The 115,343-nt window shown below is 68.6% G+C and carries 89 protein-coding genes, 1 tRNA gene, 1 pseudogene and 1 riboswitch (2 of these 92 only partly in view); of the genes and pseudogenes, 54 read left to right on the forward strand and 37 right to left on the reverse strand.

The features are described from left to right. The 3 genes in view from VGU65_RS10100 to VGU65_RS10110 are tightly spaced (at most 3 nt apart) and all read left to right on the forward strand, a layout consistent with a single transcriptional unit that may run on beyond the window. A protein-coding gene (locus tag VGU65_RS10100; protein WP_327475313.1) for a DUF2249 domain-containing protein crosses the window boundary here: on the forward strand, window positions 1-215 show its 3' portion. The gene continues 52 nt to the left of window position 1, outside the view; only the last 215 of its 267 coding nucleotides appear in the window; its start codon lies beyond the left edge, outside the window; the stop codon is at window positions 213-215. A 3-nt stretch (window positions 216-218) separates the two neighbouring features. Beyond that, window positions 219-380 (forward strand): hypothetical protein, encoded by a 162-nt coding sequence (locus VGU65_RS10105; protein WP_327475315.1) that lies wholly within the window; start codon window positions 219-221, stop codon window positions 378-380. Continuing rightward, the gene (locus tag VGU65_RS10110) at window positions 359-826 is read left to right on the forward strand and encodes a hypothetical protein (RefSeq protein WP_327475317.1); all 468 of its coding nucleotides are present in this window, start codon (window positions 359-361) and stop codon (window positions 824-826) included. The genes VGU65_RS10105 and VGU65_RS10110 overlap by 22 nt, the downstream gene beginning before the upstream one ends. 3 nt (window positions 827-829) lie before the next feature. On the opposite strand, the gene VGU65_RS10115 is transcribed toward VGU65_RS10110, so the two are convergent. From VGU65_RS10115 to VGU65_RS10125, 3 genes are read right to left on the reverse strand one after another with little or no spacing between them, the layout of a single operon-like run. Beyond that, window positions 830-1,516 carry a glutathione S-transferase family protein gene (locus VGU65_RS10115; protein ID WP_327475319.1) on the reverse strand — a complete coding sequence of 229 codons (687 nt, stop codon included), beginning with the start codon at window positions 1,514-1,516 and terminating at the stop codon, window positions 830-832. Window positions 1,517-1,529: 13 nt separating this feature from the next. Continuing rightward, on the reverse strand, window positions 1,530-1,838 hold the full coding sequence (locus VGU65_RS10120) for a cupin domain-containing protein (RefSeq protein ID WP_327475321.1): 309 nt from the start codon (window positions 1,836-1,838) through the stop codon (window positions 1,530-1,532). Then, window positions 1,825-2,751 carry a DMT family transporter gene (locus VGU65_RS10125; protein ID WP_327475323.1) on the reverse strand — a complete coding sequence of 309 codons (927 nt, stop codon included), beginning with the start codon at window positions 2,749-2,751 and terminating at the stop codon, window positions 1,825-1,827. Before VGU65_RS10125 ends, VGU65_RS10120 begins: the two co-directional genes overlap by 14 nt. Window positions 2,752-2,866: 115 nt before the next feature. Here VGU65_RS10125 and VGU65_RS10130 point away from each other — a divergent pair, with 115 nt between their 5' ends. Further along, entirely contained in the window at window positions 2,867-3,364 is a 498-nt protein-coding gene (locus VGU65_RS10130) for an Lrp/AsnC family transcriptional regulator (RefSeq protein ID WP_327475325.1), read from the forward strand. Between the two features lie 64 nt (window positions 3,365-3,428). Beyond that, window positions 3,429-5,111, forward strand: a complete 1,683-nt coding sequence (acpA, locus tag VGU65_RS10135; RefSeq protein WP_327475326.1) for an acid phosphatase — start codon at window positions 3,429-3,431, stop codon at window positions 5,109-5,111. A gap of 317 nt (window positions 5,112-5,428) precedes the next feature. Here acpA and VGU65_RS10140 read toward each other — a convergent pair whose 3' ends face one another. The 3 genes from VGU65_RS10140 to VGU65_RS10150 all read right to left on the reverse strand — a co-directional run bounded on the left by VGU65_RS10140 (window position 5,429) and on the right by VGU65_RS10150 (window position 13,734). Next, window positions 5,429-8,542, reverse strand: a complete 3,114-nt coding sequence (locus tag VGU65_RS10140) for an efflux RND transporter permease subunit (RefSeq protein WP_327475328.1) — start codon at window positions 8,540-8,542, stop codon at window positions 5,429-5,431. Window positions 8,543-9,034: 492 nt separating this feature from the next. Further along, complete coding sequence (locus VGU65_RS10145; RefSeq protein WP_327475330.1) at window positions 9,035-12,277, reverse strand: efflux RND transporter permease subunit; 3,243 nt, start codon at window positions 12,275-12,277, stop codon at window positions 9,035-9,037. Window positions 12,278-12,507: 230 nt separating this feature from the next. Next, window positions 12,508-13,734, reverse strand: a complete 1,227-nt coding sequence (locus tag VGU65_RS10150; RefSeq protein ID WP_327475332.1) for an efflux RND transporter periplasmic adaptor subunit — start codon at window positions 13,732-13,734, stop codon at window positions 12,508-12,510. A 331-nt stretch (window positions 13,735-14,065) separates the two neighbouring features. Between VGU65_RS10150 and VGU65_RS10155 the strand changes: the two genes are divergently transcribed. Further along, window positions 14,066-14,587 carry a c-type cytochrome gene (locus VGU65_RS10155; protein WP_327475490.1) on the forward strand — a complete coding sequence of 174 codons (522 nt, stop codon included), beginning with the start codon at window positions 14,066-14,068 and terminating at the stop codon, window positions 14,585-14,587. 326 nt (window positions 14,588-14,913) lie between these two features. On the opposite strand, the gene VGU65_RS10160 is transcribed toward VGU65_RS10155, so the two are convergent. After that, on the reverse strand, window positions 14,914-15,501 hold the full coding sequence (locus VGU65_RS10160; protein ID WP_327475334.1) for an acyl carrier protein phosphodiesterase: 588 nt from the start codon (window positions 15,499-15,501) through the stop codon (window positions 14,914-14,916). 57 nt (window positions 15,502-15,558) lie between these two features. Between VGU65_RS10160 and VGU65_RS10165 the strand changes: the two genes are divergently transcribed. From VGU65_RS10165 to VGU65_RS10180, 4 genes are all read left to right on the forward strand, one after another. Beyond that, complete coding sequence (locus VGU65_RS10165; protein ID WP_327475336.1) at window positions 15,559-16,248, forward strand: alpha/beta hydrolase; 690 nt, start codon at window positions 15,559-15,561, stop codon at window positions 16,246-16,248. A gap of 64 nt (window positions 16,249-16,312) precedes the next feature. Next, window positions 16,313-17,422, forward strand: coding sequence for a cell division protein ZapE (gene zapE / locus VGU65_RS10170; RefSeq protein WP_327475338.1), 1,110 nt, complete (start codon window positions 16,313-16,315; stop codon window positions 17,420-17,422). A gap of 110 nt (window positions 17,423-17,532) precedes the next feature. Next, window positions 17,533-19,347 (forward strand): putative bifunctional diguanylate cyclase/phosphodiesterase, encoded by a 1,815-nt coding sequence (locus tag VGU65_RS10175; RefSeq protein WP_327475340.1) that lies wholly within the window; start codon window positions 17,533-17,535, stop codon window positions 19,345-19,347. Further along, window positions 19,344-19,742 carry a hemerythrin domain-containing protein gene (locus VGU65_RS10180; RefSeq protein ID WP_327475342.1) on the forward strand — a complete coding sequence of 133 codons (399 nt, stop codon included), beginning with the start codon at window positions 19,344-19,346 and terminating at the stop codon, window positions 19,740-19,742. The genes VGU65_RS10175 and VGU65_RS10180 overlap by 4 nt, the downstream gene beginning before the upstream one ends. 7 nt (window positions 19,743-19,749) lie before the next feature. On the opposite strand, the gene VGU65_RS10185 is transcribed toward VGU65_RS10180, so the two are convergent. After that, window positions 19,750-20,223 carry a DUF421 domain-containing protein gene (locus VGU65_RS10185; protein ID WP_327475344.1) on the reverse strand — a complete coding sequence of 158 codons (474 nt, stop codon included), beginning with the start codon at window positions 20,221-20,223 and terminating at the stop codon, window positions 19,750-19,752. A gap of 4 nt (window positions 20,224-20,227) precedes the next feature. Beyond that, window positions 20,228-21,340, reverse strand: a complete 1,113-nt coding sequence (locus VGU65_RS10190) for an SDR family oxidoreductase (protein WP_414655808.1) — start codon at window positions 21,338-21,340, stop codon at window positions 20,228-20,230. A gap of 208 nt (window positions 21,341-21,548) precedes the next feature. Beyond that, window positions 21,549-21,767: riboswitch (cobalamin riboswitch) on the forward strand. Window positions 21,768-22,010: 243 nt separating this feature from the next. Between VGU65_RS10190 and VGU65_RS10195 the strand changes: the two genes are divergently transcribed. The 9 genes from VGU65_RS10195 to VGU65_RS10235 all read left to right on the forward strand — a co-directional run bounded on the left by VGU65_RS10195 (window position 22,011) and on the right by VGU65_RS10235 (window position 33,825). Continuing rightward, complete coding sequence (locus VGU65_RS10195) at window positions 22,011-24,425, forward strand: ribonucleoside-diphosphate reductase subunit alpha (RefSeq protein WP_327475348.1); 2,415 nt, start codon at window positions 22,011-22,013, stop codon at window positions 24,423-24,425. Between the two features lie 13 nt (window positions 24,426-24,438). Then, window positions 24,439-24,663, forward strand: coding sequence for a hypothetical protein (locus VGU65_RS10200; protein ID WP_327475350.1), 225 nt, complete (start codon window positions 24,439-24,441; stop codon window positions 24,661-24,663). A 189-nt stretch (window positions 24,664-24,852) separates the two neighbouring features. After that, window positions 24,853-25,860: a ribonucleotide-diphosphate reductase subunit beta gene (locus tag VGU65_RS10205; protein ID WP_327475352.1), complete on the forward strand. Its 1,008-nt coding sequence runs from the start codon at window positions 24,853-24,855 to the stop codon at window positions 25,858-25,860. Window positions 25,861-25,893: 33 nt separating this feature from the next. After that, window positions 25,894-26,748: a helix-turn-helix domain-containing protein gene (locus VGU65_RS10210; protein ID WP_327475354.1), complete on the forward strand. Its 855-nt coding sequence runs from the start codon at window positions 25,894-25,896 to the stop codon at window positions 26,746-26,748. A gap of 91 nt (window positions 26,749-26,839) precedes the next feature. Further along, on the forward strand, window positions 26,840-27,289 hold the full coding sequence (locus VGU65_RS10215; RefSeq protein ID WP_327475356.1) for a nuclear transport factor 2 family protein: 450 nt from the start codon (window positions 26,840-26,842) through the stop codon (window positions 27,287-27,289). A 202-nt stretch (window positions 27,290-27,491) separates the two neighbouring features. Further along, window positions 27,492-30,737 (forward strand): TonB-dependent receptor, encoded by a 3,246-nt coding sequence (locus tag VGU65_RS10220; RefSeq protein WP_327475358.1) that lies wholly within the window; start codon window positions 27,492-27,494, stop codon window positions 30,735-30,737. 131 nt (window positions 30,738-30,868) lie between these two features. Continuing rightward, on the forward strand, window positions 30,869-31,255 hold the full coding sequence (locus tag VGU65_RS10225; RefSeq protein ID WP_327475360.1) for a BlaI/MecI/CopY family transcriptional regulator: 387 nt from the start codon (window positions 30,869-30,871) through the stop codon (window positions 31,253-31,255). Between the two features lies 1 nt (window position 31,256). Then, window positions 31,257-33,209: a M56 family metallopeptidase gene (locus VGU65_RS10230; protein WP_327475362.1), complete on the forward strand. Its 1,953-nt coding sequence runs from the start codon at window positions 31,257-31,259 to the stop codon at window positions 33,207-33,209. Window positions 33,210-33,351: 142 nt separating this feature from the next. Continuing rightward, entirely contained in the window at window positions 33,352-33,825 is a 474-nt protein-coding gene (locus VGU65_RS10235) for a nuclear transport factor 2 family protein (RefSeq protein ID WP_327475364.1), read from the forward strand. Between the two features lie 57 nt (window positions 33,826-33,882). Here VGU65_RS10235 and VGU65_RS10240 read toward each other — a convergent pair whose 3' ends face one another. Further along, complete coding sequence (locus VGU65_RS10240) at window positions 33,883-35,709, reverse strand: filamentous hemagglutinin N-terminal domain-containing protein (RefSeq protein WP_327475366.1); 1,827 nt, start codon at window positions 35,707-35,709, stop codon at window positions 33,883-33,885. A 264-nt stretch (window positions 35,710-35,973) separates the two neighbouring features. Then, window positions 35,974-38,298: a S9 family peptidase gene (locus VGU65_RS10245; RefSeq protein ID WP_327475368.1), complete on the reverse strand. Its 2,325-nt coding sequence runs from the start codon at window positions 38,296-38,298 to the stop codon at window positions 35,974-35,976. A gap of 142 nt (window positions 38,299-38,440) precedes the next feature. Here VGU65_RS10245 and VGU65_RS15655 point away from each other — a divergent pair, with 142 nt between their 5' ends. Together VGU65_RS15655 and VGU65_RS15660 are read left to right on the forward strand one after the other, a co-directional pair. Beyond that, a complete protein-coding gene (locus VGU65_RS15655; protein WP_414655809.1) occupies window positions 38,441-38,578 on the forward strand; it encodes a glutathione S-transferase N-terminal domain-containing protein in 138 nt (45 codons plus the stop codon). Next, window positions 38,551-38,619, forward strand: a pseudogene (locus VGU65_RS15660) (hypothetical protein); the annotation flags it as partial. The gene VGU65_RS15655 and the pseudogene VGU65_RS15660, both read left to right, overlap by 28 nt. 194 nt (window positions 38,620-38,813) lie before the next feature. On the opposite strand, the gene VGU65_RS10255 reads toward VGU65_RS15660, so the two are convergent. After that, window positions 38,814-39,725: a LysR family transcriptional regulator gene (locus tag VGU65_RS10255; protein WP_327475370.1), complete on the reverse strand. Its 912-nt coding sequence runs from the start codon at window positions 39,723-39,725 to the stop codon at window positions 38,814-38,816. Between the two features lie 118 nt (window positions 39,726-39,843). Between VGU65_RS10255 and VGU65_RS10260 the strand changes: the two genes are divergently transcribed. The 3 genes from VGU65_RS10260 (at window position 39,844) to VGU65_RS10270 (ending at window position 42,413) form a co-directional block, all read left to right on the forward strand. After that, window positions 39,844-40,836 (forward strand): aldo/keto reductase, encoded by a 993-nt coding sequence (locus VGU65_RS10260; RefSeq protein WP_327475372.1) that lies wholly within the window; start codon window positions 39,844-39,846, stop codon window positions 40,834-40,836. Window positions 40,837-40,919: 83 nt separating this feature from the next. Next, entirely contained in the window at window positions 40,920-41,744 is an 825-nt protein-coding gene (gene queF, locus VGU65_RS10265; protein WP_327475374.1) for an NADPH-dependent 7-cyano-7-deazaguanine reductase QueF, read from the forward strand. Between the two features lie 72 nt (window positions 41,745-41,816). Beyond that, complete coding sequence (locus tag VGU65_RS10270) at window positions 41,817-42,413, forward strand: hypothetical protein (RefSeq protein WP_327475376.1); 597 nt, start codon at window positions 41,817-41,819, stop codon at window positions 42,411-42,413. Between the two features lie 136 nt (window positions 42,414-42,549). Here the strand turns inward: VGU65_RS10270 and VGU65_RS10275 are convergent, their stop codons facing one another. Next, window positions 42,550-42,996, reverse strand: a complete 447-nt coding sequence (locus VGU65_RS10275) for a PA2169 family four-helix-bundle protein (protein ID WP_327475378.1) — start codon at window positions 42,994-42,996, stop codon at window positions 42,550-42,552. 137 nt (window positions 42,997-43,133) lie between these two features. Here VGU65_RS10275 and VGU65_RS10280 point away from each other — a divergent pair, with 137 nt between their 5' ends. The 4 genes from VGU65_RS10280 to VGU65_RS10295 all read left to right on the forward strand — a co-directional run bounded on the left by VGU65_RS10280 (window position 43,134) and on the right by VGU65_RS10295 (window position 48,313). Next, the gene (locus tag VGU65_RS10280) at window positions 43,134-43,682 is read left to right on the forward strand and encodes a DUF488 domain-containing protein (protein WP_327475380.1); all 549 of its coding nucleotides are present in this window, start codon (window positions 43,134-43,136) and stop codon (window positions 43,680-43,682) included. A 347-nt stretch (window positions 43,683-44,029) separates the two neighbouring features. Beyond that, window positions 44,030-46,237, forward strand: a complete 2,208-nt coding sequence (locus VGU65_RS10285; RefSeq protein WP_327475382.1) for an ATP-binding protein — start codon at window positions 44,030-44,032, stop codon at window positions 46,235-46,237. Between the two features lie 98 nt (window positions 46,238-46,335). Then, window positions 46,336-47,604, forward strand: a complete 1,269-nt coding sequence (locus VGU65_RS10290) for a M20 family metallopeptidase (protein WP_327475384.1) — start codon at window positions 46,336-46,338, stop codon at window positions 47,602-47,604. Window positions 47,605-47,656: 52 nt separating this feature from the next. Next, entirely contained in the window at window positions 47,657-48,313 is a 657-nt protein-coding gene (locus VGU65_RS10295) for a trimeric intracellular cation channel family protein (RefSeq protein ID WP_414655812.1), read from the forward strand. Between the two features lie 256 nt (window positions 48,314-48,569). Here VGU65_RS10295 and VGU65_RS10300 read toward each other — a convergent pair whose 3' ends face one another. After that, the gene (locus VGU65_RS10300; protein WP_327475388.1) at window positions 48,570-49,040 is read right to left on the reverse strand and encodes an SRPBCC domain-containing protein; all 471 of its coding nucleotides are present in this window, start codon (window positions 49,038-49,040) and stop codon (window positions 48,570-48,572) included. 361 nt (window positions 49,041-49,401) lie between these two features. Next, the gene (locus VGU65_RS10305) at window positions 49,402-51,666 is read right to left on the reverse strand and encodes a sensor domain-containing diguanylate cyclase (protein WP_327475390.1); all 2,265 of its coding nucleotides are present in this window, start codon (window positions 51,664-51,666) and stop codon (window positions 49,402-49,404) included. Window positions 51,667-52,098: 432 nt separating this feature from the next. Here VGU65_RS10305 and VGU65_RS10310 point away from each other — a divergent pair, with 432 nt between their 5' ends. Further along, a complete protein-coding gene (locus tag VGU65_RS10310; RefSeq protein WP_327475392.1) occupies window positions 52,099-54,276 on the forward strand; it encodes a sensor domain-containing protein in 2,178 nt (725 codons plus the stop codon). A gap of 610 nt (window positions 54,277-54,886) precedes the next feature. On the opposite strand, the gene VGU65_RS10315 is transcribed toward VGU65_RS10310, so the two are convergent. The 11 genes from VGU65_RS10315 to glk all read right to left on the reverse strand — a co-directional run bounded on the left by VGU65_RS10315 (window position 54,887) and on the right by glk (window position 74,200). Further along, window positions 54,887-54,963, reverse strand: a tRNA-Arg gene (locus VGU65_RS10315). A 291-nt stretch (window positions 54,964-55,254) separates the two neighbouring features. Beyond that, window positions 55,255-57,153, reverse strand: a complete 1,899-nt coding sequence (locus VGU65_RS10320) for a M61 family metallopeptidase (RefSeq protein ID WP_327475394.1) — start codon at window positions 57,151-57,153, stop codon at window positions 55,255-55,257. A 120-nt stretch (window positions 57,154-57,273) separates the two neighbouring features. Beyond that, window positions 57,274-59,178: a M61 family metallopeptidase gene (locus VGU65_RS10325; protein ID WP_414655810.1), complete on the reverse strand. Its 1,905-nt coding sequence runs from the start codon at window positions 59,176-59,178 to the stop codon at window positions 57,274-57,276. A 167-nt stretch (window positions 59,179-59,345) separates the two neighbouring features. After that, window positions 59,346-60,836 carry an amino acid permease gene (locus tag VGU65_RS10330; protein WP_327475398.1) on the reverse strand — a complete coding sequence of 497 codons (1,491 nt, stop codon included), beginning with the start codon at window positions 60,834-60,836 and terminating at the stop codon, window positions 59,346-59,348. A gap of 137 nt (window positions 60,837-60,973) precedes the next feature. Continuing rightward, on the reverse strand, window positions 60,974-62,248 hold the full coding sequence (locus VGU65_RS10335) for a sterol desaturase family protein (RefSeq protein WP_327475492.1): 1,275 nt from the start codon (window positions 62,246-62,248) through the stop codon (window positions 60,974-60,976). 149 nt (window positions 62,249-62,397) lie between these two features. Next, window positions 62,398-65,454, reverse strand: coding sequence for a TonB-dependent receptor (locus VGU65_RS10340; protein ID WP_327475400.1), 3,057 nt, complete (start codon window positions 65,452-65,454; stop codon window positions 62,398-62,400). Window positions 65,455-65,686: 232 nt separating this feature from the next. Further along, entirely contained in the window at window positions 65,687-66,721 is a 1,035-nt protein-coding gene (locus tag VGU65_RS10345; protein ID WP_327475402.1) for a glycerophosphodiester phosphodiesterase, read from the reverse strand. Window positions 66,722-66,767: 46 nt separating this feature from the next. Next, window positions 66,768-67,868: an acyltransferase family protein gene (locus tag VGU65_RS10350; protein ID WP_327475403.1), complete on the reverse strand. Its 1,101-nt coding sequence runs from the start codon at window positions 67,866-67,868 to the stop codon at window positions 66,768-66,770. A 54-nt stretch (window positions 67,869-67,922) separates the two neighbouring features. Continuing rightward, window positions 67,923-70,241 (reverse strand): beta-N-acetylhexosaminidase, encoded by a 2,319-nt coding sequence (locus VGU65_RS10355; RefSeq protein WP_327475404.1) that lies wholly within the window; start codon window positions 70,239-70,241, stop codon window positions 67,923-67,925. A gap of 128 nt (window positions 70,242-70,369) precedes the next feature. Then, a complete protein-coding gene (locus VGU65_RS10360) occupies window positions 70,370-73,069 on the reverse strand; it encodes a TonB-dependent receptor (protein WP_327475405.1) in 2,700 nt (899 codons plus the stop codon). A 96-nt stretch (window positions 73,070-73,165) separates the two neighbouring features. After that, window positions 73,166-74,200, reverse strand: coding sequence for a glucokinase (glk, locus tag VGU65_RS10365; RefSeq protein ID WP_327475406.1), 1,035 nt, complete (start codon window positions 74,198-74,200; stop codon window positions 73,166-73,168). Window positions 74,201-74,609: 409 nt separating this feature from the next. On the opposite strand from glk, the gene VGU65_RS10370 reads away from it, so the two are divergent. The 9 genes from VGU65_RS10370 to VGU65_RS10410 all read left to right on the forward strand — a co-directional run bounded on the left by VGU65_RS10370 (window position 74,610) and on the right by VGU65_RS10410 (window position 85,580). Beyond that, a complete protein-coding gene (locus VGU65_RS10370) occupies window positions 74,610-75,914 on the forward strand; it encodes a sugar MFS transporter (RefSeq protein WP_327475407.1) in 1,305 nt (434 codons plus the stop codon). Window positions 75,915-75,979: 65 nt separating this feature from the next. Beyond that, window positions 75,980-77,011 carry a LacI family DNA-binding transcriptional regulator gene (locus tag VGU65_RS10375; RefSeq protein WP_327475409.1) on the forward strand — a complete coding sequence of 344 codons (1,032 nt, stop codon included), beginning with the start codon at window positions 75,980-75,982 and terminating at the stop codon, window positions 77,009-77,011. 254 nt (window positions 77,012-77,265) lie between these two features. Next, complete coding sequence (locus VGU65_RS10380) at window positions 77,266-78,300, forward strand: SIS domain-containing protein (RefSeq protein ID WP_327475411.1); 1,035 nt, start codon at window positions 77,266-77,268, stop codon at window positions 78,298-78,300. After that, window positions 78,297-79,454, forward strand: a complete 1,158-nt coding sequence (gene nagA, locus VGU65_RS10385) for an N-acetylglucosamine-6-phosphate deacetylase (protein ID WP_327475413.1) — start codon at window positions 78,297-78,299, stop codon at window positions 79,452-79,454. Before VGU65_RS10380 ends, nagA begins: the two co-directional genes overlap by 4 nt. 81 nt (window positions 79,455-79,535) lie before the next feature. After that, window positions 79,536-81,518, forward strand: a complete 1,983-nt coding sequence (locus VGU65_RS10390; protein WP_327475415.1) for a bifunctional 2',3'-cyclic-nucleotide 2'-phosphodiesterase/3'-nucleotidase — start codon at window positions 79,536-79,538, stop codon at window positions 81,516-81,518. 405 nt (window positions 81,519-81,923) lie between these two features. After that, entirely contained in the window at window positions 81,924-83,075 is a 1,152-nt protein-coding gene (locus tag VGU65_RS10395) for a homoserine dehydrogenase family protein (RefSeq protein ID WP_327475417.1), read from the forward strand. Next, window positions 83,072-84,025, forward strand: coding sequence for a homoserine kinase (locus VGU65_RS10400; RefSeq protein ID WP_327475419.1), 954 nt, complete (start codon window positions 83,072-83,074; stop codon window positions 84,023-84,025). The genes VGU65_RS10395 and VGU65_RS10400 overlap by 4 nt, the downstream gene beginning before the upstream one ends. Beyond that, window positions 84,022-85,368 carry a threonine synthase gene (thrC, locus tag VGU65_RS10405; protein WP_327475421.1) on the forward strand — a complete coding sequence of 449 codons (1,347 nt, stop codon included), beginning with the start codon at window positions 84,022-84,024 and terminating at the stop codon, window positions 85,366-85,368. Before VGU65_RS10400 ends, thrC begins: the two co-directional genes overlap by 4 nt. Before the next feature lie 32 nt (window positions 85,369-85,400). Next, entirely contained in the window at window positions 85,401-85,580 is a 180-nt protein-coding gene (locus tag VGU65_RS10410; protein WP_327475423.1) for an acetolactate synthase small subunit, read from the forward strand. A gap of 212 nt (window positions 85,581-85,792) precedes the next feature. Here the strand turns inward: VGU65_RS10410 and VGU65_RS10415 are convergent, their stop codons facing one another. Next, on the reverse strand, window positions 85,793-86,884 hold the full coding sequence (locus VGU65_RS10415; RefSeq protein WP_327475425.1) for a GGDEF domain-containing protein: 1,092 nt from the start codon (window positions 86,882-86,884) through the stop codon (window positions 85,793-85,795). A 188-nt stretch (window positions 86,885-87,072) separates the two neighbouring features. Here VGU65_RS10415 and VGU65_RS10420 point away from each other — a divergent pair, with 188 nt between their 5' ends. Both VGU65_RS10420 and ubiA read left to right on the forward strand, forming a co-directional pair. Continuing rightward, entirely contained in the window at window positions 87,073-87,243 is a 171-nt protein-coding gene (locus VGU65_RS10420; RefSeq protein ID WP_327475427.1) for a hypothetical protein, read from the forward strand. A gap of 217 nt (window positions 87,244-87,460) precedes the next feature. Continuing rightward, complete coding sequence (ubiA, locus tag VGU65_RS10425) at window positions 87,461-88,354, forward strand: 4-hydroxybenzoate octaprenyltransferase (protein ID WP_327475494.1); 894 nt, start codon at window positions 87,461-87,463, stop codon at window positions 88,352-88,354. Between the two features lie 218 nt (window positions 88,355-88,572). On the opposite strand, the gene VGU65_RS10430 is transcribed toward ubiA, so the two are convergent. After that, window positions 88,573-89,292: a ComF family protein gene (locus tag VGU65_RS10430; protein ID WP_327475429.1), complete on the reverse strand. Its 720-nt coding sequence runs from the start codon at window positions 89,290-89,292 to the stop codon at window positions 88,573-88,575. A gap of 12 nt (window positions 89,293-89,304) precedes the next feature. Beyond that, complete coding sequence (locus VGU65_RS10435) at window positions 89,305-89,511, reverse strand: hypothetical protein (RefSeq protein ID WP_327475431.1); 207 nt, start codon at window positions 89,509-89,511, stop codon at window positions 89,305-89,307. A 139-nt stretch (window positions 89,512-89,650) separates the two neighbouring features. On the opposite strand from VGU65_RS10435, the gene bioB reads away from it, so the two are divergent. From bioB to treF, 7 genes are all read left to right on the forward strand, one after another. After that, complete coding sequence (gene bioB / locus VGU65_RS10440) at window positions 89,651-90,652, forward strand: biotin synthase BioB (RefSeq protein ID WP_327475433.1); 1,002 nt, start codon at window positions 89,651-89,653, stop codon at window positions 90,650-90,652. A gap of 127 nt (window positions 90,653-90,779) precedes the next feature. Continuing rightward, window positions 90,780-91,982 carry an 8-amino-7-oxononanoate synthase gene (gene bioF, locus VGU65_RS10445; RefSeq protein ID WP_327475435.1) on the forward strand — a complete coding sequence of 401 codons (1,203 nt, stop codon included), beginning with the start codon at window positions 90,780-90,782 and terminating at the stop codon, window positions 91,980-91,982. 26 nt (window positions 91,983-92,008) lie between these two features. Further along, the gene (locus tag VGU65_RS10450) at window positions 92,009-92,764 is read left to right on the forward strand and encodes a sulfurtransferase (RefSeq protein ID WP_327475437.1); all 756 of its coding nucleotides are present in this window, start codon (window positions 92,009-92,011) and stop codon (window positions 92,762-92,764) included. Then, on the forward strand, window positions 92,761-93,534 hold the full coding sequence (gene bioH / locus VGU65_RS10455) for a pimeloyl-ACP methyl ester esterase BioH (RefSeq protein ID WP_327475439.1): 774 nt from the start codon (window positions 92,761-92,763) through the stop codon (window positions 93,532-93,534). The genes VGU65_RS10450 and bioH overlap by 4 nt, the downstream gene beginning before the upstream one ends. Then, window positions 93,531-94,409 carry a malonyl-ACP O-methyltransferase BioC gene (gene bioC / locus VGU65_RS10460; RefSeq protein WP_327475440.1) on the forward strand — a complete coding sequence of 293 codons (879 nt, stop codon included), beginning with the start codon at window positions 93,531-93,533 and terminating at the stop codon, window positions 94,407-94,409. The genes bioH and bioC overlap by 4 nt, the downstream gene beginning before the upstream one ends. A gap of 80 nt (window positions 94,410-94,489) precedes the next feature. Beyond that, entirely contained in the window at window positions 94,490-95,332 is an 843-nt protein-coding gene (locus VGU65_RS10465; protein WP_327475441.1) for an SDR family NAD(P)-dependent oxidoreductase, read from the forward strand. Beyond that, window positions 95,329-96,921, forward strand: a complete 1,593-nt coding sequence (gene treF, locus VGU65_RS10470; protein WP_327475443.1) for an alpha,alpha-trehalase TreF — start codon at window positions 95,329-95,331, stop codon at window positions 96,919-96,921. Before VGU65_RS10465 ends, treF begins: the two co-directional genes overlap by 4 nt. 17 nt (window positions 96,922-96,938) lie before the next feature. Here the strand turns inward: treF and VGU65_RS10475 are convergent, their stop codons facing one another. From VGU65_RS10475 to VGU65_RS10490, 4 genes are all read right to left on the reverse strand, one after another. Further along, window positions 96,939-97,808 carry a DUF72 domain-containing protein gene (locus tag VGU65_RS10475; RefSeq protein ID WP_327475444.1) on the reverse strand — a complete coding sequence of 290 codons (870 nt, stop codon included), beginning with the start codon at window positions 97,806-97,808 and terminating at the stop codon, window positions 96,939-96,941. A gap of 175 nt (window positions 97,809-97,983) precedes the next feature. Further along, entirely contained in the window at window positions 97,984-98,805 is an 822-nt protein-coding gene (locus VGU65_RS10480; RefSeq protein WP_327475446.1) for a transporter, read from the reverse strand. Window positions 98,806-98,870: 65 nt separating this feature from the next. Next, a complete protein-coding gene (locus VGU65_RS10485; RefSeq protein ID WP_327475447.1) occupies window positions 98,871-99,578 on the reverse strand; it encodes a hypothetical protein in 708 nt (235 codons plus the stop codon). A gap of 224 nt (window positions 99,579-99,802) precedes the next feature. Next, the gene (locus tag VGU65_RS10490; RefSeq protein ID WP_327475448.1) at window positions 99,803-100,372 is read right to left on the reverse strand and encodes a DNA-3-methyladenine glycosylase I; all 570 of its coding nucleotides are present in this window, start codon (window positions 100,370-100,372) and stop codon (window positions 99,803-99,805) included. 78 nt (window positions 100,373-100,450) lie between these two features. On the opposite strand from VGU65_RS10490, the gene VGU65_RS10495 reads away from it, so the two are divergent. Together VGU65_RS10495 and VGU65_RS10500 are read left to right on the forward strand one after the other, a co-directional pair. After that, window positions 100,451-101,350, forward strand: coding sequence for a DMT family transporter (locus VGU65_RS10495; protein ID WP_327475450.1), 900 nt, complete (start codon window positions 100,451-100,453; stop codon window positions 101,348-101,350). 30 nt (window positions 101,351-101,380) lie between these two features. Then, window positions 101,381-102,442 carry a sterol desaturase family protein gene (locus VGU65_RS10500; RefSeq protein ID WP_327475452.1) on the forward strand — a complete coding sequence of 354 codons (1,062 nt, stop codon included), beginning with the start codon at window positions 101,381-101,383 and terminating at the stop codon, window positions 102,440-102,442. Between the two features lie 4 nt (window positions 102,443-102,446). Here VGU65_RS10500 and VGU65_RS10505 read toward each other — a convergent pair whose 3' ends face one another. Next, complete coding sequence (locus VGU65_RS10505; protein WP_327475454.1) at window positions 102,447-103,400, reverse strand: pyridoxal-phosphate dependent enzyme; 954 nt, start codon at window positions 103,398-103,400, stop codon at window positions 102,447-102,449. Then, window positions 103,397-104,392 (reverse strand): aldose 1-epimerase, encoded by a 996-nt coding sequence (locus VGU65_RS10510; RefSeq protein WP_327475456.1) that lies wholly within the window; start codon window positions 104,390-104,392, stop codon window positions 103,397-103,399. The genes VGU65_RS10505 and VGU65_RS10510 overlap by 4 nt, the downstream gene beginning before the upstream one ends. Before the next feature lie 63 nt (window positions 104,393-104,455). On the opposite strand from VGU65_RS10510, the gene pepN reads away from it, so the two are divergent. Beyond that, window positions 104,456-107,086 (forward strand): aminopeptidase N, encoded by a 2,631-nt coding sequence (pepN, locus tag VGU65_RS10515; RefSeq protein ID WP_327475458.1) that lies wholly within the window; start codon window positions 104,456-104,458, stop codon window positions 107,084-107,086. 13 nt (window positions 107,087-107,099) lie between these two features. Here the strand turns inward: pepN and VGU65_RS10520 are convergent, their stop codons facing one another. Beyond that, window positions 107,100-107,285, reverse strand: a complete 186-nt coding sequence (locus VGU65_RS10520; RefSeq protein WP_291190104.1) for a hypothetical protein — start codon at window positions 107,283-107,285, stop codon at window positions 107,100-107,102. A 568-nt stretch (window positions 107,286-107,853) separates the two neighbouring features. Here VGU65_RS10520 and mnmG point away from each other — a divergent pair. From mnmG to VGU65_RS10540, 4 genes are all read left to right on the forward strand, one after another. Beyond that, a complete protein-coding gene (gene mnmG, locus VGU65_RS10525) occupies window positions 107,854-109,728 on the forward strand; it encodes a tRNA uridine-5-carboxymethylaminomethyl(34) synthesis enzyme MnmG (protein ID WP_327475464.1) in 1,875 nt (624 codons plus the stop codon). A 93-nt stretch (window positions 109,729-109,821) separates the two neighbouring features. Then, entirely contained in the window at window positions 109,822-110,577 is a 756-nt protein-coding gene (locus VGU65_RS10530) for an RDD family protein (RefSeq protein ID WP_327475466.1), read from the forward strand. A 133-nt stretch (window positions 110,578-110,710) separates the two neighbouring features. Further along, a complete protein-coding gene (locus VGU65_RS10535) occupies window positions 110,711-113,044 on the forward strand; it encodes a Tex family protein (RefSeq protein WP_327475468.1) in 2,334 nt (777 codons plus the stop codon). Window positions 113,045-113,147: 103 nt separating this feature from the next. Beyond that, a complete protein-coding gene (locus VGU65_RS10540) occupies window positions 113,148-114,983 on the forward strand; it encodes an autotransporter domain-containing protein (protein ID WP_327475470.1) in 1,836 nt (611 codons plus the stop codon). A 95-nt stretch (window positions 114,984-115,078) separates the two neighbouring features. On the opposite strand, the gene VGU65_RS10545 is transcribed toward VGU65_RS10540, so the two are convergent. Further along, on the reverse strand, window positions 115,079-115,343 hold the final stretch of the coding sequence (locus tag VGU65_RS10545; RefSeq protein ID WP_327475472.1) for a DUF1481 domain-containing protein. Its footprint extends 587 nt past the window's final position; the window shows 265 of its 852 coding nt (coding positions 588-852); its start codon lies off the right edge, out of view; the stop codon is at window positions 115,079-115,081.

Genomic DNA, 115,343 nt, shown 5'->3' on the forward strand with positions numbered 1-115,343 from the left:
GCATCGCCCGCCGCTTCCGCCACTCCGCCATCTTCGGTGCGCTCGGCGCGCTGCGCTCGGGCGAGACCATGCGCTTCATCAACGACCACGATCCGCTGCCGCTGCTGGCGCAGCTGCGCGAGCGCTTCGGCGAGCACCTGACGATCGGCTACCGCGAGCGCGGCCCCGGCGCGGTGGTGGTGGACTTCGGCATCATCGGCATGCCCAACGAGTAGGCCATGACCTTCCCCGCGTTCTTCGACCAGGCGCCGTGCATCGGCGTGCGTGACCCACTGGCCGCCCTGCTGGGCGCGGCCGAGGATGGCCTGCTGGTCTACCGCTACGCCGACGCGGTGCGGCTGGCGGGGCATTCCTGCCCATGGTCGCCGGCGCCTGGCTGATGGCGCGCGCGGCGCTGCGCGCGCTCTATCCGGACGAACCGGCCGAACGCGGCGGCGTATCGGTGCGAATGGGCGCGCCGGAACACGAAGGCACCACCGGCGTGATCGCACAGGTGCTCACGCTGATCACCGGTGCGGCCGCCGGCAACGGCTTCCACGGCATCGGCGGTCGCTTCGTGCGCCAGGGCCTGTTGCGCTATGCGGCGGGCGGCGCGGGCGTGCGCTTCGCCCGGCGCGACATCGGCACGGCGGTGCAGATCGAACTGGACCTTGCCCGGGTGCCCCCCGCGCAGGACTTGCGCGAATGCATGGCCGAGGCGCTCGCACCCGGCGCCTCGGCGAAGCTGCGGGAGGCTTTCGGGCGGCTTTGGCAGGACCGTGTACGTCGGTTGCTGCTGGAACACGCGGACGATTCGAAGGTCGTCCGCATCCAACGGCTGGCCTGAGCCTCAGGCCGTAGTACGCAGGTCCGCCTGCACCGTGCCCACGCGGCGCGCGGTGTGCTCGGTATCGCTCAGGCGCGCGCTCTCGGCCAGCGCGGCGGCGTACCAGCGCTGCATGCCGGGCAGCTCGCGCAGGCGCTGCGCGTAGGCAAGCGAGACATCGTCCAGCGGCAGGCCGTAGCTCAGGATGCGCCAGGCGACCGGCGCGAAGAAGGCGTCCACCGCGCTGAAGGCGGCGCCGGCCAGGAACGGTCCGCCGAACCGCGCGAGGCCTTCGTTCCACAATTCGGCCAGGCGGGACAGATCGCGCTGCAGTGGCGCGTCGATGCCGTGCAGCTGCACGCGGATGGCGCAATCCATCGGGCAGGTGCCGCGCAGCGCGGCAAAGCCCGAGTGCATTTCCGCCGCGGCGCAGCGCGCCCAGGCGCGTGCCGCCGCATCGACCGGCCACACGCCGGGATGGCGTTCAGCCAGGTACTCCACGATCGCCAGCGAATCCCACACCACCGTGCCGCCATCGTTGAGGCACGGCACCTTGCCATTGGGCGAAAAGCTGCGGAACGCGTCCCAGCTCGAACCCTCCTGCAACGCGACCAGGCGCTCGTCGAAGGGAATCCCGCGCTCGACCATCAACAGCCACGGCCGCAGCGACCACGATGAATAATTCTTGTTGCCGATGTAGAGCTGGTACACGACGGATCTCCTTTCAGGTATCCAGGATCAGCAAGGCGCCGGCGCTGCCTTCGTCGACCGCATGGGGGACGCCGGCGGGCACCAGGCACAGCTGGCCGGCACCCAGCACCCGCGGCACGCCATCGATGTGCAGCCGCAGGACGTCGTCCAGCACGAGCAGCGCCTCGGTGAAATCGTGCACTTCCTCGACGTAAGATGCCTCGTCCATGCGCAGCAGCTTGAGCCTGGCCGAGCCGATCCGGCCGAGCTGCCGCGAGCGCCACGCGGGCAGTGCCCGCGCCAGCGCCTGCAAGTCGACGATGTCCGCCTCAGCCGTGCTCATAGCCTTTGGTCCCACGTGCCGCTTCCGGCCGCGCAGGCGCCCTGCGCCCGCTTGTATTGGACAGTATGACGCCGCCGACCGTCACCGTGCCGCCGACCAGGGTCAGAAGCCCCGGCCGCTCGCCCAGCCAGACCCAGCCGATCAACACCGCGATCGGCGGCGAGAAGTAGATGAAGCTGGACACCTGCGAAGCCGAGCTGCGGTGGATGGCGACGTTCCAGGCGATGTAGCCGACGAAGGTCGGCGCCAATCCCAGCCACAGCAGCGCGCCGATGCGCGGCCAAGCCGCCGCGGCCAGCGCCTGCGGCAGGTGCGTGGCGAACGGCAGCGCACCCAGCGTGCCGGCGAAGAAGGTGAAGGCGGTGACGCCGAACACGCTCGATCGCGCAAACAGCGGCTTCTGCCCAACGAAATAGATCGCCGATGCGGCCACGCTGACCAGCACCAGCGCCGCCATCGGCTCGAACCTCACCTGCTTGCCGCTGGCCAGCACCACCGTCACCACGCCCACCAGCGCCACGCCGAGGCCGCAGAGCGTGCGCAGCGGCAGGCGTTCGCGCAGCCACAGCGCCGACAGTGCCGCGGTCGCCGCCGGCACCAGCGAGATCAGGATCGCCGCGGTGCCGCTGGCGATGCGTGTCTCGGCGTAGTTGAGCGCCAGGTGGTAGACGGTGAGCCCGATCACGCCCAGCAGCGCCAGCTGCGGCCAGTCGCGCCGCGCCGGCAACGGCGGGCGCTTGGCGATCAGCCACAGCGCGAAGCACAGCGAGCCGATCGCCAGCCGCGCGAACGCCACTTCGCCGGGCCTGAACGCCGGCAGCGCATAGGCGATCGCGGCATAGGCCGACGACCAGGTGACCAGCGCGACGCCGATGCAGGCCAGCGTCCGCCCGTCCAGGCGTGGGGTATCCATGGGGGCAAGTCCAAGCGGGGGAGTGCGCATGCTAGTGGCGGTCACCGGATACGGGAATGATGGATCGGAATAAAGTGTCGACCTTTCGCCATCGAACGAAATGGGAAACCTCCGCATGGCTTTCGTATCGAAACCCGAGCTGGATGGGCGCGACTGGCAGCTGCTCGAGGCCCTGCAGCAGGATGCGCGCCAGGGCTATGCCGAGCTGGGCCGGCAGGTCGGCCTCTCGGCGCCGGCGGTGGCCGAACGGATCAAGCGGCTTGAGGAAGCCGGCGTGATCGCCGGCTACCGCGCGGTCATCGATCCAAAACGTCTGGGCTACACCATCGACGCGGTGATCCGGCTGCGCTGCGACGGCGGCGTGTGCGCACGCATCGGCGTGCTGGTGGCGGACGTGTCCGAGGTGCTCGAGTGCCGCCGCCTGGCCGGCGAGGATTCGGCGCTGCTGCACGTGGTCGCGCTCTCGGTGGCGCATCTGGAGACGGTGCTCGACCGCCTGCTGAAGATCCACCCGAGCATCAGCACGACCACGCTGGTGGTGTTGCAGACGCCGCACGCCAACCGTCCGCTGACCCGCGCGATGTGGCAGGCGGCGCAGGCGATGGAAGGCTGAGGCGGATCGCCCGATTCCGGATGCCGGCATACTCAACGCTTCGATGTGCGAGGAAGCCCGAACGATGTCCAACCTGCCCCCCGACACTGACGACCAGCCTGCCGATCCTCAACGCCGCCGCCTGCTCGGCGGGCTGGCCGCCGCGGGCGCCGGCCTGGCGCTGGGCGGCACGGCCATCGACACCGCCAGCGCCACCGCCGCGACCGCGCCCGCCGCGACGAAGCTGGACACCCTGCTGCGCGAGCGCATCCAGCGCGTGGTGGTGATCTATGCGGAGAACCGCAGCTTCAACAACCTGTTCGCCGATTTCCCCGGCGTGGCCGAGCCGCTGTCCGCGCTCGAGCCCGAGCAGTACCGCCAGCGCGACCGCGACGGCTCGCTGCTCAAGGAACTGCCGCCGGTGTGGCACGGCGTGGCGCCGCACGAACAGGTGGTCAACCACAAGAGCTACACGGTGCGCCAGGAAGACATCACCGGCCTGCCCAACGCGCCCTGGGCGCTGCGCACCGGCGCCGGCGAGCCGTTGCCGCAGGGCGTGGTCACGCGCGACCTGTGGCACCGCTTCTACGAGAACCAGTTGCAGATCAACGGCGGCAGGAACGACGGCTTCGTCGCCTGGGGCGACTCGGGCGCGCTGGTGATGGGATACTACGGCGACAACGCGGCCAACCTGCGCCTGTGGCAGCTGGCGCGCCAGTACACCCTGTGCGACAACTTCTTCATGGGTGCCTTCGGTGGCTCCTTCCTCAACCACCAGTACCTCGTCGCCGCACAGCCGCCCTACTACCCGCATGCCGACACGAGCCCGGCGCGCTTCAACATCGCGCAGACGGTCAGCGGCGAGGCCACCGACATCCACCTGAAGATGGCACACGACTCGCCCGCCAGCGCCATGCAGGGCAAGCCCGAGGCGCTGACGCCGAACACGCTCACACCGGACTTCTGGGCGGTCAACACGATGGGCCCGCCCTACGCGCCGGGCTTCTCCAGGGACCCGAACGATCCCGCCCACGCCGACCCGCACAGCCCCAACACCGTGCCGCCGCAGAAGCACGACACGATCGGCGAGGTGCTCTCCGAAGCCGGCGTCGACTGGGCCTGGTATGCCGGCGGCTGGCAGCTCGCGCTGGACGGCCAGGGCGACGGCGACCAGCGCGAGTTCCCACAGCGGCCCAATTTCCAGCCGCACCACCAGCCGCTCAACTATTTCGCCGCCTATGCGCCGGGCACCGCCGCGCGGGCCAAACACCTGCGCGATGCCGGCGTGGGCCAGACCGCGGCCACCAACCATTTCCTCGCGGCGGTCGCGGCCGACCAGCTTCCGACAGTCAGCTTCTACAAGCCCCAGGGCGATCTCAACATGCACGCCGGCTATTCCGACGTGGACGCCGGCGACCGCCACATCATGGCCGTGGTCGAGGCCCTGCAGGCATCGCCCGCCTGGCCCGGCCTGCTCATCATCATCACCGTGGACGAGAACGGCGGCTGGTGGGACCACGTGGCGCCGCCCAAGGGCGACCGCTGGGGGCCGGGCTCGCGCATCCCGGCGCTCATCGTGTCGCCGCACGCCAAGAAGGGCCATGTCGACCACACCGTCTACGACACCGGCTCGATCGCCCGCTTCCTGACCCGCCGCTTCGGCCTGCGCAAACTGCCCGGGCTGACCCTGCGCGAGGAAGCCATGCGTGCCGCTGGCGGCCCACCCCCGGGCGACCTCACCGCCGCCCTGGAGTTCGGCCCGGCGTGACTCCGTGCTTGCTCTTCCCGTATCCGGGAGAGCAAGCGGAGGCGTCCACCCTGACTGGCGTCCCCGGCAAGCCCCGGCCCCTCACCCCAACCCTCTCCCCGGAGGGGAGAGGGAGCAAGCGCGCCGTACCGTCCGGCCAAACACACGCTTTTCCTGCCTCAACTCCCGAGCGCCCGCGGTAAAGCGGCTGCAGCTCCCCTAAGAGCATGCGACGCACCGACCAAGGCGAGCCGGCACCTAGCTCTTAGCAAAGAAAGTGACCCGAGCGCCGCAGGCGATCGGAAGCTCTTCGCCCGAAAGGCAGAAGGAGCTTGGCATCAGGAGGCCTGAACCACTTCGCCGCGTCGATGCCTGGCCCGCCACGCCCGCCAGCGCGCTGACAGGCAGGAGAAGATCACGTACAGCGCCGGCGTGCTGAGCAAGGTTAGGCTCTGCGAGATCAGCAGGCCGCCGATCAGCGCAATGCCCAGCGGCCGGCGCAGCTCCGAGCCCTCGCCCAGCCCGATCGCGATCGGCAACGCTGCGAGGATCGCCACCATGGTGGTCATCATGATCGGCCGGAAACGAACGATGCACGCCTCGCGGGCCGCTTCCAGCGGGCTCTTGCCGTGCTCGCGCTCGGCCACCAGCGCGAAGTCGATCATCATGATCGCGTTCTTCTTGACGATGCCGATCAGCAGCACCAGCGCGATCTGCGAGATCACCGACAGTTCGGTCCCGGTCAGCCACAGCGCCAGCAGCGCGCCCACGCCCGCCGCCGGCAGCGTGGAGAGGATGGTGACGGGGTGGATCAGGCTCTCGTAGAGCATGCCCAGCACGATGTACACGGTGAGGATCGCCGCCAGGATCAGCCAGCCCATGCCGCTCTGAGTCTCCATGAAGCGGCGGAAGTCGCCGCCCACGTTGAGGCGGATGTCGCCGGGCATGCGCAGGCCCTCGGCGGTGTGCTGGATGATCGCCATCGCCTCGCCCATGCTCACGCCATCGGCGAGGTTGAAGGACAGGTCCATCGTCGTGTACTGGTCCTGGTGCGTCACCTCCGAAGGCGCCAGGCCCGGCTCCTGGCGCGCCAGCGCACCCAGCGGGATCATCTTGCCAGCGTCCGAGCGCACGTAGATGCGGTCGATCGCCGCCGGGGTGGCCGTCTGCGAAGGCAACGCGTTGATCACCACCTTGTACTGGTTGATGTCCGAGTAGATGGTCGACACCTGGCGCTGGCCGAAGGCGTTGTAGAGCGCCCCGTCGATGGTCCCGATGGACACCCCCAGGCGCGCCGCCTTGTCGCGGTCGACCACTACGTTCTGGCGCAGGCCGGCCTCGTCGATGTCGCTGCCGACATCCTTGAGCTTGGGATTCTTCTTCAGCGCCTCGACCAGCCTGGGCAGCCATGTCTGCAACTCCTGCAGGTCGTTGCCCTGCAGCGAAACCTGGTATTGCGCGCCCTGGTTGCCACCGCCGCCGCTGCCGCTGGGCAGGTCCTGGATCGGACGCAGGCGCAGGTTGAGGTCCGGGTAGCGGTCGGCCTTGGCCGAAAGCCGTGCGAGGACGGTGAAGGTGTCCTCGCGCCGGCCCTCGCCCAGTGTCCTGAGCTCGATGTTGAACGCTCCGGCGGTGCCCTGCCGGCTGGTACCCAGGCGCGAACCGACCGCCTTGACGTCCGGATCGGCCAGCAGCATGCGGGTCAGCCGCTCCTGTCGCGCCATCGCATCCTGGAACGAAACCGTCGCGCTGGAGGTGGCGCGGCCCCAGATCAGCCCGGTGTCCTGCGGCGGGAACAGCCCCGACTTGACCATGCCGAACAGAAAGAAGGTCGCCACGATCAGCACCAGCGGCGTCAGCGAGAGCGCCAGCGCATGGCGCAGCGCGAAGTCGAGCGCGCGGGTGTAGGCGCCGAGCATGCCGGCGTGGAGGCGGTCCAGCGCCGCACCCAGGCGCGAGGGTCGCGCGGTCTCGTGCCCGCGCAGGAACAAGCCGCACAACGAGGGCGTCAGCGTCAGCGAGATCAGCGCCGACATCGCGATGGCCGCCACCAGCGTCACCGTGAACTCGTGCATGAACATGCCGGTGATGCCCGGCGCGAACAGCAGCGGAATGAACACCGCGATCAGCGAGGCGGTGATCGAGACGATGGTGAAGCCGATCTCGCGCGCGCCGGTGAGCGCCGCCTCGAAACGCGGCATGCCCGCGTCGATATGGCGGATCACGTTCTCGATCACCACGATCGCATCGTCCACCACGAAGCCGATCGCGATCACCAGCGCCAGCAGGGTGAGGTTGTTGAGCGTGTAGCCCAGCACGTACATCACCACGAACGCGCCGGCCAGCGACAGCGGCACGGTCAGCGCGGCGATCAGCGTCGGCGCGAGCCGACGCAGGAACAGCGCCATCGTCAGCACCACCATCGCCAGCGAGATGAGCAAGGTCGCCTGCACCTCGTGCAGCGAGGCGCGGATGGTCGGCGTGCCGTCGAAGTACGGCGTGAGCGTCGTGCCCGGCGAAAGATAGGCGCGCAGCGCCGGCACCTGCGCCTTGACGCTGTCCACGGTGGCGATGACATTGGCATCGGCCTTTCTGTAGACGTACATCAACACCGCCGGCTTGCCCTGGAACCAGGCCGCCTGGAAGGCGTCCTGCTGGCCTGCATAGACGCGCGCCACCTCCGACAGCCGCACCGGCACGTGATTGCGCACCGCGACCACCAGCCCGGCGAAATCCTCGGCGGAGTGCAGCTGGTCGTTGGCGGTGATCGCCATGTTCGTCCTGCCGTTGGACAGGAAGCCCTGGGGCGAAGTGACGTTGGCCGCGGTCAGCGCGTTGCGCAGCTGGTCGGGCGACAGGCCCATGGCGTTGAGCGCATGCAGGTCCACGTCCACCCGGATTGCCGGCGTGGCCGCGCCGGCGATCTCCACCGAGGACACGCCCGGCAGCTGGCGCAGCCGTTGCGCCAGCAGGCTGTCGGCCGCGTTGTACAGGTCGGCCGCCGACTGCGTGTCGGAGGTCAACGCGAAGGCGATGATCGGATCGTCGTTGGGATTGGCCTTCTGGTAGCTCGGCGGGCTGTTCAGCCCCGGCGGCAGGTCCGGCGCGGCCGCATTGATCGCCGCCTGCACGTCGCGCGCCGCGGCATCCAGGTCGGTGCCGCCGCGGAACATGAGGAACACCGAGGCGCTGCCCTCCGAACTGCGCGACCGCATGGTGTCGATGCCCGGCACCTGGCCCAGGTGGCGCTCCAGCGGCGCGGCTACCGTGGAGGCCATGGTGCTGGCATCGGCGCCGGCCTCCTGCGCCTGCACAAAGATCACCGGGAACTGCATCTGCGGCAACGCCGCCACGCCCAGCAGCGCGTAGCAGATGATGCCGGCGATGAGCACGCCCGCCGCCAGCAGCGAGGTGCCGATCGGGCGGCGGATGAAGGGGCCGGAGATGTTCATGCGACGGCGTGGCGGGCAAAAGAGGACAGGATACGCGGCATCGCCGTGCTAACGCGCATCGGCCAAATCGGTTGAGCCGCATAGCGGGTGAATTACCCACCGCGCTGAGCGCCCACGAACCCGCCGCCTTCTCACCTCAACTCCCGAGCACCCGCGGTAAAGCGGCTGCAGCTCCTCTATGAGCAAGAGACTTGGTCGACAAGGCGAGCTGGCACCTAGCTCTTTTCTCGCCCCGGGCTTAGCCAGGCCGTTTCTTTTGGTTACTTTTCCTTGGGCCAGCAAAGAAAAGTGACCCGAGCGCCGGCAGGCGATCGGAAGCCCGCCGCAGGCGAGCCAAGTCGCGGGAAGGCCACGACCGAAGAAAAGGCCTTCACCTCGAGCGCCCCGCGAGTCCCGCCCCTCACCCCAACCCTCTCCCCGGAGGGGAGAGGGAGCAATAGCGGCGCACCACGCAGGCAGCCGCCCCGGCCCTTTCGGCAGGAGCAGAGCGAATCACACCGCCCGCGCGTCGGCCTGGGCCCGCTCCAGCGCCCGCCGCTCGCGCCGCAGCCGCAGCCAGTCGGAGAAGCGCTCCATGTAGAGGTAGATCACCGGCGTGGTGTACAGCGTCACCAGCTGCGAGAGCAGCAGGCCGCCGACGATGGACACGCCCAGCGGCCGGCGCAGCTCCGCGCCGATGCCGTTGCCCAGCGCCAGCGGCAAGGCGCCCAGCATGGCCGCGGCGGTGGTCATCATGATCGGGCGGAAGCGCAAGAGGCAGGCGCGGCGGATCGCGTCGCGGGCATTGAGCCCGTCGCGCTGCGCCTCGATCGCGAAGTCGATCATCATGATCGCGTTCTTCTTTACGATGCCGATCAGCAGCACGATGCCCACGATGCCGTCCACCGACAGGCTCATGCCGCAGAGGATCAGCGCCAGCAGCGCGCCCACGCCGGCCGGCGGCAAGGTCGAGATGATCGTCAGCGGATGGATGTAGCTCTCGTAGAGCACGCCCAGCACGATGTAGATCACCACGATCGCGGCGAGCAGCAACAGGACCTCGTCGCCCAAGGAGTTGTTGAACTCGGCCGCCTTGCCGATGAATTCGCCGCGCACCTGCGGCGGGAAGTTCAGCTGCGCCTCCACTTCATGGATCGCCTCGACCGCCTGCGACAGCGAATAGCCCGGCGCCAGGTTGAACGACAGCGTCACCGCCGGCAGCTGTTGCTGGTGGCTCACCACCAGCGGCGAGGCGGTGACTTCGGCGGTGGCCAGCGAGGCGACCGGGATGGTGCCGCCGGCGCCGACCTGGAAGCCGACGTTGCCGGTATTGCCTATCCCCGCGGGCGTCGCCGAGTTGGCCGAGGTCAACTGGCCGAAGCTGGTTGCGGTCGAGCCGGTCAATGCGCCGTTGCCGTTGCCGCGCACGGTGAGCTTGTTGAGCAGGTCGCGACTGGAGCGGAACTCCGGCGCTACTTCCAGCACCACGCGGTACTGGTTCAGCTGCGTGAAGATGGTGGAGATCTGGCGCTGGCCGAAGGCGTCGTACAGGGTGTCGTCGATGGTCTGCACCGGTACGCCCAGGCGGCTGGCCTTCTCGCGGTCGATGGTCAGCTTGAGCGCGTTGCCCTGGTCGGCCAGGTTGTTGTCCACGTCGGCCAGTTCCGGACGCTGGCGCAGCGCCTGGGTCATCTGCTCCGCGCGCTTGGCCAGGTCCGTGGAGTTCACTTCCGACAACGAGTACTGGTACTCGGTGGCCGCCACGCGGGTATCGAGCGTCACGTCCTGCACGGGCTTGAGGTACAGCGCCACGCCCGGGATGTTGGCGACCGCCTGCTGCAGGCGCGGCAGCACCTCGTCCAGGCCGCCGCGGTCACTGCGATCTTTCAGCACGATCGAAAGCTGCCCCTGGTTGAGCGTGGGGTTGATCGAACCGGCGCCGATGAAGGCGGCCACGCCTGAGACGGCCGGATCCTTGTGCAGCGCGTCGGCCACTGCCTTGGTCCGCTGCTCCATCTGCGGAAAGGCGATGTTCTCGTCCGCCTGCACCACGCCGGTGACCAGACCGGTGTCCTGCTCCGGCAGCAGCCCCTTGGGGATCACCACGTAGAGGATGACCGTGATCGCAACGGTGGCGCCGGCCACCAGGATGGTCAGGCGGCGATGGTCGAGCACCCAGTCCAGGGTGCGGCCGTAGAAGTCCACCGTTCGCAGCCACACGCCCCGCTTGCCGGCGGCGGCATGGCGCTCGTGCGCGTCGTCGCCTTCCGGCAACTGGTCAGGCTTGAGCAGGTAGGCGCACATCATCGGCGTGAGCGTCAGCGACACCAGCATCGAGATCGCCACCGCGATGGTCAGTACCCAGGCGAACTCGTGGAACAGGCGGCCGGTGACGCCGGGCATCAGCAGCAACGGCAGGAACACGGCGATCAGCGAGACCGTCAGCGACAGCACCGTGAAGCCGATCTCCTTGGCGCCGATCTCGGCCGCCTCCTTGCCGCTTTTGCCCTGTTCGATGTAGCGCACGATGTTCTCGATCATCACGATCGCATCGTCGACCACGAAACCGGTGGCCACGGTCAGCGCCATCAGCGAGAGGTTGTCCAGCGACATGCCGGTGAAGGCCATCACGCCGAAGGTGCCCAGCAGCGACAGCGGCACCGCCACCGAGGGGATCACCGTGGCCCACAGCCGGCGCAGGAACACGAAGATGACCCCCACCACCAGGCACACGGTCAGGATCAGCGTGAACTCCACGTCGTGCACCGAGGCGCGGATGGTCACCGTGCGGTCGGCGAACACATTCAGATGCACGTCCGCCGGCAGCACCGCCTGCAGCTGCGGCAGCACCGCGCGGATCTGCTGCACCGTCTGCACGATGTTGGCGCCGGGCTGACGGCGGATGTCCAGGAGCACTGCCGGCTTGCCGTTGGCCCAGGCGGCGAGCTGGTCGTTCTCCACGCCGTCGACCACGCGCGCGACGTCTTTCAGCCGCACCGGCGCGTTGTCCTTGTAGCTGATGATGGTCTGGCCATAGGCCGCCGCATCGGTGAGCTGGTCGTTGGTGCCGATCGAGTAGCTCTGCGTGGCGCCGTTCAGGGTGCCCTTGGGCGCGTTGACGTTGGCCGCGGTCAGCGCGGCGCGCACGTCCTCCAGGGTGAGCCCCAGGTTGGACAGCTGCGAGGGATTGACCTGCACGCGCACGGCCGGACGCACGTTGCCTGCGATCGAGACCAGGCCCACGCCCTGAACCTGCGAGAGCTTCTGCGCGATGATCGAGTCGGCCAGGTCGTTGACCTCGCGCAGCTGCCGGCTGTCGGAGGTGAGCATCAGGGTGAGGATCGGCGCATCGGCCGGGTTCACCCGGTTGTACACCGGCGGATAGGGCAGGTTGTTGGGCAGCGTGCCCTTGGCCGCGCTGATCGCCGCCTGCACGTCCTGTGCGGCGATGTCGATGTCGCGATCCATGTTGAACTGCAGGATGATCGTGGACAGCCCGGCCGAAGAATCCGAGCTCATTATCGACAGCCCGGAGATCTGGCCGAACTGGCGCTCCAGCGGCGTGGTCACCAGCGCCGCCATGGTGGTGGCGCTGGCGCCCGGATACTGCGTGGTCACGACCAGGCTCGGCGCGTCGATCTCCGGCAACGCCGAGACCGGCAGCTGACGGTAGCCGAGCACGCCCAGCAGCAGCACCGCCACCATCAGCAGCGAGGTGGCGATCGGGCGGCGGATGAAGAGGGTGGAGAAGCCCATGGTTTGTCCGGATCCGTGTATTTGGGTGGGAGCGCGGGGCGCCCGATGTCACGAATGGCGTCTGGTCCTGAACGCCCATTCCCGCGAACGCGATCCACCGGGCCTCGTGCGAAGGCCGGATGGATCGCTCGCCGCGCGCGCCCCCTTCGGGCATCGCGCCACGCCTGCCCCGCTTTCGCGGGATTGACGCCGGCAAGCCCACATCGTGCGCTTGCCACCTTGCTTGTTCGTCAGTGCCCGCGGCGACCGCGGCCACCACCCTGCTGCTTGGCCTTTTCCAGTTCCGCCGCGCTCGGCGCCGCCGGCACCTCGCCGGGCTTGAGCGGGTTGACCTTGCTGCCGGGCTTGAGCCGGAACTGGCCCTCGGTGACCACACGCTCGCCTTCCTTCAGGCCCGAACCGATCATCACCGCGCTGTCGCCCACTTCCTGGGCGACCTTCACCGGCTGCATCTTGACCGTGTTGTCGGCCTGCAGCAGGTAGACGTAGTCGCCGTCCGGGCCGCGCTGCACCGCCTGCGCCGGGATCACCAGGCCGCCATCGACCGTGCGCACCTTCAGCCGCACGTTGACGAACTGGCCCGGCCACAGCGCGTTGTCGGCGTTGGGGAACTCCGACTTCAGGCGGAAGGTGCCGGTGCTTGCGTCGATCTGGTTGTCGATCACCTTGAGCACGCCGCCGCCGGCCACCACGTGCGCGTCGCCACGATCGAGCGCGGCCACCGACAGCTCGCCGCCACCCTGCGCCGCCTGGCGCACCATGTCCAGGTTCTGCTCGGGCAGGTTGAACATCACGTTGATCGGGTGCAGCTGAGTCAACGTGACGATGGTGCTGGAGGTGGTCACCACGTTGCCCGGGTCGACGCCGCGAATGCCGGCCAGGCCGTCGATCGGCGAGATCACCTTGGTATAGCCCAGCGAGACCTGCGCGTCGCGAATCTGTGCCTCGTCGGAGGCGACCGTCGCCTCCAGCTGGCTGACCGTGTTGCGCAGCGCATCCAGGTCCTGCTTGGCGATGTAGCCCTTCGGGCCCAGCTCCTGGCTGCGCGAGTAGTTGGCCCGCGCGGTGGCCAGCTGCGCCTGGTCCTGGCGCCGGCGCGCCACCGCCTGGTCATAGGTGGCCTGGAAACTGCGCGGATCGATCTGCGCCAGCACCTGGCCCTTCTTCACCGCCTGGCCTTCGGTGAACTCCAGGCTCAGCAGCCTGCCGCTCACCTGCGGGCTGATCGCCACCGTGTTGAGCGCCTGCACCGTACCCAGCGCGGTCAGGTAGACCGGCACGTTCTGGCGCGCCACCGGCACGACTGTGACCGGCACGGGCGGCTGCTCGCCTTCCTTGCCCTGGGCCTTGCCCTGCCCTGCACCCGGGCCGCCCGGCTTGTGCATCAGGCGCAGCCCGACCACGAGCAGCACCAGCACCACCACGACGGCCAGCGCGATCTTCCAAAAACGCGACATGTGCAAAAACTCCCGAATGGATGTCGATCCGCACGCCGCGCGCCTGGCGCTCCTTGCGGTACGGTAAAAGGATAGGGTTACAGCAACGGGCCTGGACAATGCCAGTTGACACGGGTGCTCCATGACCGAAGGCACCCAACCGATGGCATGTGGGGATAGGCCGGCGCGATGGTACGCCACGGCACCGGCAAAGGCAGCGCGCCCGGGCGGCGACCTGAAACTTGCTGCCCGCTTGCCCTATAATGGGCGTCTTGTCTGCCAGACGCCGGCATCCCGAAGGGCGTGCCGGCATGCCCACTGATCACTTGGAGTTACTTGCGTGAGCGGTTCCCTGACCAAATCGGACCAGAGCTTCATCCGCCAGTTCGGCTGGCTGATCGCCGGTCTTCACGTGCTGGCGCTGGTGTTGCTGATCATGGCGTACACCATCTACACCCGCGAGCCGAAGGAAACCAATCCGCACGCCGCGCAGAACATCGCCGACCGGCTGGCCCCGGCCGGCGCGGTGTATGCGGGCGACACCGGCCGCGCCGCCATGGCCGCCGCGCAGGAAGCGGCCGCCAAGGCCGCCGCCGCGCAGGTCGCCTTCGGCGGCAGCACCGACGGCAAGACGATCTACGAAGGCCTTTGCCACAGCTGCCATACCGCCGGCGTGGCCGGCGCGCCCAAGCTCGGCGACAAGGCCGCCTGGGCGCCGCGCATCGCGCAGGGCATCGACACCCTGGTCAAGCACGCGACCGAGGGCTATCACGGCCCGGATGGCAACTTCATGCCGCCCAAGGGTGGCATGCCCTCGCTCACCGACGAGCAGGTCAAGAACACCGTGCATTGGATCGTGGACCAGGCCAAGTAAGCGGCCGGTCCCCAGCGCGCCTTTCTGGAAACGCCGCCTTCGGGCGGCGTTTTCGTTCGCTCGAAGGTGCATACCCCGGCTTGACCCCGCGCCGGCGCCATCCCGGCCGATCACCCTTGCACCAGCACACGGCCAGCAGCCCCAGCGTGACGCTACCGACGACGGCGCCGAATGCCCGCGGCTGGCGGTCGGGCGTCACCGGCCGATCGCCAGCCGCGACCACGCTGGCATACGCCAGCAGCACGTCCCAGCCCTGCCACGTGACCGGCGCGCCCCGACTCCAGTCGTAGCGCCTGGCGGGAAACCTGACCCGCCGCGCCGGCCGCTCATGCGCCGCCTGCGGTCCATGCCCGCGCGAAACGCTGCAGCTGGGGGAAGAACGCATCGAAGCGCGCCTGCAGGGGTTCGTCCAGCTCGCGCAGCAGCGGCAGCATCCGGCCCAGCGGGTTGTCGCGCCGCAGGCGCTGGCCGATGCCCGCCAGCGCACGGCCGAGCACTTCCGGCTCGGCGTAGGCGGCAGGCAGATCGTTGGTCTGCATATAGCGGACGAAACGGTGCGCCGCGTCCGGCAGCCACGCCTGCTGCCGGACCAACAGCGCGCGCAGTTCGCCGGAAAAGATCTCCAGCGGCACCGGCGACCACCGCGCGAAATCGCGCGCCAGGCAATGGTCGAACCACATGTCCAGCGCGATGCCGGCGTAGCGCCGGTACGGCGGCGGGAACAGGGCGCGCGCGGCAAGCACTTCGGCATGGCGGTCGGTGTAGCCGTCGATCACCCGGTGCAGCGCGATGCCTTCGCGCACGCCCGCCGGCAGGGCGGGGTCAGGCGCGCCGCGCACGAAATCGCCGAGCACGCCGCCCAGCCGCAACTCGTCGTCGCCGCCTGCCAGCAGCGCGTGTGCCAGGTGATTCACGGGCACGCCCCGCCACGCTTCGGCGGCATCACGGTGCCGGCGGTTATCATTGCGCGCATGACGCCCAGCACCTTTCCCGATGACCCCACGAGCTTTCCCGACGAAGAGGCGAGCTTCGCGCTCACCGGCCCGGCAGGCAAGCTGGAGGCGATCTCCAACGTCGCCACGCCGGCCGAGGCGCGCGCCGGCGTCGCGCTGATCTGCCATCCCAACCCCGTACAGGGCGGCACCATGCACAACAAGGTGGTGACCATGGTCGAGCGCAGCCTGCGCGAGTCCGGCCTGGACACCGTGCGCTTCAACTTCCGCGGCACCGGCACCTCCGCGGGCAGCTACGACGAAGGCAACGGCGAGAGCGAAGACCTCGCTGCGGTGGCCGACTGGGCACGCCGCATGCGACCTGGCGATGCGCTGTGGCTGGCCGGCTTTTCCTTCGGCAGCTACGTGACCATCCGCAACGCCGTGCGCCTGAAGGCCGCGGCGCTGGTCAGCATCGCGCCGCCGGCGGGGCGCTTCGCCCTCGGCGGCATCGAGGTACCCCAATGCCCCTGGCTGATCGTGCAGGGCGAGGCGGACGAGGTGGTCGAGCCACAGGCGGTTTTCGAGTGGATCGCCGGCCTGCCGGTCAGGCCCGAAGTGGTGCGCATGCCCGAGACCAGCCATTTCTTCCATCGCCGCCTGATGGACCTGCGCGGGGCGGTCAAGCACGCCGTGCAGCCGTGGCTGCCGCCGCTGCGCCGCGGGTGAGCGGGAACAGCATGGCCTTCCCTCTCCCGGGAGCCGTTCCGGCTACCCGCCCAGAAACGCTCGCATGACCATCGACACGACTCCCTCCACCCGCTACCACGAAGGCGTCATCGCGCACCGCTGGGAGCCCGATCCGGCGCAGCTGGCCGTGCTGCCCCAGTTCGACCGCATGCACGCGCTGCTGTGCGCATCGCCCGGCAACGGCGGCCTGCTCGGCCGGCTCAAGTCGCTGTTCGGCGAAGACGCGCGGGCGCCGGTGCAGGGCCTGTACCTGTGGGGCAGGGTGGGCCGCGGCAAGACCTTCCTGATGGACCTGTTCGCCGCCAGCCTGCCGCACGGCGTGGCGCTGCGCCGGCATTTCCACCGCTTCATGGGGGAGGTGCACGCGCGCCTGCGCGAACTGGGCGAGCGCGCCGATCCGCTGGAGGACGTCGCCGAGGGCCTGGCCGCGCGCTGCCGCGTGCTGTGCCTGGACGAGTTCCTGGTCAACGACATCGGCGACGCGATGATCCTGGCCAACCTGCTCGACGCGCTGTTCCGCCGCGGCGTGGCGCTGGTCACCACCTCCAACACGCCGCCGCATGGCCTCTACCGGGACGGCCTGCAGCGCGCCCGTTTCCTGCCTGCGATCGCGCTGATCGAGCGGCACTGCCAGGCGGTGGAAATGGTCTCGCCGCACGACTGGCGCCTGCGTGCGCTGACCCAGGCGAGCGTATATCTCACCCCACCCGGCGCCGAGGCCGAGCGCGCACTGGCGCGCATTTTCGCCAGCCAGGCGCAGGACGAGCCGCAGGAAGGCGGCGCCATCGAACTCCACGGCCGCAACATCGCCGTTCGCCGCCGCGCCGGCGGGGTGATCTGGTTCGATTTCGAGGCGCTGTGCGAAGGTCCGCGCGCGGTGGCCGACTACATTGCGCTGGCGCGCGCCGTCCCTGCCGTGATCATCTCCAACGTGCCGCAGTTCTCCATCTACAGCGAGGATGCCGCCAAGCGTTTCGTGCTTTTGGTGGACGAGTTCTACGATCGCCAGGTCAAGCTGGTGCTCTCGGCTGCGGCGCCGATCACCGACCTGTACGACGGCGAGCGCCACCGCGCCGAGTTCAGCCGCACCGAGTCGCGCCTGATCGAGATGCAGAGCGAGCACTACCTGGCGCTGCCGCATCGCCCGGATTGACCCGGCGGCCGCCGGACCCTTCCCAAATTCGCATTGCGGCTGCAAAGGGCGCCGAAGTACCCTGATCGGGTTATCGCGAGTCCCACCAGGTCGGACGAAGGGGGAACGCCATGCAGACGACGGTGGAACACGATCCGGACATGACGTCCGCCGAACCGGATACCGACGCCCGCACCGGCGCGGACGACCGGGCGGCCGAAGGCTATGCCGTACCGGGCTTCGACTCGATCGCGCACCTGGCGGCCGCATCGATGGAGGTGGCGATCGTCCTGCTGGTGCTCAACAACGGCAGCGCCTACTGGTACAGCCGCGACGCCGATCCGGAGCGTACCCACGTGCTCCACCCGCTCTATCTGGAGGCGGCGCGCCGTGGCACCGGCCAGGTGCTGGCCGACATCGCCGCCGACGCGCGCTACCGCGACACGCCGCCACTCTCGGGCACGGCGTCGGCTGCACTGCGCTTCTTCGCCTGCGAGCCGGTGTACACCTTGAGCGGCCGCCACGTGGGTGCGCTGTGCGTGATGGACCCGGTGCCGCGTACCGGCCTGGACGACGCCGGCCACGCCGCCCTGCGCGACGCCGCGCGGCTGGCCGGCGCGGGCGTGGTCCTGGGCGGCTACCTAGGCCGCACCGATCCGGTGACACAGTTGCCCCATCGCAGCGCCTTCTTCGAGGATCTGCGCGCGCGCCAGCTCAATGGCGCCCAGCGCGCCTGGCTGATCTCCATCGAGGTCGCGCCGGTAGAGCGCTTCAACGCGTTCGTGCGGGCGATGGGCTTTCCCTACGCCGACGAGTTGATGCGCGCCGTCGCCGCGCGCGTGCAGGCCTGGATGCCGCCCGCCACGCGCCTCTACCAGGTCGGCGTCACGCGCTTTGCGGCGGTGCTCCCGGAGGCCGAGGCGCCGCTGGGCGCTGAGCAGTTGGACGACCTGGTCGCGCGACTGCGCAGCCCGTTCGACTGCCTGGACATCCCGCTCACGCTGCAGCCCGGCGTCGGGCTGCTCGACCTGGACGTGCGTCGGCTCGACGGCGCCGATCCGCTGCGGCAGGTGATGAGCGCCTCGCATGCCGCCCAGCACAGCCCGCGCGGCTGGGCGCTGTATGAGCGCAGCCAGGACGAGCGCCACCGGCAGGAGTTCTTCCTGGTCACCGAGCTGGCCGCGGCGCTCACCGAGCGCACCGAGCTCTACCTCGATTACCAGCCCCGCGTGCGCCTGAGCGACGGCCGCTGCGTGGCGGTCGAGGCGCTCGCGCGCTGGCGCCACCCGACCCTGGGCGAGGTGCCGCCCGGCCAGTTCGTGCCGCTGGCCGAGCGCGCCGGGCTGATGCGCTCGCTGACCGGCTGGGTGCTCGAGCACAGCGTGGCGCAGCTGGCCGGCTGGCGCAAGGCGGGCTACGACATCGGTTTGTCCATCAACATCTCCAACGCCGACTTCGACGCCGACCTGGTCACGCGCCTGGAGGCGGTCGCCAGCCGCCACGCCGTGGATCCACGCGGGCTGGAGCTGGAGTTCACCGAGAGCACGCTGCTGCTGCACAACGACGCCACCAGCCGGCACCTGGCGGCGGTGCGCGAACTGGGCGCTGGCATAGCGATCGACGATTTCGGCACCGGCTACAGCAACCTCGCCTCGTTGCGCCAGATGCCGGCGACCTGCCTGAAGATCGATCAGTCGTTCGTGCGCTCGATGGATGCCAACCGCCACGACGCCGCGATCGTGCGCTCGATGGCCGCGCTGGCCCGCGACCTGGGCTTCCGCGTGGTGGTCGAGGGGGTGGAGAACCGGCGCATCTACGAGGCCGTGCGACGGATGGCCTGCGATGAGGTACAGGGCTTCTACGTCTCCCGGCCGCTGCCGGCCGCGGCCGTACCCGCATGGCTCGAACGCGCGGCCGATTGGCATCATGGCGAGGGGACTGCATGAGGTTGACCGACATCCTGCGCGACCAGCATGCACAACTGGCCGCCATGCTCGACGATCTGGCCCGCCACGGCATGGAAGGAGCCGATGGACGCGAACGGCTGCAGCGCGCACGACAAGCCATGCTTTCGCACCTCAGCCTGGAGGAGAACCGGCTCTATCCGGCGCTGCAGGCGAATCCCGCCACCACCGCGCTGGCGCGTCGGTACATCGGCGAGATGCAGCAGCTGACGCCCGCGCTGCTCGCCTTCTTCGACACCTACCGCGAGGGCGACGCCGATCCTCGCGCCTTCGCGCATAGCCTGGAGCAGATGATGGCCGTGCTCAGGCAACGCATCCTGCGCGAGGAAGAGCGGCTTTACCCGGCCTACGAGGCGCATTGCGAACCGGCCGGATGAAGACGCCTCACTCCGCGCTGCGACCGGCCTTGAGCACGCTGACCTTGCCGTTGGCCTCCAGCCGCGCCTCGACCACGTCGCCGATCTCGTGCAGGCCCTTCTCGCGCAGCGCGCGGCGGAAGGCCGCCTCGGACATGTCGTGCCGGCGCAGCGCATCCTCCAGCACGCGTCCGTCGCGGGCGAGCAGGCTGTCCTTGCCTTCCACCACGCGGTCGAGCCAAGGCCAACGCGCGCACGCCCAGCCCATCGCCTTGTCCAGGATGAAGATGGGAATGACGCCGATCACCGCCGATAACGGCGACTTGTCCTCGCCGGTGATCGCTATGCGCAGCGTGCTGCCGACCAACATGAGCACGACGATATCGAATGTCGTCATGTCGCCGAACGCACGCTTGCCGATCAGTCGCAGGACGATCAGCAGGCCAAGGTAGACGCCGGCACCGCGCAGCACATAGACCCACCACGGATCGGTCAAGTGCATGGCGTCAACCGGTCGAGCCGCCCATCACCGGCAGGATCGCACCGCTTATGTAGCTCGAGCAGCTGGGCGCGGCCAGGAATACGTACGCGGGCGAAAGCTCCTCCGGCTGGGCGGGCCGTCCCCAGGGGTTCTGCTGGCCGAACTTGGCCACCTGCTTGGCCGGCTTGTCGGCCGGATTGAGCGGCGTCCATACCGGCCCCGGCGCCACCGCGTTAACGCGGATTCCGCGCGACACCAGGTTGCTGGCCAGCGACATGGTGAAGGCGTGGATCGCACCCTTGGTGGCCGAATAGTCGAGCAGGTGCGCGTTGCCGAACAGGCCGGTCTCCGAGCCGGTGTTGATGATCGCGCTGCCCTCGTGCAGGTGTGGCAGCGCGGCGCGGGTCATGTGGAAGTAGCCGTAAATGTTGGTGCGCATGGTGAGGTCGAAATGCTCCTCGGTGATGTCCTCCAGCGCATCGGCGTGTTCCTGGAAGGCGGCATTGTTGACCAGCACATCCAGCCGGCCGAACGCGTCCACCGCCTGCTGCACGGCCTGCTCGCAGAACTGCGGGTCCTTCACGTCGCCGCGGATCAGCAAGCAGCGCCGGCCCTCCTTCTCCACGTGACGCTTGGTCTCGCGCGCATCCTCGTCCTCGGACAGGTACACCACTGCCACGTCGGCGCCCTCGCGCGCGAACAGCACCGCCACCGCGCGGCCGATGCCCGAGTCGGCACCGGTGATGACGGCGGCCATGTCCTCGAGCTTGCCGCTGCCGCGGTACTGGGGCGCCTCGAACTGCGGCCGCGGCTCGAGCTCCGCTTCCTTGCCGGGCTTGGAAAGATGCTGCTCGGGCAGCGGGGTGCGCGGCCTGGGCTGCGGGCTGGTCTGGCCCGGCTGCTTCTTGGCCGCGCCCTTCCCGGTGGTGGATTTGGCGGCCTTGGCCTGCTGCTTGCGCTTGTCCTTGGCGTCGATCTGCGACTGCACGCGGCGTTCTTTCGTCACTGCCTTGCCGCTGCCGTTGCCGCGCGTGGCGTTCTTCGTCGTGGCCATCGTCCGCTCCCGCTGTGGCTGGGTATGGTCGGCGACGATAGGCAGCGCGCCGTGGCGGACAGGTGAGCGCAGCGTGGCGGGCATTCGTCTTCGGAAACCTCACCTGAAGCACGCCCCCGTCCGCCCCTTGGGGCATCCCGACCATGTAGAACGGTGGAAGGATCGTGTCCGCTGAGCAGCTTGCCGAGCCTTCCCCCCCACGGATGCGCGAAAGCGCCGACAAGCGGATGGGCGCTACTGCGTATTGCTGCAGAAAACACCAAATATTGCGTTGACCGCAAGCATTCATCCCGATATGTTGTGTCCTGTCGGTGCCCGGCCAGACGCGACTGTCGGACGGGCTTAAAAGGGAATCCGGTGCGAATCCGGAACTGCCCCGCAGCGGTAAGCGGAAACGAACGCCCCCACATGCACTGGGCCGCAGCGCCTGGGAAGCGAGGGCAAGTAGGTGGATCGATGCAACCGGTCCGCGTCCGCAAGTCCGAAGACCTGCCGGCACGCCGGGCCCCGAGGGCCGGCGGTCGCGTCCACTGAGACGCGCCCGTCCGACCCTGACGCGGCCCGGCGCGGGTGGCCGCTTCCGTGGGGAGGTGCGTCGCATGCGGACAGGAGCTGTCCGCGCGACGTGCGTTCCCAAGACAAGCGGAAACCTCAGGCCCTGCGCGCGGGAGCAGGCGTTTGACGTTTCAGGAACCGTCGCGACGGTGCGCCCTCCTCCGCATCGGCGCGGCGGCTTCCCTTCCCGGAGATCCGCATGGACACCCTCGACAACCCGTCGCACGAAGGCGGCACGGCCGCGCGCGCCGACGATTTCGCCCTCACCCCGCCGCACAACCCCGCGCAGATGCGCGTGACCAAGCGCAACGGCGCCACCGAAGGCGTGGACATCAACAAGATCGTGCGCGCGGTGACGCGCAACGCCGACGGCCTGCACGCGGTCGATCCGCTGCGCGTGGCGCTCAAGACCATCGGCGGCCTGTACGACGGTGCCACCACGGCCGAGCTGGACCAGCTCTCGATCCGCACCGCCGCCGCGCTCACCGCCGAGGAACCCGAGTACGGCCAGCTCGCCGCACGTCTGCTCGGCGCCTACATCGACAAGGAAGTGCGCGGACAGGAGATCCAGAGCTACTCCCAGTCCATCGCGCGCGGCGCCGAGCTCGGCCTGCTCAATGCGCGCGTGCGCGATTTCGTCGCCGCCCACGCGCGCAAGCTGAACGACGCGATCGACCCGCTGGCCACGCGGCGATTCGAATATTTCGGCCTGCGCACGGTGTACGACCGTTACCTCCTGCGCCACCCGCAATCGCGCAAGGTGATCGAGACGCCGCAGCACTTCTTCATGCGCATCGCCAGCGCGCTGGGCGGACAGGACGTGGGCGAGACGCTGGAGCTCTACCGGCTGTTCTCCTCGCTGGACTACATCCCGAGCTCGCCCACGCTGTTCAATGCGGGCACCGCGCACGAGCAGCTGTCCTCGTGCTTCCTGCTCGATTCGCCGGCCGATTCGCTGGAGGCGATCTACGACAAGTACGCGGACGTCGCCAAGCTCAGCAAGTTCGCCGGCGGCATCGGCCTGTCCTTCACCCGGGTGCGCTCGCGCGGCTCGCTGATCCGCGGCACCAACGGCCACTCCAACGGCCTGGTGCCCTGGCTGAAGACGCTGGACGCCTCGGTCGCCGCAGTGAACCAGGGCGGCAAGCGCAAGGGCGCGGCATGCGTGTACGTCGAACCCTGGCACGCCGACGTGGAGGAATTCCTGGAACTGCGCGACAACACCGGAGATGAGGCGCGGCGCACGCACAACCTGAATCTCGCCAACTGGATCCCCGACGAGTTCATGCGACGGGTGGAGGCCGACGGCGACTGGTCGCTGTTCGATCCCAAGGCCGTGCCGCAACTGGCCGACATGTGGGGCGTGGCCTTCGAACGCGCCTACCGCGCGGCGGAAGCCGCCGGCCTGGCGGTGAAGACGATCAAGGCGCGTGAACTCTTCGCGCGCATGCTGCGCACGCTGGCGCAGACCGGCAACGGCTGGATGACCTTTAAGGACCGCTGCAACGCTACCGGCAACCAGACCGCCGAGCCGGGCAACGTGATCCACCTGTCCAACCTGTGCACCGAGATCCTGGAGGTCACCTGCGCTGACGAGACAGCGGTGTGCAACCTCGGCTCGATCAACCTGGCGCGGCACATGGCCGACGGCGCCTTCGATTTCGCCAGACTCGCCGCCACCGTGCGCACGGCCGTGCGCCAGCTCGACCGCGTGATCGACCTCAATTTCTATCCGATCGCGACGGCACGTGCGGCCAACCTCAAGTGGCGCCCGGTCGGCCTGGGCGCGATGGGCTTGCAGGACGTCTTCTTCCAGCTTCGGCTGCCGTTCGATTCGGCCGAGGCGCTGGCGCTATCCACGCGCATCGCCGAGGCGATCTACTTCCATGCGCTGGAGGAGTCCTGCACGCTGGCCGAGCAGTTCGGCGCGCACCCGGGCTTCGGCCAGACCCGCGCCGCGCGCGGCGAACTTCAGTTCGACTACTGGCCGCAGGCGGCACCGGGCGACGAGGCGCGCTGGAGCGCGCTGCGCGAGCGCATCACGGCCGGCGGCCTGCGCAATTCGCTGCTGGTCGCCATCGCGCCAACCGCCACCATCGCCTCGATCGCCGGCTGCTACGAATGCATCGAGCCGCAGGTTTCCAACCTGTTCAAGCGCGAGACGCTCTCGGGCGACTTCCTGGTGGTCAACCGCCACCTGGTCGAGGAACTGAAGACACTGGGCCTGTGGACGGCCGAAGTGCGCGACGCGATCAAGCTGGCCGAGGGCTCGATCCAGGGCATCGGAGCGATTCCCGAGCGGCTGCGCCAGGTCTACCGCACCGTGTGGGAGCTGCCGCAGAAGGCGCTGATCGACCTGGCAGCCGCGCGCGGCGCGTATATCGACCAGAGCCAGTCGCTCAATCTCTTCATGGAGAACCCGAACATCGGGCAGCTTTCTTCGATGTACATGTACGCGTGGAAGGCGGGCCTAAAAACGACGTACTACTTGCGCTCGCGGCCGGCGACCAAGATCGCCAAGACCACCGTGGCCGCACCCGCCAGCCAGCAACAGGCAAGCGCAGCGGTGTTTTGTTCACTGGAGAACCCGGAGTATTGCGAGGCCTGCCAGTGATGGGAGAAAGCGCATGCGGCCCTATCGCAACCGGGATGGTCACTCGGGCGTCGCCGGCTACGAGCTTGGCACGGACTGGATCAAAGTCCGGTTCGTCAACGGCGAGGACTACCGGTATTCGGCGGCCAACGCCGGTGCCGAGCACGTGCAGAACATGCAGATCCTCGCGCAGGCGGGCGCGGGACTGGCCACCTACATCAGCAAGTTCGTCCACGACGACTACGACCGCGAGGCCTGAAGGCCCCTCTTCCGCCGGGAGAGGGGTTGGGCTGAGGGTGCGGCCCTTGCACCACCGCTCGCCCTGAGCGCAGGTGTGCCAGCGCCGAAGTCTAAGGGCCCAGCGCCCACGCAAGTGCCGCACCCTCATCCGCCCCTTCGGGGCACCTTCTCCCGAGGAGAAGGAACAGTCATGCACACCGAGGCACCCATGACCAGCCAACTGCTCGACCCCGGCTACGCCCTCACCCTGCGCCCGATGCGCTATCCGGCGTTCTACGAGATGTACCGCGCCGCCATCCGCAACACCTGGACGGTGGACGAGGTCGACTTCGCGCCCGACCTCAACGACTTGAACGGCAAGATGAATCCGGCCGAGCGCCACCTGATCCAGCGCCTGGTCGCCTTCTTCGCCACCGGCGACACCATCGTGGCCAACAACCTGGTGCTCAACCTCTACCAGCACGTCAACGCACCCGAGGCGCGCATGTACCTCTCGCGCCAGCTGTACGAGGAAGCGCTGCATGTGCAGTTCTACCTGACCCTGCTGGATACCTACATCCCCGATCCCGGCGAGCGGCACAAGGCGTTCGCGGCGATCGAGGCGATTCCCTCGATCCGCACCAAGGGCGAGTTTTGCTTCCGGTGGATCGACTCGATCCAGCACCTGCATCGCCTGGAGTCGCGCCAGCAGCGCCGGCAGTTCCTGCTCAACCTGATCTGCTTCGCCGCCTGCATCGAAGGGCTGTTCTTCTACGGCGCCTTCGCCTACGTCTACTACCTGCGTTCACGCGGGCTGTTGCACGGGCTGGCGTCGGGCACCAACTGGGTGTTCCGCGACGAGAGCGGCCACATGGCGTTTGCCTTCGAGGTCGTGCGCACGGTGCGCGCCGAGGAGCCGGAGCTGTTCGACGCGGAGCTGCGCGCGCAGGTCGAGCAGATGCTGGAGGAGGCGATCGCCTGCGAGACGCAGTTCGCGCAGGACGTGCTCTCCGGCGGCGTGGCGGGGCTCTCGGTCAAGGACATGCGCCAGTACCTCGAGTATTGTGCCGACCAGCGCCTGGCTCAGCTCGAGATGCCGAAGAAATACGGCGCCACCAACCCGTTCGACTTCATGGACCTGCAGGACGTTCAGGAGCTGACCAACTTCTTCGAGCGGCGGGTCTCCGCCTACCAGGTCGGCGTGCAGGGCGAGGTGGCGTTCGACATGGCGTTCTGAGAGGCTGCGCCGTCACCCCGCCACGAGGCACCGATGAGCCTGGCCGACGTCACCGTGCTGTTCGACGGTCCGCTGCTGCGGATCACCGGCATCGACTGCCGCCATCCGCGCGGCGGCTGCGGCTGCGAGCGGGGCGAGGAGCGTACGCACCTGGCGCTGTTGCGCCGCGGCGGCTTCGGCTACCACCTGCGCGGCGCCGTGCACGTGGGCGATCCGGCCACCGCGCTGCTCTACCGTGCCGGCGACAGCTATCGCATATCCCATCCGTTCGATGGCGGCGATGCCTGCACCTGTTTCGAGCCGGCGCCGGAACACGAGCAGGAGCTGTTCGGTCGACGCCTGCGCGGACACGGCGATGCTGCCCGCGCGATCACGCCCGCCGGGCAATACCGACATCGCGCGTTGCACGCGGCACTGGCGTGCGGCGAGGGCGACCGGTTGGTGATCGAGGAATCCGCTTCGGCGCTTTGCCAGGACATCCTGCAAGGCGAGCCCGTCCTGGCGGCACCGCTCTCGGCCGCCGCGCGCCAGCTGGCGCGACGGGCCCAGGAAGCGCTGCTCGCCGACCCCGCCCAGGATGCCGGCCTTGCCGTGCTGGCCGCGCGCGTCGGCTGCTCGCCGTTCCATCTGGCGCGCGTGTTCCGCCGTGCGCATGGCACGAGCCTGGCTGGCTACCGCACGCGGCTGCGTCTGGCGATCGCGCTGGAGCGGCTGGCCCAGGGCGCGGACGATCTCGCCGCGCTCGCCTGCGAGCTGGGCTTCAGCCACCACAGCCATTTCGGTGCGGCGTTCCGTCGGCACGTGGGGCTCACGCCCGCTGCGGCGCGCGCGCGGCTGCGGCCGGACGCCCTGGCCAAGACGAACAGGCATTTGCGAGCAGGCATTTGATAGCGCCGCCCGTGGCCGTCCGCTAGCGTTCCTGCGGCTCCGGAAAGTCCGGAGCGCCCGGCCCGACCGGGCCCGTTACCGGAGGATGCCCATGAAGACCGTCCTAGCCCTGGCCGCCCTCGCGGTCGCCTTCCACGCCCGCGACGCCCGAGCTACCTCGGCCCACGCCATGCTGCCGCCGGCACTGGCCCAGGCCGTGGCCGCATTCGACCGTGCGCAGATGGATGGCGACGGCGGCGCGCTCGGGCGCCTGCTCGCCGACGACTACGTGCTTTTCAACAGCCGCGGCCTGGTCGAGGACAAAGCCGCCTTCATCCGCGACTACACCGCACCCGGCTCCTCGATGAAGCCGTTCACGGTGGAACAGGAACTCGTACGGCACTGGCCCGGCGGCGCCGTGCTCGGCGGCGTGGTCACGCTGCAGGGCACCAGCGAGGGCAAGCCGTACAAGGTGCGCCTGCGCTTTGCCGACATCTGGGCCAAGCGCGGCGGCCGCTGGCAGGTGATCTTCACCCAGGCGACCCGCGTGCCCGGCGGCTAGGGCGCGAGAAAGACGGACTCCCATGGACCCGAACAGAGGCTGAAGCGAGCGTAAAGATTTCGTTGGGTTGTCATATTGCGGCCCCTACAATACGCAGGCTGCGCCCTTCTGGCGCCGTGCCCCGCCGTGCGGACTGCCTCCCCTTTGGGAGATGGCGCTGCCGTGGGCACAGAAACGTGTCCGTCACAACCTCGGGAACCCCATGAACTCCATGATCCGCGCGCGCGTCCTTCCGCTTGCCATCGCCTCGCTGCTGGCAGTGGCCCCCGTGGCCGCCCAGAACATCACCACTTCGGGCGCGCTCGGCCGCGTACTCGATGCACAGGGCCAGCCGGTCGCCGGCGCCACCGTGACCATCGTGCACGAGCCTTCCGGCACCACCAAGACGGTGACCACCGACGCCGACGGCCGCTACGCGGCGCAGGGCCTGCGCGTGGGCGGCCCGTTCGCGATCAGCGTGAGCAAGGCGGGCCTGGCCGGCGCCGAGCAGGACAATGTCTACCTGCAGCTGGGCCAGCCATCCTCGATCAACCTCACGATGGGCGGCGCTGAAGCGGCCGCCAAGACGCTCGGCGCGGTGACCGTGTCGGCGTCGGCGCTGCAGCAGACCTTCTCGACCGAGAACAAGGGCCTGTCCACCACCATCTCGCAGCGCCAGCTGCAGGCCACGCCGCAGGGCAACCGCTCGATCGACGACGTGGCGCGCCTGGATCCGCGCATCACCGTGACCGACCAGGGCACCGGCGCGATCTCCGCCGCGGGCATGAACAACCGCTACAACAACATCGCCGTGGACGGCGTGACCCAGGGCGACCCGTTCGGCCTGAACGCCAACGGCCTGCCCTACCAGAAGTCGCCGATCTCGCCCGAGACCATCGCCGAGTACAACATTTCGACCGCCAACTACGACACCTCCTCCGACGTGGTCGGCGCCGACGTCAACGCGGTCACCAAGTCCGGCACCAACCAGTTCCACGGCTCGGTGTACTACGCCTACCGCAACGCCAACCACCTGGTCGGCGATGCCGGCTGGCTGTCCAGCAGCGACCCCGGCTACCGCTACAAGGGCTACCAGAAGGACGCCACCTACGGCTTCAACGTCGGCGGCCCGATCGTCAAGGACAAGCTGTTCTTCTTCGTCTCGGCCGAGCACGAGAAGACCACCGGCATCGGCGCGGACTCCGCCAACGGCCTGGACAACACGTTGGGCAACGGTCCTTCGACCAGCAACAAGGTCTCGCCGGGCGACCTGCAGAAGATCATCGACACGGCCAAGCAGCTGGGCCTCACCCCGGGCACGTTCGGCGGCTCGACCGGGTTGACCTACGACGACAAGCGCTACCTGGGCAAGATCGACTGGAACATCTCCAACAACCACCGCGCGAGCTTTACCTACCAGCGGACCAAAGAGCTGCTGCCGGCGGTGGGCGGCAACAGCCCCAGCAGCGTGGGCTTGACCTCCTACACCTATACCAAGGCGATCACCACCGACAACTACGTCGCGCACGTGTTCGACGATTGGACCGACAGCTTCTCCACCGAGGCCAAGGTCGGCTACCAGAAGTACCTGCAGGACACCACCGCGCCGTTCCAGCAGCCGGCGGTCAACGTGAACCTGTCGTCGACCGGCAAGGGCCCGTCGGTAAACCTGGGCGAAGAGCAGTACCGCCACTACAACCACATCGACACCAAGAAGCTCAGCGTCTTCCTTGCCGGCACCTACTACCTGGGTGACCACGCGATCAAGGGCGGCATCGACTACCAGCGCAACAAGATCAACAACCTGTTCGGCCAGTCCGAGTTCGGCGTGTACTCGTTCTGGGGCCTGGCCAACTTCGCCGCCGGCAACTACAACCAGTACTCGCTGTACCACCCGGCGCCGGGCTACACGCTCAACGACATTGCCGGCAAGTGGACTTACAGCCAGGTCAGCCCGTTCCTGCAGGACACCTGGCAGGTCAACGATGCGCTGTCGGTGCAGTACGGCGTGCGCATGGACATCCCGCACTCCAGCGACCGGCCGGTCTACAACGCCGCCTTCGCGCAGGCCTTCGGCTATCCGAACAACTACACGGTCGGCTCGTCCAACCGCGTGGTGGAGCCGCGCGTGTCGTTCAATTACTCGTTCGACACCCAGTACAAGACCCAGCTGCGCGGCGGCGCCGGCCTGTTCCAGACCAACCCGCCGACGGTGTGGATGACCAACCCGTTCCAGAACAACGGCGTCACCCTGCTCAACTACAAGTCGTTCAGCCCGGCGAGCGCGCCGTTCAGCCCCGACCCGTTCCACCAGAACATTCCGGCCGGCGGCGGCGCGGGCTCGATCGACACGATCGACAAGAACTTCCGCCTGCCGACCGTGTGGAAGATGAGCCTGGCGCTGGACCGCGAGCTGCCCTGGTGGGGCCTGGTGGGCTCGGCGGAGTACCAGCACATCAAGGTGCGTGACGGCATCCTCTACCAGGCGGTCAACTTCGGCGCGCCCACCGGCGTGCTGCCGGACGGCCGCGAGCAGTTCTGGAAGACCCCGGGCGAGGCGCCCACCTCGAAGGACGCCCTGGCCAACCAGAACCGCGCCTTCAGCACCGCCTCCACGCTGCTGACCAACACCAGCCGCGGCAAGTCCGACAGCCTGACCCTGGCGCTCAGCAAGCCGTTCTCCGACGAGTGGTTCGGCAACGTCAGCCTGACCTTCAACCACGCCACCGACGTCGACCCGGGCACCGACACCATCGCCTACAACGGCTACCAGCGGATCGCCCGCCTGAACCCCAATACCAACGTCGAGGCCACCTCCAACTACAACGTGGCCAAGGTGCTGAAGGCCTCGCTGACCTGGCAGCACGCGTTCTTCGGCGACTACAAGACGCAGGTGTCGGCGTTTTACAGCGGCCACACCGGCATGCCCTACACCTGGGTGTTCTCCAACGACGCCAACGGCGACAGCATCTCCGGTTGGGATCCGGTCTACATCCCGTCGGCGAACGATCCGAAGGTGGCCTACGCGCCGGGCACCAGCCAGCAGGTGATCGACCAGTTCCAGGCGTTCCTGGCCAACGACAAGTACCTCAAGGACCACCGCGGCCAGATCGCCGGCCGCAACGGCACGCACACCGCCTGGGTGAACGAGCTTGACATGAGCTTCTCGCAGGAAGTGCCCGGCATCTTCAAGGGCAACAAGGGCGAGCTGCGGCTGGACGTGTACAACTTCCTCAACCTGCTCAACAGCAACTGGGGCCAGCAGCGCAATACCGGCATCTACCCGACCCGCACGCTCGCCAGCTACGCCGGCGTGAATGCGCAGGGCCAGTACGTCTACACGCTGCCCACCGACAAGAACGGCAACTACCAGCCGCAGCAGCTGCAGACCTACGACGGCGGCTTCTACGACCCCAGCCGCGTGGTCTCCCGCTGGTCGGCGATGCTGACCCTGCGTTACTCGTTCTGATCCATCGGCTGCGGCCGGAACCACGACGGGCGCCTTCGGGCGCCCGTTTTTTTGCCCGACATGGCGCAAGCCCTATTGACTACAGTTGTAGTCATAGCTAGCCTGACTACAACTGTAGTCAGGAGTCCGCCATGCCACGCCCCACCATTGGCGACCAGGAACTCGCCCTGCTCCACTATCTGGCCGAACACGCCCCGGCCTCGGCCGGCGAAGTCGCCGCCGGCTTCGGCGAGGCGCGCGGTCTGGCCCGCTCGACCGTACTGACCATGATGGAGCGCCTGCGCGGCAAGGGTTACCTCAAGCGCCGCCAGGCCGGCGGGCTCTACCGCTACAGCCCCGCCACCGCGCCGGGCGAGGCGATGCGCCACGCGGTCGGCAGCTTCGTGGAGAAGACCCTGAGCGGCTCGGTGTCGCCGTTCGTCGCCTACCTGTCCGAGCGCGCGCAGGTCAGCGACGAGGAGCTGGCCGAGCTCGAGGCGTTGGTCGCCCAGCTGCAGTCGCGCCGCAAGGAGCCCTGATATGGACACCCTGACCCACGCCGCCAGCGAAATGGTTCAGCGCCTGGCCTGGAGCTCGCTGCAGGCCTGTCTGCTGATCGCCGCGGTGGCGCTGCTGCTGCGCCTCATGCCGCGGCTGCCGGCGGCCACGCGCAGCGCGCTGTGGTGGCTGGTCGGACTGCAGCTGTTGCTCGGGTTGGCGTGGGCCCGCCCGCTGGCGCTGCCGCTGCTCGCGCCGCAGGCATCCGAGGCTCCCGCAGTCGTGTCCGCGCCGGCCCCGTTGCCACACTCGCCGGAAAACAGGCCGTCGCAGACCGTGCTGCCAGTCGCGCCGTCCCGCCCGGTAGTGCGCGACGCGGGCTCGATCCCTGCCTGGCCCTGGTTCGCGCTGGCCGCCTGGCTCGCCGGACTGGCCTGGCAGCTGCCCCGGCTCGGCCACCAATGGCGCCAGGCGCGTGCGCTGCACGCCACCGCCGAACCGTTGGCCGACACGGCGCTGCGCGAGCATTGCCAGCGCCAGGCGCGTGCACTGGGCCTGCGCCGCTGTCCGGAACTGCGCCAGTGCGCCGTGATTGCCTCGCCGCAGGTCGGCGGCTGGTGGCGGCCGGTGGTGCTGCTGCCCGCGCAGCAGGCGCTCGATGGAGCCGAATGGGAGCTGGCCGTGGCGCACGAGCTGGCACACCTGGCGCGGCGCGACCTGTGGCTGGGCCTGGTACCGGCGCTGGCGCAGCGGCTGTTTTTCTTCCATCCGGCGGTGCGCTGGGCGATGCGCGAGTACGCGCTCCATCGCGAGGCCGCCTGCGATGCGCGCGTGATGCGCGACCACCCCATGGCCGTGCAGGCCTACGGCCGGCTGCTGCTACGGCTGGGCGTGTCCCACCCCCTCCACGCCGGCCTGGCCGGCGCTTCCCCCACGTTCGACAACCTCAAGAGGCGATTGCTCATGCTGCAGCAAAGCGTCAACGAATCGAACCCGCGCGCTCGCGGCTGGCTGCTGGTGGCCCTGGTCGCCATTGCCGGCGTGCTGCCGTACCGCGTTACCGCCAGCGAGGGCAACACCGAGGCCCAGACGGCTGCGTCGGTTGCCTCGGCGGCACCGGCCGCCTCGGCGGCACCGGCTGCACGCGCGGCACCTGCCGCACGTCCGTTGCCCGCCGCAGGCGCCTCGGCGACGCGGCCGGCGGGAGGCTATCTGCCGCCTCCGCCACCGCTCCCCCCACCTCCGCCGGCGGCGCCCCATGCGCCGCTGCCGCCGCCACCTCCACCGGCGGCACCCCACGCACCGCTGCCACCACCACCTCCGCCGCCCCTGCCCCACGTACGACTGGGTTTCCATACGACGCACAGCCACGTTTCCATCGACCGCGATGCGGCTGACGGGCTGGCCCTGTTCGACGGCGACGATGCGATCGTCAACGGCAGCGACCACGACCTCGAACAGGCCCGCCGCCTGCATCGCGATGGCCGGCCGATGCTGTGGTTCCGCAAGGGCGACAAGGCCTACCTGGTGCGCGATCCGGCCACCATCCGAAGCGCCAAGGCGATCTACCAGTCGGTGACCGAGATGGCGAGCGCGCAGGGCCAGCTGGCCGGCCGGCAAGGCGAACTGGCAGGACGCCAGGCGGGTCTGGCCGCCGAAGCAGCCGCCTACGCCCAAGAGCAGGCGCAGCTGGCCGGCGAGCTGGCCGGGCAGGCGGCGCAAGCCGGCGCCGATCCGGACGCCGCCGCGCAGATCCACGAGGCACGCCGGCGCGCACTGGAGCAGGCACAGATCGAAGCCCGCCGCGCGGCCAGCGAAAAATCGACCACGGCGCAGCGCCAGGCGCTCGAAGCACAGCAGGCCGAACTGGAACGGCAGCAGCAGGCCCTCGCCCAGCGCCAGCAGCAGGTCGGCCACCAGGCCGAGCAGCAGATGCGCCAGTTGCTGGACCAGGCCGTCCGCAGCGGCAAGGCCCAGGCGGTCGACGCCGGCTGAGCTCGCAGCCACACCCACGACAGGCCACTCGTCCCGGCCGCGGTGCCGCTCGTCGGCGCCGCGGTCGTGTTCGTCACCGCCCAAGCGACCGCAGGCCTCCGTCACGGCAGGATCCGGAGCACCTCGTCCACCGGAACCGGCCATGTCCTTTCGTTATCTTCGTTCCATGGTTTGTGCCCAGGCCTGCGGCCTGTTGCTGGTCTTGAGTTTCCATGCGCACGCCGCCGGCGCCGATGAGGGCGCGCACACCAAGGCCGCCGTGCTGGCGGTAGAAGGCCACTGGCTGCGGGCCGAGGGCACCGGCGACGTCGCCTGGCTCGCACAGATGCTGTCGCCGGCCTACCGCTCCGTCGGTGCCGACGGCCGCGTCCACGACCGCCACGCCATCGTTGAAGGCGCGCGCAAGAACCAGGGTTCGGACCGCGCCATGCGCGAGATCGACGCCTACCTCAAGACCCATCCCACGGATACCCGCGTGCTGCTGGACGGCGACCTGGCGATCGTCTCTTTCTACGACCCGGCGCCCGCACCCGAGCGCCTGCGCTCGTCGGACGTGTTCGTCTATCGCGACGGCGGCTGGCATGCGATCTATTCGCAGCACAGCGCAATGAAATAGGCCTGCCGGCCGGCCGCAAGGGCGCGGATCGCCGCGCCCTTGGTCGATGGCGGCCGTCTATCGGCTGCTGACGTGCACCGCGCCGGCCTTCAGCTGTGCGCCGGGAGCAAGGGTGTAGTCCGAGCCGCCGCCGCTCGCGCGGCCGGTGGTGAGGTAGATCGCTGACCCCTTGCCTAGGCCGATCACGTTGGCCGCCACGTGCACCTGCTGGCCGGTGAGGTAGGCCGTGCCGCTGTTGCTGCCGTTGGCGTAGAAGACCAGCGGCGTGGCGATGGTGAGCCGGCCCGTCGATGCGCCGATCAGCACGCCGTCCAGCGCGTTGGTCTCGCCGAGCGCCTTGCCTCCCGCCCATACCCGTCCGCCGAGGTCGACATTGGTCTGGGCGTTGATCCACAGGCTGCGGCCCGCACCCGCATACGGCGCGCGCAGGTCCAGCACGCCGGTGTTGCTGAAGCTGCCGGTGGAGGCGTTGTCCTGCAGCCGCGCGCTGAAGTTGGCGTTGATAGTGAAATTGCCGCGGATAGTGCCCGCGTTGCTGATCGAGTAGTCGCCGTCGGCGCGGAAATTGGGCGACTGCGTGTCCGAGCCGGTGGCGATCTGGCCGAAGCCGGAAAGCAGGCCGCGGTTGCGGATGCTGCCGTTGGTGACCTGGGCGATCAGGTCGGCATACAGCGGCTTGCCGTTGGCGCCCATCACGCTGGTGATGCTGCCGCCGTTGACCAGGTCGCCGCCGCGCACCATCACGGCGCCCGGCGAGCCCTGGGTGTCGTTGGCGTCGACCAGCGCGATCGCGCCGGTGTTCACCAGGCTGCCGCGCGACACGTCGAGGTAGCTCACGCCCTGGATCCGGCCGCTGTTGGTGAACTGGCCGAACGAGCGCAGCGCGCCGGCCGCGGTCGGGCTCTCGATGCGGCCGCTGTTGATCACCCAGCCGCGCGAGGTGAGCACGCCCTGCGTGGTGAGCAGACCCTTGTTGTTGAGGGCGCCGACGGTCACGTTGCCATTGGCGTCGAGGGTGTTCCGGTTTTCAAGCTTGCCGCGGATGGCGAAACCATTGGCGAGCGTCAGCGTGCCTTCGTTGACGAGCCTGCCATCGACCTGCGCGCCGGCCAGCGAGAGCACGCCCCGGTTGGTCGCGCTGCCGGCGGAAGAAAAGCCGTCGATACGGCCACGCTGTCGCCCGGAAACACTCAGCGTGGCGCTGCCATTGTTGGTGCCGCCACGACTCGTGGCACGTCCCGCGGCCAGTTCCAGCGGGCCTGCGAACGCGCCAAGGTCGACGTTGACGTTGCCGCCGCCGGCGATCAGCACCCTGCCACCGCCGCCGAAGAACGCACCCGTCAGCACGGTGACGTCGCCGCCCCTGCCGTCGCGCTGGATCGAATCGCTGGAGCCGTTGAAGCCCGTTGTCGCACCCGGCAGCAGGCGATTGCCGATCAGCCCGACCGTGCGGTCGGAGAGGATCTGCGCCTTGGCACCGACGATGATGCCGTTGCCGTTGGCGACGAAGACATCTACGCCATGCGCATCGAGCGCACCGAGGATCTGCGAGGGGTTGCCGCTGCTGTCGATGTTCAGCACGGCGGCGCCCGCGGTGCCGCCGAAGTTCACCTTGGCGCCCGAACCGATGTTGAAGCCGGCCACGCCGCCGGCATTGATGTCGCCGCGCGCGTTGCCCTTGCCCCAGTCGATCACCGCCGGCCCGTTCAAGGTGAGATCCATGTTGCCGGCCGAAAGGTGGCCGACGGATACCTGGCCGGAAACCACCCGGCCCTGGCCAGGCAATTGCGTGACGGTGAGGTTGGCGGCCGAGGCCGGGGCGCCGAGCAATCCTGCTGCGACGGAAGCGGCCAGGGCCGTGAGAATGAAGAGGCGATCGCGCATAAGTACTTCTCCCGCGAGGGAAACTGCAAAGGGGCTGGGACGCCATCCACACGTGGAGATGACGCAATCCAAACATCCCATTCAGTCCGTCGTCAGTCGGTGAAGCGGGCACGCGCGCGAGCGCCGGATGCACATCGTGTGATCGCCGGCACAGATTCTTCCTGTTGACTCCGCTTGGGCTCCGGTTCCGGGAGCCGACTTGCCAAAAAAAGCGAAGGCCGGGACGAGCCCGGCCTTCGGTCGATCTACCGGCAGTGCCCGGCTTCAGTCCTTCGGCGCGGTGAAGGCGAACCCCTTCGGCGGCATGTCGCCGGCGAGGTAGGTCACGAAGTAGTCCCAGCGCCGGCGCATGGCATAGGCACCCTTCTCCATGCCATAGCCGTGGTGCACGTTGGGGATCAGAAGCAGGTCGAAATCCTTGTTCGCCTTGATCAGCGCGTCGGCCACCAGCAGCGTGTTGGATGGCGGCACATTGTCGTCGATGGTGCCGTGCACCAGCATCAGCCGGCCCTTCAGCTTGGCTGCGTGGCTCTCGTTGGCCTGGTCGTCGTAGTTGGTGGTGCCGTCCTTGTTCTTGACCAGCGGGCCCTGGTACTTCTCGGCCCAGTCGTCCTCGTAGTTGCGGTTGTCGTGGTTGCCGCTCTCGGACCAGCCGACCTTGAAGAAGTCCGGATAGCGGAACATCGCATCGGCGGTGGCATTGCCGCCGCCGGAGTGGCCCCAGATGCCGACGCGGCCGAGGTCGATCCACGCGTAGCGCTTGGCCAGTTCCCTGATGGCGGCGACCTGGTCGGGCAGCGTGTTGTCGCCCATGTTGCCGTACCAGGCGTCGTGGAAGGCCTTGGAGCGCCACGGCGTGCCCATGCCGTCGATCGCGACCACGATGAAGCCGAGCTCAGCGAGGGCCTGGTTGTCGCCGCGCGAGGCGAGGAAGTCGCGCCCTCGCACCGAGCCGGTCTGCGGGCCCGGATAGATGTAGTCGACGATCGGGTACTTCTTGTGCGGGTCGAAACGGGTCGGCTTGAACAGCATCCCGTACAGAACCGTCTTGCCATCACGCGCCTTCACCGTGATCGGCGTCGGCGGCACCCAGCCGGCGGCGCGCAGGCGGCTGATGTCGCCCTTGGCGACGGTGGCGAGCGTGCGGCCATCGTGGCTGTCGCGCAGCACCGTGACCGGCGGTTCGGTGGGCGATGAATAGGTATCGACGAAGGCATGCCCGTCCGGCGAGAGGGTGATCTCGTGGTTGGCCGCCTCCGGCGTCAGCAGCGTGGGCTTGCCGCCGTCCATGCTGACCTTGAAGAACTGCTGGTAGTACGGATCCACCCCAGGCGTGCGGCCGACGCCGCGGAACCACACGGTGCGCGTCTTCGGATCGACCTTGAGGACCTCGGTGACGTTGCCCTCGCCGGTGGTGATGGCGTGCTTGAGCTTGCCTGTGTCCAGGTCGTAGAGGTACAGGTTGCCCCAGTTGGTGCGCTCTGAGAACCAGATCGCCTCGTGGCTCTCGGGCAGATAGAACCAGTTGACCTGGCCGTTGCCGCTTTCGTAGTAGGTCGGCACGTGCTCCTCGAACACCGTGCGCACCGCACCTGTCTTCGTATCGGCTATGCGGAACCATTCGTCCTTGTGGTAGCGCGAGGTGGAGACGAAGGCCAGCGTCTTGCCGTCGTTCGCCCACTTGACGTCGTCCCAGCCCCCGTCGGGGCCGCAGCTGACGTCGTCGCACAGGGTCGAGCGGTGCTGGTCCGGCGGCATCTTCAGCCGCACCACCTTCCTGTTCGGCACGTCGATGACGACGCGCTCGATCATGGTCACGTCCTTGTCGCCGGCGAGCGGACCCTTCCACTTCAAGAGCTCCGAGTGGCCGACCTGCGTCTTGAGCAGGTACATGTCGCCGGTCTTGCGCTCGTCCTGCTGGAAGGTGGCGATCTGCTTCGAGTCGGGCGACCACACCAGGATCGCATTGTCGGTGTGTTTCCAGCCGGCGTTATCGGTGGCGTAGCCGAAGTTCTCCACGCCGTCGGTGGTGAGCTGGGTCTCCTCGCCGGTGGCCACGTCGCGCAGCCACAGGTTCCAATCGCGGATGAAGGCCTCGCTCTTCTTGTCCGGCGATAGCACGCCCGGTTCCTTGCCTGCCTTCTTCGCCACGCATTCGCCCTGCGCGCTCTTGAGGTCGCACAGGTAGTGCTTGCCGTCGAGCTGGACGTCCAGGCGGCCGTCGGCGGCCACCACGTACTCGCGGATGCCGAGCTTGTCGGCCTTGACCGGCTTGGCCCGCGCCTTGCCCAGCGCCGCGGCGAGGCGGGATTGGTCGAATGCGTCGGTGGCCTTGCCGGTGGCGGCGTCCATCACGCGGTAATGATCGCCCTTGGCATCGTGGTCGACGTACCAGAAGTGGCCCTCGTCCAGCCAGGTCACGCGCTGGATCGCATGATCGACCAGCGGCGCGGTGTTCGGTCCCAGGAAGCGCTCCGCGCGTGCATAGTCGTCCGTGGTCAGCGTGTGCCCCTGCGCCCAGGCGCCGGTGGCCACCAGGCCAAGAGCCAGCGCGCCGGCCAGGCGCGAACTGCCGATCATCGATGCCATCGTGTTTCCCCTTGTCAGTACAGCCATCGGCCGATGCTAACGTGCCGGAAGTCATGGCACCCATGCCATTAGTGGGGGGCGTTGACGGCGTGCCGGAGGCGTCGTCACGCTGCCGGCTCCCCCTGAGCTTGCGGAGCGCGCCATGGCTTTCGTCGTGATCGGCAACTACCTCTCGCCCTACGTGCGCAAGGTGCTGGCATGCATGGAGCTGAAGGGGCTCGGATACGAGATCGACCCGATCGTGCCCCGTTCATGGGCAACGAGGCTTTCGCGCGGCTGAGCCCGCTGCGACGCATTCCGCTGCTGCTCCAGGACGGGCGCGTCTTCCTCGATTCCTCGGTGATCTGCCAGTACCTGGAAGACATCCATCCGGCCCCGCCGCTCTACCCTGCCGATCCGGTCGACCGCGCGCACGCCCGCTGGCTTGAGGAGTACGCCGACACATCAATCGTGAGGTGGTACTTCGACTGGGACCTGCGGACGGCAGACGGCGGACTGCGCCGGTTTCCCCACGGTCAGCCCAACGCTCCGAACTGCGTCGCCGCCCGTTCCGCCAGCCAGTCGATGAACACCCGCAGCCGCGCCGGCATCTGCCGCTGCGGCGGATACAGCACGGTCATTGGCAGCGCCGGCGGCCGCGTGTCCGGCAACAGTTCGCACATGCGCCCATCGGCCAGCTCGTCGGCGATGCGGTAGTGCGAGAACTGCGCGATGCCCAGCCCCGCGCGGCAACAGGCGAGGTACGCGTCGGCGCCGTTTACCGTGATCCGCCCCGGCAACTGCAGCTCACGCCGCCGGCGGCCGACCACGAACTCCAGCGGCTCGGGCCGACGCGTGGTCGGCGAAGCCCAGTGCACCGCATAGTGGCCCGACTGCAGGTCGGCCAGCACCTTCGGCTTGCCGTGCCGGCGCAGGTAACCGGCGCTGGCCACGGTGATCTGCGGCAGCATGGCGATGCGCCGGCCGACCATGCCGGTGTCGCCCGGGTCGCCCACGCGCAGCGCGCAATCGACGCCCTCGCGCAGCAAGTCGACGAAGCGGTCGCCGGTGCCCAGGTCCAGTTCGATCTGGGGAAAGCGCGCAAGGAATTCGGGCAGCGCCGGGATCACCATCAGCCGGGCCAGCGCCGCCGACAGATCGACGCGCAACCGCCCGCGCGGCACGATCGCCGCGTCGCGGAAGTTGGCTTCCACTTCGTCCACGTCGGCCAGCAGACGCACGCAATGGCGGTAGTAGGTCTTGCCCTCGCAGGTCACGCGCACGCGACGCGTGGTCCGCTGCAGCAGCTGTGCGCCCAGCCGCGACTCGAGCGCCTTGATGGTGTGGGTGACGGTGGCGCGCGGCAGGTCCAGATCATCCGCCGCGGCTGTGAAGCTGCCCAGCTCGACGATGCGGGCGTAGAGCCGCATGGCATGCAGGCGATCCATTGTTGTTTCCAATTGAAAGGTCTTGCTGATTATTGGGTATTTATCCCAACCGGACCGGCGCGCACGATGCGCACACCTTCCACGGCGTAGGTTCGCCACCTCTTTAAGGAGTAGCCCCATGGAAATGCGCACGCTCGGCCGCAACGGCCCCCAGGTTTCCGCCCTCGGCTTAGGCTGCATGGGCATGAGCGACTTCTACGGCGCGCACGACGATGCCGAGTCGATCGCCACCATCCGCCACGCGCTGGACCGCGGCATCACCCTGCTGGACACCGCGGACATGTACGGCCCGCACACCAACGAGCAGCTGGTCGGCCGTGCCCTCAAGGGCCGCCGCGAACAGGCCTTTATCGCCACCAAGTTCGGCATCGTGCGCGACCCGGCCAACCCGCAGTCGCGCGGCGTCAGCGGCCGCCCGGAGTACGTGCGCGCCGCCTGCGAGGGCAGCCTCAAGCGCCTGGGGGTGGAGACGATCGACCTCTACTACCAGCACCGCGTCGACCCCAACGTGCCGATCGAGGAAACCGTCGGCGCCATGGCCGAACTGGTCAAGCAGGGCAAGGTGCGCTACCTGGGCCTGTCCGAGGCTTCCGGGCAGACGCTGACGCGCGCCTGCGCGGTGCACCCGATCGCCGCGCTGCAGAGCGAGTTCTCGCTGTGGACGCGCGATCCGGAGCAGAACGGCATGCTCGCCGCCTGCCGCAAGCTTGGAGTCGCGCTGGTCGCCTACTCGCCGCTGGGCCGCGGCTTCCTCACCGGCGCGATCCGCTCGCCGGACGACTTCGAGGCCGACGATTTCCGCCGCCACAACCCGCGCTTCAAGGGCGACAACTTCGCGCGCAACCTGGCGCTGGTCGATGAAGTGGAGAAGCTCGCCGCCGACAAGGGCTGCTCACCCGCACAGCTGGCGCTGGCCTGGGTGCTGGCGCAGGGCGAGGACGTGCTGGCCATTCCCGGCACCCGCCGCCGCTCGCGGCTGGACGAGAACCTCGGTGCGCTGGACGTGCGCCTCTCCACCACCGAGCGTGCCGCGATCGACGCGGTGTTCCCGCCGAACGCGGCCGCCGGCGACCGCTATGCGGGGCCGTCGATGCAGATGGTCAACGCGTAAGTCGTGCCATGCGGACCCTGGCAGTCCTCTCCCCGCCACCTAATCAAGGAGGGGAGAGGGAGCAAGGCCTTACACTGGCGCTCATGAGCACCCCCGACCATTCCCCCCTTGGCAAGGCCACCGTCTACGCCGACCGCTACGACCCCTCGCTGCTGTTTCCGATCCCGCGCGAGCAGAAGCGCATCGAGATCGGCGTGCACGACCCGCTGCCCTTCGCCGGCACGGATATCTGGAACGCCTACGAACTGTCCTGGCTGGACCTGCGCGGCAAGCCCCGGGTCGCGCTGGCCGAATTCCGCGTGCCGGCCGATTCGCCCAACCTCATCGAGTCGAAGTCCTTCAAGCTTTACTTGAACGGTTTCTCGCAGGAGCGCATCGAGATTTCCGCGCTGCAGAAGACGCTGGCGCGCGACCTTTCCGCCACCGCCGGCGCGCCGGTGACGGCGACGCTGAGTGCGCCGACGGCTCAGGGCCATGCCATCGTCGAGCTGGCGGGCGAATCGCTGGACGACCTGCCGCTGGACATCGACGACTATGGCCCGCCGAAGGCTGCCTACCTGAGCGCCAGCCACGATGCCGCGCCGGTGGAAGAAACGCTGCTCTCGCACCTGCTGCGCTCCAACTGCCCGGTCACCGGCCAGCCGGACTGGGGCAGTGTGCAGATCGCTTACCGCGGCGCCCCGATCGACCGTGCCGGCCTGTTGCGCTACTTGGTTTCCTTTCGTAACCACAACGAGTTCCACGAGCAGTGCGTGGAGCGCATCTTCATGGACGTGATGGCGCATTGCGCGCCCGCTCAGCTGAGCGTGTACGCGCGATATACCCGCCGCGGCGGGCTGGACATCAACCCGTTCCGCAGCACCGATCCCACGGCGCTGCCGAGCAATGCGCGTGCGGTGCGGCAGTAATCGGCGCTTCAGATCGGCGGCGCTAGCCTTTCTGGCCTGGCCGATCCGCGGCCATTGAACGGAAATCCCGCCATGACGATCCAAGCACGCTCCATCGCCCTGCGCGGCACGGCCCTGGCCGGCCTGCTGCTGCTCGCCGCCTGCGGCAAGCACGAAGAACCGGCGGCCACCACGCCACCGGCCGCCAGCACCGCTCCGGCTCCGGCACACACCGCACCGATGCCGGCACCGGCACACACCGCACCGGCAGCGCCGGCCGCTGCCGGCACGGCCGCCGCCCCGGCCAGTGCGGGCACCAGCGCCACCGCGGCTCCGGCGCCGACGAACGTGTTCAAGGTCGAGGACGTCTCGCTGGGCGAGGCGGTTACCGCCGGCTACAAGATCGCCAAGCCCACCACCACCTTCGAGCCCTCGCAGAACACCATCTACGCCAGCGTCGCCACTACAGGCACCACCGCCGGCGCGACCCTGAGCGCGCACTTCAGTTACCTCGAAGGCAAGGGCCAGGACGTCACTACCATCAGCCAGACCATTGCCACCGACGGCCCGGCCACCACCACCTTCAAACTGCGCAACCCCAACCAGTGGCCGGCGGGCAAGTACAAGGTGGAAATCGCCGTCGACGGCAAGCCGGTAACCAGCCAGACGTTCGAAGTGAAGGCGGTCTGAGCCGGGATGCTCCACCCACGGGCGCCTTTCCTCGCAGCGCGCTAAGGCCAGGCACGGGTCTCTCGACGGCCGAGTCCTTCCCCCGCGAACGGGGGAAGCTGCCGACAGGCGGATGGGTGGGCCTTTCGCGGTAACCCTAACGCCCACCCTGCGGGTAACGCTTGAGTCCGCTCATCTGCTCGTGTCCCGACCGGACCGAACGGTAGGCATCGGCTATGAGCGCATGCGTGGGCGGACTGACGTCCTCGTCTTCCAGCGCATCCTCGAACTGATGCGCAACATGGTCCTCACCGCGATCGACCTCGTCCATCACCGCGCGGTCGTCATGCAGGCTCTTGCGCAGGTTGGCGAACAGGCGGTGCGCCGAGGCGAGCGCGCTGCCTTCCTCCTCGGGCATGCCGCCGAGCGCTTCGACCCGCTGCTGCAGCCGCGAGGCCACCAGGCGCCGCTCGGTGGCGCGCTCCTGAAAAGTGATGCCGAACCGGATGTTCTGGGTTTCCCTGGCGGCCTCGGCATAGCCGTCGGCGCTGTCGATGGTGGTCTCGATCAGATCGTTGAGCACGCGGATGTCATGGTTGTGCATTGGAAGATCTCGGTGGGCGGTCGCGGCAGTCCTGACAGGACGGGGAAGCCGTGCCGCCATCGTAGGAACCTCCGGCGATGGCTCCGTGAAGCGGCGTCCTCGCGCAGCGGACACGGCCGCCGGTGCATGCTTGACCCATGCCAGCAGGTGACGCCCTTCCTCCGGTATTCGACATCGGCCACTCCACGCATGCGCTGGAGACCTTCGCCGGGCTGCTCGGGGCGCATGCGGTCGAGTGCGTGGTCGACGTGCGGCGCCTGCCCGGCTCGCGCCGCCACCCCCAATACGACGGCCCCGCACTGGCCGCTTCGCTCGCGCCGCTTGGCATCGGCTACCAGCACCTGGCCGCGCTCGGCGGCCGGCGCGGACGCAGCCTGCCCGCAGGGGCGCCTTCGCCGAACGGCTTCTGGGAGAACCCAAGCTTCCGCCGCTACGCCGACTACGCGATGGGCGAGGACTTCCACGCCGGTCTGGCCCAACTACTGGAACTCTCCGAGCGCCAGCGTTGTGCGCTGATGTGTGCCGAGGTGCTGTGGTGGCGTTGCCACCGGCGCATCATCGACGACTACCTGCTGGCCGCCGGCCGCACGGTTTGCCACATCCTTGGCGATGGCCGCGCGGAGCCGGCTAAGCTGACGCCGGCGGCACGGCGCGCCGGCGATCATCTGGTCTATCCAAAGCCCTGATCAGCGCCCGTTGAGCCGGCGCGCCCCCACCGGGTCCAGCGTCGCCATGAGGTCCTCCACCCGCGTGGTGTAGCTGCCCGGCAAGCCGAGGTCCCCGTGACGTGCCGGTGTGTCAGGTCCTCGCCAGCACCTGCGCCGCGCCGCTGCCAGGCGGCGCGCGCTGCTGCTGCCCAATCGCGCCGGCGCGCGGTTTCAGCGCTACGCTGCGCCTGCCTCGGCGCCGAGCTTGGCTGCCGCCGGACTGGCTGGCCTCATCCCGGCCGCCGATTTCGCGCCACCTGTGCGACTGTGCTTACAATGCCCCCGCGCCATCGCCACGCTGGCGGCGCGCAGGGGGGAACGTCCGAATGAATCCTGGGGCACAGGCGCCGCCGAGCTCGCTGCGCGTGATCGCGCGTCGCTTGCGCGACGGTCGGCTGGCGCGGCTGGTCGCGAGCTACGGCGAATACCACGTCTCGGTGCGCCGCGCCCTGCTGCTGGGGCTGGCGATCCTGTGGTGCCTGTATTGGCAGTACGTGGCCGGCACCTCGCATTCGAAGCTGGTGCTGGCGCGCGAGGCCGCACTGCTGCGGCCGTGGGCGCAGCTGTTTTTCGCCGCGAGCCTGGCCTGGATGGCCGCTGTGCGGCTGCGCATGGTGCCCACCACCGAACTCGTCGACGGCATCGGCGCGGCGGTGAATGTGCTGGGCATCGGCGTGCTGCTCGGCCTGGCCTGGAACCTGTGCGTCCCGGTCATCACGCTGCTGCCGCTGGCGACCATCATGGTCGGCACGCGCTCGGGGCGAGGCATGTTCTTCGCCTTCATGACCGGCTCGGTGCTGGTGCTGGGGCTGGCCGCGCCGCCGCACTACTGGACCGAGCGGCCGGCCTTCGTGCCGTTCGCGCTGGTGCTGCTGGTCGGGCTGCCGCTGACCGTGTACCGGCTGCTCGGCACGATCTCGGCGATCTCGCAGTCGGCGCTGCACTCGCGCGACGCGCAGAGCCGCTTCATCGCCACCATGAGCCACGAGCTGCGCACGCCGCTCAACACGGTGGTGCACGCCGCCTCGCTGATCGACACCGCGGCGCTGGACGCCTCCGACCGCCAGCTGATGCACGCGCTGCGCGCCAACGCCAACGCGTTGCTGCAGCGGGTCAACGACGTGCTCGACGTGGCCGCGATCGACGCTGGCCGGTTGCACTTCAGCCGCGAGCCGTTCCTGGTCGCCAACGTGCTCGGCCAAGTGCGCGACGTGGTCGGTCCGCTGGCGCACCAGCGCGGTGTGCGCCTGCGCACCGTGCAGGGCCGCGGGCTGGACGACGCGCTGCTGGGTGACCCCGGCCGCGTCGCGCAGGTGCTGATCAACTTGGGCACCAATGCCGTGAAGTTCACGCCGGCGGGCGGCGACGTCGGCATCGAGGTGCGCCTGGCGGACAACGGGCTGATCCAGCCACGCCTGCTGTGCACCGTCACCGACACCGGCAGCGGCGTGCCCGACGAGATGAAGGCGCGCATCTTCGAGCCGTTCTACCAGACCAGCGATGGCCTGGTGCGCCGCCATGACGGCACCGGCCTGGGGCTGCACATCGTGCGCAGCATCTGCCAGCAGCTGGGCGGCCGCGTCGCGGTCGGCGACAACCCGGGCGGCGGCAGCGTGTTCACCGCCGCGCTACCGCTGGACCGCGCCGCGCCCGAGCAGACGGTGGTCGAACCGCTGGATACGGTGACCGCGCTGGATGCCCACCGCGCGCGCGTGCCGGCCATCACCTGCCTGGTGGTCGACGACAACCGTTCCAGCCGCGACACCCTTGGACACTTGCTGCGCCGCGCCGGCCATCGTGTGCTGTTCGCCGGCAGTGGCGAGGAAGGCCTGCAGGCGATGGACGGCCCGCAGCGTCCCGACCTGGTGCTGCTGGACATGCACATGCCCGACCTTTCGGGGCTCGATGTGCTGGCCCACCGCCGTCCACGCCACGACATGCCGATCGTGATGTTGAGCGCCGACTCCGATCCCGAGGCGATCGAACAGGCGCTGGCCCACGGCGCAACCGCCTATCTCACCAAGCCGGTCTCGATCGAACGCCTGCTGGCGTTGCTGCGCCAGGTCGGCGCCAGCGCCGCGATGGTCCGCACGGCGATCGCCGAGCCGTCCCGCCCGACCGCGCCGAACCCGCAGGCCGAAAGCTCGCTCTCGCTGATCTGCCGAATCGCCACGCCCGAGCAACGGCGCACCTACCTGGAGAGCTGGCAGGGCGAACTGCAGCAGGACAACGAAGCCCTGCTCGCCGCATTGCGCAACCACGACTCCGCCGCCGCCGCCGCGCAACTGCACCGCCTGCAGAACGCTTTCCTGGTGATGGGCCGCAGCGAAGCGGTCGGCCTGTGCGCGCAGCTGCGCGAGGCGCTCCGCGCCGGTCTAGGCGCCGAGCCGGTGCTGGGCGCACTGCAGGCGGAACTGCAAGCCACCGCCCTGATGCTGCGCGAGCGGCTGGCCGACACCGCGCCGGCGCCGGCACCGGCGAGCCGGGCAGACGGCTGGCGACCCGTGGCCTGGCGCCCGGCCTCCGTTGACTGAATCCAGACGCCCCGGCGCGTAGGACGACGTTCCGCGCCCGATGCCGCCGACAGGCGGCAGGGACAAGGCGCAGGCGACGAACGTCGGAGGACAGCGCCATGGCTACCGCCTCATCCCACGCTGCGGACCGGTTTCTGGCTTCGCTCGGCGAGCTGTTGCCCGACCTGGAAGCACTGTACACCGACGTGCACTCGCATCCGGAGCTGTCCATGCAGGAGGTGCGCACCGCCGGCCTGGCGGCGGCGCACCTGCGCGCCGAAGGCTACGAGGTGAGCACCGGCATCGGTAGAACCGGCGTGGTCGGACTGCTGCGCAACGGTGAAGGTCCCACCGTGATGCTCCGTGCCGACATGGACGCGCTGCCGGTGAAGGAGGCCACCGGCGCGCCCTATGCCAGCACGGTCACGGCGACCGACGGCGAAGGGCGGACGGTGCCGGTCATGCACGCCTGCGGGCACGACATGCACGTCGCCTGGCTGGCCGGCGCCACCGCGCTGCTGGCGCGCCACCGCCAGGCCTGGCACGGCACGGTACTGGCGATATTCCAGCCGGCGGAGGAAACCGCGGCGGGCGCCCAGGCGATGATCGACGACGGGCTGTTCGAACGCTTTCCCAAGCCGGACGTGGTGCTGGGCCAGCACGTCATGGTCGGGCCTGCCGGCACGGTCGGCGGACGTACCGGCACCATCACCTCGGCAGCCGACAGCCTGCAGATCCGGCTGTTCGGTCGCGGCGCACACGGATCGATGCCGCAAGCCAGCATCGATCCGGTAGTGATGGCGGCGGCCACGGTGATGAGGCTGCAGACCGTCGTCTCGCGCGAGATCGCCGCCGCCGAGGCCGCGGTGGTCACGGTCGGTGCGCTGCAGGCCGGCACCAAGGAGAACGTGATTCCCGACGAGGCGATCATCAAACTCAACGTGCGTACCTTCGACGAGGGCGTGCGCAAACGCGTGCTGGCCGCGATCGAGCGCATCGTCAACGCCGAGGCGGCCGCATCGGGCGCAACCCGGCCGCCGGAGATCACGCTGCTGGACCGCTACCCGCTGGTGACCAACGAACCGGGCGCCACGCGGCGCGTGGTCGAGGCCTTCCGGCGCCACTTCCCGCCCGGTCGCGTGCGCGAAACGGGACCGGCGCCGGCGAGCGAGGATTTCGGCTCCTTCGGCGCGCAGTGGCACGCGCCTGCGGTGTTCTGGTTCGTCGGCGGCACCGACCCGGACATCTACGCGCAGGCCAAGGCGACCAACCGGCTCAACGATATCCCCACCAACCACAACCCGCGCTTCCTGCCCGTGCTGCACCCGACCCTGGAGGCGGGCGTCGAGGCGATGGTCGTCGCCGCCTGCGCGTGGCTTGCCGTGTAGCATCGGCGGCACCGGGCCTCGCCCGCCGATCGATCGCCGCAGGGTCCGCATGGTGCACATCCTGACGCTGGTACTGGATCTGGGCGGCACGTTCGTGTTCGCCATCAGCGGCGCGCTGGCGGCCGTCAAGCACCGCCTGGACATCTTCGGCGTGCTGGTGCTGGCCTTCGCCGCAGGCAACGCCGGCGGCATCACGCGCGACCTGCTGATCGGCGCGGTGCCGCCCGCCGCCCTCGCCAACTGGACCTACCTCGGCGTCTCCATCCTGGCCGGCCTGGTCACCTGGTTCTGGTTCCGCGTCATCGAGGACCTGAGCGACGCGGTGCTGTGGTTCGATGCGGTGGGCCTGGCGTTCTTCGCCGTGGCCGGCGCCGAGAAGGCGCTGGTGCACGGGATGGACCCGGTGATGGCCGCCCTGCTCGGCATGCTGACCGGCGTGGGCGGCGGCATGCTGCGCGATGTGCTGATCCGGCAGATTCCGACCGTGCTGCGCGCAGACCTGTATGCCCTGGCGGCGCTGGCTGGCGCCGCCGTGGTGGTTGCGGGCCACCAGCTGCACATCCAGCCGGTGGCGACCACGGTCGCCGGCGGCCTGCTGTGTTTCGCACTGCGCTACATGGCGATACGCCGCGGCTGGCGTCTTCCTTCGGCGCACCCGAACACCCGCCAGGACGGGACCGCGGACGGGCAGGACAAGCGCGGCCACTGAGCGGCGCTTCGGGCCAGCGTCCGCCGATCTGCACTTCCGGCATCGATATCCAGCACGTACAGGGGCAGCAGGAAAGTGCTTCGGCATGGGCACAGATTGCGCGGCAGATGCGCACGCTTTCGCCGGCGTGTGCGGAGCGACCGATGGGCCGGCGACAGCCGCCGCGACGAGGTGTTCGGACGCTTTCGGTTTACGCGTTCCTGCGACTCACGGGAAAGAAGGCAATCTGCTGCGCGGCTCTCGATAACGCCATCGCCTATCGTTTCTCTTCCACCAGCTTGGCTAGCTTTTCCAGGGACGAGTTCAAGCCGGCATCGTGGTCCTCTGGCCGGATCCCTTCCGGTACGTTCTCGGCCTGGATCGTCACCAGCGTGCCCTCGTCCCGGGGAACGAACGTCCAGGTCATGCGCATGACGCCGCAGAACGATGGATCTTCACTCTCAAACGAAACCTGTTGCTCGATTCGTCGTTCGACCTCGATCCTCGTCAGGCGCACTTCCACTTCGTCGGAATCGCTGGAGGTCTTGCCCCGTCCCTGCCGTGGCGCCGCGTAGGTCAGCTGCATGCGGTACGAGCCGCCTTCGCGAAAATCGAAATGCAGCATCTTGCCGGTCATGTCATCCGGGGGCAGCCAGCGCTCCATCGCGCCCGGCTCGGCGAAAGCGCGATAGACGGTTCGAGGTGACGCGGAGATGAGCCGTGACGCTGAGTCGATCCTCGGGGCCATTCGTTAAGCGCCTCGTGTCATCGTGGTGTCGTAGCGAGTCTTTGCGGGCCGGCATTCCGCTCCCTCATGCGCTTCGGAGATGCGGCATCCCTTCAGGGCTTGCGGAGCTCCTCGACGATAGTTCGCCTGATCCGGGCGAGAATCGCGAAGTGCTGACTCGCGTCAACTGCTCTCGCTTGCCCTCTTCCCAATGGACATTACTCCGCAAGTCCACCAAGCCGTTAGGAGCAATCCCAATGGTGTCCCTGGAATTTCCCACTACTGTCCCAGGCGTTTTCGGACCCGTGGCGAACAACCCGTAGCCATGGGTCAACTGCGCGGTACTGCCCTAGCGGAGGGCCAAGACGGGCAGGTGCTGGCCTTACTGCACCACGGCTCGACTTTTTCCCTGTGCCTTGGCTACATACATGGCGTGATCCGCGCGGGTGAGTAGTTGCTGGGGTGAATGATCGAGATCGGCGTCATAGGCCACAATGCCGATGCTGCTGGATAGCAGGATTGACGTAGCCTGCATCACCTCATCGACGGCTATGCGATGCGAGATGACCTCAGATAGTTCGGCCACATGGCCCTCGAGGTTGGCCACGTCTTCCAGGACGACGACAAACTCGTCCCCGGCGAGTCTTGCCACGAAATCGGTCTTGCGGACTGCCGTGCGCAGGCCCTCGGCGAACCGCTGGAGGACGGCATCACCCATTGCATGGCCCAGCGTGTCGTTGATCTGCTTGAAGCCATCGAGGTCGAGAAACATCAAAGCCAGGCCTCGACCGGTGCGATTCGCCCTGGCCATGGCGTCCTCGAGCCGATTCATGAGAGCGCGCCGATTGGGAAGTCCGGTGAGATGGTCATGCAGGGCTTCGTGCTCGACACGGGCAAAGAGTCGCTTCCGCTCGGTGATGTCCTGCGAAAGCAAATAGAACCCATCCTGGCTGTCACCCTGCCCAACGTGTGGAACAAGGTTGGCGTGAAACCACATGGCTCCCGTCCTAGTCTCCAGCGCGTACTCGATCTCCGCCTTCTCTCCTGCCATCACGCGCTCGAGGACGGCATGGAAGCGGTCGAAGAGCTCGTCGCCCCAGAATGCCCGGAGATGGGTCCCCACCAACCCTTCCGGCTCGACGCCGAACCAGGTGGTATACGCATGGTTGTGGAAGCGGTAGCGGTAATCCGCCCCGACGTGGGCAATCATGGCCGGCACGTTGTCCGTGATGGTTTTCAGACGGCGTGTCGTCTCCAGGATGGCCGCTTCATCGGCTTTGCGCTGGGTAATGTCCTGCATGAAGCCATGCACGAGAAAGCTTCCGCCATCGAAGCTCGTACTGAAGGTGAGATCGACCGGGAAGGCGCCACCGTCGCGCCGTACGCACGTGATCTCGATCCGTTGTTTCATTCGCGTGCTGATGCCGGTCATATGCAGTCGGCGAAGCCAACGGACATGTCGGGCATGGGTATCGCCTGGCAGCACCAATGAACTGAATGTCCGGCCGATGACCTCAGCCGCGCTCCAGCCGAAGATCCGCTCGGCGGAGCTGTTCCAGGTCACGATGCGGTCCGAGCCATCGATCTCGATGAATGCATCGGAAGTGTCCTGCAAAACCCGCTGGAGTTGAGCCTGTTCCAGTGCGAGCCTGGCTTGTGCCTCTTCCCTGCGCAGGATCTCGTGTCGCAACTCGGCCACGGTCGCGTCCAGCTCGTGGGATCGGATCTGAATGCGACTTTCAAGATCGTCCCTGAGGGCGAGCAAATGCTCCTTGGTTTGGTGCAGATCGCTGATATCGGTTGCCACAGCGACGACCGCACCTGGCATGCCCGCCTCGGAAGGGAGGCCGGACAGCCCCAATTGGCTCCACGACGGGACCCCGTCGTCGCGATGGAACCTCAGGACAAGGTGCGACGCCACATCGGGAGTCGAGCGCGCCATCGATAGCGATCGCTCGGCCAGCACGACATCGCGGGAATCGAGCAATGAGACGAACGGAGTGCCTTCCAGTTCCGCGGAATCCTTTCCCGCCGTCGTCCCGAAACGGCGGTTCCACTGCACAAGGACGCCATGCTCGTCCAGCAAGGCGATGCCTACCTCGGCCTGATCGATGATGTGTGTGAACAGGCGTTGCCGGCGATCGAGCGTCGATTTGGCAGAAGCAGCTTCTGCCTGTGCCTCTTCCGCGTGGAGCTGGTGCTCGGCCAACTTGGCCAGATCGACCAGCGCAGCCACGTCTTTCTGACTGAACGTGCGCGAACGATGATCAAGGACGCACAGCGTTCCCAATGCCACTCCCGAGCGGGACCGAATGGTTTGGCCGGCGTAGAAGCGAATGTGGGGATATCCCGTCACCAGGGGGTTCGATCGGAATCGGGGGTCTGTGCAGGCGTCCAACACCACGAACGGTTCTTGCTGTTCGATCGCGTGGGCACAGAACGAGATGTCCCGGGCAGTTCCCTCCAGGTCGAGCCCGCAACGGGAACGGAACCATTGCCGCTCCTGGTCCAGCAGCGTGACGAGCGCCATCGGCATGTCAAAAAGCCGCGAGGCTGTCCGCGTAATCCGGTCAAGTTCCTCTGACGCCAGTCGATGAGGTTGGTTCTGGAGCGGCCCGTCCATGGCGATGGCGAGTTCTTTTTTCATTGTTGTTATCGGGGCCCCGGGAGAATGAATTCACGCGTCCCGCGCGAGGCGGACATGTTGCGGGAAGCCAGGCAAGCAAGACTCGCGCCCGGGTTGATGCATGAGGCCTTCGTTCGACCGAATTGGAATGCGGATGTGATGCCGGTCACAGATCAAGCCGGTACTCCTGCCCATGCAGGGAGCAAGGGCGAGGCTCGGGTACACGATGTCGCTCGGGGCCGACTGCCGCAAATAAGACGGAATGGCGGTTATCGGGACATTGGGCACCTAACGGGGGATGCGATACATGGGTATGAGACATGCTTCGAGGATTCGAGCGTCACGAATCATTGCCGTCTCCGGTGTCCGGTGCATCAGGCATTCCTCGGGCGGAACGCTCAGATTCCAGGCCGGTTGCTCGCCATGTCAGCGTCTTACGAGTGATACGCCCCCATGAGCACGGCCAACCTTGATCATCGCCATGTATTCGATTCATCGCCGAATCCTTGTGCCGTCCTATCCCGGGACCTGGTCGTCATCGATGCCAATCCGTCCTACGTAGGCCTGTTCAACCTGAGCCGGGACCAGTTAGTAGGGCGTGCACTCCTGGAAGTGCTCCCCTCCCGGCTAATGGAAGCGGGCCTGGAGTTGCGGGCGTCGTTCCTTCACGTCATCGAGCAGACCAGGCCACATTCCATCCCCCTGCTGCGTTATCCGGTAGCCACCGATGACGACCAGCGCGATCGGTTCTGGACGGTCACGAACACTCCGTTGCTTGACGATTCGGGGGCCTTGATAGGCATCCTCAATTGCCCTATCGAAGTGACCTCCCTTGTGTCCGCGGGCAGCACGGACGTCGGTCCGCCGGAGGGCTATGGCATCGACCAGCAGATCGTCGCCGGAGCGATCAACCACCACCTGGAGGGAGAGCGGCGAAGGTTTCGCCAGCTGATGCAGCAGGCCCCTGGCTTCGTTGCTGTAGGTAAAGGGTCCGATCACGTCTTCGAGCTGGCCAACAATGCCTACTACCAGCTGGTGGGACACCGGGACATCCTGGGCAAGCCCGTGAGACAGGCACTCCCGGAATTGGCCGGCCAGGGCTTCTACGAACTCCTGGATGAGGTCTATGGGTCCGGCAAGCCGTTCATCGGGCGCGCCATGCCGATCTTTATCCAGCCGGAACCGAACGCTCCGCTGAAAGAACGGTATATCGACTTCATCTACCAGCCGATCCTCGATGAAGAGGGCGTCGTCTCCGGCATCTTCGTCCAGGGGCACGACGTGACCGAAGCACATCAACTGTCACAGCGCGTCGCGTACCAGGCAGCGCATGATCCCCTTACGGGATTGTTGAACCGCCGCGAATTCGAGGCACGCCTGAACCGCGCGGTGGCCGACAGCGCCGAGGGCGCCGGAATTCACTCGCTGATCTATCTCGATCTCGACCAGTTCAAGGTCGTGAACGACACCTGCGGGCACGCCGCGGGAGATGAGCTGCTCCGTCAGGTCAGTCTACGTCTCAAGGCCAAGGTGGATGCCCAGGGCACCGTGGCAAGGTTAGGCGGCGACGAATTTGGCATTCTCCTCGAGGGCATGCACGCGCCCGAATCCCATGCTGTCGCCGAGCGTCTACGCCAGGCCATCGATAGCATGGAGTTTTCCTGGGAAAGGCAGGTTTTCGGATGCAGCGCCAGTCTTGGCGTGGTGGCGTTGGACACGGCCATGGGCAATGCGGCCAATGCTCTGAGCGCCGCCGATTCGGCCTGCTTCATGGCTAAGGAGCGCGGGCGCAACCGGGTACAGATCCATTGCCTGGACGACGGCGACCTCATTGCGAGGCGACGCGAGATGGATTGGGTCAGCCGCCTTCGAAGCGCGTTGACGGAGGGGCGTTTGATGCTTTTCGCGCAGCGCATCCTGCCCACCAAGCCCGATCAGCGCAAAGCATCGTTGCGCATGGAGCTGCTGCTTCGCCTGGAAGACCAGGATGGGACGATCGTTCCTCCCATGGCGTTCATTCCGGCGGCCGAGCGCTTTGGGTTGATGCATCTGCTTGACCGATTCGTCATCAAGAAGGCATTCGATCGCCTTGCCGCGCTCCCTCCATGCGCACGCGAGGGGATCGATCTATCGATCAATCTCTCCGGCAGCACGCTCAGCGACAATTGGCTCCTTCCCTATGTGAAGGACCGGCTGCAGGTGGACGCATCGCTGGCAAGCCATATCTGCTTTGAGGTCACGGAGACATCGGCGCTGCAGCACCTGTCCCGGACCATCGTCTTGATGCTCGAGTTGAAGGAACTCGGTTTCCGGTTTGCATTGGATGACTTCGGAAGCGGCATGTCATCGCTGAGTTACCTGAAGCAGTTGCCTGTCGACTACCTCAAGATCGATGGCGTATTCATTCGGCAGATCACAAGCAACGCAGCCGATGCAGCGATGGTGGAGGCGATGGCGAAGGTGGCCTCGGTCATGGGCATCCGCACCGTCGCCGAATATGTGGACAGCGAACCCACGCGCCGACTCCTGGAGAGCCTGAACATAGACTACGTGCAGGGCTTCTCCGTGCACATTCCCGAGCCGTTCGACGTCGTGATGGAGTCGCATGCCATCCCGTGGCAGGATCTCTGATGGGGCATGCCCCATGGTGCGAGCAGGAGCCTGACCCGTCATAGACCGAGATCCGTTCATGGCGAAGTCCAGTCACCCGGTGAGACCGAGGGTGACGCCGAATATGCTGCCGGCCCATCACTCCGCCTGGCGCTCCGAGATAACGAGTGATCTTGGCCATCCGTGTCACCGCACTGACTGCCTACCGACGAAGTCGTTTGCCCCGACAAGCGGACTGCTAGCCACGGTTTCGCGGTCCCGCCACTCATGGTGGAGGGGCGCCAGTCTCCCGGATGAACCGTCCCGGCGAATGAGAACAATCTGACGCCAGCTGCACTGGAATTCGCCGGCATGGCATCCGATGTTCGTCCCGCGTGCCATGGGGCAGTAGGCACGCTCACCTCGCGACACCCCGCCCGGGACTTGTCCCGGTTTTGTCCCGGGCCATTTCCAGGGATCGCGTTTGACCCGCACGCCATGGGTCGTTCTGAGTTCCGGAAAGCTACCAGAGCAAAATGGCCACGCCGAGGATCTCGGCGCGGCCTGCGAGGCTTGCTTGGGGGCTCTTCGATGCTCTCGGATCACCGCATACCAACCCGGAGCGGCGGACAAGGCAGTGACCTATGGAATGTGGCGCGCCCGGAGGGATTCGAACCCCCGACCAATGGCTTCGGAAGCCACTACTCTATCCGGCTGAGCTACGGGCGCGTGTGCTGCGAGACCGCGCACGGACCGGTGGGTCCACGGCGGACGGGCAGTATAGCGGAGTTGGGTGGCCGGTTCATGCGTGCCCTCCCGCTCGGAAGAGCACGGCCGCAAGGTGCGGTGAGGGTTTGGGAGGTCCGTGATATACGCGCTGGACCCACCGTCCCGAAACCTCTCCCCGAGGGAGAGGGGCATCGGCTTCTGGCTTGCGGGGGCCTTCGGCAGGCGTTGACCCCCTCGCGCCGTCCTCTCTCCCGTCCTTCGGTGAGAACAGGAGAGAGGACGCAGAGCGGCTTACAGCGGCTTGATCAGCTCGGCGAGCGTGTCGGGCTTGCTCGTGTCGCGGACCAGGTGCGGGTACTTGAGGCCATCGTGGTAGTCCACGCGCAGGGTCTTGTATTCGTCGAAGTTCTTCACCAGCAACTCGACCGGCTGGCTCTTGTCCTTCGCGGCCGCCGTGATGGCGTCCTTGATGGCGTCGCCGGAGTACTCCTTGCCGTTGACCGCGACGATGCTCATGCCCGGCGACAGGCCGGCCTTGAACGCGGGGCCATCCCACAGCACGTCGGCGATGGCGCCGCCCTTGCCCACCGCCACGCCCAGCGAGTAGGTCAGGTCGGTGAAGCCGCGGCGGCTTTCGGACGCCTTGACCGCGGCGGACGGCTTGTCGGTGTAGACCAGCTTCCAGCCGTGCGAGGCGATGCCGCCGATCAGCGGGCCATGGCCGTCCAGGCGCGTGCGCAGGTAGCTCTTCCAGTCATACGGCTGGATGTCGTTGAGCGTCTTGACCACGTCCTCGAAGGTATAGGTATTGACGCTCCAGTCGCCGTTGTTCATGCCAAAGAACGCCTTGGCGAAGGCATCGATGGTCTTCTTGTTGTGCGAGAGCTCGCGCAGCTTGCCGTCGACGTCCAGCCAGATCATCTCGCCGGCCGAGTAGTAGTCCTCGCTGGCCTGGTAGTTGCGGTACGGCAGCGGGCGGCGCTGGGCGATCGGCGGATCGTTGGTGGTGTCCTGCACGTTGCGCCAGCTGGCCAGGCCGGGGCGGCCCTTGTCGTAGGTGGCGGCGACGAAGGCCAGCATGTCCAGCGTCTGCTCGGTGTTCCACAGACCCGAGCGTGCGGCCATGATCTGGCCCCAGAACTGGGTCTGGCCCTCGTACACCCACAGCAGGGTGTCGCTCATCGGCACGTTGAAGTTGGGCGTGGTCAGGTCGGCGCCGCGGCGGTACTTGCCGTCCCAGGAGTGGTTGAACTCGTGCGAGAACAGGTCGCGCGCGTAGACGTTCTTGTCCCACTCGGTGAAGTAGTCGGCACCGGTGCCGTCCTCGCTCGAGCGGTGGTGCTCCAGCCCGTTGCCGCTCATCTTGTCGCTGAGCGAGACCAGGAAGTCGTAGTGGTTGTAATGGTGTGCGCCGTAGAGCTTGTACATCTGCTGGATCAGCTCGCGGTGCGGCTTGAGCTGCTCGGGCTTGATCGCCAGGTACTTCGGATCGTCCGCGACGATGTCCATGTGCACCGGCACCTTGGCGCCCGGATCCAGGTCCACGCGCTTGAAGTACTTGCCCGCGTAGATCGGCGAGTCGACCAGGTCGCAGTAGTCGATCGGCTTGTAGGTGACCGTGGCGCCGCTGGTGGAGGCCACTTCCAGCGCGGTGCCGGCCTGCCAGCCGGCCGGGTAGGTCACGCTGGCTTCGGTCATGATGCGGTTGGTGTTGTAGCCGGCCGGATACAGCGTGACCGTGTTCCACTGCAGGTTGAGCATTTCCGGCGTCATCACCACGCGGCCCTGCTTGGTGTCCTGCGGCGAGAGGTATTCGAAGTAGGCCTCCACTGAAGTGGCGCCCTGCGGCACGTCGACGTGGAAGGCGTAGACGTTCAGCGGGTCGCGCGTCCAAGGCAGCACCTTGCCGTTGACCTTGACCACCAGGCCCGCGAATTTGTCGATCGGCCCGGTCGGGGAGTGGTTGCCGGGGATCCACTGCGGATAGAGCAGCGTCAGCGGGCCGGGTTGCGCCGGGATGGTCTCGTTGATGCGGAACACGCGGTGCGCGACGTCGGTGGCGTCGACCGAGATCTTGACCGTGCCATTGAAGGGCACGTCCTGCGGCGGCGGCACGTCGGCGAAGGCGGGCACGGCGACCAGCGCGAAGCCGGCGGCCAGCAGGGCGGATGCGAGGGGTTTGGTATTCACGGAAGGGGCTCTCCGGTGGTGGTCCTCAAGTACCGCTCACCTGCGCGCGGGCCCGTAGCGGAGCCGAAGGGCGGCCCTTCGACTTCGCTTGGCTACGCTCAGGGTGAACGGCTGTGCAAGTTACTTGCGTGGAGCGGTGATCGCGGTCAGCAGGTCCTTGCCATCGGCGCGGACCAGGTGCGGATACTTCAGCCCGCCGTGGTAGTCGACCTTGACGGTGCTGTAGACGTCCACGTTCTTGACCAGCAGCTCGATTGGCGCCTTGCCGGTCTTGGCGGCGGTGACGGCATCCTTCAGCGCGTCGGGCGAGAAGTCCTTGCCGTTGACCGCGACGATGGTCAGGCCCGGCACCAGCCCCGCGTCGAACGCGGGTCCGTTCCACTGGACGTCGTAGATGTTGCCGCCCTTGGAGGCGGACAGGCCCAGCGAATAGGCCAGGTTGACATTGTGGCGCAGCGACTCGGCGGCCTTGGCCTCGGCGTTGGGCGTGTCGGTATAGACGAGCTTCCAGCCGCCGCGCTCGATGCCGTGCTCGGGCAGCTGGTCGCCCACGTAGTCCAGCCGCGTGCGCAGGAAGGTCTTCCAGTCGTAGGGCTGCACCTGGTTGAGCGTGTTCACCACGTCGTCGAAGGTGTAGGTCTTGGTGACGTAGCTGCCATTGTCCATGCCGAAGAAGGCGTGGGCGAAATCATCCAGCGAGTGCTTGCCGTGCGAGAGCTCGCGGATCTGCGTGTCCACATCCAGCCACAGGAGCTGGCCCTCCGGATAGAAGTCGGTGCCGCGGCGCCAGTTGCCCCAGCCGTTGCCGCCGAAGTAGGTCAGCGGCGCGGCGTCGGCGGTGTCCTGCAGTGGACGCCAGTCGCGACCGGTGCGCGCGGACATCGCCGCGGCGATGTTGGCCATCGAATCGCGGTACTGCGCAGCCGTCCACATGCCCGAGCGAGCGGTGAGCACGCCGGACCAGTAGTCGGTCAGGCCCTCGTAGACCCACAAAAGGTCGTCCTCTTCGACCGTGTTGAAGTCCGGCGCCCACAGCTTGGCCGGGCGGCGGAACTTGCCGCACCAGGAGTGCACGTACTCGTGTGGCATCAGGCTGGCCATCAGCGTGTAGGACTTGTCGTCCGTCAGCATGTCGGCCGGCAGGCGGTCGTCGCTGGACTGGTGATGCTCCAGGCCGAAATGGCCGGTGTGGTCGGACAGCGTGAGCAGGAAGTCGTAGTGCCCGTAGTGGTGCGCGCCGAAGAGCCTGTCGGCCTGCTCGACGAGGTGGCGGTGCTGCTCGAGCTGCTTGTCGGTGAGCTTGACCTGGTCGGCCTCGTCGGCCACCACGTTGAGGTGCACCGGCACGTCGCCCTTGGGAGCGAGGTCCACGCGGTTGAAGTGCTCGCCGGCGATCAGCGGCGAGTCGACGAAGTTGTTGAAGCTGATCGTCTTGAAGGTGGTGGTGGCGCCAGCGCGCGACTGCACTTCCATCGCGGTGCCGAACTGCCAGCCCTTGGGCAGCGTCACGGTCGGCTGGATCTGGATCTGCCGCGTGTAGTAGCCGGCCGGGTAGAACGCCACCTGGTTGAATTCCACGTCCACCAGGTTCGGCGTCGACGAGGCGCTGGCGCCAAACAGCCCGCCCTCGCCCGGCGAGAGGAACTGGAACTGGAGCTCCAGCGCGGTGGCGCCCTCGGGCACGGTCAAGTGAAGCGTGAACATGTCGCGCAGGTCGCGGCGCCAGGACACGCGCTTGCCGTTGGCGGTGATGATCAGGCCGGCCAGGTTGTCGATCGGGCCGGAGGGTGCGTGCTCGCCGGGGATCCACTGCGGGTAGTACAGGGTCATCGCACCGGGCTTGGCCGGGATGGTCTCGTGCACGCGGAAGATCTTCCTCGGCGCATCGGTGAGGTCCACCTTCAGCGTCAGCATGCCCGGATAGGGCTGGTCGACCGGCGGTGCCTTCTCCGCGAGCGCACCGAACGACAACGCCGCGCCCAGCGCGACCACGAGCAGCTTCGAACGAACATTCTTCACGAGCACTTCCCCTGACGGACGAAGGGCGCCTGCGCGCCTCACCTGCCACGCCGGGGCCACGACCGCGACCCGATAACCAACATGACAGTCATCCGATGGTAGGACGAAGGTCACGCCCCTCCCCCTGCCAGAGGTCACGCCGAAACCATGCGCCGGCGTCTGGAAAACGCGTGTCAGTCGCGCCCGCCTTCCAGCCGGCTGTGGCGCATGCCGTAGAAGAAATAGATCGCCAGGCCCAGCACCATCCACACCACGAAGCGCCAGATGGTCACCGCCGGCAGGCCGCCGAGGAAATGCAGATGGCCGTTGGCGATCCACGGCCAGCCGGTAATCAGGAACAGCGAGAACAACATGCCGGCCGGGGCGACCAGCCACAGCGCCGGGGTGCGGAAGCTGCGCTGCAGGTGGGGCTTGCGCACGCGCAGGATCAGCACCGAAGCGCAGATGACGATGAAAGCAGAGAGCGTGCCGATGTTGACCAGCTCGGCCACCTCGCCGATCGGCAGGAAACCGGCGACCAGCGCGGTGAACACGCCCAGGATCATGGTCGGCCGGGCCGGGGTGCCGTACTTCGGATGCACCTGCGAGAACCATTTGGGCAGCAGCCCGTCGCGCGAAAGGGCGAACCAGATGCGCGCCGCGCCGAGCATGAAGGCAAACAGCACGCTGGTGATGCCGGCGATCGCCGCCACCGAGATGATGCCGCGCACCCAGTCCAGCCCCAGCGCCTTGAAAGCCGCGTCCACCGGCGCCGGCGAGTTGAGCTGCGCATAGGGCACCATGCCGGTGAGCACCAGCGAGACGGCCAGGTAAAGCGCCATCGACACCGCCAGCGACAGCAGCACCGCGCGCGGCAGGTCGCGCTGCGGGTGCCTGGCTTCTTCGGCCGCGGTGGTCAGCGTGTCGTAGCCGAACACCGCGAAGAACACCACGCTGGAGGCGGCCAGCACGCCGCCCCAGCCGAAGTGGTCGCCATCGGTGCCGTGCACGACCGGCGGGATGAACGGGTGCCAGTTGGCGGTATCGACGAAGAAGGCACCCACACCGATCACCAGCGCCACGCCGATCACCTTGATCACCACTACCGCAGTGTTGAAGCGCGCGCCCCATTCGGTCCTGACCGTGAGCATCACCGCGATCAGCAGCGAGATCGCCGCGGCGATCACGTTGAATACCTTGCCGTTGCCCGGGTGGGCCGGGTCGTACGCGCCCTGCGCCCAGACCGGCAGCTGCACGTGGAAAAGCTGCTCGATCAACGCCTGCACGTAGCCGGACCATCCGATCGCCACCACGCCCACGATCAGCGCGTACTCGATCAAGAGGTCCCAGCCGATGATCCAGGCGAACAGCTCGCCCAGCACCGCATAGCCGTAGGTATAGGCGCTGCCGGTGACCGGGATGAGACCGGAGAACTCCGCATAGGCCAGCGCCGCGCAGGCGCTGCCCAGGCCCGCGACGATGAAGGAAAGGATCACCGCGGGACCGGCATTGACCGCCGCCTGTTGCCCGGCCAGCACGAACACGCCCACGCCGATGATCGCGCCGATGCCGATCGCGGTGAGTTGCCACAGTCCCAGCACGCGGCGGAAATCCCCGGAGCCGCCGGCCTCGGCCTGCAGTTGCTCAACCGGTTTGTGGCGCATCAGCCTGGCTAGAAAACCCATCGCGCGTCCCCTGAAAGCGAGCCGGGATCATAACGTGGGCGTCGGCGCCAACGGCACTGCCATGGGTTGGGTGCCACGACCCACGCGGGACAATGCCCGTCGACCGTCACGGGCGGACGATCGGCGCGGATGAACCGTTAGAGGCGGTGGCCGCCGGGTGTCGCCGTTTGCGGCGTACCAGGGGAAGCTTTGCCCAGCCACGGCAAGGCAAGTGGAGCGAGGCCGAACACCAGCAACAGCGCAAGCGCGAGGCCTGGATCCAGATGGGCCACGCCGAACCAGCGCCCGGTCGCCCAGGGCGTCCATGCGGTCGCCAGGACACGCGCCGCCTCGATCCACCGCGCGCCGGCGCGCCCTTCCATCAGCGCACCGAGCACGGTGAGGCTGCCGGTCAGGTAGACAGCGTATGCAAGCAGGGTCGGCAGGCTGGCCCGCGCGCTCAGGTCGAGGAACTGCGTGGCCATGCCCAGCAGCAGCGCGAACTGCAGCAGGCAGTAGAGGGTGAGCGCGCGCGGCATCGGCGGGTCGAAGCGTTCGCGGCGGATGTCGAAGGCAGCACGGGGATAGCGCGCCGCGACGTCGGCCGGCCGCCAACCCGGAGGCTTCAGCCAGACCGCCACCTTGTCGCGCCAACGCCGCGCGTGCCACATGTCCCTGGCCGCGGCCCAGTACACCTCGACGTTGGCCCACAGCGGGTTCCAGCTGCGCAACGGTGCGCGGGTGCCGTACACCGGCGGATCGGCGTCGTCCTCCTCCACGAAGGTGCCGAACAGCCGGTCCCAGACGATCAGGATGCCGCCGTAGTTGCGGTCGAGGTAGCGCTCGTTCACCGCGTGGTGCGCGCGATGGTTGGAGGGCGAGCAGAACACGCGGTCGAACCATCCCAGCCGGCCGATCTGCTCGGTGTGCACCCAGAACTGGTAGAGCAGATCGATGAGCGCCACCACCACGAACACCTGGACGGGGATTCCGGCGAGCGCCATCGGCAGGTAGAACAGCCAGCCCAGCAACACGCCGCTGCCGGTCTGGCGCAGCGCGGTGGAGAGGTTGTAGTGCTCGCTCTGGTGATGCACCACGTGCGCGGCCCAGAGGATGTTCACCTCGTGCCCGGCGCGATGCAGCCAGTAGTAGAGGAAGTCATAGGCGAGCAGCGCGAACGCCCACACCAGCATGTTGTCGGCCGGCAGCGAGAACAGCGCCAGGTGCGCCGCCACCCATGCGTAGACGCCGATCGAGAGCAGCTTGGCGAACACGCCCACGAGCTGCGAGATCACCCCAAGGCCGATGCTGCTCATCGCATCGTTCGCCCGGTAGGCCACCCGCCCGCGCCAGCGCGCCACCAGCCACTCCACGCCGATCAGCGCGAAGAACACCGGGGTGGCAAAGGTGATGATGAGTTCCTGCAGGTGCATGGCGTACGGCCAATCGTCCCGTTCCGACACCATGCTACCTCGCGACGAGCGGCCCGAGCCGCGCAAGCCAGGCAACAAAAAAGGGCCGCAGGTAAACCTGCGGCCCCAAGGTGAACCGGGCTGCGGACAGCCCGGGTGGTGCGACCTGCTTAGAAGTCGTACGAGACGCCGAAGCGCACGTAACGCGGGGTCATCGAGCTGTACGGGCGACCATAGCTCGGGTTGATCTTCGCCGACGAGCCGTGAATCGCATAGGTCTGCGTCGTGGTCTGCTTGTCGAGCACGTTGTAAACCATCACGTTGAACGCCAGCTTCTTGCCCGCCCACTCCGGCCGATACTCGGCATTCAGGTCCAGGCGGTAGGTCCACGGCTGGTGCTGCTCACCCGGCGAGTACGGCTGTCCGTTGCAGAAGTGATAGTACGAACCGTAACCCAGGCCCGGATTGGTCTCGTTCGGACCGTAGTAGCCGAGGCAGCTCTTGGGCATGCCAGACATCACCAGCAGGTTGCCGCCAAGCAGCACTTCCGGCGTCAGCTGGTACGAGCCATAGGCCTTGATCTGGTGACGACGGTCGTTGGACAGGTCGCCATTGGCGTAGTCCATGACCTGCGCGTAGTCCCAGTCCACCGTCGCCGAAACGTCGGTCTGGCCGATGTCCGAACGCACCTGGCCTTCGCTGTTGCCGTAGCTGTGCGACCACAGGTAGTCGATCTTGCCGTACCACTTGCCGTCGAACGGATGCTCCAGGTACAGGTTCAGGCCAGCGTAATGGCGCTTTAGCGTGGTGTTGAAGCCGTAGTCCTGCATCGTCATCGGCACTTCGTAGTAACCGCTGCCGTCCGCCTTCGGAATCATGAAGGTGTTGGTGCGACCCGGGTTGAACAGGTAGCTGCCCTGGATGGCACCGACGGTGGCCGGGTCGATACCCATCGCCGTCATCTTGCGCTGGATGGCGAAGGAATCGCCCACGTCGTCGATGGCATTGCGCAAGTCGCGATAGGTCGCCTTGGCGCCGAAGGTCCACGACTGGTTGAGCTGCTTGTCGAAGCCCAGGATGTACTCGTCCTGGTATTCCGACTTCAGGTTACGCGCAGCAGCAGTCATCGGATCACGCGGCTGGCCGTACTCGAGGTTGTTCGAGATCGGGCCGCCGGTGCTGCTGGCGATCGGGGTCAGGCCGGTCGGGGCACCATTGGCGTCGATACCGGTGTAGGTGTAGTACTCGTTGGTGTACAGCGACGAGCCCGCGGCGCGCAGGGCCACGCTCGCCGGCATGGCGAGGTAGTAGCGACCGGCGTTGCCGTAGACCTTGAAGCTGGAGTCACCGTTGACGTCCCAGCTGAAGCCCACGCGCGGCGCCCACTGCGGCGAGGTCAGGCGCAGGTAAGGCACGCCCGCGCCATTGTTGTTGGTGAACTGGTCGTTGCGCAGGCCGAGCTTGACCAGCCAACGGTCGCTGACCTGCCAGGCATCCTCGATGTACTGCGCGCGCTGCTTGGTGGTCACCGATGCGCCCACGGCGTAGATGTAGCGCGAGACGAAGTAGCCACTCTGGCCATTGGCAGACGAGTTGGGAGCCTGCACCCACGGCATGGACTGCCAGCCGGCACCGTTTGCTACCGGGCCGCCCAGAATGAACATGTTCGGATCGCCGGAGTCGTACTGCCAGGCATAGCCCGGGCCCGAGTCGATCTGGGAGTCGTGGTTGTCGGCGACATTCTGGTTGTCGATACCGGCCGTGATCGTGTGATCGCCCAGGTGGTAGCTGATGTCGAGGCGCAGGTTGGTGTTCTTCGAGGTGTGCGCCGGATCCTTGACGTAGTCGACGCCCTGCGGGCCCGCGATCGGCGAACCACCGGTGAACGCCGGGTTCTGCTTGTCGGCGCCGAAGACGTACGGGGCATCAGAACCCACCAGGTTTTCGTACAGCGTGCCCTTCATCTGGCCATACATCGCGCTGACGGTGAGGTTGTCGGTGATGTAGCTGGTGAACTTGGCCGAGTACAGGTCCGAACCGTACTTGTGCGAGGTGTCGAAGCTGTTGAACGCGCCCGTGGTGCGCGTGGCGTAGTCGAAATCGTACAGGCTGCCCGCGTAGGACTCCTTGCTCGACGCACCGGTCACTTCGAGGATGTTGCTGTCGTTGATGTTCCAGTCGAGCTTGGCGTACCACTTCGGATCGTCGTAGCGATACGTGGTGGTGCGCGGCGCGGTATCGGAACCGACGTTGGTGCCTTCCTTGCGCTCGGCCTCGGCCGCGGCGAAGAAGAACAGCTTGTCCTTGATCAGCGGGCCACCGACGTAGCCAGACACGGTGGTGTCCCACGCCTTGTTGCCATTGCGGTACTGGCGCATGTCGCCGGCGCGGGTGCCGCTGACGTAGTAGTAGTTCTTCGGGTCGGACTTGAGCGACTTGGGCGTCCACTGGATCTGCGCGCCGAAATGCCACTCGTTGGTGCCGCGCTTGCCGACCTGGCTGATCACGCCGCCGTCGGAACGACCGTAGGCCGCACCGTAGCCGCCGCTCAGGATTTCCTGCTGGTCGATCGCGCCGTACGGCAGGGTCAGGCCGCCCAGACCGCTGAGCGGATCGGTGGTGTTGAAGCCGTTGATGTAGTAGGCGTTCTCGGTCACCGAGGAGCCACCGAAGGTCACCACGTTGCCACCGGCGGTGCCGGTGAACAGGGCGCTGCCCTCGACCACACCCGGGGCCAGCAGCGCGATCGCTTCGGCGCTACGGGCCAGCGGCAGCTTGGCCAGCTGCTCGGCGGTGATGACGGTGCGCGAGTCCACGCCGGTCACGTCGATAGCCGGCAGCGCGTTGGCGCTGACGGTGATCGCCGACAGGTTCTGGGCGTTGGCCGAGCTGGCGGCGGCGGCGAAGGAAACCTGGGAGCCCGCGCCGACGCGCAGGGTCACGTCCTTGCGCGAATCGACGGTCTGGCCGTTCTGGCGCAGGATGACCGTGTAGGTGCCCAGCGGCAGCTGGCTGGCAGCGAAGCGGCCCTGTGCATCCACCGGCACTTCGCGGCTGAAGCCCGTGGCGTTCTGGATCAAAACGGTCTCGCCCTGGGCGGCCGGCGCGTCACCGAAGATGCTGCCGGTGGTCGACTGCGCGAAGGCGGCGCCCGCGAAGCCCATGCTGAGGGCAATAGCTAGGGCCGTCCGGCGGATCGCCGGGCGATTGGCAACTTGCAAGTTCATGCAAAACTCCCCAAAACCTGTATTTGGATAAAGGACTGAGGCAATCGTCATGCCCCGCGGCAACGAGCACGGTCATCCTTCCGCGTCCAAATCCGGTTTTCAGGAGTTCCTGCAGGAGGTCGGCAGCCGCAAAGGGGGATCGACGCCGACACGACAGGCTGTGGGGAAGCGGGACTCGTTTGACTGAACCTTAAGGTGCGCAAAGCAAAAATTCAACATTTGCCGGAATTACTTACGGCACATGAGGCCCGACGGCGCGACGTCCGAGCGCAGGGTCATCCGTGAAAAACGCATCGACGCCCGCTTCCAGATGGGCACGGATCTCGGTGATCGAACCTTGCTCGTTCCGTGCCGCGGTGGCGCCCTGCCGCAACCCTTCGGGCAGGAAGGCGTTTTCCGGGCGGAAGGTCCAGGCGTGCACCTCCAGCCCCGCGGCATGCGCCTCCCGCACCAGCGGCGTGGGCGGCCCAAGGTGGCCCGCGCGAGCCAGCGGCAGGATCGCGCGCGCGTTCGGGCCGATGGCGTCGGCGTAAGCGGCCACCTCGCGCAGGCCCGCCGGCGTGAGCAGGTCGGCGTAGCGCAGCGCGCCGCCGCGGGCCTCGACGTCCCATGGCTGCGCCTGCGGATCGTCGACGAGCTGCAGCAGGCGCACGTTGGGCAGGCAGCCCAGGCTGGCGCGCAGCTCGCGCAGGTTGGCGATCTCGAAGGACTGGATCACCACCGGCACGGTGCGCGTGGAGGCGTGCGCTCGGAGCATGCCGAGCAGGCGTTGCTCCATCGGCAGGCCCTGCTGCCGGTACCAGGTACCGTGCTTGATCTCCGGAATCAGCCCGGCTGCCAGGCCCAGCCGCTCATTTTCGTTCGCGAGCAGCCCGATGATCTCCTCCAGCGTCGGGATGGGGTAACGGCCGTCGTGGGCGGTCCCGCGCAGGTGGGGCAGGCGCTCGCGGGTGCGCAGGGTCTTGAGCTCGGCAAGGGTGAAATCCTCGGTGAACCAGCCTTCGACCGACACGCCGTCGATGCGCTTGGTCGTGCGCCGTGAGGCGAAGCGGGGGTGGATCGCCACGTCGGTGGTCGCGCCAATCTCGTTCTCGTGGCGCGCGACGAGCACGCCGTCGCGGGTCATCACCAGGTCCGGTTCGATCAGATCGGCGCCGTCTGCGATGGCGCGCGCATAGGCGGCCAGCGTGTGCTCCGGCAGGTGCGCGCTGGCGCCGCGGTGGGCGATCACCCGGACGCGGGGCGCAAGCGATTTTCCGGTGAGCACGCGAGTCACCACCGGGAGTCCGCGGACCGGACGGCCCGCGCCGCCGTCACAGCTTCAGGTAGATGCGCCGCCGATCCATCCACCAGACGATGGCCCACCAGAACGCTACGAACACGATGGCGAAGGCCAGCGAAGCCAGTTCCTCGCTGCCCCAGGGGACGATCCAGCGGGCGAAACCCTCCTCGTAGATCGGCCGCTGCCAGCCCAGCGCCGGCAGCGCCACCTGCATGAGTTCCGAACCGGCATAGGCGGCGATCGCATTGACGCCGAAGCGCCGGCCCAACGGCGGCCAGCCGTGCACGTCGACCAGCCAATGGCAGGCCAGCAGCGCCAGCACCGCCCAGCCGCCCGTCCACAGCACGAACGAGGGCGTCCACAGGTTCTTGTTGAGCGGGATCCACAAGGACCACAAGGCACCGAGCAGCACCGCCGCCACACCGGCGACGAGCAGCAGCTTAAGCCGCCGCGCGCGCAACCACACTCCGGCGCACAGGCCGAGCAGGCCGGTGGCGATCGCCGGCAGCGTGCTGAGCAGACCCTCGGGGTCGTGCACCCGGCCCGTGGACAGGTCGAGGTCCCAGACGTAATGGCCGAAGACCGCCGCGTCAACGTGGTCGACGATGTTGTCCCACTTCGCCAGGGTGCCGCCCCAGAGCAGCAAGGCGGCATAGCCTGCCAGCAGCGCCGCGAGGGCTGTCCACCAAGCGCGCCGCGGCGTGTAGACGGCGAACGCCGCCACCACCGCGAAGCACACGCCGATGCGTTGCAGCACGCCCGGCCAGCGCATGTCGCGGCCGGGCAACCACCAGGCCGCCAGCGCATTGATCGCCACGCCCAGCGCGAGGATGCGCAGCGCCCGCCACAGCGCCGCGTTGCGCAACCGGTCCGGCGCCGCGCCCTGCTCCAGCCGGGGCAGGATCGCCAGCGCCACCGACACGCCCATCACGAACAGGAAGAATGGAAACACCAGGTCGGTGGGCGTGCATCCATTCCAGGCGGCGTGGTCCAGTGGCCAGTAAACGTGATCCCAGCTGCCTGGATCATTCACCAGCAGCATGCCGACGACAGTGAGGCCACGCAGGGTATCGAGGGAGGCGAGGCGGCCGGGCGGAGTGTTCACGGGCAACTCGTCGCCGCGGCTGGCCATGTCCTTTTCCGCGCGCGCAGCGGGAGGTTCGGCGTAGGGAAGCATGGCAGGGACTCAGCGTCTCTCTTTCAGGGCGACGCGGCTGAGCGCGTACAGCGGCCCATCGATGGGTGCGGTGTAGATGAGGCACAGGCCGTGCTCGCCGCTCAGGGCCGGCAGCGCAGCATCCAGCGCGAACCGGCGCGGGCTATGTGCAGGATCGGGCAGCGGCAGGCTGGCCAGCACCGGGCCGTCGCAGCGGTCGGCATGCACCACCAGCTCGCCGAACGGCGTGGCATGCGGACGAGAGACCACCCGGTTCGCCTCGTGCGCCAGCTGGAAGTTGCGTTCCAGCCGGACGGCATCGACGTGGATCGCGGCCATGCCGTCCATTAGCGTCGGCGGATAGAGTTGGCAGCTGTCGAACAGGTTGACCGCATATACCGGCTGGGTACTGGTCGCATCGGGCGTCGGCTGCAGGATCAGGCGGAAATCCATCCCGGGGCAGTTCGCCAGTTCCGTTCCCGCGAGGCTGAGGAGGCTCGGCCGATCGAGCACGCGCTCGCGCGGCGCGGCCAGCGCGTTGCCGTCGGCAGCGAAGCTCGCGGCACGCACGGTGGTCGGCAGCGCCACATTGAACGGCAGGTCATAGCGCGGCGAGGCCAGCGTCGGCGCGGTGCCGTCGAGCGTGTAGTGGATGGCACCATAACCGGCCTGATTCGACAGCGTGACCGTGGCCTTGGCCGTAACCAGCGCCACGTTGCGATCGATGGCGATGTCCACCGCGAAGGCGCCGTCTGCCACGTCGATGTGCTGGCTGCGGTAGCGGGCCAGTTGCGCGGGCAGGCGGGCGAGGAAGCCCGGCCAGTTGTTCGCGCTGGCGGGCGACCAGGCCACTTCGCTGAGCGCATCCAGCCGCGGGAACACCTGATGCTCCACGTGCGCCATGGTGGGCATGTGCTCGGTCCACGCATTGGCCTGCAGGCCCAGCACGTGCCGGGCCTGCGCCGCGCTCAGCACGCTGGGCACAGGCTGGAAGGCGTACACGCTCTGCAGCGACTCCACCCCGAGGCGGCCGGCGTATTCGTCGGCCAGGCCGCTCTGCACGTGGTCGAAGTACAGGCCCGGCGAGGGCGACATGATCACATCGTGGCCCAGCAGCGCGGCCTTGATCGCGCCGTCGGTGCCGCGCCAGGACATCACCGTGGCGTCGGCCGGAAGGTTTTCGCCCTCGAGGATCTCGTCCCAGCCGACCAGCTTGCGCCCGTGTTGTTCGAGATACCGGCCGATACGCCCGATGAACCAGCCTTGCAGCGCATCCTCGCTGGTGACGCCCAGCTCGCGCATCTTCGCCTGCACCGCGGGCGAGGCCTTCCACTGGTCCTTGATCGCCTCGTCGCCGCCAACGTGGATGTAGGGCGAGGGGAACAGCGCCATCACCTCGTCCAGCACGTGGTCGATGAAGGTGAAGGTGTCCTCGTCCACGCTGTACAGCCAGGGGTGCACGCCGGCGTCGGCGGACACCTGCGGCCGCCGGCCGGTGACGCCGAGCTCGGGATAGGAGGCCACCGCAGCCTGCGCATGGCCTGGCATGTCCAGCTCAGGCACGATGGTGACGTGGCGCGCGGCGGCATAGGCGACCACCTGGCGGATCTGCGCCTGGGTGTAGAAGCCGCCGTAGCGCGCCGGCTCACCGTCATGACCGGCGCCCGGCGGCGTGCGCCAGGCGCCGATCCTGGTCAGCTCGGGGTAGCGCTTGATCTGGATGCGCCAGCCCTGGTCGTCGGTGAGGTGCCAGTGCAGCACGTCGAGCTTGTGCTGCGCCATCTGGTCGATCAGCCGCTCGACTTCGGCCACGCTCTGAAAGTGGCGGGCCGAATCGAGCATCAAGCCGCGCCAACCGAAACGCGGCCAGTCGCGGATGGATAGCGCAGGCACGTCCACCCTGCCCTGCGAGGCATCGGGCGTCAGCAGCTGGTACAGCGTGACCGCTCCATGGAACAGGCCGGCGTCGTCGCGCGCCTGGACGCGGATGCCCTGCGCCGTCACGCTGAGCGCATAGCCCTCGGCCTCGCTCACCGGCGCCTGTGGATCGCGTTGCAGCACGATCGCCGGCGCCGCTCCGTCGCCCTTGCCAATCTTCAGGCGCAGGCCACGTGTGCGCGCCAGCAGGTCGATCAGGTAATCGGCGGTCTGCCTCGTCGAGGCGCCGCCGTCGGCGAGCACGATGGGCGTGTGTGCGTCGACGCTGAAGCGCCCCTGCTGCAGCTCCAGTTGCGCCGGCTGCGGGATGAGGGCCGGCGGCGCGGCGCCGGCGAACGCCACGCGCAGCGGCAACAGGGCGAGCGCCAGCAGCAGGCACAGGCGGCTGGAAGGGATCGGACAGCGGATCATCGGCATCTCCTGCGCGGGGTGGCCCAGCATGCCACCCGCGCGACGGGCAAAAAAAAGGGCCCGCAACGTACTGACCGGGCCCGAACGGGGAGCGCAGGCCATCCGTGGCCTGCGTGTCGTGCGATGGATCAGAACTTCAGATGCGCGGAGAAGTAGTACTGACGGCCGTTCTCGTAGAAAGCGGTCGGGATGTACGCGCTCTGGTAGTACTTGGTCGTCGGGTTGTTGAGATTCAGCGCATCCAGGCTGAAGCTCAGCCAATCCGTCGCCTTGTAGCCAACGGAGGCATTCAGCGTGCCTGACGCCGCCTGGTAGTAGGGCACCGCGCCCTGCAGGCCGATCAGGAACGACGAACGCCAGCTGTAGCCGATGCGCGCGTTGAACATGTCGTTTTCGAAGTAGGCGCCCACGTTGTAGGTGTTCTTCGAGGTGCCGAGCAGGTTGTTCGAACCATCCGCCCAGGTGAAGGACGATGAGCCGTCCGCATAGGTGTAGTTGGCATTCACGCCGAGGTACTTGCCGATCGGCTGGTTGTAGGTCAGCTCGAGACCGGACAGGCGGGCATCGGCATTCAGCGGGATGGCGACGTTGTACGTTTCCAGCTGGTGGCTCAGTTCGCTGAAGAGCTGGCGGTTCGTGGTGCCATAGGCCACGTAGTCCTTCATGTTCATCGAGAACGCGGTGGCCGCCAGCAGGCCGCGCGGCATGAAGTACCACTCCAGGCCGGCATCGAAGTTGGTCGACAGCACCGGCTTGAGGTGCGGGTTGCCGCCGCCGCCGGTCTTGCTCAGGTCGGAACCCCACGAGGAGGCACCCAGGGCCGAATAGTCCGGCAGGGTCTGGGTCTGCGACACCGCGAAGCGGGCGATCAGATCCGGGGTCATGCTGAATTTCAGGTTGAAGCTCGGCAGGAAGCGTCCGTAGTGGTTGCTGTAGTGCTCGCGATTCCACATGCCGAACAGGCTGCTCACGTCCGGATTGACCGTGGTGGCGGCATACGTGTCGATGCCCTGGCTGATGTTGACGTAGCGCACGCCGGCGTTGCCGCTCCAGTTGTCGCCCTGGAAGTTGGCCTGGAAGTACGCCGCGGCGTTCTTCTCGCTAACGGTCCAGTCGGCGCCGTAGTTGTGGCGACCGGTCGGGCCGTCGTTGCCTGCGAGCCAGGTGGCGGTGGAATCGACTGCGTTGGCCAGCGCGGACTGGGTGAAGAACCAGATGTTGCGCGGGAACACGCCACCGATGCCCTGGGCGAAGTCGCTCGGGTAGCTGCTGGTGGCGGCGCCCTGCAGCGCGCCCCAGAGGTTGCCCGGGGTGGCGCCCTCCGGCGACACGGTGGCGCGGTCGTGCTTGGCGTAGCGCACGCCGTAGTTGAACGACTCCAGCGCGCCGGCATTCATGTACTGGGTGAAGTCGGCCGAAAACCAGTTTTCCTTGTCGGTCGCCTTGACCAGCTGGTCGCCCCAGGTGCCGCTCCACTGTGCACCGGCCAGGCTGCCGTCGCCGCCGACGCTCCAGTCCACCGGCGAGCCGGCGCCATGTGTCTGCCAGCTGGCGCCCCCACCGTAGTTGTCGGTGACTTCGGCGATGAACTGTTTCGGCGTGGTGCCGGTTCCCTTGGTGGTGCCCGCCTGGAACGTCGCCGTCACGTTGTCCGACACGTTCCAGTCGGCGTCCGCGGTGTAGTAGTAGGTCTTGGCCTGGGACTTGCGCGCGATCATGTCGTACACGGTGTAGGGGGTGCCCGCCACGCCGGCGTAGGTGGCATTGGTGAGCACGCCGTTCTGCACGGTGTAGCCCGGGTTCGGCGCCTGCGTCATGGCCCAGTTGCCGGCCCACAACATGTAGTTGCGGTTGTAGTTGTCGGCGTCGAGCCTGGAGTAAAAGCCGCTCAGGCCCAGTGTGAGGTCTTTGCTCGGCCGGAACTGGGCCTCCAGCAGGCCGCCCTTGCGCGTGCGGGTCTGGGTGAACAGCGTCGAGCCGAGCAGCGAGGGAATGTACACACCCACGAGGTCGGGATTGGTCGCCGCCACCGGGCTGGTCGCGGTGATCTGGGTGAAGCCGCTGGGAAGCTCCTGGGCTTCACGCTGCAGGTGGCGCTTTTCGTCGAACACCTGGGCCAGGACGCCGAACGTGCTGTCGTCGTTCTTGTAGTTGAACAGGCCGGCGAACTGGCCGTCGGTCTTGGATGCCGTGCTGGAGTACACGCCGCCGATGCTGGCGTCCGCGGTGTACTGCTTGTCGAAGTCCAACGGCTTGCGCGTGATGATGTCCACGTTGCCGGTGGTGCCGCCGTCCTGGAAGCGGGCTTCGGAGGACTTGTGCACTTCCACGCGGCTGACGATCTCGGACGGCAGCAGGGTGTAGCTCACACTGCGGCCTACGGTGTTGCCCTGGCTGAGCACGAACCAGTCGGCGGTACCCACGGTGTGGCCGTTGATGAGCGTCTGGGTCAGGCTCGGGGCGGTACCGCGCAGGCTGATGCGGTCGGCTTCGTCGAAGCCGCCTTCCTGGGCACTGGACGAGCTGATGTCCACGCCGGGCAACGCGCGCAGCGTGTCGGCCACGTTGTGCGCCGGCAGCTTGCCGACGTCCTCGGCGGTGACCACGTCCACCACGGAATTGGCCCCGCGCTTGATGTCGATCGACTTCTGCGTCGACTCGCGGATGCCGGTGACGGTGACGGTGGCCAGCTCCTTGGCCTTGGCCTTGTCGGCCTGCGTCGAGCGGGTGTTCTGGGTGCCCTGGATGGCGTCCTGGGCGTGCAGCGTGCCGGCGAGGCACAGGCTGGCGACGATGCTTGCGGCTAACAGCGTTTTGCGGTGCGACATGGTCATCCTCCCCTCAAGAGATCCAGCGCCGTGCGATGGTTGGGGCGCTGCTGGTTGTGTGGGCTCGCGCCCGGTTCGATTGGGTTGACAGCAAACTCATCCGGTCGCGGCATGGCCGGCGATGGCCATGCCGGCCGCGCCGATCACGCCGTGCTGGCCGTGCTCCATCAGTCGTACGGGTACCTGTTGCAGGAACGGGCGCATCACGCCCTTGTTGAAGAAGCGCTCGCGGAAATGGCTGGCCATCAGCAGCTGGCGGATCTGCGGCAGGATCCCGCCAGCCAGGAACACGCCGCCGCGTGCGCCGTAGAGCAGCACCAGGTCGGCGACGAAGCTGCCCAGCAGCCCGCAGAACACCTCCAGCGCCTCCACCGCCGCGGCATCGGTCTGCATGAGCGCCGCGTGGGTGATCGCGTTGGGCTGGGCGAGCGCGGGGCTCGTACCGCGCAGGCTGCAGATGGCGCGGTAGAGATTGCGCAGGCCCGGCCCGGAAAGCGCGTATTCGAATGGCACGTGCGAGCGCTCGCGCGCGAACAGGCGCAGGATCTCGATTTCCCGCTCGGTGCCGGGCGCCAGCGCGATCTGCCCGGCTTCGGTGGCGAGCACCGTCGCGTGCGGCTGGCCCGGCAGCAGCACCGCCGAGCCCAGGCCGGTACCCGGACCCATCACCAGCACCGGCCCACGCTGGGGCGGCGTGCTGGCCTCGATCACCGGCAGCGTGTCGGCGTCGGTGAGGAATTGGGTCGCCCAAGCGACCGCCTCGAAATCGTTGATCACCGCCAGCTGGTCGAGCGCCAGGCTGTCGCGGATGTCGCGGATCGACACCGGCCATGCCAGGTTGTCGTTGACGATGGCGTCGTCCAGCACGTAGCCGGCGCTGGCCACCACGCACTGGCCGATTGGCGCCGGCGCATCCAGATAGGTGACGAAATGCTGCAGCACCGCGGTGAGGCTGGGCCATTCCGCGCAGGCGTAGCGCTGGTAGCGCAATACGGTCACCGGGCTGGCGCCATTGGGCTGTCGGCTGACCAGGCCCACGCGCGCATGCGTCCCGCCGACGTCGGCGGCCAGCAGCAGGGCTTCCTGCTGCAGGCGCTGGGGCGCACTCCTTGGGTTGGCGACCTCGGCCACGCGATTGCTCCCTATCCCCGATCCGCCCGACGTACCAGGCGTGGGCGGGCCGGAGTCTGGACAGCCATGACAACGTTGTCAACGCGTTCCGGCGGCATTTCGGCGAACCCGTTTCACGCACCGCAACACTGCCCGTCGCGGTAGCTGCCTCGTCCTACGAAAACGAGCGTTTAAATGGCTACATTTGGCCGTTTTGCGAACTCAGAGACAAGCCTCCAGCGGGTGATGCGCCGCACCAAGAAAACATCGCATAGGCCATCGGTTGGGTATCGATCGAGCGGCCAGACGGCAGGTCAAACGCGGACATAAATTGACAACGTTGGCCCGCAAGGCCCATAAAGCCGGCCGGGGGAGTGACCGCAAGGGGCGGCGCTCGCATCGCATAGCGCGCACGAGAGGAGAGCCGTCCATGTCGTCCACCACGCTCGCGGCCGACCGGCCCAGGCCTTCGACGGTGGGGCCGATGCTGGTTATCGGCCTCCTGTTCTTCATCTTCGGCTTCGTGACCTGGCTCAACGGACCACTGATCACCTTCGTCAAGCTGGCTTTTCAGGTAGCCGACGTCTACGCATTCCTGGTGCCGTTCGCGTTCTACATCTCCTACCTGGTGTTCTCGCTGCCGGCGTCGGCGGTGCTGCGGCGCACCGGCATGAAGAAGGGCATGGCGCTGGGCCTGTTCGTGATGGCGGCCGGTGCGCTGGCATTCGGCCAGTTCGCCACCATGCGGGTGTTCCCCGGCGCACTGTCCGGCCTGTTCGTGATCGGCGCGGGGCTGTCGCTGCTGCAGACCGCGTCCAATCCCTACATCAGCATCCTGGGACCGATCGAGAGCGCCGCCCAGCGCATCGCCATCATGGGCATCTGCAACAAGTTCGCCGGCATCCTGGCGCCGATCGTGATCGGCTCGCTGGTGCTTTCGGGCATCGGCGACATCGACGCCCAGGTCCAGGCCGCGTCCTCCCCGCAGGTCCGCGAGGCGTTGCTCGACGCGTTCGCCGCCAAGATCCACGCGCCCTACCTGGGCATGGCCGTGCTGCTGGTGCTGCTGGCGGTGTGGATCCTGCGCTCGTCACTGCCGGAAGTACGCCCTGCCAGCGCCAACAGCGAGCAGGGGACCGGTCATGCCGACACCAGCATCATCGGCTTTCCGCACCTGTGGCTGGGCGTGCTGTGCCTGTTCCTCTACGTAGGCGTGGAGGTGATGGCGGGCGATGCGATCGGCACCTACGGCACCGGCTTCCACCTGCCGCTGGACCAGACCAAATTCTTCACCGCGTTCACCCTGGGCGGGATGCTGCTGGGCTACGTGGCGGGGCTGGTGCTGATCCCGCGCTTCATCTCGCAACAGCGCTACCTGGCGGTGTCGGCGGTGCTGGGCGTGCTCTTCAGCCTGTGCGCCTACCTCTCCCAGGGCTACCTGTCGGTGGGCTTCGTGGCGGCGCTGGGCTTCGCCAACGCGATGATGTGGCCGGCGATCTTCCCGCTGGCGATCAAGGGGCTGGGGCGGCACACCGAGGCCGGCTCGGCGCTGCTGATCATGGGCATCGCCGGCGGCGCGGTGGTGCCGCAGCTGTATGCGCACCTGAAGGAACATTTCGGCTTCCAGGCCGTGTTCGTCGCGCTGATGGTCCCCTGCTATCTCTACATCCTGTTCTACGGCCTGCGCGGGCACCGCGTGGGCCTGCGTGACGACGATGGCGCGCGCGCGAAGTGAGGGCGCCGCCACGCCGGCGCGGCGCTGGGCTAGGATGGCGCGCCCAATCCCCGGAGACGCCGTCTTTGCTGCACGCCACCATCAAGGATGTCGCCAAGCGCGCCGGCGTGTCGCTGAAGACCGTGTCGCGGGTGATCAACCGCGAGGCGTCGGTACGCGAGGACACGCGCGAGAAGGTCGAGCGGGCGATCGAGGCGCTGGGCTACCGCCCCAACCTCTCCGCGCGCAGCCTGCGCGCCGCGCACTCCTACGCGATCGGCCTGGTCTACGACAACCCGAACGCGCACTACGTCATCAGCATGCAGAACGGCGTGCTGTCGGCCTGCCGCGAGCGCGGCTTCGGCCTGCAGATCCATCCCTGCGACTCGACCTCGCCCAAGCTCGCCGAGGAGCTGTGCGCGCTGGTGCGCCGCTCGCGCCTGGCGGGGCTGGTGCTGGCGCCGCCGATGTCCGAGCAGCCGCAACTGATCGCCACCCTGAAAGCGCACGACATCGCCTTCGTGCGCATCCTGGCCGCGCGCACCGATCCGGCCGACGGCTCGCCGTGCGTATGGGTGGACGACCGCGACGCAGCCTACGCGATCACCGAGCACCTGATCCAGCTCGGCCACACGCGCATCGGCTTCCTGTGGGGCGAGCCGCACCACCGCTCCAGCCCCGAGCGCTACCAGGGCTATGCCGATGCATTGAAGGACTACGGGCTGCCGCTCAACAAGAAGCTGATCCTGCCTGGGCGCTACGCCTTCGACGACGGCTTCCGCGGCGCACGCAAGCTGCTGGCGCTGAAGGAGCCGCCCACCGCCATTTTCGGCAGCAACGACGAGATCGCCGCCGGCGTGCTGGCCGCGGCGCGCTCGGCCGGGCTGGACGTGCCATGGGACCTTTCGATCGCCGGTTTCGAGGACAACCCGTTCTCCAAGCAGGCCTGGCCGGCGCTCACCACCGCGCGGCAGTCGACCGCCGAGATCGGCCGGCACGCCGCGCTGCGGTTGATGGCCGACCTGCAGCAAGGCGAGCCAGCGCCGGACGCGGCCAACGAAGGCTTCGTGCCGGAGCTGGTGGTGCGCGGGTCCACCGCGCCGCCGCGGAAGAGCTGAAGTCCGCTTGCTGCGGGCATCCTGACCTTCGATTTTGGCTTTGCGGGCCTACGCCCGGGGCGAACGGTGGAGAGCGCGCCGTTAGTCCAGCACGGGAGGGCACGATCAACAGAGATGTTCGCTCTGCGCGCAGCGAAGCGAAGCCCATGGGCCGCCGCAAGCTCGCGTACCCGCTCCACCACATCCTCTCCCGCCCTGCCGGGCGCTCTCTCCCGGCGGGAAAGGGAACACCACCACGCTTTTGCGGACTCCCCATGAAATCGTCCGACGACACCTTGATGTACCAGGAGGCGCATGCCGCCGCCGACGTGATCGCCCACCAGCTGGACGCCAACGCCGGCTTGCTTTCCGCGCTGGGCGAGCGGCTGCGCGCACGGCCGCCGCGCTGCATCGTCACTTGCGCGCGCGGCAGCTCCGACCATGCGGCCGCCTATGCCAAATACGTGTTCGAGACGCGGTTGGGCGTGGTCACCGCCTCCGCGTCGCCCTCGGTCAGCTCGATCTACGACGCACCGCTGGATCTCCAGGACACGCTGTTCGTCGCCGTCTCGCAATCAGGCAAGAGTCCGGACCTGTTGCGCAGCGCCGAGGCCGCGCGCGCTGCCGGTGCGCAGGTGCTGGCGCTGGTCAACGTGGAGGATTCCCCGCTCGCCCGTATGGCCGATACGGTGGTGCCGCTGCGCGCCGGTCCCGAGCGGAGTGTGGCGGCGACCAAGAGCTATCTCGCCACCCTGTCCGCGGTGCTGCAGCTGGCCGCCTGCTGGAGCGGCGAGGAGTCGCTGCATGCCGCGCTCGACCGCCTGCCCGGCGACCTGCGCCAGGGCTGGGACATGGATTGGCGCCCGCTCGGCGAGGGCCTGCGCACGGTGCACAACCTGTTCGTGGTGGGCCGCGGCTACGGCTTCGGCGCGGCGCTGGAAGCGGCGCTGAAGTTCAAGGAGACCTGCGGCCTGCACGCCGAGGCGTTCAGCGCGGCGGAGGTTCGGCATGGACCAATGGCGCTGGTCGGCGAAGGTTTCCCTGTACTGGTGCTTGCGCAGGAGGACGGCACGCTGGAGAACACCCTGGACCTGGCCGCCGAGTTCCGCGCGCGAGGCGCGCGGGTGTGGGTGGCCGCGCCCGGCGTGAGCGGCCCCGACGCGTTGCCGATGCCGGCCGGCGTGCCGGCGATCACCACGCCGCTGGTCGCGGTGCAGAGCTTCTACCGGGCCGCCAGCGGGCTTTCACTGGCGCGCGGCTACGATCCGGACGTGCCGCCGCATCTGCGCAAGGTCACGGAGACGCTATGAAGCCCCTGCTCGCCCTGCTCAACGGTCGGGTATTGACCGAAGACGGCCTGCGCGACGACGTGGCCGTACTGGTACGCGACGGCCACGTGCTCGCGCTGGCTGCCGATGACGACGCGCGCGTGCGCGAGGCGCAGCGCCACGACCTTGCCGGCGCGCTGCTGCTGCCGGGCTTCATCGACGTGCAGGTCAACGGCGGCGGCGGACTGCTGTTCAACGACGCGCCCACCGTCGACACGCTGCGTGGCATCGCCATCGCGCACCGCCGCTACGGCACCACCGGCCTGTTGCCCACGTTGATTACCGACACCGCCCGCAAGATGCGCACCGCGCTCGATGCGGTCGATGCGGCGATCGCGCAGGGCGTGCCCGGTATCCTGGGCATCCATGTCGAGGGGCCGTTTCTGGCGCCGGCTCGCAAGGGCATCCACGATGCCTCGCTGTTCCGTGCACCGGACGCCGACGACCTGCTCGCGCTCACCGCGCAGCGCCGCGGCGTGGTGATGCTCACGCTCGCCCCCGAGCGGGTGGAGCTCTCGTTCATCGCGCGCCTGGCCGCGGCCGGCGTGCGCGTGGTCGCCGGCCACACCGCCGCCGACTACGCCACCACCCGCGCCGCGCTCGATGCCGGCGTATGCGGCTTTACCCACCTCTACAACGCGATGACCCCGCTGACCAGCCGCGAGCCAGGAGTGGTCGGGGCGGCGCTGGACGATGCGGGAAGCTGGTGCGGCCTGATCGTCGACGGCCACCACGTGCATCCGGCGAGCCTGCGCATCGCCATCAACGCCAAGCCGCCGGGCAAGTGCGTGCTGGTCACCGACGCGATGCCGCCGGTAGGCGGCTCGCGGCCCGACTACGTGCTCAACGGCCAGACCATCACCGCCCGCGACGGCATCTGCATGAGCGACGACGGCGTGCTCGCCGGCAGCGCACTGGACATGGCCAGCGCCGTGCGCAACAGCGTCAACCTGCTCGGACTCACGCTGCCGGAGGCCGCGCGCATGGCCAGCGCCTATCCGGCCGAATGGCTGGGCCTGGAACAGACCCACGGGCGCATCGCCCCGGGCCAGAGGGCCGACTTCGCCGTGCTGGACGACGCGCTGATGGTGCGCGAGACCTGGATCGGCGGAGAGCGCCATCCCGTCGCCATGTAAGGGACGCGGCGCGGACGGTGCCGTTTCGTCGCACCGATCTGCTACGTTGCCCGCCCTGTCGTCCGCCGGATGTTGCCCCCGATGTCGTTGCGCCCGCTGTTCCTCCTGCTCGCCACCGCCCTGCTCGCCGGCTGCGCCGGCAGCGCGTCCCGCCCAACCATGGCGCCGGAGGGAGCGCGCGCGGACGTGGCCATCCTGGAGACCACCGACGTCCATTCCAACGTCCTCGGCTACGACTACTTCAAGGCCAAGGACGATCCCAGCGTCGGCTACGAGCGCACCGCCACGCTGATCCGCCGCGCCCGCGCGGAGTTTCCCAACAGCTTCCTGTTCGACAGCGGCGACACCATCCAGGGCACCGTACTGGCCGACTACCAAGCGCTGGTCTCGCCCGTCGGCTGCGATCAGGAGCTGGCGATCTACCAGGCCATGGATGTGCTTGGCTACGACGGCGGCACCGCCGGCAACCACGAGTTCAACTACGGCCTGCCGTTCCTCTCGCAGGTGACCGGCACGCCGATGGACATCGGCGGCAAGCGCACGCCGCGCTGCGCCGGACCGCACTTTCCGCTGGTGCTGGCCAACGTGTTCGACGCCCACAGCGGCCAGCCGGTGTTCAAGCCATGGACGATGGTGGACAAGACCATCGAGGCCTACACCAGCGACGGCAGCCGCATCCGGGCGCCGCTGAAGGTGGCAATCATCGGTTTCACGCCGCCGCCGATCCTGCAGTGGGACCAGCGCAACCTGCAGGGCAAGGTCACCGTCAGCGGCGTGGTCGAGGCGGCGCAGCGCTACCTGCCGCAGATCCAGGCGCAGCACCCGGACCTGGTGGTGGCGATCCTGCACGGCGGCCTGGACACCCATCCCTACACCCCGCAGATGGAGAACGGCGGCTGGTACCTGGCCGGCGTGCCGGGCATCGACGTGCTGCTGCTGGGCCATTCGCACACCGAGTTCCCCGGGCCGCACTACGCCGGCATGGCGGACGTCGACGCCGTGCGCGGCTTTGTGCGCGGCAAGCCGGCGGTGATGGGCGGCTTCTTCGGTAAGGACCTCGGGGTCATCAAGCTCGCACTCGCGCGCACCGGCGGCCGCTGGGTCGTGGACCGTGCCGACACCCGCAGCGAAGTGCGCCCGATCTGCCCCAAGAAGAACGAGTGCGTACCCGCCGACCCGGCGATCGCCCCGCTGGTGGCCAAGGCCCACGCCGCCGCGGTGGCCTACGTGGACACGCCGATCGGCCAGAGCACGGTGCGCCTGACCAGCTACTTCGCCGACGAGGGCGACATGACCGCGCTTGCGGTGGTCAACGCCGCGCAGCGCGACTATGTCGAGCGCGAGCTGCCCAAGCTGCATCCCGAACTGGCCGGCGTGCCGGTGCTCTCGGCCGCGGCCGCCTTCCGCACCGGCTTCGGTGGCCCGGAGGACTACACCGACGTGGCGGCCGGGCCGCTGACCCTGCGCAGCGCGGCGGACCTGTACTTCTATCCGAACACGCTGGCGGCGGTGAAGATCGATGGCGCCGGCCTGAAGGCGTGGCTGGAGAAGTCCGCCGAGCGCTTCAACCGCATCGATCCGGCCGGCGCCGGCGAGCAACCGCTGATCAATACGCGCATGCCGGGCTTCAACTTCGATCAGATCCAGGGCGACCTGGCCTACGTGATCGACGTCGCCCGCCCGGCGGGCCGGCGCATCGTGTCGCTCAGCTATCGCGGCAAGCCGGTCTCGGCGGGGCAGAGTTTCATCGTCGCCACCAACAACTACCGCGCGAGCGGCGGCGGCAACTTCCCCGGCCTGGACGGCAGCAACACCGTGCTGGCCTCGCAGGATGGCGTGCGCGAGATCGTCGCCGCCTGGCTCAAGCGCACCGGTACGCTCGAGCGCACGGCGCTGCCCGCGAACGCCTGGCGTTTCGCGCCGCTGAAGGCCCGCGGTCCGATCACCTTCACCGCGGCCAGCGGCAAGCAGGCGATCGCCACGGCCGACGACCTGAAGGGCATTACGCAGTTGCGCGACCACGGCGACGGCACGGCGACCTACGCGATCGACCTCGCCCGCTGAAGCTCGGCGCGGCTGCATCCACGCGCGGTCCTTCCCTCGCCGGGCGGGGAGGCTGCCGATGGGTGGCTGGGCAGCGCTCGCGCCGGAGCCTTCCGTCCACTTCACATCCGCTCGATTGACGCCGCCGCGCCGCGCTCGCTAAGGTCGCCCGCATGTCGCCGCTGTGCACCCACGCTCGCCCGCCCTTCGCCCCGGCCCTGCCGGGGGTTGCCGCGTGGGCCGGCGCCAGCGTGCGGCACACCAACGCCACGACCATGACCACCACGACCACTACCCGGTCCGGGTGGGTGACCGTGCGCGCATAGGTTTCATCCCGCAACGGCCCCGCCCTCGATGAGGCGGGCCGGGCTGCAGCATCCATCCGATCCGTCGCACGGGCCCAGGGGCCTCCACCAGGAGGCTTACATGGACATCCTCGCGCCACCGATCCCATCGTCGATCCCGCGGCCGCATGCGGCCATCCGGCCTGCCGCCCGCCCGCTGGGAGTGGGCGTGATCGGCCCCGGGCGGGTCGGCACCGCACTGCTCGACCAGCTGTGCATGGCACGCGACCGGCTCGCCGTCCATGCGGGGCTCGCGCTGCAGCTGCGCGGCGTGGCGACCCGCAACCGCATGTGGCTCGACTGCGACGATCCGCAACTGAACCGCCGCAGCGGCGCACAGGTCTGGCGACCCGCCGAGCTGGACACCTTCGCCGACCACGTGCGCGGCATCGAGGGAATCGCGGTACTGGTCGATTGCAGCGCCAGCGAGGCTATCGCCGACCGCTATGCGGGCTGGCTGGCGGCGGGATTGCACGTGGTCACGCCCAACAAGCTCGCCGGCAGCGGCCCGCTCGCGCGCTGGGAGGCCATCCGCGACGCCGCCGCCGCCGGCTCGGCCCGCTGGCGCTACGAGGCCACCGTCGGCGCCGGCTTGCCGGTGATCCAGACCCTGCGCGACCTGCTCGACACCGGCGACACGCTGCAGGGCATCGACGGCATGTTTTCAGGCACGATGGCCTGGCTGTGCAACCGGCACGACGGGACACAACCGTTCTCCACGCTGCTGCGCCAGGCCCACGCGCTGGGCTACACCGAGCCGGACCCGCGCGAGGACCTCGCCGGCACGGATGTCGCGCGCAAGCTGGTGATACTCGCCCGCGAGGCCGGCTGGCCGCTGTCGCTGCAGGAGGTCGAGGTGGAAAGCCTGGTGCCGGCGGCATTGGCTTCGCTCCCGCCCGATGCGTTCCTGGCGCGGCTCGCCCAGGGCGCCCTGGCCGAGATTGACGCGCCACTGGCCGAGCGTCTGGGGCAGGCGCGCGCGGCCGGTGGGGTGCTGCGCCACGTCGCCAGCCTGGACGCGGACGGCCATGCGAAGGTCCGGCTCCAGTTGCTCCCCGCGGGGCATCCGTTCGCGCACACGCATCTCACCGACAACGTGGTGCAACTGCGCACCGCCCGCTACTGCGACAATCCGCTGATCGTGCAAGGCCCCGGCGCCGGACCGCAGGTCACCGCAGCCGGCGTGTTCGCCGACGTGCTGCGCATCGCCGAAGCCCAGGGAGCGCGCGCATGAACATCATCGAGGAACCGCCCATGTCGTCCGTCCGCATCGCCAGCGCCTTCGCCCCCGCCTGCGTGGGCAACGTGGGCGTGGGCTTCGACATCCTCGGCCATACCCTGGCCGGTGCCGGCGACCGCGCACGGGTGAGGCGCATCGACGAACCGCTGGTGCGCATCGCCGCCATCGGAGGCGTGGTGCGCGAGCTGCCGCTGGCGGCCGAACGCAATACCGCCGGCGCCGCGCTGATCGCGCTGCGCCAGGCGCTGAAGCTCGAGCACGGCTTCGAGCTCACCCTGCACAAGGGCATCGCGCTGGGCTCGGGCATGGCCGGTTCGGCCGCCTCCTGCGTGGCCGCGCTGGTCGCCGCCAACGCGCTGCTGGACCAACCCCTGCCGCGCGAGGCGCTATATGGCTTCGCCATGGACGGCGAGGCGGTGGCCAGCGGCGGCCGCCACGGCGACAACGTCGGCCCGCAGCTGCTCGGCGGGCTGGTGCTGGCCACCGCCGCGCGGCTGGTGCGCATCCCGGTACCCGCACACTGGCACTGCGCACTGGTGCATCCGCACTACGTGCTGGAGACGCGCAAGGCGCGCGAGGCGTTGGCCGGCGCCTACGCCTTGCACGAGTTCGTGGCGCAGAGCGCCAACCTGGCGCTGGTGATCGCAGGCTGCTGGCGCGGCGACGCCGCGCTGGTGCGCGAGGGCCTGAAGGACGTGCTGGTCGAACCGCGCCGCGCGCCGCTGGTGCCCCATTTCGCCCGCGTGCAGCAGGCCGCGCTCGACCACGGCGCGCTGGGCGCCAGCATCTCCGGCGCCGGGCCCAGCGTGTTCGGCTGGTTCGAGGACGAGCCGTCCGCCCAGGCGGCCGCCGCCGCGATGCATGCGGCCTTCGCCGAGGCCGGCCTGGCCAGCGACGTACTGGTCGGACCCATCGACGGCCCCGGCGCGGAACTGGTGGCATGAGGGCGCTGCGCTACCTGAGCACGCGCGGCCAGGCGCCTGCCGCCGGGTTGGGCGAAGCGATCGCTGCCGGCCTGGCGCCCGACGGCGGCCTCTATGTACCCGAGCGGCTGCCCACGATCGCCCCGGCCGCCTTCGAGCCGCACGGCGATCTCGCCGCCACCGCCGCCACCCTGCTGGCGCCCTTTTTCGCCGGTGACCCGCTCGCCGACGCACTGCCCGCGATCTGCGCCGAGGTCTTCACCTTCGACGCACCGCTGCGCCCGCTCGCCCGGCCCGACGCGCTGCTGCTGGAGCTGTTCCACGGCCCCACGGCCGCCTTCAAGGATTTCGGCGCACGCTTCCTCGCCGCCTGCCTGCGCCGCTTGCGAGATAAGGACGCGCCGCCCCTGACCGTGCTGGTCGCTACCTCAGGCGACACCGGCGCCGCCGTCGGCGCGGCGTTCCACGGCCAGACGGACGTGCGCGTGGCGATCCTCTATCCCGATGGCCGCGTCTCGCCTCGCCAGGCCCACCAGCTGGGCAGCTTCGGCGGTAACGTGCAGGCCCTGCGCGTGGCCGGCAGCTTCGACGACTGCCAGCGCATGGTCAAAGCCGCGCTCAACGACGCTCGCCTGCAGCGCGAGGTGCCGCTGAGCTCCGCCAACAGCATCAGCCTCGGCCGCCTGCTGCCGCAGATGAGCTACTACGCGCACGCCGCGCTCGGCTGGTGGCGCAGGCACGGCACGCCACTGCAGTTCATCGTGCCCACCGGCAACCTTGGCAACGCGCTGGCCTGCCTGTGGGCGCGCGCCATGGGCCTGCCCATCGGCGAGGTGCGCCTGGCCTGCAATGCCAACGCCACCCTGCCGGAGTTCTTCGCCGGCGGCGACTATCGGCCGCGCGGGGCCGTCGCCACGATCGCGAACGCCATGGACGTCGGCGCACCCAGCAACTTCGAGCGCCTGCGCTGGACCTGGCACGGCGATGACGATGCCCTGCGCCGCGCCCTGCGCGCCGACGGCTTCGACGACGCCACCCTGCGCGCCACCCTGCTTCGCCACGCCCGCGAGCATGGCGAACTCGTCTGCCCGCACACGGCCGCCGCGCTGGCCGTGCTCGATCGCGAACCCGCGTGCGACGGCCGGGCATGGGCGGTGGTCGCCACCGCGCATCCGGCCAAGTTCGAAACCGTGCTGGAGCCCCTGCTCGGCCGACCCGTCGCCGTGCCACCTGCACTCGGCGCGATGCTCCATCGCCCGTCACAGGCAGCGCCGATGCCAGCAGAGGACGGCTCGCTCATGCAATGGCTGCGGACGCCCGGATGTCCAGACGGCCGCACCGATGCATGGAACGAACCGTCATAGAAAGTGCCTGACGCGCCCGGGCCGGTCGCGTCATGCCGCGCACGCTTTCCGTCCTGTTGCAGAACGAGGCGGACACGCCGTTGCGCGTGGCGGGACTGTTTGCCACCCGCAGCTGCGACATCGACGCGCTCAGCGTGTGCGCCACCGACGATCCGGCGTTCCGGCGATCGCACGGATGGTGCTGGAAGTGCGCGGCGACGCCCGCTGGATAGGCTGGTGCACAAGGCGCGCCGGCTGGTCGACGTGTTGGAGGTCGAACACGCGCCGGACGCGCGCGCATGACGGAACGGCGGTGACCAAAGGTGTGCGTGGTCGGCGTGCAAGCGGGCGACGCCGATGCAATGGCCCGCTAGTTCGGGAACTCGTTGCCCACGCCGAGTCTCTCCCCGACGGTGGAAGGGCCGGGGGCGTGCCATCGGGGCGTTCAGAACAGGTCGACGCTGCCGGTGCTCACCGCCTCCGCCGCCAAGTCGCCACGCGCGACCAGCTGCTCGTAGCCGTAGGTGCGGTTGCGACCGTGTTCCTTGGCGTAATAGAGCGCCTTGTCCGCACGGTCGATCACCGATTCGGGATAGTCGCCCGCTGCCGCCAGCGCATAGCCCACGCTCACGGTCACGCGGCCTACCTGCGGGAGCACGCAGTTGGCCACGCGCTCGCGGAAGCGCTCCAGGGCACCGCGCACTTCCGCCTCGTCGTGCCCGCTGAGCAGCACCACGAACTCTTCGCCGCCGAAGCGGAACAGCACGTCGTCCTGGCGGAAGCAGGTGCGCATCTGCTGCGCCAGCAGCAGGATCACTTCGTCGCCGTAGATATGGCCGTAGGTGTCGTTGATGCGCTTGAAATGGTCGATGTCGAAGATCGCCAGCCACACCGCCGGGGTACCAGGGCCCGGCGCGCGGCGTTCCTGCGGCCGGCGCGCGACGGCGACCGGTCGGAACATCCGTTGCAGGTGCCGCTCGAAGGTGCGCCGGTTGTACAGGCCGGTCAGTTTGTCGCGCTCGCTCTCGTTGAGCAGGGTTATGTAGTTGGCGTAGATCCGCGCGAAGCCCTCCGCCAGCGCGCGCGCGCCGTCAAGCGTGGAGTGGCTCTCCAGCTGCAGCGCCCCCAGCGCGCGGCCTTCGTGCAGGATCGGCACGTACAGCCGATGGCAGCTGTCCTCGCCGGCCACGACGTGACTGCGCTGGCTGTCCATGCAGTGCCAGACCGGCTGCAGCGAAGGGTCCCGTTCGTCCGGGTCGCACGCGCCGACGGCGAACTCGCCGGTCGCGTCGGCGACGCAGCGCACCAGGCTTTCCAGCCGGCGGCCATCCGCCGCACGCTTGCACAGCAGCACCTCGCGCGCTGGCGCCAGCTCCGCCAGCGACAACGCCAGGCTGTGGTCGAGCGCATCGATGTCGCGGTGGTGGGTGAAGGAAGCGACCGAATCGAGCAGCCGGGCGTGTGCCTGCAACGGGACCGGCCGCGGCAGCAGGGAGGCCACCGGCAGCGCCCGTGCCAGGCCGCTCGCTTCTTGCATTCCAACCTCGTATGCCACGGACATGCCGTCTCCCGGCGCAGCCCGCCGGCGTGCGGCGGATCGCCGGTTGTATCGGCCGGCGGGTGTGGACACTTGAGCTTGCCCGCGCCCGCTGCCCGGACCGGCCCGTTTGCACGCGCTTGACGGCGCCTGCGCAAGGCTGGTGCACCCATCCGATGGAGCCTGTCATGCCCAACAACCCCCAGCATCCGGAGCCGCCGATCGCGCAGCCCGGCAAAATGCGGCCCGACGAGGAGATCCGCAGCCCTGGCAGCGCCAACCCTGCACGCGACGCCGACAGCGATCCCCTGGGCAGCCCGCTGGAACGGGACGATCCGCTGGAGCCGCCGCCGCTGTAATAGGAGTCCCTCCAGGGACGCCCCCGGTACGGCCGGAGAGCAGGCAGCGTGCGGGGCGTCAGCCATCGCCGCGGGCCGCCGGGCTAAACTCCCGCGCATGGCTCCTCCTTCCCGCAAGCGCCAGCGCCGCACGCAACCGCCGGCGGCCAGGCCGCGCACCTCCTCGGCCCCTGCAACGCCGGTCCGGCCGGCGGACAGTTCCACCCGCGCCACCCGCGTGCTCGACGCACTGCTGCGCCCGCTGCCGCCCCGCTGGCGCGAAAGGGCGACCGACTATCTCGTGCTCACCCGCATGGATCGCCCGATCGGCGCGCTGCTGCTGCTGTGGCCGACCTGGTGGGCGCTGTGGCTGGCCGCGGGCGACTTTCCGCCCTGGGGCGCGCTGGTGATCTTCACGCTGGGCGTGTTCGCCATGCGCTCGGCCGGCTGTGCAATCAACGACTACGCCGATCGCAAGCTCGATCCGCAGGTGGCACGCACCGCGGGGCGGCCGATCGCCAGCGGCAGGGTGAGCCCGCGCGAGGCGCTGGTCGTGTTCGGCGCGTTGCTGGCCTTCGCCTTCGTGCTGGTGCTGTTCACCAACGTGCTGACGATCAGGCTGTCCTTCGCCGGCGCCGCACTGGCGGCGGTCTATCCGTTCACCAAGCGTTGGACCTACCTGCCGCAGGTGGTGCTGGGCGCGGCGTTCGGTTGGGCCATCCCGATGGCCTTCGCCGCGGTGTCGAGCACCGTGCCGCCACTCGGATGGCTGCTGTTCCTGGGCAACATCCTGTGGTCGGTGATCTACGACACCGAGTACGCGATGGTCGACCGCGACGACGACCTAAAGGCCGGAGCCAAGTCCACCGCGATCCTGTTCGGCGATGCCGACGTGCCGATCCTCGGGATGCTGATCGGCACCTTCCTGCTGGCCATGCTGTTCGTGGGCCAGCGCGCCGCGCTGGGCTGGCCTTACTGGCTGGCCCTGCTTGCCGCCGCGGGCCTGTTCGGCTGGCAGCTGTGGCTGGTCCGCCGCCGCGACCGCGACGCCTGCCTGGCCGCTTTCCGCCACAACAACTGGGTGGGACTCACGCTGTGGGTGGGCATCGTGCTGGCGCTGGCGGTGAAATAGGCCCTGAGCAGCCATCCAGCCGCGGGTGCCCAGGGCGGGGATCGCCGGCGGGCGCGATCGGGCCGCCGCTGGCGAAGATCTCGGTGACCGCGGTGGCGACCACTCGTCGGCGTCAGTGGGCTTCCTGGGAGGAAATAGACGACCGCCACGCGATGAGGACGCCTGGGCTCGCCGGTGCGTGAGAGCGGCCAGCACCACCAGCACCCGGCAGATGGCCGCTAGCCCGATCGACCCGGTGTGGGCGCCCGCGCCAGCGCCCACACGTCCACGCGCTGCGCTCCGGCGCGCTTCAGCGCGCGGACGCATTCGGCCAGGGTGGCACCGGTGGTCATGACGTCGTCGAGGACGGCCACGTGGGAGGGCAACGCGTGCCCGGTGCGCACGGCGAAGGCGCCGCGCACGTTGCGCCGGCGCGCGGCCGCATCCAGTTCACTCTGCGCCGCGGTGGCGCGGGCACGCACCAGCAGGCCGTACCGCACCCGCACGCCGAGACTGCGGCCAAGCGGCCGAGCCAGCTCCAGCGCCTGGTTGTAGCCGCGCTGGCGCAGGCGGGCACGGTGCAGCGGTACCGGCAGGATCAGCGCAGGCTGCTCGGCCGGCGACGGCAGACGGCGCCACAGTTCGGCCAGCGCGCGACCGGCCGCCAGGTCGCGGCCGAACTTGAAGCGCGCCTCCAGCCGGTCCAGCGGCCAGCCATAGCGGAACGGTGCCCAGGCCGCGTCCCACGGCGGCGGCCTGCGCTGGCAGGCGCCGCACAGGGCGGCAGGGCTCGCCAGCGGCAGTGCACAGCGCGCGCAGCAGCGGGTATTGCGGGGAAGCTCGGCGGCGCATGCCGCACACAGGTCCAGCCTGTCCGCACCAGCGTCCCCGCAGAGCAGGCAGCGCCATGGCAGCAGCCAGCGGTTCAACCGGCGCCATGCCTGCAGTGGCGCATCCATGCGCATCGGTGATCACTCCCCGGGTTTGTAGAGGGCCGCGTCGAGGATCGACCACAGATGGATGAGCCACCCCATCCAAACGATCCACAAAGCGATCGCCAGCACGAACATCAGGATCGCCTTGAGCAGCCGCCCCTGCACCAGCTGGCCCAATCCCGGGATGAAGAAGCTGCACACCGCGGCGATCACGTTGCCGGTGCTGCCCTGCCCTGCGCTCATCGTGGCTCTCCGCTGGAAGTGGTCCGCGTGATGGTAGCGGACGGCACGGGCTCCGCCCCGTCAACCAGAATCGCATGCCGTTCGGTTGACACACCCCGGAGGCGCTTCCACACTGTCCCATTCCCCGCGGAGTTCCTGCATGAGCGCCTCTCCCATCCGCCACGACTGGACGCGTGCGGAGGTCGCCGCGCTGTTCGCACTGCCGTTCAACGACCTGTTGCATCGCGCGCACACGGTGCACCGCGCGCACCACGACCCGAACGCAGTCCAGGTGTCCACACTGCTTTCGATCAAGACCGGCGGCTGTCCGGAGGATTGCGCCTACTGCCCACAAGCGCAGCGCTACCAGACCGGCGTGAAGGCCGAAAAGCTGATGAGCGTGGAAGCCGTGCTCGAACGCGCGCGGGCCGCGCGCGACGCCGGCGCCAGCCGCTTCTGCATGGGCGCGGCCTGGCGCAACCCGAAGGACCGCGACGTGGCCAAAGTGGCGCAGATCGTCAGCGCGGTGAAGGCGCTGGGCCTGGAGACCTGCGCCACGCTGGGCATGCTGACCGGCGAACAGGCAGGCACTCTCAAGCAGGCGGGGCTGGACTACTACAACCACAATCTCGACAGCGCGCCGGAGTTCTACGGACAGATCATCCACACGCGCGAGTACCAGGACCGGCTGGACACGCTCGGCCACGTGCGCGAGGCGGGCCTGAAGACCTGTTGCGGCGGCATCGTAGGCATGGGCGAGTCCCGCGAGCAGCGCGCCGGCCTGCTGCAGGCGCTGGCCAACCTGCCCGAGCATCCGCAGTCGGTGCCGATCAACCGGCTGGTGCAGGTCGAGGGCACGCCGCTGCACGGCACGGCCGCGCTGGACCCGTTCGAGTTCGTGCGCACCATCGCCGTGGCGCGCATCCTGGTGCCCGCCTCGATGGTGCGCCTGTCCGCCGGCCGCCAGCAGATGGACGAAGCGGTGCAGGCCTTGTGCTTCCACGCCGGCGCCAATTCGATCTTCTACGGCGAGAAGCTGCTGACGACCGGCAATCCCGACGTCGACGCAGACCGGGCCCTGTTCGCGCGGCTGGACCTGCATCCGCTGGAGATCGTCGAGCATTCGGGCACGGTGCACGCCGACATCTGCGAACCTGCCTGATGCCATATCCATTCCCTCTCCTCCCGTCAGCGGGGGAGGGCCGGTAGAGGGGGAGGCTTTTGGCCCACTCATGACCACCGAAAAAGCAAAAGCTTCCCTTTCCCCAGCCCTTCCTCCCGGCGCCGCCGTGGGGGAGGGAGTCGCGCGTGCCAGCCTGCTGCAACGCCTGGCCATCCAGACGTCCGAACGCGCGCACGCCGATCTGCTGCGACGCACCCGCACCGTCGCCCACGCCGAGGGCCCCTGGCTGGAGATCGGCGACCGCCGCCTGATCTGCTTCTGCTCCAATGACTACCTGGACCTGGCACGGCACCCTCAGCTGATCGCTGCCTTCAAGCGCGTGGCCGACGACGAAGGCGTGGGCAGCACTGCCGCGCACCTGGTCTGCGGCCACCGCCGCGAGCACGCGCAACTGGAGGAAGCGCTGGCCGAGTGGACCGGGCGCGAACGAGCGCTGCTGTTCTCCACCGGCTACATGGCCAACCTGGGCGTGATGCAGGCGCTGCTGAGCCGCGGCGACCTGTGCGTGCAGGACAAGCTCAACCACGCCTGCCTGCTCGATGGCTCCGCGCTCGCCGGTGCCACGCTGCGCCGCTATCCGCATGGCGATGCGGCGGCGGCCGCACGCCAGCTCGCCGGCGACCCGCAGGCGGCCGCGCTGCTGGCCACCGACGGCGTGTTCAGTATGGACGGCGACCGCGCGCCGCTGCGCGAACTGGCGGCGCTGTGCCGGCGCGCCGGCGCCACACTGATGGTCGACGATGCGCATGGCCTGGGCGTGCTCGGCCCCGAAGGCGCCGGCAGCGTCGCCGAGGCTGGCCTGGGGATGCGCGAGGTGCCGGTGCTGATGGCCACACTGGGCAAGGCGCTGGGCACACATGGCGCCTTCGTCACCGGACCGGCGCCGCTCATCGAGGGCCTGATCCAGTTCGCACGCACCTACGTCTACACCACCGCGATGCCGCCCGCGCTGGCCGCCGCTGCGCTCGCGGCAGTTCGGCTGGCGCGCACGGACGGCTGGCGGCGCGACCGGCTCGCCGCACTGATCGCCCGCTTCCGCGACGGCGCCACGCAGCTGGGCCTGCCACTGGCCGCCTCGGACACGCCGATCCAGCCCCTGCTGCTGGGTGATGCCGCTTCCGCGCTGGCCGCAGCAAAGGCGTTGGAGGCGCGCGGCCTGCTGGTCGGCGCGATCCGACCGCCCACCGTGCCGGCCGGCCAGGCGCGCCTGCGCATCACGCTGAGCGCCGCGCACGAGGAGGAGCACGTCGACCGCCTGCTCGACGCACTGGCGGCGCTGCCGCGGGCCATCGGCGACCGGCCGGTATAATCGCCGGCTCACCGTCGCCGTCTCCCATGATCGTCAACGTCGCCGCCTACCGTTTCGTTCCGCTCGCGGACCTGTCCGCGCTGCGTGGGGTCCTGCAAGCGCGCGCCGAGGCGCTGGCGCTCAAGGGCACCATCCTGCTCGCACCCGAGGGCATCAACCTGTTCCTCGCCGGTAGGCGCGAGAGCGTGGACGGGTTCCTCGACTGGCTGCGCGAGGATGCGCGCTTCGCCCACCTGCCGGTGAAGGAATCGCTCTCCGAAACGGTGCCCTTCGGCCGCCTGCGCGTGCGAATCAAGCGCGAGATCATCACCTTGCGCGCGCCGGTGGCGCCACACCAAGGGCGCGCACCCGCGGTGGATCCCGCCACGCTCAAGCGCTGGCTCGACCAGGGCCGTGACGACGCCGGCCGCGAGGTGCTGCTGCTGGACACGCGCAACGCCTACGAAACCGATGTCGGCCGCTTCACCGGCGCCATCGACTACCGCATCGCGAGCTTCACCGCCCTGCCCGGCGCTGTGCTGGCCGATCGCGAACGCTACCTAAGCAAGACCGTGGTCTCGTATTGCACCGGCGGCATCCGTTGCGAGAAAGCCGCGCTGCACCTGTCCGCGCTGGGCGTGGGCGAGGTGTTCCAGCTCGAGGGCGGCATCCTGAAGTACCTGGAAGAGACGGACGGCAGCCACTGGGAAGGCGGTTGCTTCGTGTTCGACGGGCGCGGCGCGGTCGACAAGGACCTGCAGCCCACTGCACTGCCTGCAGTGAAAACCGAGAGCGCCGCATGACCCTGCACATCGACCCGCTCGGCCACGGCCCGCAGCCGCTGGTGCTGATCCACGGCTGGGCCATGCACGGCGGCATCTTCGCGCCGTTGATCGAGGCACTGGCCGACCGCTGCACGCTCTACGTCGTCGACCTGCCCGGCCACGGTCATTCGCGCCATTGCGGGCTGCCGCTGGAGCCGCACGCCATTGCCCGGGCGATCGCCGCGGCCACGCCGCCGGCGCCTTGGCTGGGCTGGTCGCTGGGCGGCCTGGTCGCGCTCACCGGCGCGCTGGACGATCCCACCCACGTGCGCGGCCTGGCGATGCTCTGCGCCACGCCGAAGTTCGTGCGCGACGAAAGCTGGCCGCACGGCAGCGACGCCGCCCTGGTGCACCAGCTGGCGCTGGACCTGGAAACCGGCTACCACGCCACCATCGAGCGCTTCCTGGCGCTGGAGGCGATGGGCAGCGCCGATCCAAAGGCCGAGCTGCGCCGCCTGCGCGCGGAAGTGTTCGAACGCGGCGAGCCGGGATTGCGCGTGCTGCAGGAAGGCATCGGCCTGCTCGAGCGCAGCGACCTGCGCGACCGCCTGGCCCGGCTGCAGGTGCCCAGCGTATGGATCGCCGGGCGTCGCGACCGGCTGGTGCCGCCCACGGCCATGGCCTGGTCGGCTGCGCAGTGCGGCGGCCGCTTCGTGGAAGTACCGCATGCCGGCCACGCCCCCTTCATCGGCCACGCAGACGCCGTCACCGCGGCGCTCGAGCCCCTGTTCACGGAAACCCCGGCATGAGCGCGTTCCATCTCGACCGCAGCCGCGTGCGCCGCAACTTCGCCCGCGCAGCCGCCAGCTACGAGCAACACGACGCGTTGCAGCGCGAAGTCCAGGCCGACCTGCTCGGCCGTCTGGACTTCTATCTGCAGGCGCCCGAGCGCGTGCTCGACGTCGGCGCCGGCACCGGCCGCGGCACGGCACTCCTCAAGAGGCGTTACCCGAAGGCGCAGGTCATCGCGGTCGACATGGCCCAGCCGATGCTGCACGCGGCGCGCCGGCACCAGGGCCTGCTGCGCCCGTTCCAGCGCGTCTGCGGCGACGCCACCGCCCTGCCGCTGCCCGACCGCAGCGTCGACGTGCTGCACTCGAACCTGTGCTTCCAGTGGATCGACGATCTGCCGGCGCTGTTCGGCGAATGCGTGCGCGTGCTCAGGCCCGGCGGCCTGCTGGCCTTCTCCAGCTTCGGCCCGGACACGCTCAAGGAACTGCGCGCGGCGTGGGCGTCGGTGGACGAGCACTCCCACGTCAGCCGCTTCCTGGACATGCACGACGTGGGCGACGCGATGATCAACGCCGGCCTGCGCGACCCGGTGCTGGACGTGGCCCGCTACACGCTCACCTACAGCGAGCCGCGCGCGCTGCTGAAGGAATTGAAGGGCCTGGGCGCCACCCACGCCGACCGCGCGCGCGAGCGCCACCTCACCGGCAAGTCGCACTACCGCGCCATGCTCGCCGCCTACGAGGCGATGCGCGTGGACGGGCGCATCCCGGCCACCTGGGAAGTGGTCACCGCGCACGCCTGGGGCCCGCCGCCCGGCCAGGCCCGGCGCACGCCCGAAGGCGAGATCGCCACATTCTCGCTGTCGAGCCTGCGCGGCTCGCGGCGTCGCTAGGCATCTTCGTCCGCCAGCGGTGTCCGTTGAATAAGGCATTGCGCTGAAGCGTGCGCGGCCGTCGGCGAAGCGTTGTGCTGGTGCGCGATAAGCGCAATCTTCACCCGCACCGGCCTAGTCTGGGCGACCTCATCACTTCCAAGGGCACCGCGATGGGGCTCCAAGGCAAGGTCGCGCTGGTTACCGGCGCCGCGCAGGGCATCGGCCGCGCCATCGCGCTGCGGCTGGCGCAGGAAGGTGCGGCGGTGGCAGTCGAAGATCGCGCCGCCAACGACCGCGCCGAAGGCACGCTCAAGGAGGTGGAAGCCGCCGGTTGCGACCGCGCGGTGCTGATCGCCGGCGACGTCGGCAAGGTGGAGGACGACCAGCGCGTGATCGCCGAGACGGTCGAGCGCCTGGGCCGCATCGACATCCTGGTCAACAACGCCGGGGTGGAGCGGCGGGCCGATTTCATCGACGCCACCGAGGCCGACTACGACCTGGTGATGCATGTCAATCTCAAGGGCCCCTATTTCCTCACCCAAGCCTTCGCCCGCCACGTGCGTGACCGCGGCAACGGCGGCCGCATCGTCAACATCAGCTCGGTGCACGAGGAGCTGCCCTTCCCGCACTTCGCCAGCTACTGCGCCAGCAAGGGCGGCCTGAAGATGCTGATGCGCAACCTGTCGGTGGAACTGGCCCCGCTGGGCATCACGGTCAACAACATCGCCCCCGGAGCGATCAAGACGCCTATCAACGCGCACCTCATGGGCGACCCGGCGCTGATGCAGGCGCTGCTCAAGAACATTCCGCTCAAGCGGCTGGGCTCGCCCGAGGACGTGGCCGGCGCGGTTGCCTTCCTCGCCGGCGACGATGCCGCGTACATGACCGGAAGCACGCTCTACGTCGACGGCGGCCTGCTGTGGAACTACACCGAGCAATGAGCGGCGAGGCCAAGCGTCGCAACGAGGAGAAGGCCGCCAGCGTCCCCCGGGCCGACACCCTCACGCCAGCCGACCGCTACCAGGAGCTGTTCGTCGCGGTGCAGATGGGCGGCGTGTTCGCCGACAGCAAGACCTTCGTCGACTGCGTGCCGCGCGGCGACCCCGAACGGATCCTGGAGGACTACCGCAACCGTTGCGACGGAGACGATTTCGATCTCGCGCAGTTCGTGCATGAACACTTCGACCCACCCAAGATACACACCAGCCACTATGTGTCGCCGCCGGGCCAGTCGCTCAAGGATCACATCGACAGCCTGTGGGACGTGCTGACCCGGCAACCGCACCAGCATCCGCCCAACGCCTCGATCCTTCCGCTGCCCAACGACTACGTGGTGCCGGGCGGCCGTTTCGGCGAGCTGTATTACTGGGATTCCTACTTCACGATGCTGGGGCTGGCCGAGAGCGGCCGAGGCGACCTGCTCGCGTCGATGGCGAACAACTTCGCCTACCTGATCGACACCTACGGCCACGTGCCCAACGGCAACCGCACCTACTACCTGAGCCGCTCGCAGCCGCCGGTGTTCGCGCTGATGGTGGAGCTGTTCGAGGCGCACGGCGTGTGCCAGGCAGTCGAGTACCTGCCGCGCCTGCGCAAGGAATACAACTACTGGATGGCCGGTGCCGAGGAACTCCGCCCCGGCGACACGCGCCGCCATTGCGTCTGCCTGGACGACGGCAGCGTGCTCAACCGCTATTGGGACGACCGCGATTCGCCGCGCGAGGAAGCCTACCGCGAGGACGTGCTGACCGCGCGCCAGTCCAAGCGTCCCGCCCACCAGGTCTATCGCGAATTGCGCGCGGGTGCGGCATCGGGCTGGGACTTCAGTTCCCGCTGGTGCGACGGCGGCGAGCTTTCCACCATCCGCACCACGTCAATCCTGCCGGTGGATCTCAACAGTTTCCTCTACAAGCTGGAGCGGCAGATCCGCCTGCTCAACCACGCCATCGGCCAGCGCAAGCAAGCGGAGAAATTCCAGCAGCGCGCGGAGGCGCGCAAGGCCACGATCGAACGGCTGTTCTGGAACGAGAAGGCCGGCGCCTACCTCGACTACGACTGGCAGCGGAACGAGCCGCGCGAGTCCCTCAATACCGCGGCCGCAGTACCGCTGTTCGTGGGCCTGGCCAGCGCCGGGCAGGCTCGGCGCACGGCCCAGGCGCTGAAGGACCGCCTGCTGCGCGACGGCGGCCTGGGCACCAGCGAGTTCGAGAGCGGCCAACAGTGGGACCGGCCCAACGGCTGGGCGCCTCTGCACTGGATGGCCATCCGCGGCTTGCGCAACTACGACATTGCGCTCGCCGATGACATCGCCTGCCGCTGGCTGAAGACCGTCGGCAGCTTGTACAAGCAGCAGAGCAAGCTGGTGGAGAAATATGTGATCACCCACGACGGCGACAACGCCGAGGGCGGTGGCGGCGGCGAGTACCCTTTGCAGGACGGTTTCGGTTGGACCAACGGCGTGACGCGCCGGCTGCTGCACGAGGATCCGCGGCACGAGGCGAACCAGGCCAAGGCGGCGAGCCGCAAGTAACGCCTTGCGCCGGCCCGCTAAAGGCCCAGCTTGCGCATCAGCAACTTTGCGTCGAACGGCGCATGCACCTTGGCGTCGTTATCGAAGTAACAGTAGACGTCGCGGTTGGCGCGCCGCCGCGGCGCTACCGCGCTGGCGCGCACCGCATCCGGCGGCTCGCCGCCCTGCGACCAGGCGCGGATACGCGCGGCCCAGCGCTCCAGCGCCTCGTCGCTGTAGCCGCTGGTGTAGAGCTTCTGGTCCCCGTGCAGGCGCAGGTAGACGAAGTCGGCGGTGACGTCCTCCAGGTACGGCCAGCGGCCGGCGGTGTCGGCCACCACCAGCGCCACGCCATGACGACGCAGCAGGGCGATGAAGGCTTCGCAGGCGAAGCTTTCGTGGCGGATCTCCAACGCGTGGCGCAGGCGTCGACGGCGATCGGGATTGACGCTCGCGCCGTGCTTGAGCCGGTCGTCGTGTTGCCGCGCCAGCACGGCGGCCTGGTTCGTGTCGCGCGGCAGCGCGGCGAGGAAGGCGTCGAACAGCGGCTCGTCGAATCGCTGGCTGGGCGGGCATTGCCACAGGATCGGTCCGAGCTTCGGGCCCAGCTCGAACACGCCGGAGGCGAGGAAGTTCGCCAGCGGGCCGTCGATGTCGCGCAGCCGCTTGATGTGGGTGATGAAGCGCGGCCCCTTCACCGCGAACACGAAGCCACGCGGCGTGGCGGCGTTCCAGCAGGCGTAGCTCGAGGGGCGCTGCAGGCTGTAGAAGGAGCCGTTCAGCTCGATGCTTGCCACCTGGCGCGAGGCGTACTCGAGCTCGGCGCGCTGCGGCAGGTCCTTCGGATAGAACACGCCGCGCCAGGGCGCATAGCGCCAGCCAGAAATGCCGATACGCAGTCTTGCCATCGCGTCCTACCGCATGACGGACCGACGGCGATGCAAGCGCATGCGTGGTGAGCGCGTGGTGATGCACCGGTCGCCGCGTCGCGCGGAGATTGGCCGCGGATGGCATGGCCCCTCCCGCCAGGCGAGCGGGAGAGGCCTTGGGTGTTGCGTCCCGGGTGCTGGCAGTGCCAGCGCTCTAGAACAGGTACTTGGCGGTGGCGCCTACGCCCCAGTCCGGGCTGCCGTTGGCCAGACCACCCATCACGTAGCTTTGCAGCCGCCAGTTGTCGCCGATCTTGTGGTTCCAGTAGGCGGTCAGCTCGCTCTGGGCAGCGCCGCCTTCGGCGATCTTCTCGCGATAGTAGTAATAGGCGCCGACATCGTCCGCCTGGCCGACCTTGAAGCCCGCGCCGACGTTCGCGTTGAATCCGTTCTTGAGCCTGATGTACTGGGAGCTGCCGTACTTCATCCAGCCCACGCCACCGAAGACGGTCCAGTCGCCACTGACCTTGTATGCGTCCAGCGCAAGGCCGTAGTCGTTCTTGCCGGTGCCCAGGCCCTTGTTCTCGTCGGCGGTGCCGAACTTGATCTTCCCGGTGAGGTCCAGGCCGGCGCTGTGGTCGGCGCTGGAGAGCAGCTCGTAACCGGCCGACGCGACGATGTCGCCCAGGCCCGAGGCCGAACCGGTGCCGACGGCGGCGCCGCCGTTGCCGCCATTGCCGCCCGCACCGCGGCCACGGCCGTGCGGATTGCCGTTGCTGACGGCGCCGGTACCCGGGATGACGTCGCCGGAGCCGCTGATGCTGATGTAGGGCACGGTCAGCTTGAGCGTCCAGCGGTCGTCCTGCCATCCGGCGGTGACGGGAACCGACCAGATGTCGGTGGAGGTGTCTGTACCGTACTTGCCGGTGCTGTAGTTGGCGCCCGCGCCGACGCTGAAGCGGCCATCGTCGGCATGGGCGGCGGTGGCGCCGAACAGCAGCAGGCCCAGGCCCACCGCGCAAAAGGTGCTACGCATGCAATGTCTTTCCTGTGTGTCGTGGGAATCGCGGCGCCGACGGCTGCCGGCGCCGCAGGAGAAAATCAGCCGCCTGGACGACCGGCGCGGTCCGGGCGATCGGGGCGATCGGGGCGTTCCGGACGGCTCGGGCGCTCGGGACGCTCCGGCCGGTCGACGCGGGCGACATGCTGGGCGGCCGACGGATGGTCGACCACATGGCCCTGGGCGAACGTCACCCGCTCCACCTTGACCGCGGCATGAGTGGCGGCGTTGGGCGAGCGCATCACGTCGCCGAGCTTGACGCCCATGCCATTGGCGATCTGGCCCCAGCCTTCGCCGGCGGCGCGTTCGGCGAGCACGCCCTTGAGGTCGACGGTGGTGCCGTCCTGCAGCGTGAGCGTGCCGCCGTTGAGCGCAGCGGCGATTTCGGCGGCGGTGGGATCGGTGATGCCGGCGCCGGCAAGGCTCGCCTCGGCAAGCGACAGTGCGATCTTCACGTTGCCGTAGCCCAGCGCGCCGGTGACCGGCTGGAAGGTGGTCTGGGTAGTCGTCTTGGTGCCGTCGGTCGCGGTGGTGGTCTGCTCCAGCGTGATTTCGCTGCCGCTGCGCAGGCCGTTGACCAGCGCGTGCGCGTTGGTGTCGGAGCCGGCGAACGCATCGAACTGGCTGGCCAGCTGCTGCGCCGCACGAGTGTCGCTGGCGGGTGTGGTCTGTGCCATCGCCGGAGTGAGGGCAAGCGCCGCGAGCAAGGCCGCGGTAAGGATGGGAAGCGTGAAGGCACGTGCGTTCATGGCACTCTCCAGTGAGTGGACGATCCGATCGCCGGAGGCAACCTCCTGCCTGTTGCGGTGATCGGGACGGCGCATCCTTCGCTTCGTCAGGCACGCACGCAAGGGTTGCGGCAGGCCATCGTTCAGCGCCGTTTAACGGCATCCTCACGGCATGTGACGGCCGTCACGACAGGAATGGCGAGTGCGTTCGATTGATTCGAAAGTTATCGCGACGGCTCGGACGTCTACGACGATGCCGTGCCGAGCTGTCCGTGGCGGAAACAGCCGGTGAGGTGGTCGTCGACCATCCCTGTCGCCTGCATGAAGGCGTAGCAGATGGTGCTGCCGACGAAGCGGAAGCCGCGCTTCTTCATCGCCTTGCTCATGCGATCGGAGAGCGGCGTCGTGGCCGGCACCTCGCTGCGATCGCGCCAGCGGTTGCGGACCGGCTCGCCGTCGACGAACGACCACAGATAGTCATCCAGGCTGCCGTGCGCACCGATGACCGCGAGCGCGGCGCGGGCGTTGTCGCGGGCCGCGCGCACCTTCAGGCGGTTGCGGATGATGCCGGGATCGGCCAGCACTTTGCCCAGCTCGCGCTCGCCCATGCGCGCGACGCGTTCGATGTCGAAGCCATGGAACAGCTCGCGGTAGCGCTCACGCTTGGCCAGCACCGTGCGCCAGGACAGGCCGGCCTGCGCGCCTTCCAGGCAGAGGAACTCGAACAGCGCGCGGTCCTCGTGCAGCGGCACGCCCCATTCGGTGTCGTGGTAGGCGCCAAGCAGGTCGTCGGTGGCCCAGGGGCAACGTTGCATGGAGGTTCCTCGCCGGAAGCGGCGGCCACTGTAGCGCAGCGCGCGGCGTACACTCGCTCCTTTTCCCGTGCCCTGCCCATGTCGAACGCTTCACCCCTGCGCGGCGCGCTGGCTGCCCTCTCCGCCACGATCCTGATCTGGGCCTACAGCTGGGTGGTGATGAAGCAGGCGCTGACCTGGGCCGGGCCGTTCGACTTTGCGGCGCTGCGCTACCTGTTCGGCGCCGTGGTGCTGTTCGGCGCGCTGCTGCTCGGCCGGCAGTCGCTCAGGCCGCCGCCGTTGCTGCCCACGGCGCTGATCGGCCTGTGCCAGACCGCGGCCTTCCAGGGGCTGGAACAGTGGGCGCTGGTCGGAGGCGGTGCCGGGCATGTGGCCTTGCTCGCCTACAGCATGCCGTTCTGGGCGGTGCTGCTGGCCTGGCCGCTGCTGGCCGAACGGCCGACCGGACGGCACTGGCTGGGCCTGGCGCTGGCGGCAGCGGGACTGGTGTGCATCCTCGAACCTTGCCGGGGCCTGGGCAGCCCGCTCAGCACGGTGCTGGCGCTGGCCGGCGGCGTGGGCTGGGCCGCCGGCACCGTGCTCAGCAAGCGACTGTTCCGGCGACATGCGGTGTCGCCGCTCTCGCTGACGAGCTGGCAGATGCTGATCGGCGCACTGGCGCTGGGCGCGGTCGCGCTGCTGGTGCCGCAGCGCCCGGTCGACTGGAACTGGCGCTTCGCCGGCGTACTGGTCTACAGCGCCGTGATGGCCTCCAGCGTAGCCTGGGGACTGTGGCTGGTGGTACTCAAGCGGCTGCCCACCACCATCGCCAGCGTGTCCAGCCTGGGCGTGCCGGTGGTCAGCGTGCTGCTGGCGTGGCTGATCCTGGGCGAGCAGCCGAGCGCGGCCGACGGCGCCGGCATCGTGCTGGTGCTGCTGGGCCTGGCGGCGGTGACCGGCGCGCTGAAACGGCCGGGAAAGGTGCGCCGGGCAGGCTAGGCTGCCGCCTTCGCCATTGCGGTTTCGTCTATGCACGTGTGGTCCGACCTCGTCACCTGGTTCAGTCAGCATGCGGTGGTGCCGCTGCTGGCCTGGCTGCATATCGAAAAGCTTGCCGGGGACCCGCGCGAGATCGCCGAGGCGGTGCTGATCGCGCTGCTGCAGGTGGCGATCATCGGCTGCGTGTTCCGCCCGCTGGAGACGCTGGCGCCGGCCGAGCGCTGGACCGACCGCAGGCTGACGCGCGTCGATCGCCAGTACACGCTGCTGATGCTGCTGGGCATCTTCCCGCTGTTCTCCTACCTGGTGCTGACGCCGATCAGCAACTATTTCGGTGGCGCGGACGAGGGCGGCAGCAGCGACTCGCTGCTGGGCATCACGCACTGGTGGCCCGGGCTGGAGCATCACCCGCTGGCGCTGTTCCTGGTCTACTACGTGATCTATGACCTGGTGTACTACCTGATGCACCGGGTGCAGCACGCGATCCCGTGGTGGTGGGCACTGCACAGCATGCACCACAGCCAGCGCCAGATGAGTTGCTGGACGAACGACCGCGGCAGCCTGGTGGACGGTTTCCTGCAGTCGATGGTGCTGGCCGGCGTGGGCGTGCTGATCGGCGTGGCGCCGACCGACTTCGCCTGGCTGATGCTGCTGGGCGAGCTGGTGCAGAACTTCTCGCACACCAACGTGCGTTTGGGCTTCGGCCCGGTGCTGCAAAAGTGCTTCGTCGACCCGAAGTTCCACCGCCTGCACCACATGGTGGTCGACGAGGCGCGGCCGGGCCTGCACAACTGCAACTTCGGACAGGTGTTCTCGATGTGGGACGTGCTGTTCGGCACCGCGCTGTACGGTGAGCCGGTGCGCCCGACCGGCGTGGGCGACCCGCAGGTCGACGCGGACAACCGCCACGGCCTGGTCGGTCTGCACTGGGCCGCGTTCAAGCGCTTCTGGGCCACGGTGCGCACGCTGGAAGGCTGGCGTCCGGGCGAAGTGTCGTTCGATGCCGCCGGCAGGCCGGTGCGGGTGGTGCACGCGGCGCCGGTGCCCCACGCCACGGTGGCACCGGTATTGGAAGGCGCGGCCGCCGACTAGCGGCTTACCAGGGCAGCGCGTCCAGGTCGACGTTGCCGCCGGTGAGCACCACGCCGACGCGGCGGCGGGCGAAGCGCTCGCCCGCCTTGAGGATGGCCGCGAACGCGGTGGCGCTGGACACCTCCACCACCAGCTTGAGTTCCTGCCATAGGAGGCGCATCGCCGCGATGGCCTCCTCGTCGCTCACCGTGACGATCGCCACGCGATGCTCGCGCAGCGCCGCCAGGTTGGTCTCGCCGACCAGCGCACGCAGGCCGTCGCAGACGGTATCGGGCACCACGTCGGTGACCCGCTCGCCCCTGGCGAGCGAGCGGGCCGCATCGTCGGCGCCCACCGGCTCCGCTGCAAACAGCGCCAGTCCCGGGCGCTGCGCATGCGCGGCGATCGCCACGCCGGACGCCAGCCCGCCACCACCGACCGGAGTGACCACCGCATCGAGAGCGGACACCTGCGCCAGCAGTTCCAGCGCGATCGTGCCCTGGCCGGCCATCACCTGCGTGTCGGCATAGGGATGCACCAGCACCGCGCCGGTGTCCTCGATCAGCCGCGCCACGGCGGCCTCGCGCGCGGCCTGGGTCGGCGCGCAGCGGTGCAGCACCGCGCCGGCACGCTCGATCGCCTCCAGCTTCGCGCGCACGGCGCCTTCGGGCACGACCACGTGCGCACGGATGCCGCGGGTGGCTGCCGCCAGCGCCAGCGCATTGCCGTGGTTGCCGGAGGAATGCGTGGCCACGCCGCGCGCGGCGGCCGCCTCGTCCAGCGCCCACACCGCGTTGCAGGCACCGCGGAACTTGAAGGCGCCGCCGCGCTGCAGGTTCTCGCACTTGAAGAACAGCTGCGCGCCGGCCAGCGCGTCGAGTGCGTCGCTGCGCAGCACTGGCGTCACCTGCGCATGCGGTGCGATGCGCGCGGCGGCGTCCTGGATCTGGGCGAAGGTGGGCAGGACAACCTTGGTCATGGCAGATCGATCTCCACGCCGCAACGGAACGTGCGTGCGTCACCGGGTTCAAGGGCGATGGCGTCGGCGCAGTCGGGCCGGTTGAAGGCGTCGGGCAGGCTTTCCATCGGTTCCAGCGCGAGCGAGCGCCGTGCGTCGCGTTCCAGCGTATCGCCGGTATAGGCGAGCAGCACGCCGCGCTCCTGCCACACGGCGATGCCGATCCCGCTGGCCGGATCGCGCAGGCGGCTGCGCACGCGGCCATCGGCGTCCGGCCGCAGGCCGGCATAGGTGTGGTTGAGCGCCAATGCGCCGATCGGGCGGGGGCGGCGAAAATCCAGCTCCGGCGCCTGCGCCAGCGGCAGGTAGGCAGCCCCGCCGGGCAGCGGAATGAAATCCGCATCGGTGTCGATCACGGTTTCGGCCGGTATCGTCAGCTCCCAGGAAGCGAGTGGCGTCTCGCCCACGCGGAAGTACGGATGCCAGCCCACGAACGCCGGCGCGGCATCGGCGCCGACGTTGCGCAGCGTGGTCTCCAGCGTCAGCCCGTCGGTCGCCAGCGTGTAGCGCACGGCCAGGTCCAGCGTGAACGGGTAGCCCGGCTGCGGCGCGATGCTCGTGGCCAGTAGCACGCTGGCGCGCTGCGCATTGGCGCCCAGGGTGACGATGGCGAACGTCGCATCCCGCACGAAACCGTGGCGGGTGGCCCGCGCCGCGCCGGCAACGCCGGGCGCGAGGTCATGATCGACACCGCCGAAGCGATAGCGCGCGTCAGCAATGCGGTTGGCGAACGGCGCCAGCAGCGCGAAGCGTGAGCCCGGGCGCGCCTGGAGCTCGGCCGGGTCGCGGTGGCCATCGGCCAGCTCGATGCGGCGCCTGCTTGCCAGCGCCTCGATGCCCAGCACGCAGGCGCCATGCCGGGCGATGCGCACGCGGCGACCACGCGCGATGTCGTTCAATACCACCACCGGCTGCCCTTGCAGCCATTGGATGGCGACGTCGAAGGCAGCCATGGCCGATCCGGTCGCGAAAACGCCGCATGTTAGCCTGAGCCTTCCCCCTGCGGCTCCTCCCACATGATCGCGCGCGACGACACCACCCCCTCGCCCATCCGCCTGGCCGACTACCGCCCACCCGCCTGGCGGGTCGAGCGAATCGAGCTGGAATTCGACCTCGGCATCGACAGCACCGAGGTGCGTTCGCGCCTGCAGCTCGCCCGCGACCCGCAACAGCAAGCACCGCTGCGGCTGGACGGCGAAGGCCTGGAGTTGCTGGCCATCATGCTGGATGGCCGGCCGCTGCAGGAGAGCCACTACCGTTACCGCGACAACGTGCTGGAGGTGGCTGGCGCCCGCGACGGCAGCGTGCTGGAAACGCACGTGCGGGTGCACCCGGCGGCGAACACGGCGCTCGAAGGCCTGTATCTGTCTGGCTCGCGCGAGCGCGGTTTCCTGCTGACCCAGTGCGAGGCCGAGGGTTTTCGCCACATCACCTTCTTCCCCGACCGGCCGGACGTGCTGGCCCGCTACACCGTCACCTTGCGCGCCGACCGCGAACGCTTCCCGGTGCTGCTCGCCGGCGGCAATCCCGATGGCGCGGGCGAGTTGCCGGACGGGCGCCACTGGGCGCGCTTCGTCGATCCCTACCCCAAGCCCAGCTATCTGTTCGCGCTCGTCGCCGGCCGACTTTCGAAGATCGAGCGTGACTACCTCGCCGCCGACGGCCGCCAGGTGAAGCTGGTGATCTGGGCCGAGGCCGACGTGATCGACTGCTGCCAATATGCAATGGATGCGCTCGAGCGCGCCATGCGCTGGGACGAGCAGGCCTACGGGCGCAACTTCGACCTGGACGTGTTCCACGTCGTCGCCACGCACGACTTCAACATGGGCGCGATGGAGAACAAGGGCCTCAACATCTTCAACGCCAAGTACCTTCTGGCCGACCCCGATACCACCACCGACGACGAATACCGCGCGGTGGAGGCGGTGATCGGCCACGAGTACTTCCACAACTGGAGCGGCAACCGCGTCACCTGCCGCGACTGGTTCCAGCTCTCGCTCAAGGAAGGCCTCACCGTGTTCCGCGAGCAGCAGTTCTCGGCGGACATGAACTCGCCCGCGCTCAAGCGCATCGACGACGTCGCGCTGCTGCGCCGCGCGCAATTCCCCGAAGACGCCGGCCCGCTGGCCCACCCGGTACGCCCGGCCCAGTACAGCGAGATCAACAACTTCTACACCGCCACCGTCTACGAGAAAGGTTCGGAGCTGGTGCGCATGCTGGCCGGGCGGCTGGGGCAGGACGGCTTCCGCCGCGGCATGGATCTTTATTTCGCTCGCAACGACGGCCGCGCCGCCACGCTGGAGGATTTCCTCGCCGCACTGGGCGAAGCCAATGACATCGACCTCTCGCCCTACCTCGCCTGGTATGGCCAGGCCGGCACGCCACGCCTGTCCGCCGAGGGCCGCTACGACGCCGGCCAGCGCGAGTACAGGCTGACCCTGCGCCAGCACACGCCGCCCTCGCCGGGCCAGCCGGACAAGCGGCCTCTGCCGATCCCGGTCAGGCTCGCGCTGTTCGCGCCGGATGGCCGCATGCTGCCGCTGCAAGGAGGCGCCACCGAACAAGTGGTCGTGCTCGACGAGGCCGAGCAGACTTTCGTATTCGGCGGCATCGGCGAGGCACCGGTGCCCTCGCTGCTGCGCGGGTTCTCCGCGCCGGTGATTCTCGAGTGCGACTACGCGCCGGTCGCATTGGCCTTGCTGCTGACCCACGACACCGATGGCTTCAACCGCTGGGAAGCGGCCCAGCAACTGGCCTGGCGCGCCTATGCCGAGCTGCACGAGGGCAACGGCCGCGAGGCGCTGGCCGTCTGGGGCGACACGCTCGCCGGGCTGTTCGGCCAGGAGGCGCTGGATGCGGCCTTGCTCGCCGACCTGCTGACGCCGCCGGGCGAGGTGGAACTGGCCGAGCGCGAGACCAACGTCGATCCCTCGCGCATCCACGCCTTGAGGCAGACGCTGCAGCGCGAGCTGGCCGCGCGCATTGGCGCGCCGGCGCTCGGCGAGCGCTACCGTGCACTGGCCGCGCAGACCAGCAATGCGCTCGACGCGGGCAGCCAGGCACGGCGGCGGCTCATGCGCCGCGTGCTGGAGCTGCTTGCCCTGCTCGACGCACCGACGGCCCAGGCCTTGGCCGCCACGCAGTTCGATCAAGCCGCGACCATGACCGACCGCCTGTCCGCGCTGTCGGTGCTGGTACGCAGCCAAGCGCCGCAGGCGGCAGGTGCGCTGGCACGTTTCCGCGAGCGCCATGCGGGCAACGCACTGGCGCTGGACAAGTGGTTCGCGGTCCAGGCTCAGTTGCCGGGCGAACCGGCGCTGGCCCGCGTGCAGGCGCTGGAAGCCGATTCCAAGTTCACCTTGAAAAATCCCAACCGAGTGCAGGCGCTGCTGGGCACCTTCGCCCGCGGCAATCCCAGCGGCTTTCACCGCGCCGATGGTGAGGGCTATCGCCTGCTCGCCGCTCGCCTGGCCGAACTGGATGCGCTCAACCCGCAAGTGGCGGCGCGGCTGGCCACCGCCTTCAACGGCTGGCAGCGACTCGAGCCGGTGCGCCGTGAACTGGCGCGCGCGGCCGTGGCGGGGCTGGCGGAAAAGGGACTGTCGCGCAATCTTGCCGAGATCGTCGGCAACATGCTCAAGGGGTGAGCACCACCGCCGATCAGGCCGCCAGCTGGTTCAGCGCGCTGCGCAGGCGGACCATGTGCGACTCCAGCCGCGGACGCAGCTGCTGGCGCTCCTGCTCGGTGCGCGCGGCCAGGTGTTCGATCGCCATCTGCACCTTGCCGATTTCGATCATCAGGTCATGGCGGGGATAGACCGGCTGGAAGTCGAAGATGTTGTTCATGGCGGATGGGAATGGGTGGTTGGACGAAGCGGGCTCTGCAACCGCCGTGCCAGAGCGTGATCCTCGTCACATTCGGGTTTTGGCGCCGCTCCAAGGCTGACGCTCAGCGTCAGATGGCTTACAAAAAAAGCCTGAATTAGTCACTTCTTATTCACGGCGGCACTGGGAATATCTGTCCCGCAGCCGCGACGGAACGCGGAGGCGCCCGCAACTTTCCGGTTTCTGGCGCCCGGCAACACGGTCATCCTGGATTCCCCCTGTTCCTGAGACCGCCGGGCGCCAGATCTAAGCAAGGCCAAACCCCGCCCCACGGCGGGGTTTGGTTTTTTCGGGCCACAAAAGGCGACGGCGCCGTGGGATGCCCCAGCGGCGCCGTCATGCTTCCTCTCCTGGTACGCGGTCGGGCCCCTGTCTGCCCAGCCTCGGCGCGCGTCGCGCAGCGTCTGCCCATGGAAAGTGCACGGAAAGTGAAGCAGCAATCGTGCCAAGTTCTTGATTCTGCGCAGGCGCGGGCACCAAAGCGCTACCATACGCAGGTTTCGTCCCTGCCCTGCCACGCGTCTTTCCGATGATCCATCCCACCCGTTACGACGTGATCGTGGTCGGCGGCGGCCATGCCGGCACCGAGGCGGCGCTGGCCGCGGCCCGCTGCGGCGCGCGCACGCTGCTCCTGACCCACAACCTGGAAACCGTCGGCGCGATGAGCTGCAACCCGGCCATCGGCGGCATCGGCAAGGGCCATCTGGTGAAGGAGATCGATGCGCTGGGCGGCGCCATGGCGCACGCGGCCGACCGCGCCGGCATCCAGTGGCGCACGCTCAACGCCTCCAAGGGCCCGGCCGTGCGCGCCACGCGCTGCCAGGCCGACCGCGCGCTCTACCGTGCCGCCATCCGACACATGGTCGAATCGCAGCCGAACCTGGAGCTGTTCCAGCAAGCCGTCGATGACCTGATCATCGAAGGCGGCCGCGTCGCCGGCGTGGTCACGCAGATGGGCGTGAGCTTCCGTGCCGGGGCGGTGGTGCTCACCGCCGGCACCTTCCTCGCCGGCAAGATCCACATCGGCCCGGCGCAGTACGCAGGCGGGCGGGCCGGCGATCCGCCGGCGAGCACGCTGGCGCAACGCCTGCGCGAGCTGCCGGTCGCCGCCGACCGGCTCAAGACCGGCACGCCGCCACGCATCGACGCGCGCAGCATCGACTTCAACGGGCTGGAAGAACAAGCGGGCGACGATCCGGCGCCGGTGTTCTCCTACCTCGGAACGCGCCAGGAGCATCCGCGCCAGGTCAGCTGCTGGATCTCCCATACCTCCGAGCGCACGCACGCGATCATCCGCGGCGCGCTGGATCGCTCGCCGCTCTACAGCGGCCAGATCGAAGGCACCGGCCCGCGCTACTGCCCCTCGATCGAGGACAAGGTGGTGCGCTTCGCCGACAAGGCCTCGCACCAGATCTTCATCGAACCCGAAGGGTTGGACAACGTCGAGATCTACCCCAACGGCATTTCCACCTCGCTGCCGTTCGACGTGCAGCTGGCGCTGGTGCACTCGATCCGGGGCTTCGAGCACGCACACATCACGCGCCCCGGCTACGCCATCGAGTACGACTATTTCGACCCGCGCGGGCTCAACCCGTGGCTGGAGACCAAGGCGATCGGCGGCCTGTACTTCGCCGGCCAGATCAACGGCACTACCGGCTACGAGGAGGCGGCCGCGCAGGGCCTGGTCGCCGGCCTCAACGCGGCGCGCATGGCGCGCGGCGAGGCGCCCTGGTTCCCGCGCCGCGACGAGGCCTATATCGGCGTGCTGATCGACGACCTGACCAGCAACGGCACGCTCGAGCCCTACCGCATGTTCACCTCGCGGGCCGAATACCGGTTGCATCTGCGCGAGGACAACGCCGACCTGCGCCTGACCGAGCAGGGCTTCGCGCTGGGCGTGGTGCCGCAGGCGCGCTTCGATGCGCTGCGCGCCAAGCGCGAGGCTGTCGAACGCGAGACACAGCGGCTGGCTTCGCTGTGGGCCGCGCCGAACAACGCACTGGGCGCGGCGATCGAGCGCCGGCTCGGCATTGCCGTCAGTCGCGAAACGAGCGCATTGGACCTCTTGCGCCGGCCCGAGCTCGACTACGCCAAGCTCACCGCCGTGGCCGAACTCGGCCCCGCCGTCGAGCGCGAGGACGTCGCCGCGCAGGTCGAGGTGCAGGCCAAGTACGCCGGCTACCTGGAGCGCCAGCGTGAGGAGATCGAGCGCCAGCGCCGCCACGAGCACACGGATATCCCCGCCGGCTTCGACTACGACAAGGTGCACGGCCTGTCCGCCGAAGTGCTGCTCAAGCTCAAGCGCACGCAGCCGGCGACGCTCGGCCAGGCCGCGCGCATCAGCGGCGTCACGCCCGCGGCGATTTCGCTGCTGCTGGTGCACCTCAAGCGCCGCAGCGCCTGAGGCGCCCGTCTTCCTCTCCCCGGAGGGGAGAGGGAGCGGTGCGCGGTGGCCCGTGGCATCATCGCTTGCATTGAGGTCTTCGGAGTTTTGCGGATGGAAGTCTGGATCGGCCGCGACGGCCAGCGCCATGGTCCCTACAAGGAGGACGACGTACGCGCCTGGCTGCGCGAAGGCAAGCTCGCCGGTGCGGACCTGGGCTGGTACGAGGGCCTGGCCGACTGGCAGCCGCTCTCGGTGCTGTTCCCCGATGCGCTGGCGGCCACGCCGCCGCCGTTCACTTCGGCCGCCGCTGCGGTGCCGCCGCCGACCACCACGGCCGCGCTGGAGGACTATGCCGGCTTCTGGAAGCGGCTCATCGCCTACATCATCGACGCGATCGTGTTGTTCATCCCCAACACGATCATCATGAAAGTCTTCGGCGATGCCGCCGCGCAGGAACACCTGCAGCAGACCGTGCTCTCCGCCGGCCAGGACATCGAGCGGGCGATGGCCGCGTACGGCCACTACTACGAAACCATGCAGACCGCCTACCTGCTCACCTGGCTGCTCGCCTGGCTCTATTTCGCGATCTGCGAAAGCTCGGCCTGGCAGGGGACCGTCGGCAAGCTGGCGATGGGCATCCGCGTGACCGACCTGGAAGGCCGGCGCATCAGCTTTCCGCGCGCGCTGGGGCGCTATGCGGCCAAGATCCTCAGCGCCATGATCCTGCTGATCGGCTTCCTGATGGTCGCCTGGACGCGCCGCAAGCAGGGTCTGCACGACATGCTCGCCAACACGCTGGTGCTCAACGGCCGCGCCGGCGCCTTTCGCGAGGCACGCCGCCAGGACGACCGGTCCTTCCACGCCTGAGCTGCTGCTGAGCCGCAGCGCAGGATGAAGCATGCCCCTCCGCGGCGACGTGGAATCGGGTCGGCAGTCATCCGACGAATGCCGGCGCGGTTGCTATGATCGGCGGCTTCCTGCATCACCGAAGCACGATCACATGCTCAGCATCGAACACCGCATTGCCCAGGACATCGCCGCCCAGCCCGCACAGGTGCGCGCGGCGGTGGCTCTGCTCGACGAAGGCGCCACCGTGCCGTTCATCGCCCGCTACCGCAAGGAAGTCACCGGCGGCTTGGACGACACTCAGCTGCGCCTGCTGGAGGAGCGCCTGCGCTATCTGCGCGAGCTGGAGGAGCGCCGCGGTGCGGTGCTCGCCAGCATCGAGGAACAGGGCAAGCTCACCGATGCACTGCAGAACGAGATCCTTGCCGCCGACACCAAGGCGCGGCTGGAAGACCTTTACTTGCCATACAAGCCCAAGCGCCGCACCAAGGCGCAGATCGCGCGCGAGGCCGGGCTGGAGCCGCTCGCCAGCGGCCTGCGCGAGGACCCGACGCTGGTGCCCGAAACCTTCGCCGAGCGGTTCGTCGACGCCGACAAGGGCGTTGCCGACGCGCGCGCCGCGCTCGACGGCGCGCGCGCGATCCTGATGGAATCGATCGCCGAGGACGCCCACCTGGTCGGCGAGCTGCGGGACTGGCTGTGGGAGAAGGGGCAGATTCGCGCCAGGGTGGTCGAAGGCAAGGAGAACGAGGGCGCGAAGTTCCGCGACTACTTCGACCACGTCGAGCCGATCGGCAAGATTCCCTCGCACCGCCTGCTGGCGCTGATGCGCGCACGCAACGAGGGCGTGATCGAACTGGAGCTGCAGCCGGCGCTTGACGCCGAGCAGGGCCACCTGGAAGGCGAGGGCCGCGTGGCCGCGCATGCCGGCATTCACGAGCGCGGCCGCGCCGCCGACGCCTGGCTGCGCGAGACGGTGCGCCTGACCTGGCGCGTGAAGCTGCATCTGCACCTGACGCTGGACTTGTTCGGCCGCGTGCGCGAGGGCGCCGAGGACGAGGCGATCCGAGTGTTCGGCGACAACCTCAAGGACCTGATGCTAGCCGCACCGGCGGGCGCCAAGACCGTGATGGGCCTGGACCCGGGCATCCGCACCGGCGTCAAGGTCGCGGTGGTCGATGCCACCGGCAAGCTGCTGGCTACCGACACGATCTACCCCCACGAACCCAGGCGCCAGTGGAACGAGTCGCTGGCCGCGCTGGCGCGGCTGTGCCAGAAACACCGCGTGGACCTCATCGCCATCGGCAACGGCACCGCTTCGCGCGAGACCGACAAGCTAGCCGGCGAACTGGTCAAAGGCCTGGCCAAGACCCACCCCGAGCACAAGCTGTCGAAGGTCGTGGTGAGCGAGGCCGGCGCATCGGTCTATTCCGCTTCGGAAACCGCCGCGAAGGAGTTTCCGGAGCTGGACGTGAGCCTGCGCGGCGCCGTCTCCATCGCCCGCCGCCTGCAGGACCCGCTCGCCGAACTGGTGAAGATCGACCCCAAGGCGATCGGCGTGGGCCAGTACCAGCACGACGTCAACCAGGTGAAGCTGGCGCGCGCGCTGGACGCCAGGGTCGAGGACTGCGTCAACGCCGTAGGCGTGGATGTCAATACCGCATCGGCCGCCCTGCTCTCGCGCGTGGCGGGCCTTTCCCCCAGCGTGGCCGAGAACGTGGTCAAGCACCGTGACGCCAACGGCCCGTTCGCCAACCGCAAGGCCCTCCTCAAGGTATCGCGCCTGGGCGACAAGGCGTTCGAGCAGTGCGCCGGCTTCCTGCGCGTGCCCAACGGCGACAACCCGCTGGACGCCAGCGCGGTGCATCCGGAGGCCTATCCGGTGGTCGAGCGGATCATCGCCCAGTGCGGCCGCGAGGTGCGCAACATCATCGGCGATACCGGCTTCCTGCGTGCCCTCAAACCCGAGCAGTACACCGACGGGAAGTTCGGTGTGCCGACCGTGCGCGACATCCTCAAGGAACTGGAAAAGCCCGGCCGCGATCCGCGCCCGGAGTTCGTCGCGCCGAGCTTCGCCGAGGGCGTGGAAGACCTGAAGGACCTCAGGCCCGGCATGATTCTGGAAGGCCGCGTCACCAACGTCGCCGCGTTCGGCGCCTTCGTCGACATCGGCGTGCACCAGGACGGCCTGGTGCACGTCTCGGCGCTGTCGCACGGCTTCGTCAAGGACCCGCGCGACGCGGTCAAGGCCGGCGACATCGTCAAGGTCAAGGTGATGGAGGTTGACATCCCGCGCCAGCGCATCGGCCTGTCGATGCGACTGGACGACGAGCCCGGCCCGGCCCGCGCAACGAGGCCGGCCGGCAACGATGCGCGCCCGGGCAACCGCGACGCCCGCCCACCGCGCCAGGGCAACCCGGCCAAGCCCGCTCCCTCGCCGACCAACAGTGCGCTGGCCGACGCCCTGCTGCGCGCCAAGCAGCGCTGACGACATCGGCCCGCGCGATGCGTCGCAGCATGCGCTTCCGTATGGAGTGCATTAACGTAACGCGCAAATAACGAGGCCAATCCCGGCCACAGGAGCGTCAACCATGCCCCGTACTCGTCCTCTTGCCGGCGCCATCCTGGCTGGCTTGCTGTTCAGCTCGGCAGCCGCCGCCACCGACTTCAGCAAGGTCGTGGTGTTCGGCGATAGCCTGAGCGATGCCGGCAACCTGTCGCTTTCGCAAGGCTCGCCGATCCCCCTGCGCTTCACCACCAACCCGGGCACCACCACGGCCCAGAACGTGGCTGCGGGGCTGGGCTTCACGCTGGCGCCGTCGGTGACCGGCGGCACTGACTTCGCCTTCGGCGGCGCCGGCGTGGTGCAGGGCGTGGCGCCGGTGCCGACGCTGCCACAACAGATGGCGATGTACCTGGGCGCCAACGGCGGCAAGGCCGACGCCAACGCGCTGTATCAGGTCTGGGGCGGCGCCAACGACATCTTCTACCTGACCGGCACCAGCACCGATGCGAACGTGCTGGCCGCCGGCACCGCCACCGCGGCGCAGACCGAAGTGGGCATGCTTGGCCAGTTGCAGGCCGCCGGCGCGCGCTACGTGGTGGTCTACAACCTGCCGGACATCGGCAAGACACCGGCCAGCGCGGCCGGTGGCCCCGCGGCCCAGGCCGGCGGCACCCAGCTTGCGCTGGTCTACAACGGCATTCTCAGCACCGGCATCTCGCAGCTGAGCGCCAACGGGCTCAACGTGATCCCGGTGGATACCTTCAGGCTGATCAACGAGATCATCGCCAATCCGTCCGCCTACGGCTTCACGAACGTCACCACGCCGGCCTGCAACGGCAGCTCGGTGCAGTGCGGGCCGGCAGGCTCAGGCCTGCCTTTCTCGTACGCCGCGGGGACCGACCAGACCTACCTGTTCGCCGACGACGTGCATCCGACCACCGCCGCCCACGCGATGCTGGCCCAGTATGTGCTCGCCGAACTGGCCGCGCCGGGCCAGATGTCGCTGCTGGCCGAAGCGCCGCTGGCGGCCACCGCCGCGCAGTACCGCTCGATCCGCAACGAGATGCTGGCCGACGGCCAGGGCAGCGACACGCGCTTCTTCGCCAGTGCCGACTACGGCCGGCAGCGCTTCGACGCCACCGACGCCTCGCCCAAGACCAACAGCAACAACGTAAACCTCACCCTCGGTGCCGACGTGCGCGCCGGCGAGTACGTCTCCGCGGGCGTGGCGCTGAGCCTGGGCCAGAGCAATGCCGACTTTGCCGGCGGCGCGGGCGGTTACAAGATGCACGACATTTCCGGTCTCGGTTACGCGCTGTACCACAACGGCGGCGGCTACCTCGGCGGCTACGCGGGCTTTGGACAGTCCAATTTCACCGACGTCGACCGGCGCATCAGGCTGGGCGGCGCCTTGCGCAGCGAAGGCGGCAAGGCCGACGGCACGCACTTGGGAGGCGGCCTCGAGGGCGGCTGGTGGTTCCAGGCCGGCGGACTGCAGACCGGTCCGTTCGCTCACCTGGAGTGGCAGACGGTGAAGGTGAACGGCCACGCCGAATCCGGCAGCAGCAGCACGGCGATGTGGTTCGGCCGGCAGCAGCGCGACGCACTGATCGGTTCGCTGGGCTGGCGCCTGCAAGGCCATTGGCAGGTCGGCGGCACGATGCTGATGCCCTACGCGGAAGTGGCGTGGAACCACGACGACAAGGCCGACCCGCGCGAAGTCCAGGCTGGCTTGGTGGGCATGCCCGGCAGCTTCTCGCTGTCCGGCTACGTGCCGGACAAGACCTGGACCAGCACGGACCTGGGTCTGTCCGCCCAGTTCGGCTCCAACGTGACCGGCTGGTTCGGCTACCACGGCCGTTTCAGCGACCGTACGCAGAGGGACAACAGCATCAACCTGGGCGTGAAGATCGACTTCTGAAACCGGTCGCGCGACCGCAAAAAAAGCCGCCTTCGGGCGGCTTTTTTTTCGTTGCGGCGGGTATCCGGTGACCGGGCGCCCCGTGAGCGGCGAGCTTACTTGCCCTTGCCGCCCGTCGCCATGGAGAGGATGTCCTCGGCCTGCTTCTTCAGGCTCGCCGCCTCGTCGTCGGCCAGCGCGCTGGTCTTGCCGTCGGCGACGACCTGCTTGAGCACGAGGTTGCCGTCCTTGTCCCAGCCGGCACGCTCGGTCGAAGTGGGCTTGGCATCCTGGCTGGCCTTCTTCTGCTGCACGACCACCCACGGCTGGCCGTCCTTGTAGGCAAAATCGGTGCTGGTGAAGCCCTTGTCGCCGTAGTCG

The sequence above is a fragment of the Frateuria sp. genome (assembly GCF_035943815.1).
Taxonomy (GTDB): domain Bacteria; phylum Pseudomonadota; class Gammaproteobacteria; order Xanthomonadales; family Rhodanobacteraceae; genus Frateuria_A.

What these genes read in the sequence shown, in the direction of transcription:
- VGU65_RS10505 (WP_327475454.1), bottom strand. Translation starts at nt 103,400, where the DNA reads ATGACCAAGGTTGTCCTGCCCACCTTCGCCCAGATCCAGGACGCCGCC.
- mnmG (WP_327475464.1), top strand. Translation starts at nt 107,854, where the DNA reads ATGATCCATCCCACCCGTTACGACGTGATCGTGGTCGGCGGCGGCCAT.
- VGU65_RS10110 (WP_327475317.1), top strand. Translation starts at nt 359, where the DNA reads ATGGTCGCCGGCGCCTGGCTGATGGCGCGCGCGGCGCTGCGCGCGCTC.
- VGU65_RS10355 (WP_327475404.1), bottom strand. Translation starts at nt 70,241, where the DNA reads ATGATCCGCTGTCCGATCCCTTCCAGCCGCCTGTGCCTGCTGCTGGCG.
- VGU65_RS10335 (WP_327475492.1), bottom strand. Translation starts at nt 62,248, where the DNA reads ATGCACCTGCAGGAACTCATCATCACCTTTGCCACCCCGGTGTTCTTC.
- VGU65_RS10450 (WP_327475437.1), top strand. Translation starts at nt 92,009, where the DNA reads ATGATCGTCAACGTCGCCGCCTACCGTTTCGTTCCGCTCGCGGACCTG.
- VGU65_RS10290 (WP_327475384.1), top strand. Translation starts at nt 46,336, where the DNA reads ATGGCTACCGCCTCATCCCACGCTGCGGACCGGTTTCTGGCTTCGCTC.
- zapE (WP_327475338.1), top strand. Translation starts at nt 16,313, where the DNA reads ATGACCATCGACACGACTCCCTCCACCCGCTACCACGAAGGCGTCATC.
- bioB (WP_327475433.1), top strand. Translation starts at nt 89,651, where the DNA reads ATGAGCGCCTCTCCCATCCGCCACGACTGGACGCGTGCGGAGGTCGCC.
- VGU65_RS10340 (WP_327475400.1), bottom strand. Translation starts at nt 65,454, where the DNA reads ATGAACTTGCAAGTTGCCAATCGCCCGGCGATCCGCCGGACGGCCCTA.
- VGU65_RS10140 (WP_327475328.1), bottom strand. Translation starts at nt 8,542, where the DNA reads ATGAACATCTCCGGCCCCTTCATCCGCCGCCCGATCGGCACCTCGCTG.
- VGU65_RS10245 (WP_327475368.1), bottom strand. Translation starts at nt 38,298, where the DNA reads ATGGCATCGATGATCGGCAGTTCGCGCCTGGCCGGCGCGCTGGCTCTT.
- VGU65_RS10240 (WP_327475366.1), bottom strand. Translation starts at nt 35,709, where the DNA reads ATGCGCGATCGCCTCTTCATTCTCACGGCCCTGGCCGCTTCCGTCGCA.
- VGU65_RS10535 (WP_327475468.1), top strand. Translation starts at nt 110,711, where the DNA reads ATGCTCAGCATCGAACACCGCATTGCCCAGGACATCGCCGCCCAGCCC.
- VGU65_RS10480 (WP_327475446.1), bottom strand. Translation starts at nt 98,805, where the DNA reads ATGCGTAGCACCTTTTGCGCGGTGGGCCTGGGCCTGCTGCTGTTCGGC.
- VGU65_RS10260 (WP_327475372.1), top strand. Translation starts at nt 39,844, where the DNA reads ATGGAAATGCGCACGCTCGGCCGCAACGGCCCCCAGGTTTCCGCCCTC.
- VGU65_RS10420 (WP_327475427.1), top strand. Translation starts at nt 87,073, where the DNA reads ATGCCCAACAACCCCCAGCATCCGGAGCCGCCGATCGCGCAGCCCGGC.
- VGU65_RS10125 (WP_327475323.1), bottom strand. Translation starts at nt 2,751, where the DNA reads ATGGATACCCCACGCCTGGACGGGCGGACGCTGGCCTGCATCGGCGTC.
- VGU65_RS10280 (WP_327475380.1), top strand. Translation starts at nt 43,134, where the DNA reads ATGCCAGCAGGTGACGCCCTTCCTCCGGTATTCGACATCGGCCACTCC.
- VGU65_RS10210 (WP_327475354.1), top strand. Translation starts at nt 25,894, where the DNA reads ATGAGCCTGGCCGACGTCACCGTGCTGTTCGACGGTCCGCTGCTGCGG.
- VGU65_RS10275 (WP_327475378.1), bottom strand. Translation starts at nt 42,996, where the DNA reads ATGCACAACCATGACATCCGCGTGCTCAACGATCTGATCGAGACCACC.
- VGU65_RS10360 (WP_327475405.1), bottom strand. Translation starts at nt 73,069, where the DNA reads ATGTCGCACCGCAAAACGCTGTTAGCCGCAAGCATCGTCGCCAGCCTG.
- VGU65_RS10475 (WP_327475444.1), bottom strand. Translation starts at nt 97,808, where the DNA reads ATGGCAAGACTGCGTATCGGCATTTCTGGCTGGCGCTATGCGCCCTGG.
- VGU65_RS10185 (WP_327475344.1), bottom strand. Translation starts at nt 20,223, where the DNA reads ATGCACTTGACCGATCCGTGGTGGGTCTATGTGCTGCGCGGTGCCGGC.
- VGU65_RS10430 (WP_327475429.1), bottom strand. Translation starts at nt 89,292, where the DNA reads ATGGATGCGCCACTGCAGGCATGGCGCCGGTTGAACCGCTGGCTGCTG.
- VGU65_RS15655 (WP_414655809.1), top strand. Translation starts at nt 38,441, where the DNA reads ATGGCTTTCGTCGTGATCGGCAACTACCTCTCGCCCTACGTGCGCAAG.
- VGU65_RS10130 (WP_327475325.1), top strand. Translation starts at nt 2,867, where the DNA reads ATGGCTTTCGTATCGAAACCCGAGCTGGATGGGCGCGACTGGCAGCTG.
- VGU65_RS10540 (WP_327475470.1), top strand. Translation starts at nt 113,148, where the DNA reads ATGCCCCGTACTCGTCCTCTTGCCGGCGCCATCCTGGCTGGCTTGCTG.
- VGU65_RS10520 (WP_291190104.1), bottom strand. Translation starts at nt 107,285, where the DNA reads ATGAACAACATCTTCGACTTCCAGCCGGTCTATCCCCGCCATGACCTG.
- treF (WP_327475443.1), top strand. Translation starts at nt 95,329, where the DNA reads ATGAGCGGCGAGGCCAAGCGTCGCAACGAGGAGAAGGCCGCCAGCGTC.
- VGU65_RS10415 (WP_327475425.1), bottom strand. Translation starts at nt 86,884, where the DNA reads ATGCAAGAAGCGAGCGGCCTGGCACGGGCGCTGCCGGTGGCCTCCCTG.
- bioH (WP_327475439.1), top strand. Translation starts at nt 92,761, where the DNA reads ATGACCCTGCACATCGACCCGCTCGGCCACGGCCCGCAGCCGCTGGTG.
- VGU65_RS10190 (WP_414655808.1), bottom strand. Translation starts at nt 21,340, where the DNA reads ATGCCCGCCACGCTGCGCTCACCTGTCCGCCACGGCGCGCTGCCTATC.
- VGU65_RS10150 (WP_327475332.1), bottom strand. Translation starts at nt 13,734, where the DNA reads ATGTCGCGTTTTTGGAAGATCGCGCTGGCCGTCGTGGTGGTGCTGGTG.
- VGU65_RS10165 (WP_327475336.1), top strand. Translation starts at nt 15,559, where the DNA reads ATGACGCCCAGCACCTTTCCCGATGACCCCACGAGCTTTCCCGACGAA.
- VGU65_RS10400 (WP_327475419.1), top strand. Translation starts at nt 83,072, where the DNA reads ATGAACATCATCGAGGAACCGCCCATGTCGTCCGTCCGCATCGCCAGC.
- VGU65_RS10220 (WP_327475358.1), top strand. Translation starts at nt 27,492, where the DNA reads ATGAACTCCATGATCCGCGCGCGCGTCCTTCCGCTTGCCATCGCCTCG.
- VGU65_RS10270 (WP_327475376.1), top strand. Translation starts at nt 41,817, where the DNA reads ATGACGATCCAAGCACGCTCCATCGCCCTGCGCGGCACGGCCCTGGCC.
- VGU65_RS10195 (WP_327475348.1), top strand. Translation starts at nt 22,011, where the DNA reads ATGGACACCCTCGACAACCCGTCGCACGAAGGCGGCACGGCCGCGCGC.
- VGU65_RS10390 (WP_327475415.1), top strand. Translation starts at nt 79,536, where the DNA reads ATGTCGTTGCGCCCGCTGTTCCTCCTGCTCGCCACCGCCCTGCTCGCC.
- VGU65_RS10410 (WP_327475423.1), top strand. Translation starts at nt 85,401, where the DNA reads ATGCCGCGCACGCTTTCCGTCCTGTTGCAGAACGAGGCGGACACGCCG.
- VGU65_RS10310 (WP_327475392.1), top strand. Translation starts at nt 52,099, where the DNA reads ATGAGCACGGCCAACCTTGATCATCGCCATGTATTCGATTCATCGCCG.
- VGU65_RS10255 (WP_327475370.1), bottom strand. Translation starts at nt 39,725, where the DNA reads ATGGATCGCCTGCATGCCATGCGGCTCTACGCCCGCATCGTCGAGCTG.
- acpA (WP_327475326.1), top strand. Translation starts at nt 3,429, where the DNA reads ATGTCCAACCTGCCCCCCGACACTGACGACCAGCCTGCCGATCCTCAA.
- VGU65_RS10215 (WP_327475356.1), top strand. Translation starts at nt 26,840, where the DNA reads ATGAAGACCGTCCTAGCCCTGGCCGCCCTCGCGGTCGCCTTCCACGCC.
- VGU65_RS10510 (WP_327475456.1), bottom strand. Translation starts at nt 104,392, where the DNA reads ATGGCTGCCTTCGACGTCGCCATCCAATGGCTGCAAGGGCAGCCGGTG.
- pepN (WP_327475458.1), top strand. Translation starts at nt 104,456, where the DNA reads ATGATCGCGCGCGACGACACCACCCCCTCGCCCATCCGCCTGGCCGAC.
- VGU65_RS10145 (WP_327475330.1), bottom strand. Translation starts at nt 12,277, where the DNA reads ATGGGCTTCTCCACCCTCTTCATCCGCCGCCCGATCGCCACCTCGCTG.
- VGU65_RS10120 (WP_327475321.1), bottom strand. Translation starts at nt 1,838, where the DNA reads ATGAGCACGGCTGAGGCGGACATCGTCGACTTGCAGGCGCTGGCGCGG.
- nagA (WP_327475413.1), top strand. Translation starts at nt 78,297, where the DNA reads ATGAAGCCCCTGCTCGCCCTGCTCAACGGTCGGGTATTGACCGAAGAC.
- VGU65_RS10395 (WP_327475417.1), top strand. Translation starts at nt 81,924, where the DNA reads ATGGACATCCTCGCGCCACCGATCCCATCGTCGATCCCGCGGCCGCAT.
- thrC (WP_327475421.1), top strand. Translation starts at nt 84,022, where the DNA reads ATGAGGGCGCTGCGCTACCTGAGCACGCGCGGCCAGGCGCCTGCCGCC.
- VGU65_RS10285 (WP_327475382.1), top strand. Translation starts at nt 44,030, where the DNA reads ATGAATCCTGGGGCACAGGCGCCGCCGAGCTCGCTGCGCGTGATCGCG.
- VGU65_RS10230 (WP_327475362.1), top strand. Translation starts at nt 31,257, where the DNA reads ATGGACACCCTGACCCACGCCGCCAGCGAAATGGTTCAGCGCCTGGCC.
- VGU65_RS10300 (WP_327475388.1), bottom strand. Translation starts at nt 49,040, where the DNA reads ATGGCCCCGAGGATCGACTCAGCGTCACGGCTCATCTCCGCGTCACCT.
- VGU65_RS10180 (WP_327475342.1), top strand. Translation starts at nt 19,344, where the DNA reads ATGAGGTTGACCGACATCCTGCGCGACCAGCATGCACAACTGGCCGCC.
- VGU65_RS10305 (WP_327475390.1), bottom strand. Translation starts at nt 51,666, where the DNA reads ATGAAAAAAGAACTCGCCATCGCCATGGACGGGCCGCTCCAGAACCAA.
- VGU65_RS10350 (WP_327475403.1), bottom strand. Translation starts at nt 67,868, where the DNA reads ATGGCCAGCCGCGGCGACGAGTTGCCCGTGAACACTCCGCCCGGCCGC.
- VGU65_RS10500 (WP_327475452.1), top strand. Translation starts at nt 101,381, where the DNA reads ATGCACGTGTGGTCCGACCTCGTCACCTGGTTCAGTCAGCATGCGGTG.
- VGU65_RS10490 (WP_327475448.1), bottom strand. Translation starts at nt 100,372, where the DNA reads ATGCAACGTTGCCCCTGGGCCACCGACGACCTGCTTGGCGCCTACCAC.
- VGU65_RS10380 (WP_327475411.1), top strand. Translation starts at nt 77,266, where the DNA reads ATGAAATCGTCCGACGACACCTTGATGTACCAGGAGGCGCATGCCGCC.
- VGU65_RS10200 (WP_327475350.1), top strand. Translation starts at nt 24,439, where the DNA reads ATGCGGCCCTATCGCAACCGGGATGGTCACTCGGGCGTCGCCGGCTAC.
- VGU65_RS10205 (WP_327475352.1), top strand. Translation starts at nt 24,853, where the DNA reads ATGACCAGCCAACTGCTCGACCCCGGCTACGCCCTCACCCTGCGCCCG.
- VGU65_RS10235 (WP_327475364.1), top strand. Translation starts at nt 33,352, where the DNA reads ATGTCCTTTCGTTATCTTCGTTCCATGGTTTGTGCCCAGGCCTGCGGC.
- VGU65_RS10175 (WP_327475340.1), top strand. Translation starts at nt 17,533, where the DNA reads ATGCAGACGACGGTGGAACACGATCCGGACATGACGTCCGCCGAACCG.
- VGU65_RS10435 (WP_327475431.1), bottom strand. Translation starts at nt 89,511, where the DNA reads ATGAGCGCAGGGCAGGGCAGCACCGGCAACGTGATCGCCGCGGTGTGC.
- VGU65_RS10225 (WP_327475360.1), top strand. Translation starts at nt 30,869, where the DNA reads ATGCCACGCCCCACCATTGGCGACCAGGAACTCGCCCTGCTCCACTAT.
- VGU65_RS10495 (WP_327475450.1), top strand. Translation starts at nt 100,451, where the DNA reads ATGTCGAACGCTTCACCCCTGCGCGGCGCGCTGGCTGCCCTCTCCGCC.
- VGU65_RS10105 (WP_327475315.1), top strand. Translation starts at nt 219, where the DNA reads ATGACCTTCCCCGCGTTCTTCGACCAGGCGCCGTGCATCGGCGTGCGT.
- VGU65_RS10485 (WP_327475447.1), bottom strand. Translation starts at nt 99,578, where the DNA reads ATGAACGCACGTGCCTTCACGCTTCCCATCCTTACCGCGGCCTTGCTC.
- VGU65_RS10330 (WP_327475398.1), bottom strand. Translation starts at nt 60,836, where the DNA reads ATGGGTTTTCTAGCCAGGCTGATGCGCCACAAACCGGTTGAGCAACTG.
- bioC (WP_327475440.1), top strand. Translation starts at nt 93,531, where the DNA reads ATGAGCGCGTTCCATCTCGACCGCAGCCGCGTGCGCCGCAACTTCGCC.
- VGU65_RS10370 (WP_327475407.1), top strand. Translation starts at nt 74,610, where the DNA reads ATGTCGTCCACCACGCTCGCGGCCGACCGGCCCAGGCCTTCGACGGTG.
- VGU65_RS10530 (WP_327475466.1), top strand. Translation starts at nt 109,822, where the DNA reads ATGGAAGTCTGGATCGGCCGCGACGGCCAGCGCCATGGTCCCTACAAG.
- queF (WP_327475374.1), top strand. Translation starts at nt 40,920, where the DNA reads ATGAGCACCCCCGACCATTCCCCCCTTGGCAAGGCCACCGTCTACGCC.